Origin of the sequence: Acetobacter cibinongensis, from assembly GCF_000963925.1 — a bacterium.
Taxonomy (GTDB): domain Bacteria; phylum Pseudomonadota; class Alphaproteobacteria; order Acetobacterales; family Acetobacteraceae; genus Acetobacter; species Acetobacter cibinongensis.
In genome coordinates, this window is the sequence record NZ_BAMV01000007.1 from 1 (window position 1) to 114,164 (window position 114,164).

Here is a 114,164-nt window from a genome sequence, read left to right on the forward strand (position 1 = left end):
CGAAGGTGTTGCGACGACCGGTTGAATCCGCCCTCTACAGGAAGGTACGCTCCATTACACAGGACACTGATGCAGAAGACCATGTGCAATCTGCGCTGATGCGTTTTCTGGAAAAAAAACCGGCAGATGTGGATAATAAGGAAGCTTATGTTGTGAGAAGTGCTGTCAATAAGGCAAGCAACTCACGGCGGCATAGAAGCATTGTGCAAATCCTTTCTATCCATAAAGACTATGATATTTTAGAAGAGGAAGCCTGCCCGAACCCGTTACCTGACGAAGTTTATTCTGCACGGCAGAGATTTGAAAAACTTCAAGAGGGTTATAACCAGTTACCCGAGAGAACCAGACAGATACTTTTTTTGCATCGTATCGAAAAAGTGCATTACAAAGATATTGCACTCCAATTAGGTATCAGTGAAAGCGCTGTCGAAAAGCATATTGCAAAAGCTCTCGTCTTTTTAAGCACATGGATTGAATAGTGACACACCACACGCCAGACCAACAGATACGGCAAGACGCTGCAGACTGGATAGTGCGGCTGCATGCGGAATATGTGTCAGAGCAGGATAAGGCCGCATTTTGTTCCTGGCTGGAAGAAGATCCCCGTCATGCCACTCTGTTTGAACGTGTCTCAGACAGTTGGGACCTGATTGCAGGTGTGGCCAAACCTGTGCCGCACTATTCTGCCCCGGCCTTAGTCAAAACACATCATACGCCCAATACCACCAAATTGCGCAGGCGTGCTTTGCTGCCATTACTGGTTGCTGGTGTAGGTGGGCTCATACTGTCTTACCCACGTAATTCTGTTGCGTCCCGCGTGCTGAAAACCGGTACAGGGCAGACACTCACCCATACACAATCCAATGGCGTAGAGTGGCGTCTGGACACGGATACCATTTTACTTCTCAATGAACAGACCATGACAAGCAGACTGCTACGGGGGCAGATCTGCCTTAACTGCCCTGAGGCGACACCCATAAAACTTATGGTTGGTAATTTGGAGGCGACCATACAAAAAGCAGGCCGTTTTGATGCAAGCCTGACAGATACCACCTGCGAACTTCTAGCTATTTCAGGCCAGTTTTCTATACAAAACACAGGAACTCTCCCTGCCGCACGCGTTATTACGCAGGGCGAACGGGTTGCTTTGGCGCAAAATAATACGTTGGTGACTGATAAGCCCAACATGCGTGACCGGGCATCATGGACGCAAGGTTATCTGGTATTCCACGACAGATCAGTTTTGGATATTTCAAAAAATATCAACCGCTACTCCAACAAGAAAATTAAAATTCTTTCCAAAGATATTGAAACAAAAAAAATGAATGGTGTTTATTACATTTCTCAAAATAAAGAGTTTTTGGAGATGCTTTCAACACTCCTCAAAATTCAAGTTCATGAAACTGAAAATGAATATCTGCTCTATGCCGTTTGATTGCTGACTTGAAACGCGGTGGTCTCTTCTGATTAAACCTCATCGGGTTCCGCCGTGCTGCTCAGCTTTTAATGCGCTTCTAGAGAACAGTAGTTTGTGAGACTTACATTAAATATGACTAGAGGGGGTAAAATTTTAACTCCCCCCCTAAAATTGGTTAGTCCTACGAAATTAGTTTATTCCTGCCTTACCAACCCTGTTCCGTTGGAAGCACGAACAGTTCTGCGACATCCATTCTATCCGGGGCTTTGAGGGCGAAGAGGATAGTTTCTGCAATATCGTCACCTTGCAGAAAAGTCATTGATTTTTCCAACTCGTCCATCTGCTGGCGGTAATTGGCGTCTGTAATCTGGTCATAGAGTTCTGACTTTACCGCACCCGGTTGAATGCAGGTTACCCGGATGGAGTGTTTGGGGCCAACCTCCATTCTCAGTCCGTCAGAAAATGCTGTAACAGCCGCTTTTGTCGCGCAATACACAGCAAGGCCCTTAAAGACTTTCCTCCCCGCGATAGAGGACATGTTGAATATATGGCCAGATTTCTGCTCTATCATGAGCGGGAGTGCGGCTGCGGTAGCATTGAGAACACCACTTATATTGACATCCACCATGCGCTGCCACTCATCCACTTTCAGGGCATCAACATCGGACAACGGCATAAGGCCCGCATTATTAACGAGCACGTCAATTCGGCCAAACTCCGCAATAAGTGTTTGTACGGCAGCTTTGCAGGATGCGAGGTCGGTCACGTCTGTTTGCAACGCCATGGCTTTCCCACCAGCATTGGTAATTTCAGTCACCAATGCCTCTAGCCTATCAGCTCGGCGGGCTGCCAACCCGACTTTCAGGCCTTCTGCGGCAAGTTTGCGTGCTGTTGCAGCCCCGATCCCGCTGGAAGCACCCGTAACCAGAGCAACTTTATCTGTAATCATCATAACTATTATGCCTCATGGTCTTTTTTGACGAAAAATAACCAGAGAATACTGACTTATCCGAACACTATCTGTCTTTTACTCTCTTGCTGAAACTATTGTTACTTTGCGCTAAACTTGTTTTCCAAGAGTAAGGAAAAGGGATATATCGTCATGCTGCCTTCACACCACTTTGCTGCACGCACGGCGGGCCTGACGCTGGAGCAGCATATTCCCGGCCAGAAAATTGTGCAGAGCACCGGAGAAGCGTGGAAAGAAGCAGAAGCACAGATATTCTGCCGCCCTGTTGAAGAAGAAGAGGTGCTGGTGCCTGCGGTTGCTGACCCGCTGCTTGTCTGGGTTCTTTCTGGCGAAGCAAAGATTGAGGAGCGCGAGCTATCTGGTCAGTGGCTACACAGTGACGCAAAAGCAGGCTGCTTTTTCCTCACTCAGACTGAAGCGCCCTACCTGATGCGTTGGAAGGCGAAACAGGACACCCCCTTTGAAGTGCTGCACTTGTACCTCGGGCTGCCTCTTGTAAACCGTGCGGCACGCTCTCTGGGGCTCACGCCCTCACGGTGCCGTATGCAGGATGTGTCTGGCGCGCGGGACACGTTCATAGCGGGAGTTCTGAGCGGTCTTGTGGCTGAAATACGCTCTGACACTCCAGACAACAGACTGTTCATCAATGGTCTTCTCGAAAGTCTGACAATTCATCTTTTACGCTGTTACGCCACTACGCAGTCTACCCCCACTGCAAAAGGGGTGCATTTGCCAGCATGGAAACTCCGTAAGGTACTGAGCTATATGGAAGAGCATCTGGCGTTACCTTTTGACCTGGATAGTCTTACAGCCCTGTGCGGCATGAGCCGTTTTCATTTTAGTCGGTCCTTCCACACAACAATGGGCCAAAGCCCTTCAAGTTGGTTTATACGTCGCCGGATTGAGCAGGCAGCCATATTATTGCGCCAGACCACTCTGTCAGTAATCGAGATTGCCTTGAGTGTCGGATACGAGAACCCAAGTCATTTTTCTAATGTTTTTCGCAAAATAATGGGTGTGACGCCGCGACATTACAGGAAGCGTCAAGAGCCATAAAACGATGCGGCTTTTGCCTTGTACTATCAGCCTTGCAGGAAAGTCAGGCTCCGTAGCAACCGACTGCATTGTGCCGTATCCAAAGGATGTATTAGAAAGACTATCCGCCCCTGATATAAAGGGATGTAGCAGCAGCTTACATGTCTGGAAATTTGTTATCTGTTATTTGTTACTAAAAATCAGGTGGGCTGCGGCACTGCTGTTGGTTGGTGGCATCGGCTGCATGCAGGTGGCTCGGGCCGCAACTGTACCAAGCTTTCAGTTTGGTGATGTTACCATCAAACCTTATGCCACAGAGCAGCTTGATATTGGTGGTTTTCCGCAGACCAGCCAGGCTGTGCCGGGTGTTGGCGTGCGGGCCGGACGTTTGCGGAACGGTGCACGCATTACCATTCATAACCAGATTGAACTTGGCGGTATATGGGACTTTGGCCCGGCGCCCGGTGGCCAAATGCGCCTGTTTGAAGGACAGGCCAGTTACGTTGGATTAAAACATTTTGTTTTTACAATCGGTATTTTCAAGCCCAGCTTTGGCCTTGAGTCCATGCAGGCTCAAGGGGATACAACATTTATAGAGCGCTCCAGCATTTCTACCATTACCCGTAATATTGCCGCTGGTATTGAACGGCAAGCTGTGCAGATAGAAGCACATGGTCAACGCTACCATGTAGCGCTTTCTGGCACGGCAGGCACGGCCGGACCGGGAGAGAATGGCAACCAGCGCGCCATTGTGTTCCGGCTTGTGGGGGTGCCAATCCGTATGAAAGATCTTTTAATTCATATTGGTTTTTCGGGCGAATGGGTGTTTCGTGCTGCGCACTCACCGGGTGAAAAACCAGGTATGGCCTTTTCCGATTACCCAGAAATGAATGTTGGTCTGACGTCAAAATATTTGAACACGGATAGACTTACGCTCAACAGCGTTGGCGCATTTGGTCTGGAAGCCGCTGCTGCCTGGAAGCGTTTTCTTTTTCAGGGTGAAGCCTATGACATTGTTGCCAAGAGGTCTGTAGAAAATGATACGCGCCACCTGAACTTTTCCGGGTGGTATGCGCAAACCAGCTATACGCTTATTGGCAAAGCACGCCAGTGGAAGTCCCGCGCGGCAGCGTTCTCATCTCCGGTATGTGATAAAAAGCAGGATGTGCTGTGCCATGGCAGTGGTGTACTGGAAGCTGCTGCACGCTATTCTGAAGCGAACCTGCATTCTGGCAGTATCAATGGAGGCCAACAAAAGGCGTGGTCCGCCACGCTGAACTGGTGGCCTGTCGATATTTTAAAAATTGCACTGCAATATGAGTATGGGACAATACAGGGCGGCCGAAAGCCGGAAAACTTTCATGCCATTTTGTCTATGATACAAATTAAGTTTTAAAAACTGAAGCTGTAGCGGTGCGGCTAAGACCCGAACCAGCCTTAACCGCTATCATAGCCCTTCCTCAGGTCATACGCTGTTTGACGTCAGGCCTGCCTGCAAAAGCTTTAGCTTACCAATGACTTGTGCACCTGTGATAAGGCGGGTGCATTCAAACTGGCGTGGCGTATTGGCGTGTCTGGGGCACCATAGGAAGTCATGGTGATCAAAGCGTAACTTGGGGTCATTCCAGCAGGAGTTGCAGGTATGCCAGTTAATAACGCGATACGGAGTTTCAAATTCGTTTGTCGGGTGGGTAAAACCTGAAATCATGACTATGGGCGTACCGGCAGACCAGGCCAGCCATGCCAGGCCGGAACTGTTGCCAATAAAAAAGGCCGCATGCTTCATCCATCTTGCCCGCTCGACCAACGGATGATTGCCTGTTAGATCCTCCACGCCATGAGGGATATGATTCCAGACAATACCAGTGCCATGAACGGGTTTTTGGTCAATACACACCACCCGGTAGCCCTGCCCTTTTAGCCAGGCAATAACTTCTGCCCAACCGGTGGGATTGTTCCAGTATTTGCACTGGGAAGAGGCCTGCACGGCAATGCAGACATAAGGTTCTGCAATTGGACGCCCTTCATCCGGGAAGGTAATTTTTGCTGGCTCTTCGGCCGGGCTAACACCCAGAATATAGGCTGCCGTTTTATGCAGCCCCACAAACCGGAAATCGGTTGGCTGCCAGTCACAGGCTGTATCGTCAAAAAAGAGACCGATATTGTAAGTGGCATATACGGTCTGGGCCAGTTTCTGCTCTACTACTTCTTCATGTGTGACAAACCTGATGTGAGGGTAAGCCGCTTCAAAAAGTGGGCGAATAAGGTTTGAGAGCGCACAGATGACGTGTGCCCCCCGCTGCTCTGTAAAGCGGGCGGCATAAGGCATCCAGGCCAGGGTGTCACCCAGTGTTCCTATAGGGAACTGGATCAGGACAGTCTTGCCTGTCGCATCATATTTATAAGAAAAAACCAGCTCCTCTGGGGTGCCTGTCCGCTCTTTCCAGACATCAATCTGGAAGCGGATAAACCAGCGCTTGCTGGACATGACAAAGCCTTCTGCAATACCGCTTTGTTCAAACAGAACATTCCCGGTATCCATGTCTTTCAGACGAATATGCCATGTGCACCCCGCTTCTGCCGGTAGACGCATGCGGCAGCCAGCGTTGAAGTCAAACGTTATACCGTGAGGGGCCTGTTGCGTTGGTGTTTCCCACGGCAGGGGGTACGGCTGCGGTTGAGCCTGCACTGGGGCTGTCTGCGCTGAGGATGTTTGTGGCGTATTTTCAGAAGTGGTGGGGGTGTCAGATGTGGCAGGCATGGAAAACTATGCTCCTGATATTTCTCTCGTTTCAAACAGGAAAATCAGGCCGTCCAAAGCTTTCATTTCACACATTATCCACACTGCATCGTCAAATTTGTTGGTGATTTTTTATCATATCAATAGGAAAACGAGTCAACTGCTAATGGCCGGCCCTAACTGTCAGGCATGTCTCGCTTCCAAAGAGGCATTATATTTTTTGAGAATGTAGGCTGTCACACAGCTAAACCCACGCACCTATACTGGGTATCTGGGCAAGCGGACACCCAAGGCTGTTGGCGTGAGGAGAGCATTAAAGGGAGCCAGCAGATGTAAATGCCGTGTGGTTTTTAATGCTGAACTAAACCGCACGGCTTATATGTTTGGGGCTACAATGGGTTTTGACACCGCACTGTAGCCCCAACATTATAAGTACCTTAGTCTAACTGAGGCCAGACGCGGAATCATTCCCACTCGATTGTACCGGGGGGTTTGGACGTGATGTCGTAGGTGACGCGGTTGATGCCGCGTACTTCGTTGACAATACGGCCTGCCACACGGTTTAGGAAATTGAAGTCGAAGGGATAGACTTCTGCTGTCATGCCATCCGTGCTTGTTACGGCGCGCAGGGCACAGGCCTGATCGTAAGTGCGGCCATCCCCCATGACGCCCACTGTCCGGACCGGCAACAACACCGCGAAGGCCTGCCAGATAGCATCGTACAGACCAGCAGCACGGATTTCTTCCAGAAAGACGGAGTCTACACGGCGCAGCAGGTCAAGTTTGTCCCGTGTGATGTCACCGGGGATACGGATGGCCAGACCTGGCCCTGGGAAGGGGTGACGGCCAACAATGACTTCAGGAATATCCAGTTCACGACCAAGGTCGCGCACTTCGTCCTTGAACAGTTCACGCAGTGGTTCCACCAGCTTCATGTTCATGCGTTCCGGCAGGCCGCCCACGTTATGGTGCGACTTGATGGTAACGGACGGGCCACCCGTGAAGCTGACGCTCTCAATAACGTCTGGATACAGCGTGCCCTGTGCCAGGAACTGCGCACCACCCAGCTTGCCAGCTTCTTCTTCAAACACTTCAACAAACAGACGACCAATGGTCTTGCGTTTAATTTCCGGGTCCGTCACGCCTTCAAGGGCTTTAAGGAAGATGTCTGACGCATCACGGTGCACAAGGCGAATGTTGAAGCGACCACGGAAGGTTTCCACAACCTCCTCGGCTTCACCAGCGCGCAGCATCCCGTGGTCAACAAAAATGCAGGTAAGCTGATCACCAATCGCTTCGTGAATCAGCACAGCCGCTACGGACGAATCGACCCCGCCGGACAGACCGCAAATGACGCGCCCTGTGCCAACCTGTTCCCGAATACGGGCTATTTCCATGTCACGGAAACCAGCCATGGTCCATGTACCAGAGCAGCCAGCAACATTATGGGTAAAGTTACGCAGCAGTGCGGCACCATGAGGCGTGTGCACAACTTCCGGATGGAACTGCACGCCATACAGACGGCGGCCTTCATCAGCGATGACGGCGTAGGGCGCACCTTCACTGACTGCTACAATGCGGAAGCCGGGGGGCAGTTCTGCCACGCGGTCACCATGGCTCATCCACACCTGCTCACGGCCGCCACGCGCCCATGCGCCACGGAACAGGGAGCAATCTTCCAGAATATCAACAAATGCGCGGCCAAATTCACGGTGGTCGGAGCTTTCAACGCGACCGCCAAGCTGCTGGCACATGGCCTGCTGGCCGTAGCAGATACCGAGTACGGGCACAGCCAGCTCAAACACGACTTCCGGAATACGTGGCGAGTCCGGGTTAGTTACACTGGCGGGGCCACCAGAGAGAATAATGCCGCGTGGCGCAAAACTGCGGATACGCTCTGCATCAGCCGTGAAAGGCCAGATTTCGCAATAGACACCACTTTCACGCACACGGCGCGCAATAAGCTGTGTGACCTGGCTGCCAAAATCCAGAATAAGGATCCGGTCCTGGTGCAGGATTTCTTCCAGCTTGGCGGAGGCTACGGGCGTCGTATTGTCAACGGGCATGGGCTACTGGTCTTTCTGGTCAGCGCCTGAGCGGCATATCAGGTCAAAACACTTATACCGCAAAAGCGCGGCGGAGTGTTAGACAGGCCATATAAAGCGGCTGCGGGCCGCCGTCACCCCACTATTATAAGGAGGGGTGCGTTGAGAGAGGCCAGGATACAGCCTTTATACCGCCCTTCTTGCAGCGCAGAGGATGGGGCATCACATAAAGCAGGCAAGAGGAGTGGAAAGAATGGTTGCTGTTTTTTCGGTGCTGGAAAACACTGTGGCAGGCCGCCTGAAGCAGGCTGCGGGGCTACTCTGTATAGGACTGCTCTGTGGTGCCGCCACCGCAGCCGATGATCCTTATGGAAACTGGACCGGCACACTTGTGGCAGACAAGGGGCATAACTGCCCGGTCAATGCACCCTCTGTCATGCAGATCATGCCGAAGCATATGCTGTTTGCACCGGAAGATGGTTCCCTGATTTTGCGCGGCAAGCCGGACAAGGCAACGCAACATTACCACGCGCAATTGCTGATGCAGGATGCAAACCACAAACCGCTTCCCATGGTTTTTGAAGCCCACCCGGTAGGAAATACCTTTGAAGGTGTGTACGGCACCCCGGAATGCAGAGCGCATATCACGCTGAAACGCCCGGAAAACCACGCTTTCCGGAATTTTGTGGGCAATGACTGACAAAAAAATTTAAGAAAATTGTAAAAAGGGGGTTGCCAGCCCCCCACGCCTGAACTAGAAACCGCCTCAAGGCGCACCCGTAGCTCAACTGGATAGAGCACCAGACTACGAATCTGGGGGTTAGGAGTTCGAGTCTCTTCGGGTGCACCACTTCCCTTTTTAAAATAAAAGCTTTTACGCTCTGAAGAAATTTTCTGTTTCTTGAGCGCTTTGTCCCATTGTGGCCTTAGTTGGCGCCTATTGTCTTACAAGTTTGTAACAATAGGACATGCCATGAAACATATCCTCCTTCTGACAGGTTTGGCTCTTGGGTTGGCTGGCGCTGCCACAGCCCATGCGGAGTCCGGCAAAAAGCAGGCGTCAGCTATGGATTTATCCAACTATGCTGCCGAAGTTGCCCAGAACCCCAAAAACGCCACCGCCTACCGCACCATGGCCGCATTACCTGATTGGGTAAAAACTGGCCGTGGCACATCCTCCCCCACACGGCCCATCACCATTTCCGGAAAACGCTATCTGGTTGGGCATATTTGCGAACCGCACAACTGCGCCCAGAACCAGATGGATGTGCTTTTTGCAGAAGATGGCAAAAAAGCATGGGGGCTTGTCTCTACCCATGTTGGCAAGACGCTCTACCAACTGCCTTTGGGTGACCCGGATGAAGCTCTGATGACGGCGCTGCTTGCCTCCTACCACGCGGAAAACCCGGACGAAGGCAAACCCTGAGCCCCGTAGCTGCGTCAGGCGCGTAAAGCCCAAGAGAAAACTTGGCTTTTTGCACACCACCCCCTACCCATAGGGGGTGGACTTGCCACACCCCTGACACCGCACGGAGCAAAACCCATGAGCAAAGACTGGGATTATCTGGAAAAAGGCACACCGCTCCCGCCAGGTGAGCAGGCACCAAGCACCGACGGCAACCCGGACAACGTTGCTGATACCATTTTTGAAGAGGCTGGCATTCCCGCCCCGAACTCCGGCAGTAAACGGTTTTTCTGGCCCGTAGTGGTGCCGGTTCTACTTGCCGGGGTATTTCTTGTTGCCGCGTTCTGGCTGTTTTTTGCCTTTCTGAACGTTCTTTAAGCCCCAAGATATTTTATCTCTCAGTGGGCCGGTGCTGCGGAGCCACTGGCACACCTGCGACCCTATGCCCCAAAGATGGCATGTTTTTGGCCGCCCCCTGCCCTGTGCGCGCAACGCCGCATAAGCTCTGGCGTTTAACACTCACATTGTGGTTATAACACGGTTAATCGCCCACCTTCCTGACGCTTTAGTCTGGAAGCCCCATGCCCCCACGCTGTGCCTGTTGCCTGACACGCAGAGCGAGTTTTGTAAGGACACAGGCTTATGCGACAAGACCGTACTGGTCGCCCTCCTGCGGAGTGGTGTGCCACGCCCAATGCCATGCGGCTGAACCGACTGGTGCGCATGTCCCGGCGTGATGTTCTGCTGGGTGGCTTAGGCCTTTCCGTAGCAGGGCTGCTGTCACCGGCACAGGCAGACACACAGGCTCCTGCGGAGAAAGATAGCGAGGTTGGCCGCTTTATGGCGGTCTCCCAACGCCTGACAGACCGGGATGTGCTGGACAGCCGCATTGGCACCGCCCTGTATGCAGGCATTGTGCATGCCAACCCCAACCGCGCGGCCAAGGTGCAGGCGCTCCACACGCTGCTTGAAGACAGCAAACCCGCCACCGCCGCGGACTTTGCCCGCGCAGCAGAACATGCAGACCCTGCCCTTAAAGACGTTATTCATGAAATTCTGACAGGCTGGTACCGGGGTGTGGCCGATAACAAGGTGGTGGTTTACCGCTCGGCCCTGATGTTCGACATCACCAAAGACGCCATCTACCCCAAAACCTATGCCGCAGGCGGTCCGTTCTACTGGACCAGCAAGCCGCCGGAAGTTGACCGCCCCACCGGCAGCCCGGCGCTTTCGCCCTCCCCGTTCGTTATCGAACCGACCTGAGACCGCAGGATTACCCAGCTTCATGTCTTCTGAACAGACCCTCTCTGCCGATGTCGTGATTGTAGGATCCGGCGTTGCAGGCAGCTCCATTGCCAATGAACTGGCACGCGCCGGTATTTCCGTTATTGTGCTGGAAGCAGGCCCCCGTGTGGACCGCCAGCACTTTGTGGACAATTTCCGCAATCTGGAAAACAAGCCGTCTTATCAGGGGCCTTTCCCGGCTGTGCCGTGGGCACGCCATCCGCCCAACCAGATGACGCCTAACGAGTATCTGCACACCACCGGCCCCAATGCTGAAGCCTACCAGCAGGTTTACCTGCGTATGATGGGTGGTACCACATGGCATTGGGCAGGCTGTGCATGGCGCTATCTGCCATCCGACTTTGAGCTAAAAACCCGTTATGGCCAAGGCCGTGACTGGGCCTTGAAGTATGATGACCTTGAGCCGTTTTATTATCAGGCTGAAGTGATGATGGGCGTGTGCGGTCCGGACCCGGCCAAGGAAGATCTTGGCTCCCCCCGCAAGCAGCCCTACCCTATGGATGCGTTGCCCATTTCCTACGCGGCGCAGCAGTTCCGCAAGCTTATTCAGGAAAAAACGCCTTACCGCGTGGTGCATGAACCGCAGGCCCGTAACACACGGCCCTATGATAACCGCCCCACCTGCGAAGGCCATAATAACTGCATGCCCATCTGCCCTATTGGGGCCATGTATAATGGCGGGTACTCCGTGTACCATGCAGAAGCTGCGGGCGCGAAGTTTATCCCCAATGCTGTGGTGTATAAAATTGAGCGGGACAGCGCCAACAAGCATGTGACCGCCGTGCATTACATGGACCCGGACAAAGGCTCCCACCGTGTAACCGGCAAGTATTTTGTTATTGCCGCCCACTGCATTGAAACCGCAAAACTGCTGCTGGTTTCAGCCGATGAACAAAGCCCCAATGGTGTTGCCAACAGTTCCGGTCATGTAGGCCGTAACATGATGGACCATACCGGCGTGCAGGTTACGTTCATTAGTGGTGACAAGGCGCTGTGGCCGGGCCGTGGGCCGCTTGAAACCAACGTGATTGACAACTTCCGTGATGGGGACTGGCGCAGCGAGCGCGGGGCTTATCTTGTGCATATGGTGGATGACAATCAGGTTGATCTTGCAACCCAGCTTGCTATTTCCAAAGGCTATGTGGGCAAGGAACTGGAAGAACAGATCCGGTATCTGGCAGCGCATACAGTGCGCCTGTTCAGCCATAACGAAGCCCTGCCGGACCCTGAAAACCGCCTGACCCTGAGCAAGACCAACAAGGACATTCTGGGCATTCCCCACCCCGAAGTGTTTTACAAACTGCCAGACTATACCGTTAAAAGCTGCGAACATACGCGCGGCCTGTTCAAGGACCTGATGGGCCTGATGCACGGTACGGATGCCCAATGGACCCCTGGCTACTTCCCGCAGGACCATCCCTCCGGCAGTACCATCATGGGTACGGACCCCAAGGATTCCGTAGTGGACGGCTTCTGCCGGACGCATGACCATGAGAACCTGTTTATTGCCAGCTCTTCGGTTTTCTCAACCGTAGGCACCGGCAACATTACCCTTACTGTTGCCGCTCTGGCCCTGCGCGTGGCCGATACGCTGAAAAAAGAGCTTGCTCATGCCTAAGCCGTCTCTCCCCCGCTTTTGTAAAAGCATTTACGCGCTGCTTGGCACCAGCGCACTTGTTGGTGCCGTGGCCATCGGGTCCGCCCATGCGCAGGATACGGCCCCCACAGCACCGGCGGCACCAACAGCCACCACTCCGGCCCCTGCGGCTGCCAGCACCCCAGCGCCGGTTGAGGATGCTGCCGCCTTGCAGGAACGCGGCGCCTATATTGCCACAGCGGCTGACTGTGTGGCCTGCCATACAAAACCCGGTGGCACACCGTTTGCTGGTGGACTGAAGATAAGCACCCCCATGGGGGATGTTATTTCCACCAACATAACCCCGGACCCGCAAAACGGGATTGGCAAATACACGGAGCAGGAATTTGATCAGGCTGTGCGCCACGGCGTGCGGCGTGATGGAGCGTATCTGTATCCAGTCATGCCGTATGTGTCTTACGCGGGCATGACAGACCAGGATGTGCACGCGCTCTATGCGTGGTTCATGCACAGCGTAAAACCTGTTGCCACCCAACCCAAACCGACCGAGCTGACCTTTCCGGCCAATGTGCGCAGCGCCATGGCGGCGTGGAACTTTGTCACCACAAAAGAGCAGCCGGAAACTGGGGATTCGGCAACCTATGATACCCAGCGCCGGGGCCGCTATCTGGCCACGGCACTGGAACATTGCGGCACCTGCCACACCCCCCGCAACTTCATGCTGAGTGAAAAGCAGGACCACTATCTGGCAGGCGGGTCATTGGGGGCATGGTATGCACCTAATGTAACGTCCTCCAAAACCAGTGGCATTGGGAACTGGACGGAAGACGGTCTGGTTACCTACTTGCGCACAGGCCGCCTGACGGGCCATGCACAGGCTGCTGGCCCCATGGGCGAAGCTGTTGAGCACAGCACCAGCCACCTGACGGATAAGGACCTGCACGCCCTTGCCGCCTATGTGCTGCAAGTACCGGCTATGGAAGATGACCTGGAACATCAGGCGCGTGAGAGCTTTGGCAAGGCGGTGGAAAACCCGGATATCCGCACCAAAGAACCCACCCGTATTGATGACCTGAGCGAAATGGATGGCCCGCATATTTACGATGCCAACTGCTCAGCCTGCCACGGGCACAATGGCGCGGGCACTGTGGACCAGTACGCGCCATCCCTGTTTGCCAACACCACTGTTGGCAGCGTGCGGCCTGACAACCTGATTATGACCATTCTGCACGGTGTGAACCGTAAAACGCAGGATGGCCACGCCGGGATGCCGGGTTTTGGCAGCACATCTGACGTGCAGCGCCTGAGCGATGCGGAGATTGCCAAACTGGTCAATTATCTGATGGCCACATATGGCAGCGGTGACCAGCATGTTACCGCAGAGAAGGTTGGAGAACTGCGCAAGGCCCAGTAACGGCCAGCGCTTTCCCGCTCCATGACTAAAAAACCCCCGGCTTGGGAAACTGGCCGGGGGTTTTTGTAGGCACTGTTAGCGACGGTGTTTCTGCACTGGCCTCTGCGACCACAATGCCGCCAGAAAAGACCCTGATATATTATGCCATATTGAGAAAACGGCACCCGGCAGTGCCGCCAGTGGGGAAAAGTAAAGCCGCCCCAATGTTGCCGCCAGACCGGAATTTTGCATGCCCACTTCCAGCGCCAGTGTGCGGCATACGCTTTCCTCAAACCCCAGCAGCCTGCCACCCCAGTAGCCCCCAAGCAGGCCAAGGGCGTTATGCAGCACCACACCCAGCAGCAGCACAGGCCCTGCTGCCGCGAGAGAGGGTTTTACCCCCGCGACAATACACCCAATAATCAGCAGGATAGAAACCATGGCCACCAGCGGCAACACAGGCTCCACCCGTTTGACCAGACGGGCACACAGTGTGTTGAGCACCACCCCCGCCAGCACAGGCAACGCCACCAGCGTGAGGATACTGTAGAACATTCCCCAGCTATCTACCGTGACGGTGGCGGCACTGTAAAACCGCGTGAGCAGCGGGGTAGCAATAATGCCTACCAGTGTTGAAAATGCACTGATGCTGACAGACAGCGCAACGTCACCTTTTGACAGAAAGATCATGACATTGGAGGCCGTGCCACTGGACACACAGCCTACCAGCACCATGCCAGTTGTGAGCGCCGGGGGCATGGCCAGCATATGGGCAATAAGCCACGCCCCAAACGGCATGACCAGATAATGCAGGGCTACTCCCGCCACCACAGGGGCAGGACGCCGCGCAATGCGGGCAAAATCCGCCGGGGTGAGAGACACCCCCATTGTAAACATGACAAAGGCCAGAAGCGGCATGATGGCCGGGGTTAAACCCAGAAAAAGATGCGGTGCTGCTATGGCGGCCCCAGACACCATAAGAGCCCATAGGGGGAAAAGCCGGGTTATCATGTGACCACTCATGCGCCAGAAAAAAACAGGTCAGCCCTTTACCACATAATCTGCCCGCACGGGGCACGGCATTATGCGGGCTGAATGTCCCACGGCACACAGGCGCCCTCTATCCAGCGGGTGGACACGCCATAAACATGCTGCACCATACCCTGCGTCAAAGCGACGGGCGGGCCGTCCAGTTGTACCTGCCCGTTTTGCAGCACCAGCAGACGGTCACAAAAACGGGTGGCCAGTAACAGGTCATGAATAACCAGCACAATACAGCGCCCCTGTGCCGCCACGGCACGGAACAGATGCATGACAGACAGCGCATGAGCGGGGTCCAGTGCGGCCAACACTTCATCGGCCAACAAAACGGGGGCCTGCGTAGCAAGGGCGCGGGCCAGCATAAGGCGGGCGTGCTCCCCGCCGGAAAGCTGATCTGCCTTGCGGTCAGAAAGCTCTGTCAGGCCTGTCAGCGCCAACGCCTCCGTAACGGCAGGGTGGTGCGCAGCGCCCTCTGTGCTCTCCCGGTAAGGCAGCCGCCCAAGGGAGACGACCTCCCTGACCGACATGGGCGGCACTTGCTCCTGCCCTTGTGGAATATAGGCCAGATACTGTGCCTTCTGCCGGGCAGAAAACGCAGCAAGCGGCTTACCATCCAGCAATACTGTCCCCTGTGCAGCCGTAAGCACATCTGCCATAGTTCTGAGCAGGGTGCTCTTACCCGCCCCATTCGGCCCAAGAAGCCCGGTCAATTGCCCAGCCTGAAACTGTGCCGAAACCCCATGCAGCACCGGCCGCGCACCGATATGGGAGGTAATGCCTTGCACGGACAGCATTAAAGACGCCCCTGTTTTCTGAACAGAATAACCCGATAGAAAAAGACTGGTGCACCGATAAGCGCCGTGACCACCCCTATTTGCAGTTCTTTGTGCGCGGCAGCCCCCCGCACCACAAGGTCGGACCCCAAAAGCAGCACAGCACCACCCAGAAACGCTGGCACCAGAAGGCAGGAGGGTCTGTGCCCCACCACGGGCCGCAAAATATGCGGTACGATAAGCCCTACAAAGCCGATTGCCCCCGCCACCGCCACGCAGGACCCCACGGCCAGAGCGGTACCAATAACAATGCGTAGTTGCACCCCTGTAACCCCGCGCACCTGAAACCCCATGGTCTGGGCGACATCCTCCCCCAATGTCAGGGCGTCCAACGCACGGGCGGCGGAGAATAGAAGCCCTCCGCCTACCACTACGCCCGGCAGGGCCAGTGTAACATCCAGCATGGTGCGGTCTGTCAAAGACCCCATAAGCCAGCGCATGATTTCAAAAATAGCATACGGGCTGGGCACCAGATTAAGCACCAGCGCTGTCAGGGCGGCTGTAAAACTGCTGAGGGCAGCGCCCGCCAGCAGCAACACCAGCGCCGTGCCGCGCCCTACCAGCAAAACCAGAAGTGTGGCGGCCACAAGAGCTCCGGCAAGACCACCCAAGGGCAAGATAGCCAGACCGTACTGCACCAGCCCTGTATAAAACACGCATACAGCGCCTAATGCCGCCCCGCCTGACACACCCAGCAGCCCAGGGTCTGCTAGTGGGTTGCGCAGGTAGCCTTGCAGCACAGCACCAGACAGCCCCAGACTTCCCCCCACCATGATGCCCAGAAGAACCCGTGGCAAACGCAGGCCCCCGAGAATAAGCGCACCCGCCGTAGGTTGGCCCGCCCACCACTCGCGCAAAGACTGCATGAAGGAGAAACTATGCTCCCCCCACAACAGGGAGAACGCTGCCAGCACCAGGATACCAACCAGCAGAACCGCATTAACAAGGCTGTAACGGGACATTATGGCCCTCCCCCCGCTGAATATAACAAGGCTGCTCTGGCTTTTTGTAGAATGGCAACGGCATCCAGCGTCTGGGGCAGACCGCAAAGCCACAAGGAGGCTGGCAGATCCACCCCATGTCTGCCGGAAAAAAACTGTGCCAAGACCGGGTTATCCAGCATGGCCTGCGCCAAAGACTGGCCTTGCCCGGACCGGTCACGTACCAGCAGGTCTGGCCGCCAGCCAAGCAGGGTTTCCAGCGGAATACGCCCCCCTTCAGGCAGATTGGCAATGGTGGACAGATTCTGTAACCCGGCATGGCGCAACACATCATCCGGCAGGGACGCACCACGCGCCACAAACCCGTTGGCCTCATACACAGCCGCAATGGGGTCCTGCTGTGACGGAATAAGAGCGAGCGCTGCCAGCCTGTCCTGAAAAGCAGTAACCAGACGTGCCCCGCGCTCCGGGTGGCCAACTGCTTTGGCCACCCGCATGATCTGGTCTGGTATCTCCGCCAGGTTGGAAACTGGCGGCAGGATCAGGACTTTTGCCCCTTCTTCCCGCGCAGCCTTGACCGCTACCCGCGCGGTAAAGCGGCCTGCCAGTACCATATCAGGCCGCGCGGCCAATACGTTTTCCGCCGTGGGTTCCTGCACGGGCATACCCTGAGCACTATGGCACAGCACGGAACTTGAGCAGTCCTGCACCAGCGGGGTAAGGGCCACAATATCCTGACGGTCCGCCAGCATAAGCGCCAGTTGGTCCGTGCAGAGATTAAGGGACGCCACGCGCGGCTGTGCCAGGGCTGCGGCAGCAAGCCACACACTGCACCCCGCAGCCATGCCCCATGTGGCACACCATGCTGGTGTAAAGCGGCGCATCAGTAACTCAACGTCACGCCGCCATAGCCTGCCCGGCCCGGCTGAAGGTAACCGATTGGTTCTTCATACTGCCGGTTGAGCAGGTTATCAGCCCGGGCAAATATGCTGATAATACGGTTGATTTTGTAAGTGGCGGCAAGGTCAATGGTAAAATAGCCGCGCCCTTTACCACAGGTGCTGCAATACGATGTGCCAATAACCGGCACATCCCGCCAACTGCTTGTGTAGAGAATATTGCCGGACAGGGTCAGGTCCGTAACCGGCTGCCATGTTGTGGTGAAGTTCAGCTTATGGTCCGGCCTGCGTTGCAGCAGCGTATGGCTGGTGGTGTCCCGCGCATGGGTCCAGGTATAATTCAGGGTGAAGTCAAGGGTTTTGAGGGGCTTCCAATCTGCAAAGGCTTCTACCCCATACATGCGGGCTCGCGCCACGTTGCCATAGGAATAATTGTAGATCTCATACCCATTTGGCGCGATATCTACCGAGCTGGTGGACTGAATAAGGTTTTTGACCTTGTTGTCATACCATGTTGCGCCAAAGCTGAGTGTGTCTTTCAGCAGTTTTTGCTCCACCCCGGCATCATACCCAATCAGCTTTTCTGCTCGCAGGTAGGGGTTGCCGGTCTGGGTGTAGTAAGAGCCAATCTGGCTGGCAAAAAGCTGATACAGGCTTGGGCCATGGAAACCAGACCCCGCACTGGCCTTGAGCACCGTACCTGTGCCGGGGATATGCACCGCAGGGGCAACGCGCCACGTGACGTAGTTGCCGTAACGGGAATTACTGTCATACCTTACATTGGCTGCACCATAGAGAATTTTGTGCCAGTTGCCCTCGTACTGGCCATATCCCGCAGTGGTGTCCATGCTGGCTTTGGTATGGTAGCCGGTGTCATACAGGGTGGCGGCGGTGTGGCTTGTATCAAATGTCTCGTGAAAATGCTCGGCGCCGACAAGCACTGTGCCGTACTCATGCAAGTTCACTGTGCCGTGCCAGTCTATCTTGAGACGGGAAGAGCGATAATAATCCGGCCCGGTGGAAGACAGGCCTGTCTGGCTCCAGCGGTTGCGGTTGGTCATGTATCCCAGCCCGATGACCTGATCCAGCAGCCCATCAAATGAGGTCAGGTGCGCTGTGCCGCGTACAATGGCCAGATTTGTAGTGTTCCGTTGCCTTACATCACCATCGCCATAGCTTTCGCTTTGCAGGTCATAGGCGGAGTAAGTGTGGTAATTGCTTTGAATAAGGCGGCTGGTCAGGCCAAGGTCAAAATTCCGCGTGACATCATACCCAAGGCGGATAGTGGCGGCGCGGTTATCGTTTCTGTTGGTTTTGCGGTGTTGCGCACGCGTGGCACCGTAATACTGCTCAATGTAGCGCGGAATGCTGTGGAAGCCGTCTATCCGGTAATGGCTGAGTTCCACATTATAATGAAAGCGCCCCTGACTGCCACGCGCCCCAATAACCTGATTAAACGTGCCATAGGAGCCACCCTCCAGCCGGACAAAGGGTTTCAGGCGGCCTTCTCCCTGCGCGGTTGTCATGTCTATGACACCGGCCATGGCATCTGCGCCGTACAGGCCGCTTTGTGGGCCGCGCAGAATTTCAATGCGGCCCAACCCATCTGTCATGAACTGCCCGGCGTCAAACGCGCCACTGGCGGAACTACCATCGTTAATATCCATGCCGTCCAGCCGGACCTTGACCTCGTTGGCATTGTTGCCGCGCATGAAGATAGAGGTTGTCGCCCCCATACCGCCAGAGCGCACAACATTCAGGCCCGGCTGCCGCATGAGAATATCCGGCAGGCTACGGCGTTGCTGGGTTTTGATCTGTTCTTCGGTAATAAGGGTGAGTGCCGTACCAATCTCATCCTGTCGGATGGGCCTGCGGGCAGCACTGACGGTTATCTGCTCGGAGGGGTCAGCCTCGGTATCGGCTTGGGCCGTGCCGGTACATACACCCAGAAAAGCCACACCGGACAAAAGAAGTTTACGCAACATGGTAAAAGACAACCTTGTGGTACAAAGCGTTGCCACGACAATGCCCACGCCACAGTCCTGACGCGCTGCCACAGCCCGCCTTGCCCGCAACCCGGTCCGCCAACACACCCCGATTGGCCCATTCCGTCTGCAACTCTGCATGATGGCAGGTTTCCTGGCTTGCGGCGTTACCGTCTGTACCTGCCTTCCCAGAGCGTGCGCCCCAGTGGCCTGACATATGCCAGCATACAGACCCATACCGCTTACAGTTGCGGGGACAGCCCGGGACTACACCGCACACGAACAAAGCGGCACCCGGTTCCCTTTTGCATCCTGCCTGTCTTGCGGAAGGGCAGGAACCATCATGCCAGCGATGTGCCGCCAAACATGACAGACTGTCAAGAAAAGTACCGCAGCTACACGGCTCATACCGGGCAAGGCAGGCCCTCTTGCGCAAAGGTTATGTTATATCATAATGTATAGTCTGATGCTGTGTTGAGGCCCCTCCCCGATGCACAGCCCGTTGCCTGACGAGGGAGAACGCCATGACAGCCCACACCAGACAGTCCAACGAACGCACCCCGCGTGCTGAGATATGGAAACGGTATGACGGCGATGACTGGGCCGCCTTTGAGCAGTTGCCTGCCGCCATCCGGCTACGCCTGCATGAACACGCCTATGATGCGTGGTCCGTCAACGCGCTCATGCTCTGGCGGCATTACAAGCGTATTTACGGGGCCACACCACGCGCAGAACGTGCCTTGATCCGGTATCTGGATTATTGCGAGCGGCTGGAACGCGGTGAATTTGCCACCCGCTATGCGGCCCGCTATGGCACAGACCTGCCGCATGATGCCGCGCAAAGCAGCATATTGCGGTACTGCCCGCCAACAGACCCACGCAAATGCGCCTGACCATGTTTTTTGCACCAAAAAACGGTTGTTTCTGATACACCCGAGGACACGTATTTCTCCTTGGGGTTGTTTTCATGGTCTTGCGGTCTTTCTTGCTTGCCTGTTCCGTTGCTCTTGTGCCGGTGGCCACCGCTCATGCGGCCACACCCAACGAGCAGGCAACAGCGCGTATTTTCAACACTGTACGCACTGACCCTGAACGCCTTGCCATGTTCATGCGGCAGTTCCCCAAAGGGGCAGACCTGCATAACCATCTGGTCGGGGCCATTTATGCGGAAAGCTATTTAAAATGGGCCGCGCAGGATGGATTGTGCATCAACACGGGCAGTAACCGTATTCTGCCCGAAGCCTGTGCAACGCCGGCCAAGCCAGATCAGGTGCCCGCAACAGCCCTGAGCCACAATGCGCAGGCCACAAACAGCCTGATTGATGCCCTGTCCATGCGTGATTTTGTGCCCACGGCACAGGACCGCTCCGGCCATGACCATTTTTTTGCAACCTTTGACAAATTTGGCCCTGCTGCTGAACGGCATAGCGGAGACAGTCTGGCAGAAGCCATGGAACGCGCCGCCCGTGACCATGTCAGCTATGTTGAGTTCATGATCTCCCCCGCTTTGGGCGGCATGATCGGGGCTGGCTTTAAACATCCTTTGCACAACGAAGATTTTTCTGCCGCCATGGATGGCTTGAAAGCGGAAATTCCCACCCTTGTCGCCGCCGCGCGCAAAGAAACCGATGCTATGGAGCAGCAGGCCCATGCAGTGCTGCACTGTGGCACGGCGGAGGCACGCCCCGGCTGCGCCGTAACCGTGCGCTACCTGTACCAGACCCTGCGTGTGCTGCCGCCGCAAGCCGTGTTTTCCCAGCTTTATGCAGGCTATGAAGTTGTAAAGGCAGATCCCCGCTTTGTGGGCGTAAACTTTGTATGCCCTGAAGATGATCTGGTCGCCATGCGGGATTATGACCTACATATGCGCATGTTCCACGCCCTGAACGCCGTGTACCCCGATGTAAAGCTGAGCCTGCATGCCGGGGAAATTACCCCCGGCCAGGTTCCACCTGAAGGGCTGGACCATCACATTCGCGCCGCCATGGATGAAGCAGGGGCCAAGCGTATTGGCCATGGCGTGGATGTAGCGTGGGAAAAAGACCCCGACCGCCTGTTGCAGGACATGGCGCGCAAGCAGGTGATGGTGGAAATTAACCTGACCAGTAACGATGTGATTTTGAACATCAAAGGCAAAGATCACCCGTTTGCGCTCTACCGGCGGGCAGGTGTACCCATGGCGCTTTCTACGGATGATGAAGGGGTATCCCGTGGTGATCTGACGCAGGAATATGTGCGTGCCGCTACCACATGGCCACTCTCTTATCAGGAGTTTAAAACGCTCTCACGCAATGGGCTGACCTATGCTTTTGTGCCGGGAGAAAGTCTGTGGCAGGGCACGACACTGAACCCGGCTTGCAAGACAGAAAATAGCAAGAGCTGCACAGATTTTCTGGCAAAAAATGAAAAAGCACGCCTGCAAATGGCTTTGGAAGAAAAATTCAGTAATTTTGAAGCTGAAACTGTCAAAAACCCGCTTTTTCAAAACTAACTCTATGCCCCCCTTGCTTTATACAGGGGGCGTCTGCCGCCAGCGCCGTGCCGCACGGGCAAAGGCGGTCTGGTCAGAATAACCCAGATGGCTTGCCAGTGCAGCCTTGCTCCACTGGCCGGACTTCAGGTGTTTTTCGGCCTCCTGATACCGGACGGCATCCAGAATATCCCTGAAACCTGCTTGGGTTTTCTCCAGTTCTCTTTGCAGTGTGCGCACGGAATATCCAAGCCTTGCTGCAATGCTCCCCACTGTGCAAGGCCCCTGCCCCATCTGCTGCTGGATCTCCGCTTTGACACGGCCTACCATATCGTGCGGTGCAGGCAGTTCGGCCATCATGCGGCGGGTCAGCTCTTCAAGATAGGCGCGAGCACGGTCTGGCTGGTCATGCACCGGGCGCTCAAAAGCTGTTCTTTCAAAAACAGCTTTGTAAAACGGCCTGTCAAATATAATCGGGCAGTCCGGCATGGCGCTGCAACTTTGGCCACCCGGCGCGGGGCACGCTGCCTCCACCCGCAATGGGGGCGTTTCAAGCCCCAAAGCAAGATGCGGCAGGCGCACCATGTTCACCAAAGCCCAAAGCTGCCCGGCATGACGTACAACGGCTGGCATGGAGCCATGGGGCTGAGACCACTCATACACAACCTCGGCCCTATAACGGGTTTTGCTGATGTTAACCGTAATGGCAGGATGAATAAGGCGGCTATACAGGCTCATCATCTGGTAGGCCTCGGACAAGCTGGCACTGTGGGCAACAAGTTGCCCCACCACCCCACAGTCCTGCAACGCTACATGCTGTGCCAGCACACTCCCTAACCGGGCATCCGCCCCGGTGCGGCGCACAAGGTCGGCCAGAACCTTACCATGCACCTGCACCCAGTTATGCGGGGCTTGCCCCGCACTCTGCGCTCTTATGGTCTGCTGGATGAGAGCGCACTCCCGCCGGGTTAAATACCCCGCCCGGATGGCCGCAGAGAGCAGCATGTCTGTAGCGATCATCATAATGGTGAGACCTATGATACGGAAACACAATCAGTTTGGCGTAAAATGTCAAATTATTGGCGCGTTATGTCAAATCAGGCCGTGACGAACATGCTTACATTTCGGCCTCTCTTCCCTCTATGAAAGCGTTTTTCATGGCTGAGCATACCCCATCACCCCAACGCTTTGGCACGACCCGCTTTTTTGCCAATCAGACATTTCATTTCCAAACCTTGCGAGTGTTGAACGACATTGCCGCAAATGGCGCGGACCTGAACGAGGTGCTGTTGACCATTGGCAGCATTGAGGAAGGGAATACTGACTGCTGGTACCAGAAATTTGCAGAACTGGCAGAGCGCACGCAAGCCCGCATTCCCGGCTGTATGGACCGGTTGAGTACGGCCTACGCCTGGTTACGGGCGCATAATTACTGGCGCACAGCAGAATTTTTACTGACCCCGCAGGACCCGCGCCGTCTTACCGCATGGGCCAACCAGATAGCCGCCTTTGACCAAGGACTGACTGTGGCTGGCGTGCCTTATACGCGCCTGTCTGTCCCGTATGAGGGGGCGTCCTTACGCGCCATTGTGTATTCAGGCCCGGAGGGATGGGAAAAGCGCCCGTTGATTGTGTGTTGCGGCGGATATGACTCTACTTTGGAGGAGCTCTATTTTGTGCTGGTCAAGGCCGCATATGATCGTGGCTATGGCGTTCTGACCTATGAAGGCCCCGGACAGGGGGCCGCCTTGCGGGTGCACGGGCTAACCTTTACCCCGGCGTGGGAAAAGCCAACCCGCGCCGTGCTGGATATGTTTGAGCAAACCTATTTTACCGCTGCCAAGACAATTCTGGTTGGCATGAGCATGGGGGGCTATCTGGCCCCACGCGCCGCAGCGTTTGAGCCACGCCTTGATGGCGTTGTAGCCTATGATGTGTTTTTTGATATGGGCAGCGTAGCCCAACGCTACGCCCAGAGCGCACAGACGGCTGAGGCCCGAAACAACCCGGATATTACATGGGCTATTGATAATGCCTTCTGGACGCTGGGGGTCAATACGCTTGATGCCGTGATTACAGCCTTGCAGCAGTACAGTCTGGCACCGGTTGCCGCCGCCATAACCTGCGATGTACTCACTCTGGTGGGGGAAAAAGACCATTTTATTCCCGCCTCTCAAGCGCAGGATTTTGAAGCCGCCTGCACCCACGCCCGCTCCTGCGAGACGGTTTATTACGACAGACCCTCCGGCGGCGCGGAGCACTGCCAGTTAGGTGCCCAGACATTATGGCACGCGACCTTTTTTGACTGGATGGCACGCAAGTTTTCATCATGATGCCCACGGCACAGCGGCCAGACGCTGTGCCAGATAGTCCAGCAGCACCGTAACCCGCAAAGGCCGCAGACTGCTGGGCGGCGTAACAAGGTAGAGGGCAATAGGGTCACTCTGCCAGTCAGGGTACAGCACCTGAAGCTGACCTTTCTGCACCGCATCCCACACCATGAACTGCGGTAGAACGGCATAACCCTGCCCAGCCAGCAGAGCGGGCAGAAAGGCCTCCGCATTATTGGCCCGCAGACGTGCGGTCTGGGCCAGAACATATGTTTCACCTGATGCATGGCTCAACTTGATGGTGCCGGGGGCTGGCGTGCTAGTGTACACAAACCCCTTATGCTGCATCAGGTCCCGTGGGTGTGGGCCTAACGGTGTACGCTGTGCCCAATGCGGTGTTGCCACCACCAGTAATCTGACCGTGCAGAGCTTGCGCGCCTTGAGCGAGGAATCTGCCAGTGCGGCGATGCGTAAGGCAAGGTCATGCCCTTCGGCCACAAGGTCTATCACGGCATCATTAAAGTCTATCGTCAGGTCAATTTCAGGATACTGGCTAAAAAAATCTGGCAAAAGTGGTGAAAGGTGCTGCACACCAAAGGTCATGGGGGCGGCCATTCTGACCACGCCAGCCGGGAGCAGCGTACCCGCACGGGCCAGGCTTTCCGCACTATAGGCCTCACTCAGCAGGCGGCTGGCATGACCCAGAACATGCCGCCCCGTTTCTGTCAGGGAAATCTGGCGGGAGGTCCGGCTGAAAAGCGCCACACCAAGCTGCCCTTCAAGCCGACTGACAGCTTTGGAAATAGTGGGTTTGGACAGGGCAAGCGCCTCTGCCGTTCTGGCAAAGGACCCGTGCTCCGCCACGCTGGCAAATATGGCCCATGCTTCAAGGTCCGGCAGTGTCATTGGTAAACTTTCGGAAACGGTGTGTTTCCTGTGTTTCTATATCTTTACGGAGGCTGACGCCTTACATTTTTCATCAACACCACCCGTCTTTATTCTACGAAAGGCTTGTATGATGATTGAGGTTCGACCTTTTGCGACACTGGGCCACGCCAACCACGGCTGGCTGGACGCAACATACCATTTCTCCTTCTCCCAGTATTTTGACCCAAAACGCATGCACTGGGGCACCGTGCGTGTGTGGAATGATGATATTATTGCCCCCGGCGGCGGCTTTCCTACCCACCCACATCAGGACATGGAAATTGTTACCTATGTGCGTGAAGGAGCCATTACGCATGAGGACAGTCTGGGCAACAAGGGCCGCACCGAGGCCGGGGATATACAGGTTATGTCCGCCGGCACAGGAATCCGGCATAGTGAATACAACCTTGAGGATACCCCGACCCGGTGCTTCCAGATCTGGATTTTGCCCGACCGGAAAGGTCGTAAACCATCATGGGGCACACGCCCTTTCCCCAAGGCAGACCGAAGCGGAAAATTTGTTGTTCTGGCCTCCGGCCACGCGGAGGATGAAGGGGCCCTGACCCTGAATACCGATGCCCGCCTGATGGCCGCAACACTCCCCGCTGGCCAGACCCTCACCTACAGTCTGGGCAAAGACCGTGTTGCGTATCTGGTTGTGGCCAAAGGGCGCATTACCATTGGCGACCAACAGGCCGGTGAGCGGGACGGCGTTGCTCTTGCGGAACTGGAAACCGTGTCCATCACGGCAACTGAGGACGCAGAACTTGTAATGGTGGAAACACCCTACCTCCCCACCGCATGAAGAAAAGGGGCTGAGAGCGTTCCTGCGCCCAGCCCCATCTTTCCTGCCAGCCTGAGAATGGCTGGACTATTACTGAAGGACCGGCTTGCCCAAAGCAGGGTCCGTCAGGCCGCTTTTGCCTGTTTCAACATGCCCGGCCAGACGGGTTTCAGACGCAGCATCCCCCTGCACACGCACTGTCACATCATACCACTGGGCACTTTTGCCCAAGGCAATGCTGTGCCGCACCGTGGCATGAGGTGCGAGCGTGAGCGCCTGTGCCGCGTAGCCATAAGCATTGTCATGCAGCGTGACGTGCTGCGCGTGTGCCGTAACATTATGCAGCACGACTGTCAGGCTGCCTGTGGCCCCTTGGTCCTGCGAGCCAACGCTCACGGTTTTATGCCGGGTCCGATGAAAATACCGCACAAACCCATTTGGCCCCATAATCGTGAAGCGCGAGGTCTGGCCTTCTGGCAGGGCAAAGCTGTCTTCCAGTGTTGCACCCGCCCCTACCGTATAACGGAACGGCTTTTCACTGGACTGTTCCCGATACACATAGAAACAGGCACCTGTGGTGCTGGTATTGTCGAACCGCAGGGTCAGGGTATCCGCCTTGCCGGGCACTTCGGTTACTGCCAGCACATAGGGCAGTGGGCGGGCCGGACGGGTGCCGGGTTCCTGCGTACCAATATCCTCATTCGTACTCTGGGTGGGGATGGCTGGGTCTGGCAGTTTGCAGGATAGGTCCACCTGCTGCCGGTAGTCTGAGGTATCGGGCAGATTGCCTTTCAGTCCCTGCTTGCGGGAGAAGTCAAACGCACTGACAAGGTCACCACACACAGACCGACGCCACGGGGTAATATTCTCTTCCCGCACGCCAAACCGTGCCTCGATGAACCTTAAAACTGATGTGTGGTCAAAGACTTCTGAGCACACATAACCGCCTGTGCTCCAGGGTGATAGGGCCAGCATGGGCACACGTGGGCCAAGGCCATACGGCAGGTTATCAACCTTGTAACGGTCAGGCTCATGCGGGGTGATGCGGTTATGAATTTCACCTGTCACATCCACCGTGCTTTTACCCGGCAGCACAGGGGTGGGCGGCTGCGGTGGAGGCACGTGGTCAAAATACCCATCGTTTTCATCATACATGACCAGCAGGACGGTTTTGGCCCAAACGTCCGGGTTGGCGGTCAAGGCGTTAAGTACGCGGGCAATATAGGTAGCCCCATAGCCGGGGGTCCAACGGGGGTGCTCGGAATAGGCAGCGGGTGGCAGAAGCCAGGAGACCTGTGGCAGCTTATCCGCCAGCACATCCTGGCGCAGGTCCGCTAGAGTGCGTTTGGTATTGGCACGCTGTTGCAGTGCAGACCCTTCCAGCGCATCTACAAAATTTTTAAAATTCATCAGCACATTGGTGCCGAAATTACCGTTCTCAACATCCGCTGGGGCAAGACCCTGCTGATAAATCTGCCAGCTTACGCCAGCGGCTTCCAGACGCTCCGGGTACGTGGTCCAGTTATACGGGGCTGGCACTTTGGGGTAGAAGGCACGGTCCACCCAGTCCACATTGTCCAGTGCGGGGCCACCACCTATGCCGTCTCCATCCACTGTACCGGTCATCAGGTAAAAGCGGTTGGGGTGTGTCTGGGTTGGGGTGGAGCAGAAATAATGGTCACACACGGTAAAGGCATCGGCCAGCGCGTAATGGTAGGGTATGTCCTCCCGCGCATAATAGGCCATGGTCATGTCTGTCTTGTGGCGGGGCCACTGGTCGTTCCAGCCTGCATTAATGGCTGCGTGTGTAGGGTACCAGTTATGGTCCAGGTCCAGCACGCACTGGGCACTGCTGACATGGGTGCGCAACTGGAACGGCATGATGCGCCCTGCCCCCGGCTGCTTACGCCACTGGGACCATACCGGCGTGCCATCCGGTGAGCGTACGGGGTGCCGGTCTGACACACCGCGCACACCACTCAGATGCCCGAAATAATGGTCGAACGAGCGGTTTTCCTGCATGAGCACTACAATATGCTCAACGTCTTCCAGTGTACCACTCCGGCGCTCCGCCGGGATGGCCAACGCCCGGTTGATGGAAGCCAAAAGGCCAGCCGTAACAAGCCCACTGCTTCCCTTAAGTAACCCTCTGCGCCCGATAACCGGCATAAATCCTCACTTTTACAAGACAGTAGATACAAAAAAGCCCCTCTCCTCCTTGTGGGAAGAGAGGGGCCTTTGCAAGCAGGATTTTTAGAAATCGCTGCTGATAGTTGCAAGGGCAGCAAACGGAGACGCAACACGATAGTAAGCTGTCTTGCCCGTAATGGTGCCACCATTGACGCCGGTTGAAGAGTTAGCAGCCACCACGGGTGAACTGACATAACCAAGATAACGATTGTTAGACAGGTTTTGCAGGTTCAAACGAATGATCGGGCTTTTGAAAATGCCCCATTTTGGAAAGCGATAGCCCATGTGAATGTTCATACGCAGATAACCTGGAATATGCTCATCGTTCATGAACGTGGAATACTGCTTGGCAGTATATTTCAGGTTAAAGCCAATAAAGCGTGGGCCGTCATCATAGTCCAGACCAAAAGCAACCATGTAAGACGGTGATTGTGGAGAGACTTTGCCCTTGGTGCGGGCATAGTCACTAATAACCGCGCCGTTAAGCGTACTGGTGCTGAGAATATTGCTGTCTGTTACCGCATGGAGATATTCAAAGGAAACATATGGACGCAGATGGTAAATAGGCCGCGTGCCAATTTCTGCATCCACACCATCAGAATGCGAACCACCAGCATTAATGTTTGTTGTAATCGTCTGGTTGTTCTCATTCAAAAGTGTCTGGCTGAACAGACGGTTTGTAAAGTTATAATGGAAGTATGTGATGGAGGTAGAGAGAAGGTCATCCTGATAACGCCAGCCAGCTTCTTCCGAAATTGAAATTTCGGGGTTCTGGTTCGGATTAGCCTGCGTGGAATATCTCTTTGTTATTTTGTTATAAGTGCCTGAATCGTATAGTGCATAGTTGGTCGGCATACGGAAATTGGTAGCAACCGATGCAAACAATTGGTTATGCGCGTCAATTTTATAACGGATAGCCGCTGTTGGCAGTGCCGTATTGTAGTTCGTGTTAACGTACTTCTGTGCACTTGTCTGTTCGAGACCGGGCAGATTATTTGTGCCACGGCGGCGCACGATAGAATATTTCAGACCCGCATCAATTGTCAGCTTATCATGGAACAGTGACAGGCTGTCGCCAATAAACGGCGTGTGCACTTCGGTCTGTGTCAAAGTGTCGCGGTATTGCGCTGTCTGACCGTTACTGAGGACAACATTATTATTGTCACCCCATAGGCCGCTTTCCGGCCGACCATCGTCACCTACCATGCTGTATGGTGAAGTCTGGTGCTGCTTTGAATATTCAAACCAGTAACCAACCATCAGACGGTTAGGTCCGGCTGTCCATGTCATTTTAGTCGTCGCACCAGGGCGATAGGTTTGGGTCAAAGAAGGATTATACAGCAGCGGACTACCTGCTGTGGTCTGCCCATTAATGCTACCTGGCAGCGTTGTTGGGCCATAAGGCATCTGGGACATGTTGGTGCCATAAGCACCACCGCCGTTACCGTAGCCATACCAGAAATAGGGCGTTTCAGTCAGGACAAGGTGATCCGTCAATTTGAAGGTAGACGGCATAGAAGCATAAATATTGGTGAAGGGGTTCATTCTTAATTTGTAGTAATTATTGTCCCCTTTGAAAAAGTTTTTGTCATAAACGGTGTTTGCTGGCTGACCTTTTGCAATCCCGCTGCTTCCAACAGGGTTGATAAAACCAGTTCCCCACTGTTTCCAACTTGCAAGACTAGTTGTCGGATAAGAGCTGTTGTTCAAAGAGTTGCCAATAACTGCAAGCGATACACGGTTACCATCGCCCCAGTCGTTCACGATTTTCATTTCGCCGTGCTTTTTGTCGTCCATACCCGGCCCGCGCCAGTGATCCTGACGGCCTTGAGAGTAGGAGAAATACGCACGCAGATTCGTGTTACCAAGATAGCCTGTATCGAAGCGCGCAAAGCCGCGTGTTGCGTTGTAAGACCCGTAGGTCATGTCAACATGGCCGCCCATCTTCTTTTTGGGGTCGATCATATACATGTCAACCACGCCGCCCGTTGCACTGATATGCGGGCTGTCAAGATCCGCAGAGCCTTGCGCCAGACGTACAGTCTTCAAATTCTCTGCGTCTGCAATTTCCTGTGCATATACGGCAAAATTCCCGATATCATTAATCGGGAAACCTTCAAGGGTAAAACCCATTTGGGAGCTGGTAAGCCCACGCACAGTAATATCACCGCCCGTCATGCCCAACGGATCTGTGTCTGACACGTTAGCGCCTGGCAACAGAGCGATAAGCTGGACTGGGTTCATACCCGGGTTCTGTTTTGCGATGTAATCGCGCGTTACGGCGGACACGGACTTGGGAGCATCTGTCGGGGTCATCAGACCGCCGCCAAAGGCGCGTCCTGTATCACCATCGCCCAGGTCATGGGTGTGCCCATGCACTTCCACTTTTTCGTCTTCTACTGCGTCTGTTGGGGAGGTAGCGCCCAACATGGAAGGAGCACTGGATGCAGTTTTCTCTTTCTGTTTTTCCTTCACCGGACGGTGTTTGGCAGCGACACCAGACGTTTTTTTGTCTGATGTTGTGTCGGCCATTGCCACCAAAGGTGAGGAGAGAACTGTGGAACAGATCAGGCAGGCCAAGACTGAGGTGTGCCGTTTAAAAAACATCCATTTTTCTTTCAGCATGGAGGCATGGGTGGGGAATTCATGCGCATCTTATTTAAATTTTTTTTGAATAAAAGGCATTCATAAATAATTCACAAAACTTTTCGGAGGAAATTTTGATGCGCCGTTTTTGTATCGTTACGTTCTAACTTTTGCTGTCATAGATTACATTTTTTGTTATATGATCGCTCCAGAAAAAACAGTTATTTCGCCCTTGTTTTAACGTTACGGGTAATTAATCAATGCAACTGTCTCGTTTTCGCCACACCGTTTTGAGCGCTGGAATAGCCCTTGGGCTTGTCGCGTCCTCTGCCCAGGCATTAGCATGGGGGCGTGAAGGCCATGCCGCCGTTGCCGCGCTGGCATGGAAGTATCTATCCCCTACCGTGCAGCAAAAAGTCACCACTCTGCTCCAGCAGGACAAGGACACACTGACCCCACCGGATCTGATGTCCCGCGCCTCCTGGGCCGATGCATGGCGGGCGGCAAACCACCCTGAGACAGGCATGTGGCACTTTGTCGATATTGAGCTGGACCACCCAGATATTGCTCAGGCCTGCTACAATTTTCCGGAGCAGGGCCAGACCGCAAGCACAGGTCCGGCAAAAGATTGTGTAGTCAATAAAATTTCTGCTTTTGAGAAAGAACTGTCTGACCCCGCAGCCCCTGCAGCAGAACGTATTCTTGCCCTGAAATATATTGTGCATTTTGTGGGCGACCTGCACCAGCCGCTGCACTCTGCCGATAACCACGACAAAGGCGGCAACTGCGTCCGCATTGCTCTGGGCGGCCCTCGTACAAGCAACCTGCATTCCTACTGGGATACGCAGGTTGTCTCTGAACTCTCCCCCAGTGCAGACAAACTAGCCGATTCTCTGTTTGAGGGTATCAGCTCCGCGGACAAGCAGAGCTGGCAGCAGGGCAGCCCCACTGACTGGGCGCAGGAAAGTTTTGCACTGGCACGGGATTATGCCTACCGCCTGCCCGTACACCCTGGTTGTGACCCGGATAGCGCCCCCATCACCCTGCCCGAAGGGTATGACGCGGCGGCCCAAAGTGTCGTGCGCCAACAGCTTATGAAGGCGGGTGTGCGGCTTGCCTTTATTCTCAATACAAGCCTGCAAGCTCCGGCTGAAACCTCAGCACACTAAAAGACACATAGGGCGGTGCAATGTGCACTCGCCCTACCCCCTCCTCAGATCTCGGCCCATTGCCGGACCAGATTATGATAGGTGGATGTCAGACCCAGCACGGCGGCGTGGTCATCAGGAAGCGCCTTTCGGGCCTCGATAATGGAGAGGTCAAAGTTATAGAGCAGTGCTCTCTTGCTATCGTCCTTCACCAGAGACTGCGTCCAGAAAAACGAGGCCCATCGGCTTCCCCGCGTGACGGGATTGACGGAGTGCAGACTGGTTGATGGATATACCACCATATGGCCCGCAGGGAGCTTCACGGTTTGCGTGCCATATGTATCCTGAATAACCAGTTCTCCCCCGTCATACTCTTCAGGGTCGCTGAGGAAGAGTGTGGTGGACACATCCGTCCGAATACGGAAACCTGTGCCCGGCAAGGCACGAATGGCGTTATCGACATGGGCATGAAACCGCATGCCTTCATCATACCGGTTGAACAGGGGCGGATAGACCCGTAAAGGCAGGGCCGCGCTGGTAAAAACCTGATTCCGCCCTAAAGCCTTCAGAACCAGTTGCCCCAGTTCCTTACTTTCGTCCGAGTGCTCTGGCACCTGAAGGTTGTATTTGGCCTTGGCTGACTGCTCCCCTGCCGTAACCTTGCCATCCACCCAGCCCGCTGCCTCCAGGAGTTTGCGGCAATAGGTCACCTCTTCTGGTGTCAAGACATCTGGTATGCACACGAGCATCTGCTTGGTTCCTTACACGGCTATGGGCAGCCTTTGAGTGCGCCAAGTGTAAAAGAGCCGTTGCCAACATGCAATTGCGTGTTGTTTGCATATATGCGGCAAAAAAAAACGCGGGGCACATACGCCCCGCGTTTTTCTGATACAAACCCTGTAAAGCCTTAGGGTGCCCTGCGGCCAAAGAAGAAGCTGATAATAAGCAGGACCACAAAAACAAAAACCAGAATTTTGGCAACGCCAGCAAAACTGGCCGCAGCCCCACCAAACCCGAACAATGACGCCACAAGCGCCAGAATCAGGAAAATAAGCACCCACCGTAAAATAGCCATAACGTCTTTCCTCACACCTTAGTGCCGGTTCCTTCATTCAAGGGAACGCTGGCGATTTTCGTATGGGTCTCTCAACGCGGGCTAGTCAAAAAGGTTCATCGTAAACTGTTATTAAAACAGAATGATATGCTGATCCGTTATTCTGAACCTGGGATAACATCGTACCCGGCACTGCCCGGTGCGGGACCACGCGGAGGGGCATTGCCAATGGTCACACTGACAAGCTGCCCGGACGTTGGGCCAAGTTCACGCGCATCAATAGCAGTCCCCAGTTCTCCGTTGGAGCCTGTCCCCACGGCGTAAAGCGTCTGGCCGGGTTTAAGCCATGCTTGCAGGCGTGCTGCTTCCCGCGGGGCGAGGTGAATAACGCTGTGGTCTTTAAGCACAACGCCAGCAATCTGGCCTTCCAGCGTATAAAGCGGGAGCCAGATTTCACCATGCAGGACAATATCCGGCCCGGTTATCATTTCAGGGGACTGCTGCTGGAGAGCAATAAAGCCGTCCTGCATGGTACGACCACGCGGGCTGGTAATACCAAAAGCCCGGATAAGGGCCAAAGAGCGCGCTTTTATCCCACGGATGGAAACGGTGTCTCCCGGCTTGATAAGCCCTGCAAGGGTGTGACCCTGCTCTGGTGAGACAAGAACCTGCGTGCCATCAGCCAGCACAAGCCCAAGAACACCACCGTGAGACGATGGCAGAAACTGCACCACCTTGCCACTGAACTGCGGCAGGCCGGACAGGTCATACACGCCAGAGGCCTGCTGCTCCGTAACCGTTTGATGGGCGGCAAAGGATGCCTGGGAGGAACCCTGCCGGGCAGCAGGGGCGGCAACCGCTGTAGAGGTGGCCAGCAGGAGAGCCGTAAAAGAGAACAGTGAGCGCATGGGTCAACCAATAAAGCCATCTGTGCCCGGCGTTTCGAGACTGCCGGACACGGATGTGTGGAACTTTACGCTATTGTTCGTGAATTATCCTGCGCCGACAAGCGCAGGATAAGCGTGTCAGTGGCGGAAGTGGCGCATACCAGTGAAGACCATGGCAATGCCTGCTGCATCTGCTGCGGCAATGACCTCATCATCCCGAATGGAACCACCGGGCTGAATAACAGCCGTAGCCCCGGCTGCCACAATGGTTTCCAGACCATCGGCAAACGGGAAGAATGCATCGGATGCTGCAACGGACCCTTGGGTCAGAGGTGCATCCAGCCCGGCAGCCTTTGCTGCTTCACCACTTTTGCTGGCAGCGATACGCGCGGAATCGACCCGGCTCATCTGCCCCGCACCAATGCCAACTGTTGCGTTGTTCTTGGTATAGACAATGGCGTTGGACTTCACATGCTTGGCCACACGGAAGGCAAATATCAGGTCTTCCATTTCCTGCGCGGTCGGGGCGCGCTTGGTCACAACCTTCAGGGACTCGGGTGTAATGCGCCCGTTGTCCCGTGTTTGCGCCAGAAAACCACCCGCAACGGAGCGTACCACCACACCAGCGGCTGTCGGGTCTGGCAGAGCGCCGGTCAGCAGCAGGCGCAGATTCTTTTTGCGCGCCAGCACAGCCTTTGCCTCTTCGTCCGCATCTGGCGCGACAATGACCTCAGTAAAGATGGTGGCAATCTGCTCAGCCGTTGCGGCGTCCAGAGTGCGGTTAAGAGCCACTATACCGCCAAAGGCGGAAACAGGGTCACACCGCAGGGCGCTGTGCCATGCTTCGGTCAGGGATGTGCCAACAGCAACGCCGCACGGGTTGGCATGTTTGACAATAACCACAGCGGGTTTGTCGAACTCAGCCACGGCTTCAAAAGCGGCGTCCGTGTCGTTAATGTTGTTGTACGACAGGGCCTTACCCTGAATCTGCTGAGCGGTCGCAACACCGGGGCGCGTGCTGCCATCGCGGTAGAAAGCGGCTTGCTGGTGCGGGTTTTCACCATAACGCAGGGTTTCTGCCCGCTTGCCTGCCAGCGCAAAGCGCTCAGGCAGGTCATCCTTTGCCTGTCCGGCAAACCATGCAGCAATGGCGGCATCATACGCAGCGGTCCGGGCATAGGCAGCCCCGGCATACGCACGGCGCTGTTCCAGTGTGCTGCCACCGTTGCCCAGTGCCTCAATAAGGCCAGCATACTGGTCCGTGTCTGTCAGAACCACCACATGGTCGTGGTTTTTGGCCGCAGCGCGGATAAGGGCTGGGCCGCCAATATCAATATTCTCAATGCAGTCTTCAGCGCCTGCGCCGGAGGCAACGGTTTTTTCAAACGGGTACAGATTGACCGCCACCAGATCGATCGGGGCAATGCCATGCTCTTCCATCTGGGCTGTGTGGGCAGGCAGGTCCCGACGGCCCAGAATGCCACCATGAATTTTGGGCACCAGCGTTTTAACGCGGCCATCCAGAATTTCTGGAAAACCGGTATGATCGGACACTTCCGTAACCGGCAACCCGGCATCCCGCAGAGCTTTGGCAGACCCGCCGGTGGACAGAATTTCCGCCCCATGCGCGACAAGCGCACGCCCAAGGTCAAGAAGCTGGGTTTTGTCTGAAACAGAAATAAGGGCGCGGCGCACAGGCAGCGGAGAGTGGCTCATGAACGGAGACCTTTCGCACGGCTAGAAAGCAGTAAAGCGGCTGCTTACCCAACCTGCCGTGCCAGAGCAACTGCCGCAAAGGCAGAGCTGGCCCCTTACCGGCGGGTAAACGTCCAGTAAAGAGGTTGACGGCCAGCCGCAATGGCTTTGGCTTCGTACCGTGTGGGGAACCAGCCTTCTGGCCGTTCCGTCACGGGAGCCGGGGCGTCAAAATACGGTTGGGCGGACATAACTTCCTCAACCCATGCCTGATAGGTCGGGTCATCGCTCGCCACGCGCCATACGGCACCGGGCTTGAGCACGCGGGCCACAAGCTCAACGTTGTGCGGATGCACAAAGCGGCGCTTGGCGTGACGCCCTTTGGGCCACGGGTCCGGGAACATCAGAAAGAGGCGGTCCACCGAGGCATCCGGCATGGCTTTAAGCAGAATGCGGGCATCATCATCCCACAGACGCAGCATGTCCGGGATAGGTGCGGTTGCTTCTTCTTCCACAGGCACAAGGCGCGTGAGAAGTGAGCACAGACCGTTATGAAAGACTTCTGAGGCAATATAGCCGACATCGGGGTGCGCATTGTGCTGCGCGTAGGAGTGCTCTCCTCCCCCAAAGCCGACTTCAAACCAGATTTGTGACGGCGTTTTACCAAAGCCGTCTGCTGGTGTGCCTGCCTTGTCTAGCGGAAAGCGCAGCCGTGGCAGCGCTTCTTCCAACAAACGCTCCTGACGAGGACGCAGCGGATGCCCGCGTTGCCGCCCATAAAGCCTTTCGGGCGGCGGCTTGACATCTGGTGCGCGTACGTCCTCCGTCATGATACGTGGCAGTCCCTTAAATTAGCGGTTAAGGGCGCTGCGCAGAGCGTTAACCAGGTCGGTACGCTCCCAGGTGAAGTTGTCACGGGCATCGTCTGGCGTACGACCGAAGTGACCATAGGCTGAAGTTTCAGCATAGATCGGGCGGTTGAGGCGCAGATGCTTACGGATACCGCGTGGCGTCAGGTCCATAACGTCCCGCAGGATGGCGCCCAGACGGGCTTCATCCACGTCCTTGCCGGTTTCATCCAGGTCCACATAGACAGACAGCGGATGAGACACGCCAATGGCGTAAGAAAGCTGGATGGTACAACGGTCAGCAAGACCGGCAGCCACAACGTTCTTGGCCAGATAGCGGCAGGCATAGGCTGCGGAGCGGTCAACCTTCGTGGGGTCTTTACCAGAGAAAGCACCGCCACCGTGAGGGGCTGCACCACCATAGGTATCCACAATGATTTTGCGCCCTGTCAGGCCGCAGTCGCCATCTGGACCGCCGATCACGAACACGCCCGTTGGGTTGACGTAGAATTCTTTATCTTCCGGCATCCAGCCTTCTGGCAGAATACCACGCACCACATCGCCAAGGCGTTCACGCAGATCTGCCTGATTGATACCAGCATCATGCTGCGTGGAGATCACGACAGAGGTTGCCTTAACCGGGCGACCATTGGCGTAATGCAGTGTCACCTGGCTTTTTGCGTCAGGCTGCAAGCCTGCCACGCGGGCATCGCCAGCACGACGCAGGTCACGCATAGTGTGCAGGATGCGGTGTGCATAATAGATTGGGGCTGGCATCAGGGTGTCGGTTTCGTTCGATGCGTAACCGAACATGATCCCCTGATCGCCTGCGCCTTCGTCCTTGTCGCCTGCGCTGTCAACGCCAACAGCAATGTCAGCAGACTGGGCATGCAGGTAATTGGAGGCATCAGCCTTACGCCAGGAGAAACCTTCCTGATCGTAGCCAATATCTTTCACGGCATCACGTGCGGCCTGAATCAGGCCTTCAGACGTGACGGAAGCGGGGCCACGGACCTCACCTGCCAGAATGATACGGTTGGTGGTGACCATGGTTTCACAGGCCACGCGTGCTTCCGGGTCTGCTGCAAGGTAGGCATCGAGAACAGTATCGCTGATCCGGTCCGCAACCTTGTCGGGATGACCTTCAGATACAGATTCTGAAGTGAACAGGAAATCGCCGTCTTTACGCATGATGGTGCCGTCTGCCCCACGCACTGTGAAATAGGAATTGTGAGCGCCGCCTTAATAAAAGGCGACGGAACCGTGTGGCGGAATAGTGGCCGCGGGTCAAGTGTATTGCGGCTATGCAGATGCATTTGGTCTGATACCCCGAGCATCTAGCACCGTATCTTAATGGTTCATTTCACCTGAATTATCCGCAAAATTCATGGTGGATTCAGTGTGTGGCCATAGTCTTTTTATTCACAGGCACAGATCGTAAATAATTATTGCTGTCATGCTTGCCATACCATACGAAAATGATTTTCTGATATTAGAACTCATTTATAACGAGATTTTAGAATGCCTCTTAAACATGCCTTATGGCGCATTGCTTCAACGCCTTCTGCACTATCAGAGGGCGTGCTTCCCAGTGAAGCTCTCTTAGAAAATATGATTGTTGCCGAACCAGCAATCTTATCCCGAGAATGGATGATTGTCGGCCGTCAGGAAGTTACGGGGTCGGGTGGCCGGATTGACCTGTTGGCCCTAGCGCCGGATGGCTCTCTCATTCTCATTGAGTTAAAACGTGACAAAACGCCCCGTGATGTTGTGGCTCAAGCTTTGGATTATGCGTGTTGGGCTTCTACTTTAAAGGCACAGGATCTGGAACGCATTTACAGCCGATTCACAAACCAGAATCTGGCTACGGCATTTGAAGCCCGGTTTAACACGCCTTTTGACGAAGAAACCGTTAATCAAAGCCATCAAATTGTGATTGTCGCTTCACGCCTTGATTCAGCAAGCGAACGGATTGTCAACTATCTTAACCAGCGGGACATTCCCATTAACGTGCTATTTTTTCAGGTTTTCGATACTGACCACGGCCAACTCTTAAGCCGATCATGGTTATTAGACCCTGTCGAGACTCAAACAGCGGCAGCAGTCAACGCCAAACCCGCACTTAAAGAACCGTGGAACGGTGAGTATTATGCGTGCTTTGGTCATGATGGCAGCAGAAACTGGGATGAAGCTAGGAAATATGGTTTTATTTCTGCCGGCGGGGGTGGCTGGTATAGTGGCACCCTAAACCTTCTGAAAGCGGGGGATCTGGTTTGGGTGCGTGTGCCTAAAGTAGGTTATGTGGGCGTTGGAAGAGTAAAAGGCAGCGCTCTTCCTGCTGATGAATTTATACTTCGTGATGAACAGGGCACTGAACGCCCCGCCCTAGAGATTCTGAAAGAAAGCTCTTACCACTCCCACCTGCTTGATGACCCAGATGGGCGTGAGGTGTTCGTTCCCATCCATTGGCTTGAAACCCGCCCCCTACAGGAGGCAGTCAATGAAACCGGTCTATTTGGCAACCAAAACACCGTATGTGCCCCGAAAACCCCAGCATGGCGCCATACGACAGACCGGCTGAAATCTTTTTTCCCGCAGTGGAACGCAAACAGCTAAAAGCTTCACGATACCGGCGGCAAACCCAGCACATGGTCCATACCGTAGTAACCGGGGGGCTGGGTGGCGGCCCATTGGGCGGCGCGTACGGCCCCGGCCGCAAAAATACGGCGGTCAAAGGCACGGTGGGTCAGGATGATCTGCTCATCCGCCGAGGTGAACATGACTTCGTGCTCCCCTACAATCTGGCCACCGCGCAAAGCCGCAAAGCCGATATCGCCGGTTTTGCGGGGGCCTGTATGGCCATCCCGCCCGCTGTCCCGCACATCCGCCAACTTGACACCGCGACCCTGGGCCACGGCCTCCCCAATGGCCAGAGCCGTGCCAGAAGGGGCATCCACTTTTTGACGGTGATGCATTTCTACAATTTCAGCATCATATGTCTGGGCTGGCAGGGTGCGCCCCATGATCTGGGCCAGACGCTGCACCAGCGTGACACCTGGCGAGAAGTTGGCGGCATGAACAACCACGATTGTCTTTGCCGCACCCTCAACAGCCTCCTGCTGCACGGCGGAAAGGCCGGTTGTTCCCAACACCCATGCTGTCCCTTGTGCGGCCAGTGCCTGAGCATGTGCCTCCGCCGTATCGGCATGGGTGAAGTCAATGACCACATCGCTCACGGCGGCCAGATCAGTAATATCCGCAAACACCGGGACGGATGCAGGCAGCCCCTTTACCGCTGCGGGGTTACGCGCCGTGCCGCCTGACAGGATTAGGCCGGCCGCAGCCACTTCTTCCACCAGCAACTGACCCACGCGGCCAGAAATACCGGCTATCCCTACCCGAAGATGCGACTGTGACATGCTGTTACCGCCCCTTACCCTACGTTACGTGCCCTAAAAGGGTTAGCAGCTCTTGTTTTCAAAGAAGTCCCGCACGCGGGCGAAGAACCCGCTGTGCTCCGGGCTGCCTTTAACGTTCTCGCCGGCTTCTTTCTCAAACTCTTCCAGCAGCTCGCGCTGGCGTTTGTTGAGGTGCTGCGGGGTTTCGACCGTAACCTGAATATACATATCGCCCCGTGCGCCAGAACGCAGGACCGAGAAGCCCTTGCCACGCAGCCGGAAATGCGCCCCGGTCTGGGTACCTGCCGGAATTTTAACCTTGGCACGGTTACCATCAATCACCGGCACTTCAATTTCCGTACCCAGCGCGGCCTGCCCCATACGCAGCGGCACGCGGCAATAAATATTGGCACCGTCACGCTGGAAGATCCCGTGCTCGGACACGGACACATGCACATACAGGTCACCCGGCGGTACGCCCTGAGCGCCAGCTTCCCCCTCACCTGTCACGCGGATGCGTGTTCCGTCTTCAATCCCAGCGGGAATCTGAACACTGATTGTACGTTCTTTTTCCACAGTTCCGGCACCATGGCAGGCCTTGCAGGGGTCTTTAACCGTTTTACCAGAGCCGTGGCAGGTGGGGCATGGGCGTTCTACAACAAAGAAGCCCTGTGCCGCCCGCACCTTGCCTGCGCCGTGACAGCTTGGGCAGACTGCAACACCTGCAGCCCCATCGTTAGAACCAGTGCCGTGGCAGGAGTCACACGCCACACGGGTGATGATGCGGACATCCTTCTTCACACCGGTGAAGGCTTCTTCCAGTGTTACATCCACATGGGTCTGGATATCATTACCGGTACGGGCCGCGCCACCACCACGGCGGCCGCCCATCATGTCTCCAAACATCTGCTCGAAAATATCGCCCAGACCACCAGCCCCGGCACCGCCAAAGCCGTTGAAGTCAAAGCCGCCGGGGCCACCGCCGCCACCGTTTTCAAACGCTGCATGACCAAAGCGGTCATAGGCTGCCCGTTTCTGCTCGTCTTTCAGGACGTCATAGGCCTGATTGACTTCCTTGAACTTGGCTTCAGCCGATTCATCACCGGGGTTGCGGTCCGGGTGATACTTCATGGCCATCTTACGATAGGCTTTTTTAAGGTCGTCTGCCGATGCTGTGCGGGAGACTTCAAGCGTTTCGTAGTAGTCAATCTGAATGGCCATGGGGGTCCTCGTGCAACGGGCTGCCTCTTAGCAAGCGCAGCCTATGTCTAGATATGACAAAGGCGTCCGCCTTACTGAGAAGCACGGACGCCAGAAAAAAAGAGTGCCTTGGCAAGGGGTTACCCCCCTGCCGCAGCTATAGTCGCGTCCTATCAGGACTTTTTGTCGTTAACGTCTTCGAAGTCGGCATCAACGATTTTTTCGTCGTTTGGCTTGGCGTCCGCACCACCGGCAGCAGCCGCACCTTCTTCAGCCTGACCAGCCTTATACACAGCTTCACCAATTTTCATGGCGGCCTGTGTCAGGCGTTCAGATGCTGTTTTGATTGCTTCAGCATCCGTGCCTTCAAGAGCTTTTTTGGTTTCAGCAATTGCTTCTTCCGCAGCCGTCTTGTCAGCAGCAGGCACTTTGTCGCCAGCTTCAGTCAGAGACTTTTCAACCTGGTTCACCAGGCTTTCTGCGTTGTTGCGTGCTTCAACCTGCTCGCGCTTGGCTTTATCAGCTTCAGCGTTAGCTTCAGCGTCTTTCACCATCTGCTCGATATCGCTGTCAGACAGACCGCCAGAAGCCTGGATCTTGATCTGCTGTTCTTTGCCGGTTGCCTTGTCTTTAGCAGACACGGACACAATGCCGTTGGCATCGATATCGAACGTCACTTCAATCTGCGGCACGCCACGGGGAGCCGGAGCAATACCTGTCAGGTCAAAGTTACCCAGCAGCTTGTTATCGGCTGCCATTTCACGCTCGCCCTGGAAGACCTTAATGGTCACAGCGCTCTGGTTGTCATCCGCCGTGGAGAAGGTCTGGCTCTTCTTGGTCGGGATTGTGGTGTTACGGTCGATCAGGCGGGTAAACACGCCACCCAGGGTTTCAATACCCAGAGACAGCGGAGTTACGTCCAGCAGCAGAACGTCTTTCACATCACCCTTCAGCACGGCACCCTGAATAGCGGCACCAATAGCCACCACTTCGTCCGGGTTCACGTTACGGGCAGGGTCTTTACCGAAGAAGTCTTTAACCGCGTCGATCACTTTTGGCATGCGGGTCATACCGCCAACCAGAATGACTTCATCGATTTCAGAAGCAGAAACGCCTGCGTCTTTCAGGGCAGCTTTGCAAGGCTCAAGCGTACGCTGGATCAGGTCATCAACAAGGCTTTCCAGCTTGGCGCGGGTCAGCTTGACCACAAGGTGCTTCGGACCGGAAGCATCTGCGGTGATGAACGGCAGGTTGATTTCTGTTTCCTTGGAAGAAGACAGTTCGATCTTGGCTTTTTCTGCTGCTTCCTTCAGACGCTGGAGAGCCAGCTTGTCGGAGCGCAGGTCAATACCCTGTTCGCGTTTGAATTCGTCTGCCAGGAAGCCGATGATGCGGTTATCAAAGTCTTCACCACCCAGGAACGTATCCCCGTTGGTGGATTTCACTTCGATCACGCCGTCAGAAATTTCCAGCACGGACACGTCAAACGTACCGCCACCAAGGTCATAAACTGCAACCGTACCGCCGCTTTTCTTTTCCATGCCGTAAGCAAGGGCAGCAGCCGTTGGTTCGTTGATGATACGCAGCACTTCCAGACCAGCAATGCGGCCTGCATCTTTGGTGGCCTGACGCTGGGCATCGTTAAAGTAAGCCGGAACCGTAATAACGGCCTGCGTTACTTTTTCACCAAGGTAAGCCTCGGCTGTTTCTTTCATCTTGCCGAGCACGAAAGCGGAAATCTGGGAAGGGGCATATTTTGTGCCGCGCGCTTCCACCCATGCATCCCCATTGTCACCTTTGACAATGGCGTAGGGCACCATTTCCTTGTCTTTCTGCACGGTAGCGTCATCAAAACGACGACCGATCAGACGCTTTACAGCATACAGCGTGTTGGTGGGGTTGGTAACGGCCTGGCGTTTTGCAGCCTGACCGACCAGCATTTCACCACCTTCAGTGAAAGCCACCATAGACGGCGTGGTGCGTGCACCTTCGCTGTTTTCAATAACCCGGTTTTCACTGCCTTCACGTACGGATACGCAGGAGTTGGTTGTACCAAGGTCAATACCAATAACTTTACTCATATCTTCATTCTCCTTCAGCGACCCAGCCTGGCCCGAAGCACCGGGCGGGGTCCTAATCTCTCTGCCGTACCCTTTAATGCGGGGCGGCGTGAGTGTTGAACCTGATGTATGGTGTGCCCCGGCGTGTTTCAAGTGCGGCGCAAGGGGTTGGCAACAAAATTATTACCCCACCATACGGTAAGTCTGTGCCGTGTTTACTCCGGCGCTTTTGCAACCACAACCATGGCTGGTTTGAGCAGGCGGCCATGCAGGGTCCAGGTTGGGGTCCAGGCTTGCATAACTGTGCCGGGCGTGTGGTCCGGGCTTGGCTGTTCTGCCATGGCCTGATGCAGGTTGGCGTCAAAAACCTTACCCTGCGGGTCGTCACACTTCACGCCGTGACGCTCCAGAATGGAGATGAAAGAGCGTTCCGTGCTTTCAATGCCTTCACGCATTTTGGTCAGCACGCTGTCTTCCCCTTCCTGCGCGGCAGGCAGGTTGTGCAAAGCGCGGCGCAGGTTTTCTGCGGCTTCCACAACGTCACGGGCAAATTTCTGCACCGCGTACTGGCGGGCATCATCCACATCACGCTTGGCGCGGGTGCGCAGGTTCTGGTTCTCGGCTTCGGCACGCAGCCATTTTTCCTTGAACTCAGCAGCTTCCTGCTCAAGCTTCTGGGCTGCATCCTCCGCCGGAGCGGCTGGGTCTGCGTGGTCTTCCGCTTCAGGAGCTACCGCGTCCTGAGGCTGGAAAATCTTTTCGGCGTCGGTCGGCTCAGCCGGCTGGGCGCCGTGTGTCTGGTCTGTGTCGTGGGTCATGCCCTATGAAGTAAGCAACACACCCAAAACCGACAAGACCCAGAGGGTCGTTCCTGTGTCGATTTTACACGACGCGCTACCCGTGCTTCAAAAACACAGGCAAGAGAAAAATTGCGCCCAGTGGCGTAAGCAAAGCAATGCGCGTATGCTAACAGGCTTGCGTTGATGGCGAGGAAGGACACGCACACAATGGTAGAGCGGACCAAGCAGACAATCGCGCTGGTTGACGATGACCGCAATATCCTGACCTCGGTACAAATGACTCTGGAAGCAGAAGGCTTTCAGGTGCGCACCTATACCGATGGCGAATCGGCCTTGCAGGGATTGACTGCCTACCCCGTCGATCTGGCCGTACTGGATGTCAAAATGCCCCGCATGGACGGTATGGAACTATTGCAGCGTTTGCGGGCACGCTCCCACCTGCCGGTTATCTTTCTGTCCTCCAAGGACGAGGAAGTAGACCAGTTGATGGGCCTGCGCCTTGGGGCGGATGATTATATTACCAAACCTTTCTCTCAACGGTTGCTGCTGGAGCGCATACGCGCCCTGCTGCGCCGGAACGAGGTAAGCCGGGCAGAAGCCAGCGGAACCCCTGTTGGGGGTGCACTGGTGCGTGGGTCTCTCTCCCTTGATGAACTCCGCCATAAATGCACCTGGAACGGGCAGGATGTCCCCCTGACCGTAACAGAGTTCCTGCTGGTCAAAACGCTGGCGATGCGCCCCGGCCTTGTGAAGTCCCGCGACCAGTTGATTGACGCCGCCTATGGTGACACCGTGTATGTGGATGACCGGACCATTGACAGCCACATCAAACGGGTTCGCAAAAAATTCCGGCAGGTGGACGATAACTTCAACCAGATTGAAACCCTGTACGGTATTGGCTACCGCTACCGCGAAGACTGAGCACCGGCCATGACCCGCCGGACCCGCATGTCTGTCTCCTCGTCACTGACCCGCCTGCGCAGCCTGCGCAGCCTGCGCAGACCGGGGCAGAGCACGCTGGAAGGCGGCGGAAAACCTCCGCTACCGCACGACCCCTCCCGCAAACGGCTTGTTTCCCCGCTCATGCGGCGCATCATGCTGGTTAATATCCTACCCTTGGCCCTGCTGGCCGTGACCATGCTGTTCCTCAACCAGTTCCGGAACAGTCTGCTGGCAACCGAGGTCACGGCCCTGCGTGAACAAGCCCGCATTTATGCCGGGGCCTTGGGGGAAAGCGCTGTGCGGAGCGGCAAGGGCCGCAACACAGACCCGGATGGCGGTTTCAAGCTGGAATCGTCTCCGGCAAGCCGGATGTTGCTCCGTCTGACGGAGCCAAGCCCGAGCGCCCATGCCCGCCTGTTTGCGCCCGATGGCCAATTGGTAGCAGATAATCTGGCTGACCTGCCGGGGGCAGTTATTCCTGCGGTTGGCGCACCGCCCCGCAAGGGAGACCACACGCCCCCCCGCTCCATGCACACTATTCCACTGGATGAACCGGGCTTTTTTGAACGGGCTTTGACGTGGATCTGGACGAACCATAACTCTGACATTGTCACTCTGGGCACAAACGAGGCCGATATTCCCGCCGACCCGGCCCACCCGACAGAGGCCCGTGGTCCGGATGTCCGCCCTCCCCCTGAAGCGCCGCCCTATATTCGCCGCACAGCCAATGGGCGGCTGATTATCACGGTGGCTGAACCTGTCATTCATGATGGGCATACCGTGGGGATTATCCAGTTGACCCGCACGGCCTCTCAGGTCGATCGGTCCGTTTTTGCCATCCGCTCCTCCATTCTGTCACTGTTTCTGATGGTGCTGATTATTACCGTGCTGCTGTCATGGTATCTGTCCCTCACCATTGCACGGCCTTTGCTGCGGCTGGCGACCTCCGCACAAGTTATGCGCGAATCCTCTGGCCGGACCGGCACGGTTCCTGCCCGCCTACTGGCAAGGCAAGATGAGATTGGCGATGTAGCGCGTGCCTTGCAGGCCAGTGCCCAGGCGCTGTGGAAACGCATGGACGCCATTGAACGCTTTGCTGCGGATGTAAGCCACGAGATCAAAAATCCGCTCTCATCCATCCGCTCAGCCATTGAGACGCTGCTGCGGATTGAAGACCTGAACCAGCAACGCCGCCTGCTCACCATCATCAATCAGGACGTGCGGCGGCTGGACCGGCTGATTACTGATATTTCTGACGCCAGCAGGCTGGACGCGGAAATGTCACGCGCCAAGGTGGAGCCTGTCTCCATCATGCCGCTCCTCTCGGTTCTGGCGGAAATCCATCAGGCTACCCGCAAGGAAGGCCAGCCTGAGATTGTGACGGAAGTTGAAGGGGATACGGCCGAAAACCCGCTGCGTGTTCTGGCGGTAGAAGATCGACTGGTGCAGGTTTTACGTAACCTGATTGGCAATGCCATCTCGTTCTCACCCCCCAATGGCCGCATTGTTCTGGAAGCAAGACCCGTAGGGAATATGGTGGAATTGGCGGTGAGCGATGAAGGGCCCGGCATTCCGCAAGCCAAGCTCGATTCCATTTTTGACCGTTTTTATTCAGAACGCCCAAAGAACGAGAATTTTGGCCAGCATTCTGGCCTTGGCCTGTCCATCAGCCGCCAGATTGTGGAGGCCCTGCATGGCACTATAGCGGTTGAAAACCGACACAATGCTCAGGGTGGTGTCGATGGAGCACGGTTTATTGTGCGGCTACCCCGCCTGCTGAGCCTGCCAGCTGCGTAAGGCAGCAGCGCTTAGTCAGCCTGCTCGTCGGCCTCTATGCAAAACTCAAACTCAATATCCGCATGGGGTGCGGGCAGAGCTTTGACCCATATGAGTGTGACCGAAGGGGCTATGCTGGAAAACATATGGCGCAGGATAGGCGCACAGGTGTGAAATTCTGCTGCATTGGCAATCAGATACACCACGCGGGTAACATCTGACAGGCTCAGCCCCTGCGCACGCAGCGCGGCAAGACCGTGATCGAGCGCCTCCTGGCATTGCTCTGCCATACTTTGCCCTTCCGGGGCGCCGGAGCGCAGACCTGTCAGCCTGAGCCCCCCGGAAACATGCTCTACCCGCCCTATGCCGCTGGAGTGCGCGCCATACTGAGACTGTGCCGGATTAACCATATTTAAAAAATGCACCCCACCTTGCCTGTTGCACACAGTAAAACTTGTTGTGTGCTGTTAACAATACCATGCCACGCCCCCTGTGTCATGCACAGGACGCAGCCACGCTCTGCCCAGTCAATAAACCACCGACATATTGCGTAACAGGGGGTGAGCCGAGCATACTGTGTCTGGCATTCACAGCAACAACACGTCCGGTCAGGTGGGACCCCCATGACACCCTATTGTATAACAGGCTCTGGAAAGGACATGTCCTGATGTGCGCGGCTGACCTTTATACCCCACGGCGCATCCTGCTTGTATCTGGTCTGTCCGGTGCCGGGAAATCTTCCATCCTGCGCATTCTGGAAGACCTTGATTACGAGGTGATTGATAACCCCCCGTTGGGTATGCTGGATGATATTGTGGCAAGGGCAGAGCAACCCATTGCCATTGGTGTGGACTCGCGCACCCGCGGGTTTGACCCATCTGCCGTGCTGGAAGCCGTGGCGCGGCTGCGCATTAATCCGGCCCTTGCTGTTGAGTTGATTTACGCCACAGCTGAAGAAAGCGTCCTGCTACGCCGCTATACCGCCACCCGCCGCCGCCACCCTCTGGCCGCACATGGCAGCGTAAAAGACGGCATTGACGATGAAATTGCTCTGACCGCCCCCCTGCGCACAGCGGCGGACTTGGTCATTGATACCTCTGACATGCCACCACCAGACCTGCGCCGGTTTGTGGAAAGCCGCTTCAGCCCCTGGCAGGCACGCTCTGGCCAGGGATTGACGGTCGCGCTGATGTCCTTTGCCTTCCCCGCCGGGCTACCGCGGGAGGCAGACATTGTGTTTGATGCCCGTTTTTTGCAAAACCCACATTATGACCCGCAACTGGCCCCAAAAACCGGGCTGGATGCTGATGTGGCAGAGTATGTTGCCAAAGACCCTGACTATCCGCAGTTCCTGAACCAGATTCACGCCATGCTGCAACTGGTGCTGCCCCGCTTTGTGCAGGAAGGTAAGAAATACGCCACTATTGCCATTGGGTGCTCAGGAGGGCGGCACCGGTCCGTCACCTTGGTAGAGGCCTTGGCAGAACGGCTCTCAGCGCCAGATGGCATGGGTCATTATAAAGGTTCTGGCCAGTGGCCTATCATGATCATGCATCGGGAACTGGCACGGCAGGGCCTGAGCGGTTGGCGCTGGGCACGGAAACCGGTTGATACCGCAAGTAGCTGAAGCTACTCGCGCGGCTCTGTTAGGGGTCGTTAGGGTTTAGTGCGGTTTGCCGCAACGGTGCGTGCACTTGATGCGCATAGAGCATTTTGCGGTCTTCTGGTGTCCAAGTGTGATGACAAGGCGTGCCCTGAAACACAGTGCCGAGGGTCCAGAGCAGTATTTACTTGGGTAAGGGACTGGCACACCCTCTCGTTTTACAAGCAGAATCGAAAGCCAGTGAGTATGGCGTGAGCCACCATCCTTTCACTCATCTGTCGATACAACAGAGCGGCACTAGAAAAGACTTTTCCACAAAACGTATTTTTCGGAAAAGATATCTGAAACACGAGGAAAAATTTTACGGCTTTGAAAAACAACAAAGCCGTAAAAATTCATAACAAAAAAAATAAGTTTTTAGATCTTATTTTTTAAATTCTGACGCTGGCACATCGGCTTTCACACCCCCGAAATGCGCCAGAATATAAGACGACAGCGCTGCAAGTTCATCCGCGGTGTAGCCCTTTTCAAAACTGGGCATAAACACTTTACCTTGGTCTGTTTCCAAACTTGTTCCTGTTAAAAGCACTTGGACGATATTGCTGGCCGCAGGGTCAGAAACACTATGTGCACCTGCTAGCGCAGCCCAGTCAGATTGACGGCCCAACCCATTTGCAAGGTGACAGCCTGCACATGCCTGAGCAAACAGCGCCTCTCCGCGTTTATAGGTGGTGGAGAGAGGGGCGTTTGCGGGTGGCATATCTTGCGCTACAGGGCCTTTGGCAATTGGCGCAATGCTCCGGAAATATGTCATCATGGCGGAAATGTCGCTGGGTGTCATATAACGCAGCCCGTGCTCAACGGCTTCTGCCATGGGGCCAGACGCGGCCCCTCTCCCCACAGCTTTGCCGGTGGACAGATAGGAGGAGAGTTGCTCATCCGTCCAGTCGCCCAGGCCATGCTCTTTGTCTGATGTCAGGTTATAGGCCTTCCACCCAACCTGAACGGCACCGGCATAAGCCTTGCTGCTTAAACCGTAGGTAAAGTTCCGGGGTGTATGGCACTGACTGCAATGACCAAGGGCTTCTGTAAGGTAAGCGCCACGGTTCCATTCTGGTGAGCGGTTGCTGTCGGGCTCGAAGCGTTTATTTGGGTTATTCAGCCAGTTCCAAAATACCATGCCCCATCTCTGGTTAAACGGAAAGACCAGCGTGTTCTGTGGTGTTTCTGCTTTTTCAGGGTGGAGACTGAACAGATACGCCTTGATGGCCAGAGCATCATCGTCACTCAACAAGGTGTAAGCTGTATACGGCATAACCGGGTATAAATGCTTGCCGCCACGGCCTACGCCTTCACGCAGGGCCTTCAGCCATTCTGCGTCTGTGTAACCGCCAATACCACTTTGCATATCAGGCGTAATATTAACCGCATAAACCGTGCCAAATGGCAGAGGGAAAGGCCGCCCCCCTGTCAGTTTCTTGCTATCTGGGGCAGTATGGCACGCTGCACAGTCAGCAGCCCGAAACAGATATTCTCCTTTTTCGATTATCTCGTTTTGATTGGGTGCCGATGTAGCAGCCGTCTGGCCAAAAGCCGTGTGGCTCCCTATTCCGGCAACAAGAGCGGTGAGTAGAGCGTAACGTAACAGCATTACACGGCATCCTTTCCAAATTGTTTGGCAAAGGGAATGCGGCGTAACCGTTTGCCCGTGGCAGCAAATAAGGCATTGGCCAGCGCTGGCGCTGCGGCAACTGTGCCGACCTCCCCAATCCCACCAATTTTTGCGTCTGCATTTGGCAGGATGTGGACATGAATGTCGGGCGCCTCACTCAGGCGCATCATGCGATAATTATGAAAATTTGACTGCTCAACACGTCCATTTTTCAAAGTGATTTCATTATAAAGTGCCATGGTAAAGCCAAAAATAAGACCACCCTGTATTTGGGACACAACACCATCGGGGAAAACAACCGGGCCACAATCAACCGCACTATGGGCGCTGAGGATGTGAATTTGACCGTCTTTCTCAACCTTGACCTCAACAACGGTCGCGGCCCACGTTTCAAACGAATAGTGCAGCGCCACGCCCATACCATGCCCGTCTGGCAGTGTTTTGCCCCAGCCTGACTGCTTTGCCACTTCATCAAGGAGTTTTATGGCACGCGGTTGGTGTGCTGCCAGTTTCTTGCGTAGGGCCAAAGGGTCCTGACCCGCTTTATGAGCAAGCTCATCAATCATGCTTTCCACCACAAAAACATTGTGGGTTGGCCCGACCCCGCGCCACCAGAGTGTAGTAAGGGCGTCTGGCTCATGCCTAACAAATTCCACCAACTGGTCTGGCATGGTATAGGGCGTTTCTGCGGCACCCTCCACGGCATCCGGGTCAAGCCCGTGGTCCATGTCAGACGGAGACCAGCGTGCGGAGACCGATGAGCCTGTTGTTCTGTGGTGCCAGCCGCTGATTGCGCCGTTGTTCGTTAGTCCGGCAGAAACCCGGTCATAGTAATAAGGGCGAAACTGGTCCTGCGTGATGTCTTCTTCCCGGGTCCAGATCAGCTTAACGGGATAGGACACCTGTTTTGCAAAACGTGCCGCCTGACCAATAGAGTTTGAATCAAGCCTTCTTCCAAACCCTCCACCAATAAGATGGTTATGGATAAAAACTTTCTCGAGTAGCAAGCCTGTTGCATCGGCCACTTCCTGTCTGGCACGGCCAGGAACCTGCGTACCTACCCATACATCCGCGCCATCGGGCCGGATATGTAATGTGGTATTAATAGGTTCCAGCGCTGCATGAGCCAGAAAGGGAAGTTCGTAAACAGCATTGACCCGTGTATGAGCATTCCGTAGCGCATTTTGTACGTTGCCGCGCTTTACGGCAGTGACACCAGACTGGTCTGATGCTTTTTTCATGTCGGCAATAATATCTTCAGTCGAGGTTGTGCTGTTCTTGCCGTAATCCCACTCAGGGCTGGCCATTTCCAACCCTTTTATGGCAGCCCACATATGGTCACCTATGACTGCTATGGCGTCTGGCAACGTCACAACCTCAACCACACCCGGGACAGCAAGGGCAGCCTGTTTGTTGTAGCCGGTAAGGTGACCACCTTTGACAGGACATGCCATGATGCGGCCGACCTTCATGTCCGGTATCTGTGCATCTATACCAAAGCGGGCAGACCCATTGGTCTTTGCTTTGGTATCAACCCTGCGGGGGCTTGTGCCGATAAGCGTAAAGTCAGCCGGTGATTTGAGAGTAATTTTTTCCGGAACTGGCTGATGGCTCGCAAGGTCTGCAAGCGCTCCGTAAGAAAGGCTTTGCCCGGTAGCCTGGTGGGTCACGCGGCCTTCATGCGCCTTGCAGCCTGCGGCTTCCACACCCCAACGCTGGGCTGCGGCGGCAATAAGCATCATACGGGCTGCGGCACCAGCTTCCCGCAAAGAGACCCAGCAATGACGCGTGGAGGACGAACCCCCGGTTTCTTCCTCGCTCGCCCCTTTATCAATATAGGCAGGGTCCGCCGGGGCGGCTTCAACCTGCACCTGATCCAGCCCGACCTCCAGCTCTTCCGCCAGAAGCATTGCAAGACCCGTGTAAATGCCCTGCCCCATTTCAGCATGAGACATGACAAGGATTATGGCCCCCTGTGAGGGAACACGGATAAAGGCATTGGGCTTAAAAAGACTGCCCGTTAACGCATCCTGCGCCTGCGCGGTTTGAATAAGCGGCAAACCGGGCAGAAAAGTTGGAAGCAGCAACCCGCCGCCAACACTCAATGCCCCCCCGATAAATGCGCGCCTTGATGGGGAGACGATTTTTGCTTTTTCAGACATCATGAGAAGCTGCTTTATGAATAGCTTTACGAATACGAACATAGGTGCCGCAACGGCAGATATTGCCCGCCATTGCGTCATCTATTTCCGCATCGCTGGGGTGCGGGGTTTTCTGTAACAGGGCTGTTGCTGTCATGATCTGTCCGGATTGACAGTAGCCGCACTGAATAACTTCCTCATCCAGCCACGCCTGTTGTACGCGAGCCCCTGCCTCTGTCTGGTTAATGGCTTCTATGGTCGTAATATCGCGTCCGGCTGCGGATTGTACGGTCAGAAGGCACGACCTGACAGGCTGTCCATCTACGTGCACGGTACAGGCACCGCATTGCGCAACCCCACACCCATATTTTGTACCCGTAAGATGCAAAATATCTCTTAAAATCCAGAGCACAGGCATATCGCCCGTCACATCTACCGTGTGAAGGGTGCCGTTTACCTTGAGATCAAACTTCATACGTGCAAGTCCACTATAAACAATGAAATATAGTTGTATTTATTATAGGCATTATTTAAAAAATTTAAAGCAGGAATTATTTTGATAATATTCGTAATCAATAACCAAACTATTTATAAAGTGTTAATTTATACTTTCTTCTGAAGCTAGCTTGACGAACTTCTGCCCGAGCGTTGTCCAACCTCGCGCCCATGACTGCGGAGCCTACGGCAGTGGGTTGTAGCCTCACTCTTTAGCGCCACAGACACCGGCAAGTCCCTTGCAACACCATGGGAGCCATTTTCTTCTTTCAGACCGCGACCATAGAAAAACTATCACCTGCAAACCGGCGCAAAAAAGAAATGCACCATTTTACAGGTGGCAAGACTTGAAAAATAAAAATATTTTTGTGATCCTTAAGCAGATAAGGCGCAGAACTTTTCCACTGCTTCTGCGTCTTTATTTGCGTTCAATTTTCCAGACACAAAATTGTTCGTATTGCATCATGCACACTGCTGCCCGGTGTTTAATCGTAGCCAAAAGGTGATTGTTTTTTCTTATGCCGCTTTCCGCAACCACACTGACGCAAGACCCTGTGGCGGTCTCCATTCAAAAGGAAATTACGCCCTACGTCTCCTCTTTCAGAGCGTGGTTGAGTTGGCTACCGGCCCCCATTGTGTCTCTGCTCGTGCTAGTTCTTGTCGGGCTGGTGGCGGGGTTGGTCAGCCGTCTGGTGACAGACCGCATCCTTATGCGCCTACCGGGCAGCAAGGGGGCGGTTGTACGGTCCTTCACCAAGGCGCTGCGGCGGCCCGTACGGCTGAGCATCATGATTCTGGCCATGGGTGTGGCACTGCCTGTGAGTGGCCTGCACAGCACCTTGCAGGATGGGGTGGGGCATCTGTTGCTCATCTCCTTCGTGGCGGTGATGGGCTACGGGATTCTCATGACCGTGCGCGTGATCTCGGACGCCTACCTGACCCGTTTTTCTGAAGCCGATCAGGAAGACGATATTCTGGCCCGCAAGCACGCCACCCAGTTCCGGCTCCTACGGCGTATGGCAGAAATTTTGATCTGTGTTCTGACCATCGGGGCGGAACTCATGTCTTTTGAACCGGTGCGGGAATACGGCCTCAGCCTTTTTGCCTCGGCTGGAGCGGCCTCTCTGATTGCCGGTCTGGCAGCACGGCCTATTCTGGCCAATCTGTTCGCCGGGGTTCAGATTGCCATGACACAACCCATCCGTATGGGAGACCTGATTGCTTTTGAGGGTGATTGGACATGGGTGGAGGAAATTACTTCCACCTACGTTGTGCTTCGGGCCTGGGACTGGCGGAGACGGATTGTGCCCATAGCCTATTTTCTGGACACGCCTTTTCAGAACTGGACTTATAATTCAGCCGAACTGATTGGCGCAGTCTTCCTGTATGTGGACTACCGCGCCCCCGTGGACAAGATACGCGCCAAATTGGAAGAAATTGTACGCGGTTGCCCACAGTGGACGGGAAAAGACTTCAGTGTGCAGGTGGTGGACTGCAACCAGCACATCGTGACCATTCGTATGACCGCCAGCGCACGCACCGCCATAAGAAGTTGGGATTTGCGCTGCGAAGTACGGGAAAAAATTATCCGCTGGATGTGTGAGGAATGCCCTGAAGCCCTGCCCCGCACCCGCTTTGCCATGACACCAGCAGAACAGAGTGCCACCCAGCCACCCCTTGCACAGCCAATACCGCCCGGTGCTGGCACCCCACCCGTTGGGCCGTTTGGGCCATTTGATACCCCGCCAGCCCTGAGCTCTTCCTACACGCCGTCTGCCCCCGGCATAGTTCAACAACCATAAAAAAATGGCAGCCCCTTAAAAAGAAAGCCGCCATTTGGAAAAACTCGGTCCTGCTACGCTGGCATGTTAGTCCTGCGTGATCTGGTCAAACACGCCGTGATCCGCAAAATGTTTCTTCTGCACAGCGGCCCAGCCCCCAAGGCTGGCGACGTCAAATGTCTCAACCTTCGGGAAAACGCTGGCAGTTTCTGCCGCTATGGCAGGATCAACTGGGCGGAAGTAATGCTTGGCGCCAATCCGCTGCCCGGTGGGAGAAAACAGGAAGTTGACGTAAGCCTGTGCCGCAGCCTGTGTGCCATGCTGTGCAACATTCTTGTCCACCACAGCAACGGGCGGTTCAGCCAGAATGGTCAGTTTGGGCACGACAATATCAAACCGATCCGGCCCAATATCCTTGGCGGCCAGCAGGGCCTCATCTTCCCACGCCAGCAGTACATCCCCCAAGCCGCGCTGGACAAAGCTGTTGGTAGCGCCGCGTGCGCCGGTGTCTAGCACAGGCACATGCTTGAATAACTGCTTGAGGTACGCACGCGCTGTGTCTTCAGACCCGCCAGGCTGGTGCAGCGCCCATCCCCATGCAGCCAGGTAATTCCACCGTGCGCCGCCAGACGTTTTGGGATTAGGCGTTACAACCTTGACGTCATCGCGGATCAAGTCAGACCAATCCTGAATATGTTTGGGGTTGCCCTTACGCACCAGAAAAACAATCGTGCTGGTATAAGGTGTTGAGTTATGGGGCAGGCGCTTTTGCCAGTCTGTTGCCAGAAGGCCGTGCTGAGCCAGCACATCAATATCATACGCCAGACCAAGCGTTACAATATCAGCCGGAGCCCCTTCCAACACGGAGCGGGCCTGTGCACCGGAGCCGCCGTTGGAGGTCCGTACAAATACGCTGCTACCAGCATGATCCTTGCTGTATGCAGCGGCAAAAGCCTTGTTGATTTCCGCATACAGCTCGCGCGTTGGGTCGTACGAGACGTTGAGCAGAGTGGCCGTATCCGCCAGTGCCTGCTGGTGCAGTGTAAACCCGGATGCCGCGCCGCCAGCAGCCAGCAGGGCTGCCGTTAAAACCTTACGCCGTGAGAAAAGACCAGACACGGTTTTGCCCCCTGTTCCATTCTGACACCCCGGCTGTTTGTAGGGTTAACGCCGGGATAGTGATTGCCTGTTAAATTCCACGCTATCACTCGCGTATTTTGCGTCAAGATAAAACACAAGTTTTTGTGTTTTTTTATGCCTTACTTTACCCCCATGTTTGGCCTCAGACCGTATCTCCTAACACCCAAAGCCGCGCACCCAACACACCGCAAACTCTTCTGCGGCCAAAAATACACACTCACTATGCACGAATGAGAATGTTAATTTTTGATCATTGCGGTTTGTTCTTGTTTGTGTATTTATTTTTATATCGTTTTTTATCGTATTTTATAGTGTTTGCAGGGTCTCCATGGTCGGCTTTCAGGCTTCAGCAGTTTCGCGGTTCTGTGTTCTTGCTTCTTCGTCTGCTGCGTGTCTGGCGGTTGCCTTACTGCGCCCGGCCATCGCACAAACAGCAGCGCCAGTAGCCCAGCCAGCACCGTCTGCCGTTGCTACCACAGGCACACCCGCCACCCCCGCCAAAGCGCGGGAGACCATTACCGTGCACGCCCCCCCTTTGCCCAACATTGTGCTGTACCCGCACGCCACACCAACCGGGCAGCCTATACGCACGACCGGCGCGCAAGGCCGAACCTCTGGCAGGCAATATGACTGGGGCGTATTCAACCGTGGCAACGGAGAGGCCGCGGGCTTTGGCCCGGTGGGGCAATATGGTGTTGCCCCATGGGCAGAAGACTGGAGCCGCCTGCGTGACAAAAGCAAACGGACAGACCCTCTGGACGTCCTTAAATTTATAGCTCTGAACGAAAACAAGACCATATGGCTCAGCTTTTCGGGTGAAACCCGCCTGCGTAACTGGTTTGAAAGCCGCCCCAATCTGGGCACACAGCACAATAATGATTCAGGACGTTTTGGCGTGCGCAACCTGTACGGCGCAGACCTACACCTTGGCGAGCATGTGCGCTTTTTTGGGCAATTAATTAATGCGGATGCCGGAGGCTGGAACTATTATGGATACGGCTCCACCTTCAGGAAACGGCTTGATGTCCAACAAGCTTTTGTAGAAACACGTTGGAACATGCTGGGGGCCAAAAGTGGCTTCATGTTCGGGCGGCAGCAATTTGTGGGTGCGCCTTCCTACATGCTTTACAGCCGGGAGACACCGAATGTTCCGCTCTCCTGGAACGGTTTTCGGGGGTATATGGTCTGGCCACGCTTCCGCATTGACGGGTGGGACTTTGTGCAGACAAACGATTCCTACACAAAAATGTTCCATGACACTGAAAACTATAATACCCGCCTGTATGGTTTTAACATGACGTGGGCCCCGCCAGATGGGCACTTTATGGGAGACAGAAGCTACTCATTTCTGGATGCTTTTTATGTTGGCTACAAACTTTCCGGGTCAGGTGGGGCAATAGCTGGCCCAAACAACACAAGCAATAATGGCTCCAATACGCGCAACAACTTTGGGGTACGCTGGCATGGGCTGGCCGGGCCATTTGAATTTTCATTAGGCGGCATCTGGCAGGGTGGGGTTTTCCGTTATGCCAAAACAGATCAGGCGCGCAACGTGAGCGGCTATGCCATCAATACGCTTGTTGGTTACCGTATTCCCAAAGATCGTTTCCATACCTTTATGGGTGTGCAGACAGACGTCTATTCCGGCGGCAACAAGGATAAGAAGAACGGTACAATCGGCACTTATATCTCTCCGTTTAATCCCCAGACCAATTATCTGGACACCACAACCTATATGACCGGCTCTAACCTGATTAGTGTTGCCCCACTTATACGCGCAACATTTTTCAAATCTGTCAGCTTACAGGTCAAATACCCGCTCTTCTGGCGGTATAGTACACAGGACCCCATTTACCGCTCATCAGGCTTTTATAAATTTGCCCATGATTTTGATGGCAAGTTTATTGGCATGGCACCGCAGGCGTCTCTTGCCTGGCAGATCACGCAACATCTGTCCTGGACGCAGTATGTGTCACGCTTCATGACCTCCAACGCCCTGAATAAAGCAGGTGGGTCCAGCGCGACCTATTACCAGTCCAACTTTGTGTTCAGGTTTTAAACCCGACCTTCAGGCGTGACCGGTCTGGCCTGTAAGCTGCACCGGATCCAGATTGATGGCGGCAAGAGCCTGCCGCCATTTGCCATCAAAATCCTGCCCAAACACAATCTCCGGTGTGGCGGGGGCTACCAGCCACGCATCCTGTTGCAGGATTTCTTCTTCCAATTGTCCAGCAGACCAACTGGCATGCCCCATAGCCAATAGCGCATTACGCGGGCCTGCCCCCTCCGCCAGAGTTTGCAGCACGGCAAGAGAGGCGCTGAGTGTTACGTCTGGCGTAATTGCCAGCCCGCCCTCACTTTCCCAATCGGAGGAATGCAGGACAAAACCGTGCGTTACGTCCAGCGGCCCCCCCGCACTCACCCCAATGCGCCGCACAGGCGGCACGGGCGTAATGTGCAACTGTTCCAGCAGTTCATCCAGACCGGGGGCAGGCAAACGCCGGTTGACGACAAACCCCATAGCCCCGCCATCAACCGTATGGGCGCACAGATAAATAACCGTGCAGGCAAATGGGGTGTCACCCAGGGCTGGAGACGCGACCAGAAGCTGGCCAGCGAGAGACGGAACCTGATCCGCCATACGGGAGGATGAAGTATAATGCCGAGAAGCCATAGGTCCGATATGCGACCGGCTTTGCGTTTTGGCAACCTTTGTCTGCTACGCTAGCCGATGGCCAGATACACACATAAGAGGCATACCGAGTGTGAGAGACACCTGCGCAAGGCACCTCCGCTCTGTTGAGAAATAAAAATTTGAACGTTTTTACAAATTTTTTATTCGGTTGTACTGTCGGCCCATCATAAGGGAACCATCATGAATAAACTGACCAAATTCCTGCACATCCTTGATAGCTACCACATTACAGAAGGCGATAAATTCCGCCTGAAGGATCATAACCCCAATGATGACGGGAATCTTGGTTTAACCAAGGAAGATGGGTCCGAGCTGCTGAAAGAGGTCAAGCATCGGTTACAGGACCTGCAGGAACTGCTTTACGCCAACCAGAAGCAGTCCGTGCTGATTATTCTGCAAGGCATGGATGCGGCTGGCAAGGACGGCACAATCAAGCACGTTATGTCCGGCGTTAACCCGCAAGGTGTGTCTGTTGCCTCCTTCAAGCAGCCCGGCCCGACAGACCTGCTACATGGCTTTTTATGGCGTATTCATGCTGCGGCCCCACAGGCCGGGCGCATCGTCATTTTTAACCGCAGCCAGTATGAAGATGTGCTGGTCACCCGCGTTCACCCTGAACTGCTAGACCGCGAACACCTGACCGGCCCTATTGATACGCCAGAATTCTGGGAAGGCCGCTACAAGGACATTCGCCACCTTGAGCATTACTTCTCCCGCCAAGGCACGCTGGTGCTGAAATTCTTTCTGAACATCTCCGCCGATGAACAGAAAGAACGCCTGCTCTCCCGTTTGGAAGAACCGGAAAAACGCTGGAAATTTTCTTCGTCTGACCTCAAGGAACGCGAATACTGGGACCAGTACCAGACAGCGTATGAGGATGCCATTCAGGCCACGGCTCGCCCCTACGCACCATGGATTATCGTGCCCGCCAACCACAAATGGTATGCGCGGCTGGTGGTCATTGGCACCATTATTCGTGCCCTGACACACCTGCAACTGCAACTCCCTCAGCCTGCGCCGGACGTTACCCAGCGGCTGGATGACTACCTTGCACGACTGAAAAACGAAAAATAAGGTCTCCCCGCAAAGTATCGGCCTGTTGCGGAACAGGCCGATGTTTCCTACAGACGCTTACCCCATGCCGTGGCTGTCCCAGCCGGTGGACCATGGCACCGTCAGAACAAAGGTTACTCCCCCTATGGTTGCCCCCGCCTTTTTACGCCCCCTGCTGGCTGCGGGCCTGCTTACGCTTACGGCTCTTCCTTACTCCGTAGCAGCACAGGCTGAACCCACCGCAACGGTTCCGGCAAGCTGCGATAACCGTGATTTTCTGGCAAAGCAGTTTGCATTTGAAAATGGCGGCTCCAAAGCGGATGTGCCGGTGCATATTTGCGGCACGGTGCTGGCAGTGAGCCCCAAAGCCAAGCGCACACGCAGCGGCTGGCATGGTTATTTTTATGTGGCTGTCACGCCTTCCATTTCCATCCGCATTGTCTCCGGTCTGGATGAAATGAAGGCTCCGAACTGGCCTTGGGTTGCAAAAGGCGATCAGGTGGAAGTTGTAGGCCGGTATTATTACGACTCCATCCGCCGTCAGGGCATCGACTGGACGCACCATGGCACAGGCTGGTCATGGCCCGTACCCGGTTATGTTACTGTAAATGGCCATAAATACGACTGAGCCATCACGCGACCCACCATAAAAAAAGGCCAGTCCGTATGGTGCGGACTGGCCTTTTTTGTTTCCCGCTGTTGGGGAGAGGCTGCCGTTACCCGGCTGCTTCTTCCTCACGTTTTGTGCTGCGCTCTTTACCAGCCCCGTCGGCCCGGTCGGGTGTGTTGCTTTCGATAATATCAAAGGTCAGCGCACCGTTTTTCAGACCGATCTTGACCGCGCCACCTTTGGTCAGCTTGCCAAACAGCAGTTCTTCCGCCAGCGGTTTCTTCAGTTCTTCCTGAATAACGCGGCCCAGTGGGCGTGCACCATACAGGCGGTCATACCCACGCTCTGCCAGCCACTCCTTGGCTGCGGAAGACAGTTCCAGCGTCACGTTGCGGTCTGCCAGTTGGGCTTCAAGCTGCAACACAAACTTCTCGACCACGCGGCCCACCGTTTCCGGCGTGAGGTTAGCGAACGGAATAATGGCATCCAGACGGTTGCGGAATTCCGGGGTGAACAGGCGTTTAATGGCCTCTTCATCCTCACCCACACGGGTGTCGCGCCCAAAGCCAATAGCCTCCTTGCTCAGGTCTGCCGCACCGGCGTTGGTGGTCATGATCAGAATGACGTTTCTGAAATCCACCGTTTTCCCGTTATGGTCCGTCAGGCGGCCGTGATCCATAACCTGCAACAGCACGTTATAAAGGTCTGGATGCGCTTTCTCAATTTCATCCAGCAGCAGAACCGCATGGGGGTGCTGGTCAATGGCATCGGTCAGCAGACCGCCCTGATCAAACCCGACATAACCGGGAGGTGCGCCCAAGAGACGGGAAATGGAGTGGCGCTCCATATATTCCGACATATCAAAGCGGATCAGCTCAATACCCAATGTTGCAGCCAGCTGACGCGCAACCTCGGTCTTACCAACCCCGGTGGGGCCGGAGAACAGATAGTTACCAATCGGCTTTTCAGGGTCACGCAGGCCTGCACGGGACAGTTTGATGGCGTCTGACAGGGTATGGATGGCCTTGTCCTGCCCAAACACCATGTTTTTCAGGTCACGGTCCAGCGCGCGCAGTACTTCCTTATCATCCGCCGAGACACTTTTGGGCGGAATGCGGGCAATACGCGCAATAATGTCCTCAACATCCTTCAGGTTCACGGTCTTGCGGCGTTTACCTTCTGGCAGAAGCATGCGGGAGGCCCCGACCTCATCAATCACGTCAATGGCTTTGTCGGGCAGTTTACGGTCATGGATATACTTGGCAGCCAGTTCCACCGCGCCACGAATAGCCTCTTCCGTGTACCGCACCTTGTGGTGTTTTTCGTAGCTGCTTTTCAGGCCACGCAGAATCTTCACCGCATCTTCAACTGACGGCTCAGGCACATCAATTTTCTGGAACCGGCGCACAAGCGCACGGTCTTTTTCAAAGTGCTGGCGGAACTCTTTGTACGTGGTCGAACCAATGCAGCGCAATGTGCCCGCAGCCAGAGCAGGCTTAAGCAGGTTGGAGGCATCCATCGCTCCACCAGAGGTAGAGCCAGCACCAATCACGGTATGAATTTCATCAATAAACAGGATGCCATTGCGGTCCTGATCCAGCTCGGTCACCACAGCTTTCAGGCGTTCTTCAAAATCCCCACGGTAACGGGTACCGGCCAGCAAGGCCCCCATGTCCAGAGAATAGATGGTGGCCTTCAGCAGCACTTCCGGCACATTGCCTTCAACAATGCGGCGGGCCAGGCCTTCGGCAATGGCTGTTTTACCTACGCCGGGGTCACCCACATACAGGGGGTTGTTCTTGGTGCGGCGGCACAGGATCTGGATCGTGCGTTCAACTTCCTTGTCCCGCCCAATGAGCGGATCAACCTTGCCTGCCTGTGCTTTGGCATTGAGGTTGACGCAGTAGGTGGAGAGCGCTTCCTGATTCTTCTGTGTGCGGGCTTCCCCGCGTTCGGGGTCTTCGCCTTTGTCAGGGCCGGACTCCGCATTGTTCTTGCCTGTGCCAGTCACCGGGCGGCGTGTGGAGCGGTCAGGCGCCTTGGCGATGCCGTGCGACAGGAAATTGACGGCATCCAGCCGGGTCATGTCCTGCAATTGCAGGAAATAGACCGCATGGCTTTCCCGCTCGGCAAACAGGGCAACAAGCACGTTGGCACCCGTCACTTCATCACGCCCTGTGGACTGTACATGAATGGCCGCACGCTGGATAACGCGCTGGAAGGCGGCCGTTGGTTTTGGCTCGGTCGGGCGTTCAGACGCCAGCCCGGCCAGATCTTTATCCAGAAAATTCGTCAGGTCTGTCCGCAGGCGGTCAAGGTCGACCCCGCAGGCACGAAACACCGTAACAGCATCAGCATCGTCCACCAGCGCCAGCAGCAGATGCTCCAGCGTTGCATATTCGTGGTGCCGTTCACCGGCTAAAATGAGAGCTTGATGTAGCGTCTGCTCCAGATTGCGTGACAACATGATGAGACGCTCCTTTCCCCGTTCTGCCAGAGTGTGGGCTAAGGATGCCTGCATACTCTGGTGGCCTGTTTTCATATTTGGCCGCTTTGAGAGGAATTGCGAGTCAGAAAGCGCGTAAAAATTGCGCTATGACGTTTTTTTTTCCTGAAGGCTCCGAAAAACTACAGATAACGCCAGCTTTCCCGCAAAGCAGGTGTTTACTCTTTTTCAATTGTGCATTGCAGCGGGTGCTGGTTCTGGCGTGCCAGGTCCATCACCTGCGTGACCTTTGTTTCCGCTACCTCATAGGTAAACACACCGCACACCCCTACCCCGCGCTTGTGCACGTTGAGCATGATGGACGTAGCCTCATCTCTGTTCTTGCTGAAAAATCGCTCAAGCACATGCACCACAAATTCCATGGGCGTGTAGTCATCGTTGAGCATCAACACTTTGTACATGGAGGGTTTGCGGGTCTTGGGGCGGGCTTTCACCACAACGCCGCTATCGCTCCCATCATCACCCGACTCCGTGCCACCACCCTGGCGGCGTGATGGACCATTGCCCGTGTGCAGAACAGTAAAAGAACGGGACGCCATCAGTACAGAACTCCGTTGCCAATTTTTAAGGAGATGATCCTATACCACAATATTGGCATGGCATCCCACTGATGGAAGGGGGCTTTGCGCCTGAATGGCAGAGTTATCAAGCCTTCTGGCGTGCAGATGCCTTATTCAGGCCACAAATCAGGCTGAGACAGGATGTGAAGAATACCGCGCAAGGATAAGGATTCTCTCCTTTTTTCACTGTTGCGGGCTTGCAATCTATGAGACGAGACTGACATTATCCTGAGAAACACAGGTGGGACGCGCAGTGGCACATACCGGCAAAGCAGGACGCAGAAAACACACCCCAACCCAGTCTGCTGAATATAAGCAGAACAGAAAGAGAACGTCCAGTCGAAAATGGATTGGGCTGCTGGCGGGTGTTGCGTTAGGCACCGTTGCGACCCAGCGTAACGCCCATGCGCAGTATGCAGGCCAGCTTAGTTCTATTGTGATGGACGCTAACACCGGTGCCGTTCTGTCCCAGACAGACCCGGACCTGCGCCGCTACCCTGCCAGCCTGACAAAACTGATGACGCTGTACCTGACGTTCTCGGCACTGCGTGCCGGGACGATCACGCTGGACCAGCTTGTGCCCGTCTCCATTCATGCAGCAACCATGGAGCCCTCCAAACTTGGGGTTGTGCCGGGTAGCCGCCTGACCGTGCAGCAGGCCATTCTGGCGCTGGTCACAAAGTCCGCCAACGATGCTGCCTGTGCCCTTGGTGAATTTCTGGGTGGCGGGAGCGAACCACAGTTTGCTGCCCTCATGACCCAGCAGGCCCGCGCGCTGGGTATGAGCCGCACCACCTTCCGCAATGCCTCCGGCCTGCCAGACCCGGACCAGCTTACCACGGCGCGTGACCTCGCCACACTGGGCAGACATCTGATCAATGACTTCCCGGAAGACTATCATTACTTCTCCACCGCTGCCTTCCGCTTTCATGGCCGGATGATCCCTAATCACAACCCCATGCTGAAAGCCTATGTGGGCGCGGACGGCATGAAAACCGGCTATACAGAAGAAGCAGGCCGCAACCTTGTGACATCCGCCCTGCGCAGTAATGTGCGGCTGGTTGGTGTTGTTATGGGCGCGTCCAGCAATGGCCAGCGGACTCTGGCCATGGCAGACCAGCTTGACCGTGGGTTTGATGCTGAGGGCGTTGCCCCGGTTGAACGGCCACTGGTTCTGGCACGCAACATCGTCCCTGCTCATCACCATGCAGGGCGTGTGATTGTTCTGGCGGCAGCCCATTCTCATGCGCCGCTGGAAGTGGCCGAAGCGCCCGTAGGCCGCCGTGGTGTGCACCATGTACGCGCCACACCAGTCGCCAACGGCCACCATCTCCGGCTTATTGGGGCAAAAGTGCATCCGGCTACAGCCAGCACCAGCAAGCATACGCTGCATAAAGCACACGCAACACGCAGCAGAACCTGATTTTATGACACTTTCCCCCGCTTCCTGCCCGGAAGCGGGTTGCCTTTAAGGCGGCTGCGTTCCATTTTGCTGTCTGGATAAGGGCAGCTTTAAAAATCGTGCCACAAGGTCTGGTGTGCCAAGAGCACCACCCCTCCCTGCTGATTTTTAAAGCTGCTCTACAGATCTGCAAAACGAATGGAGCACTCAGTATGGCTGGCAGACACGGTATTGTTCTGCATAACGAACACGACTTTCAGGGCCTGCGCGCCGCGGGCCAACTGGCAGCCGCCACGCTTGACATGATTACCCCTTACGTCAAACCCGGGGTAACGACAGAAGAACTCAACCAGATTATTCATGATTACACGCTGGCACACGGTGCTGTTCCAGCCCCGCTGAATTATCGTGGTTTCCCAAAATCCTGCTGCATTTCCATCAATCACGTGGTGTGTCACGGCATACCGGGGGAAAAGAAGCTTCAGGAAGGGGATATCGTCAATATTGACGTCACCTCCATTCTGGACGGGTGGTATGGTGATACCAGCCGCATGTTCACGGTAGGCAAGACCCCGGTTAAAGCCAACAAACTGATCAAAACAACCTATGACTGCCTGATGCGTGGCATTGATGTTGTACGCCCCGGCGCAACATTGGGGGATATTGGCCACGCCATTCAGGTACTGGCTGAACAGAACCGCTACTCCATTGTGCGGGACTTCTGTGGCCATGGCATTGGCCGGACCTTCCATGCTGAACCAACAGTGCTGCATTATGGCCGCCCTGGTGAAGGCATGAAGCTTCAGGCTGGTATGGTGTTTACCATTGAGCCAATGCTGAATATTGGCCGCGCGGATGTGAAAATTCTGGAAGATGAATGGACCGCCGTCACAAGGGATCGCTCCCTGTCCGCCCAGTTTGAACACATGCTGGGGGTTACGGAGACGGGATGTGAAATCTTCACCCTCTCTCCTGCTGGTTATCACTGCCCACCTTACCCCACCGAAGGCTAAAGCTGCATGACCTATCTGCCCTGCCCCGCCCTGCCCCGTAGCGCCTCGGTCCGGCGTTGTTCAGCACTGGTGCTGCTGGCCTGTGCCACTGTCTGGCTGCCTGTCAGCGCACAGGCCGCACAGCCAGCCTCCGCACCGGACCCGCTGGCTTACGGAAAAGAGCAGCCTAATGGTCTACCGCCATTGGCACCTACACCGGGCAAAAACGGCATGGCAGTTTCCGCACAGAAACTGGCTTCTGACGTTGGGGCAGATATTCTTGCCAAAGGTGGTAATGCCGCAGATGCCGCCGTGGCCATGGGGTATGCTCTGGCCGTGGTGTACCCCGCAGCCGGCAATATTGGCGGCGGCGGCTTTATGATGCTGCGCCAGCCCGGCAAACCCTCCATTTTTCTGGACTTCCGGGAAAAAGCGCCCTTAGCCGCCAAGGCAGACATGTATCTGGACGCGCAGGGCAATGTGCTGGCCGAGCAATCCGTCACCGGCTGGAAAGCCGTGGCGGTACCCGGCACTGTGGCCGGGCTGGACAAAGTGTTGCACCGCTGGGGCCATCTGTCCCGTAAGGCTGTTATGGCTCCGGCCATCAAGTTGGCGCGTGAGGGCTTTGTGCTTCAGGCCGGGGACGTGGAACTGCTGAACACCTCCACCGACGCCTTCCGTGCAAGCCCGGAGGCCAAGGCTATCTTCCTGCGGCCAGATGGCTCCCCTCTTCAGGTAGGGGACCGGCTGGTGCAGACCAATCTGGCCAACACCTTGCAACTGGTGGCGGACAAAGGGCCAGACGCCTTTTACAAAGGCCCGATTGCCAAAACCATTGTCGAGGCCTCCCGCAAGAATGGCGGGCTGCTGCAACTGGCAGATTTTGCACAGTACAAAACGCGCGAACTCACGCCGCTTAGCTGCCAGTATCGCGGATATCTGGTTGAAACCGCCCCCCCACCCAGCGGGGGCGGTATCGCGTTGTGCGAAATTCTGGACATTCTGTCCGGCTATGACATGCATGCTCTTGGCCTGCATACGGCACCGGCCTTGCAGCGCGAAATTGAGGCCATGCGCCACGCCTATTCTGACCGCCGCAGCCTGGGAGACCCGGCTTTTGTGCACAACCCAACCCGCCACCTGCTGGACCCCGCCTATGCCGAACAGGTGCGGGCACATATTCCCACTGATGTTGCCATACCCTCCGCAAGCCTGAGGGAAGGGGAAACAACACCGGAAAAGCACGAGACAACGCAGTTCTCGGTTATTGATAAAAACGGGCTGGCCATCTCCACCACCTACACGTTGAATGGCTGGTTTGGTGCCAAGGTGATTGCGGGCAATACCGGCTTCTTCCTGAATGACGAGATGGATGACTTCTCCGCCAAGCCAGGTGCGCCTAACATGTTTGGCATTGTTGGCAGCGCGGCCAATGCCATTGCGCCGGGTAAAACACCGCTTTCTTCCATGTCGCCCACCATTGTTTCCAAAGATGGCAAACCGGTTCTGGTAATTGGTAGCCCAGGTGGCTCGCGCATTCCCACCATTGTGCTGTCTGTTATTCTCAGTGTGGTAGATTATGGGCTGGACATCCAGCAGGCCATTGACCTGCCCCGCCTGCACCAGCAGTGGATGCCCGAAGCTGTGGAAATTGAATCCGGCGCGGTAGCGGCGGACGTGCAAAAAACCCTTGAGCACGAAGGCTACAGCTTCTCCCCTCATGCCCCGTGGGGTATGCCGGAGGGCATTTTGGTTGGTGGCCCCAAATTGGGCACCAAGGGCGATGCCCGCTATTATGGCGGCTTTGACAGGCGGCATGAAGGCGGCGGAGCTACAGGCGAATAAATGCCTGCCGGCCCGCGTATTCTGGTAAGCGCCTGCCTACTGGGGCAACCGGTGCGGTATGATGGCTCTGCCAAAACACTACAGCACCCGCTGTTACAGCACTGGCAGCAGAATGGGTGGGTTGTTTCCCTCTGCCCGGAACGGGCAGGCGGTATGCCCACACCCCGCCCCGCAGCAGAAATTGCCAACGGCCTGTCCGGCCGGGATGTGGTGGCAGGGCACGCACTGGTGCGTGACACAACGGGAGCGGATGTAACCGCCCCGTTTCTGGACGGCGCACAGGCCGCGCTAGCACTTGCACAGCAGGAAGGCTGCACGGTCGCCCTTCTGATAGACGGTAGCCCCTCCTGCGGGAGCCTGATGATTTATGATGGCTCTTTCACCGGACAGAAACAGGCTGGGGAAGGTGTGACAGCCGCCCTGCTACGCCAGAACGGCATTGCCGTTTTTGCCCCGGCTGACATTGAAAAGCTGGCTGCCTCTCTTTCGTCTTTCTGAAAGCCCGCTTGCATCTTCTGGCAAGAGGCGTAAGGCGATAGCCATGAAAAAGAGAGTGCGCCTTCTATTATTTTCCTTGTTGTTACTCACCCACGCGGCTGCGGCCCATGCCCAGACAACATCGCCGCTGGAGCAGCGCGTAGCAGCCCTTGCACGCGCCATTAACGGAAGTGGCAAATTACCGCTGGAAATTAGTCCCGGCACAAAAGTGGTGCAGTGCGAAACCACTGGCACGACATTGGTGATCGATATTGATGTCGGGCATGACTATGTGCTCAGGCGCACTGTCCAGACAGATTTGGCCCGCAGCGCCAAGGCGCTGGCCATGCCCAGCCTGTGCCGCAACGCGCTTTATGCGCCGCTTATCAAGGATGGCATGTCACTCCGTCTGGCATACCGAAACCCGGAAACAGCTACCACTTTCCTCTCCTATGTCATTACACCTCAAGAGTGTCTGACGGTCAGCCAAGCCCCGGATGACCCGGAACTAATCAGGAATTACCTGGAAGCGACCGTAAGGGCTGAGAAGAAATCTTTTCCTCTCACAATAGAGTTCATGACGTTTTTTGATGCTCAGGTCGTTGGCAACAGTATTCTCTACAAAATCCGCATTGCCGATGCTGATACAGTCACATTCATCAAAAACAAAAATAACACTGCTTCCATGCAGCGCATCTTGTGCAAGGCGCTGAACAAACCGACCCCCTTCAATCTGGATATCGGCACGCGGATTGAGTTGTACGACGCGCATAATATGCCGTTGAAAACCGTTCTGCTCTCACGGCAAACCTGCGGCGCACCGGCCATAACCAGTCAAAGCGCACAATAGCGGACGTGCCCTGCGGCAAGGAGCAGCTTGTTCTTAAAGACGGTCCAGAACGTGGGGGGTGCCCTCCGGGTCACGCACGGTCGTTGGTCCCTCCACATAGCCGGGGCCGAGGGGCACCTTGCCGTAGCCACCGGGAATATCCAGCACATAGGTAGGCCATGCCAGCCCCGTCACCCGCCCGCGCAGGCCTGCTAGCAGGCGCTGCCCCTCAACCACTGGCACATGAAAACGGGCTGTACCGGGGGCTGGGTCAAGCTGGTGCAGGTAATAGGGGCGCATCCGCACGGCAATCATGCTGCGGAAAAGGGCCTCAAGCGCTTCCTCCGTATCATTCACACCCCGCAGCAGGACAGACTGGCCCAAGAGCGGGATCCCCCTCCGCACAAGGCGCTTCAGACACGCCTGCGCAGCGGGCGACATTTCACGGACATGGTTGATATGGACGGCCATCCAGACAGACTTGTCAGACTCCAGAGCGTCCATCAGGGCTTCTGTCACACGCTCCGGAGCGGCCACTGGTACGCGGGTATGCAGCCGGATAGTGGTGACATGCGGCATGGCGGACAGCGCCGTCATAATATGCCCCAACCGGCGCGGGGAGAGCATGAGAGGGTCCCCGCCCGTTAAAATGACCTCCTGAATTTGCGGATGCGTACGAAGCCAGTTCAGAGCATTTTCCAGGGCTGCATCATCCAGCACACCGCCGTCCGGCCCTACATGCTCCCGCCGGAAGCAGAAGCGACAATAAAGCGGGCAGACCAGCAACGGCTTTAGCAAGGCCCGGTCTGCATAGCGGTGGACAATACCGGGCACAGGGGAAAGCGCGTTATCCCCTATGGGGTCTGAGCGTTCTGCTGCCGTAACCTGCAATTCATCGGGGGAAGGAATAACCTGTAGGCCTATGGGGTCAGTCGGCTGGTCTATCAGGTCAAGAAAGGCCGGAGGGATGGCTGTTGCATAATGCTGTGCCACCTCGGCCAGAGCCTCCTGCTGGCTGGCAGGCGCCAGACCGGCGGCGATAAGCTCCTCTGTCGTGCGGATCAGCTTACGGGTGGAATTTTGGGGCTTGACCGAATGAGACATGGCACGCCTCTACTCTCACCATGTCCAGTCCTGCAAGCACACACACCGCTTTATTTACCGCTCCCACCACGCCAGACCCCGACCATATACGGGACCGGCTGCCGTTTTTACATCGGCGCGGGCTCATGCAGCGCGGCATACGCGCCTTTCTGGAAGGGCACGGCTTTATGGAGGTGGAAACTCCCTACGCGGTGCCTGTGCCGGGAGAGGAGGTGCATCTCAGCCCCTTCCACACGGTGCGGAATACCCCACAGAGGGAGCAGGAGCCGCTGTTCCTGCATACCAGCCCGGAATTTGCCATGAAGCGCATTGTCGCCGCGACCGGGCTGCCCGTGTTCCAGTTTGCGCGGGTGTGGCGTAACGGGGAGCGCAGCGCCCTGCATGCGCCGGAATTTACCATGCTGGAATGGTACCACCCGCATCTGGGGCTGGACGGGCTGATGACTGAGACAGAAGCCCTGATCAAAGCTGTTCTTCCTCCCACGCTGGAAAGGCCCACTCTGGCCGGCCCATCCGTCACGCTTGATCTGACACAGCCTTTTGAACGCCTGACCATGACGGACGCCTTCCAGCGCCATGCGGGGCTGGACCTATTGCCGACTGAGGGCAATGCAGCCGCCTTGGCTGCGGCCGCACACTGTACGCTGCGGGAGGGAGAAACGTGGGAAGACCTGTTCTTCCGCCTGCTGCTGGAACGAATCGAACCTGCAATAGGCCGCACACGGCCTACGTTTTTGACCCACTGGCCTGCCAGCCAGGCAGCATTGGCAAAACGTGACCCGCAGGACCCCAGAGTCGCGCTGCGGTTTGAACTCTATGCCTCTGGCATGGAGCTTGCGAATGCGTTTGAGGAACTGACAGACCCGACCGAACAACGTGCCCGTTTTGAAGCAGACCGTGCCGCCCGCACGGCCCAGTACCCTCAGCGCCCTGACTGGCCGATTGACGAGCAGCTTCTGGCAGCCCTGCCCCACATGCCCCCGTGCTCAGGCATTGCACTGGGCTTTGACAGACTGGTCATGCTGGCCTGCGGCACGCCTTCCATAAACGATGTCTTGTGGATAAACGCTTAGTCTGCAAAATATATCCGTGATATTATGTTCTAGATGGCCCGGTGCCGTGCCGGGTCTGCATGTTTCATCCTGTCGGAATTTGGCCATGACATACAGAAAACTGTTTCTCTTGGTGAGCATGCTCTCTCTGGCGGCCTGTCAGGTCCCCACTGAAAAAGAACGTCGGGTGCTCGACTCCATGATCGGCAAGCAGGCTGTGGATGTTGTCCGCACGTACGGCGTACCCACGCGTGAATTCACGTCCGGCACTCATACCTTCCTGTCCTACATCAATCAGCAGACCGATTACACCAGCATGGGTGGCTGGGGGTATGGCGGCGGCTGGGGTTACGGTGGCTGGGGCGGCGGTTGGGGTGGTGGCTGGGGCGGACCCGGCTGGGGTGGCGGTTGGGGCTATGGCGGCCCATCCACCGGCACTGCCTACACCTACACCTGCCAGACCAATTTTGAACTTGTAAACGGAATTGTAACCGCATGGACCTTGCGGGGCGATGGATGCTGAGTCTGCCAAGCGTGATCTGCCGCACTTCCTGCCTTATGATCATGGCATGACTTTCTGGGAGACCTCCATGCGGCACCCCCGCGCCTCGGCTTTATCTGTGTTCATACCGGCTTTTGCGCGCTGCAAGCCGCTTGTGGTTTCCCCCGTTCTACTGGGTGCTGCTCTGGGACTGGCCGGGTGCCAGAGCCATGCGCGGCAGGATGTATACACGACCGCCAGTTCCACCTGCACTTACATGATGCCGACAGTCTCTGGCACCCGAACCTACGAACCCCGTAAGGTCGATGCATCAGACGATAAAAAATCGCCCGACAGTGCCATTGCCTACCCGGACCCTGAGACCCCGGCCTCCTGCGACCGGCCTTTGTCCGACACACTGCCCACCTCGATCGAGCTGGCGGACTACACCCGTGGTCTGACCGTGACCGGGCTGCTCCAGCTTTTGCAGCGCAGCGGGCCTTATACGGTGTTTGCCACCCCCAACTCAGCGCTGGAACATTATGACGCCCAGACGGGCGGCACCCTGATGGCCGAGCAAAATACCACTGCTCTCCAGCAACTGCTGGGGTACACCATTGTGCAGGGCAAATGGCCGCTGGACAAAATCAAGACGGCTGCGTTGAACTCCCCCACCCACTCCGTTGGTTTGCCAACCGTTCAGGGCCGCCAGCTCTCTGCGTGGGTGGACGCACCCACGGGTCAGGTAATTATCGGGAATGGTGAGGGCCAGACCTCCCGCCTCTGGGTTACCGGTATTCCGCAGTCCAACGGCGTGCTGTATTTTACGCAGTCTCTGGTTACACCGCCGGTTAAACCAGTGGTGACAGCCCAGAAAGCGCCCCATCCGCCGCGCGTTTTGAAAGCGCCTCGTACCCCGACCGCAAAAGCGGTTGTGCCAGCACACGCGGCCCCGCCCTCCGTTGCCGTAGTGCCGTCCGCAGCAACCCAGCCTTTGCCCGGTCACCGGTCCGCAGCACAGGGGCATGATAGCCTGACAACACCAACAGCCTTACAACTGCCCTGAGCATTGACCGTACAATCTGACTAAAAAAGGCCCGCCGGAGTGCTCTCCAGCGGGCCTTTTTCATGCTCTGACCCTGCCCGCACTATCGTTACGGGCAGAGAAGATAACAGTCTTAGAGGAGAGACTGAGCTTTGTTCAGAACCATGCTGCACAGCTTGGTTTTGAGTTCACCCTTAAGGTTGGCCAGAGAATACATCTGGTTATCCCCTGTCTGAAGCAAACCGTTCTGACCGGCTGCATAGGCGCTGGATGAGGTCACATCAGATTTCTGTGTCAGGTTGCTCAGCACGGATGTTGCCGTTGACTTGGCACCCTGCAGGGCATTGTTCTGCACGCAGTAGCCCAGAATACCGGCAATATTACCCGTGCTGCTGGAAGACAGGCTTGGCAACATGCTGCCAACCATGCTGGACCCGGCACTTTTGGCGCTGCTGGTCGCGGTGGACAGGGCATCTTTACCTAGGCTGCCCCAGCTTTGGGCCTGTGCTGCGTTTGCACCAACCAGACCAAACGCAAGCGCAAGCGCTGCAAATTTTTTCGTTGTAAGCATATGCCTCATCCTCAATCCGTAAGTGGGACGCCACAGCGGGCCATTGCCCCTGCGCCCATCTTTCAAAAAACCAAGAGAGTATATAGAAAAAGCCGGTGGCTGAACTATGGCCAAATACGGCCTGACCCGCGCGTTAAGCGGGTACTTGCCATGCTTCCGGCTTATCCCAGAATGAGGAACCGGGCAGAATGAAGTCCACCCCAGTTTGCGCAAACTGGGCAAGTTCAGCGGCTTCCGGCACATCGGCCACGGCGGGCAGTTCCATCATCATGCACCACCACTGCACTAGAGCAGCCAGACTTTCCGGCTCAGCATCTGTCAGGTTGTCATCTTCCTGACGGGGGCCGGTGGAGGCACTGAACAGCACGTAATCCGCGCCGCTTTCGCCCGCGCGCATGGCGGCGTCCCGGCTGGTGCCAACGGTTATACCCAGCTGCAGGTCATCCCCCAGCGCCTTGCGGATATCCCGCACACTGCCACCCGTAAAGGCGGCGGAAAGATGCACACCGTCACAGCCCGTCTTCTGGGCCAGAGCGGGACGGTCTTGCAGCATCAGGGCAATATCCTGCCCCTGCACAAGCGGCTGAACTGTTTTGATGATCTTGATAAGCTGTGCCTCTGGCGCATCGGCCAGCCGGAGCAGCACGGCAGCAGGGCACTGGCGTGCCAGACCCTGCGCCAGAACAGGCAAAAATGCCTCACCATCCTGCAGAATGGGGGTGGCGAGATAGAATTCAATTGCCGTCATAACGGCCCTCCCTCGCGGCCCATCCTGCGTTCACGTTTCCGTGTTTAGCTTTTAAAGATGGTGATGATTTTGTCCAGCAGGTCAAGTGCTTCAGCTTTCGGGCGCTGGAACACGTTACGACCGATGATGGAGCCAAAGCCGCCGCCATCCTGAATACCCTGAATGGTGCTCAGCAGGTTGTCCGTACCGGTTTTGTCACCACCGGAGAAGATAACGATACGGCGGCCAGCAAAGGAAGACTGCACGACGTGGCGGATACGGGCTGGCAGGGTGGAGATGTCAATATTGTTCTGCTCATAAGCAGCTTTGTTGGCATCCAGCGCCACCAGTTCCTGCGGGGGCTTCACTTTAATGATGTGGGCGCCACACAGCGCAGCCATATGGGCAGCATATGCACAAACGTCCACAGCGGTTTCTGCCGGTTTGTTCAGCAGCGGGCCGCGCGGGTAGCTCCACAGAATAACAGCCAGACCAGCTGCCTTGGCTTCAGAAGCCAGTTCGCGGAATTCTTCCATCTGCTCAAAGCAGTATTCAGAACCCGGATAAATGGTAAAGCCAATACCAGCACAGCCAAGGCGCAGGGCGTCAGCAACCGTGCCGGTGACGGCCTGGTCTTTTTCCGTTGCAAGGCTGTTGGAGCTGTTGCATTTCAGAATAAGCGGAATTTCGCTGGCATATTTGGCAGCGCCACATTCCAGCATGCCCAGAGGGGCTGCGTAACCGCTCAAACCAGCTTCAATAGCCAGTTCAAAATGATAATGTGGGTCATAGGCCGCAGGGTTTGCTGCAAAAGAACGGGCTGGCCCGTGCTCAAAACCCTGATCAACCGGGAGAATAACAAGCTTACCCGTGCCTGCCAGCTTACCGGCGTTCAGAAAGCGGGCGAGATTTGTTTTGGTTCCTGGACTGTCGCTCTCATACTGGTCAAGAATAGCTTTAACCTGGGGGGTAAGCGTCATTGAGAGATCCCTTCTCTAGCTTGTTTTCCGCTCTTACGTGGCGGGTTCACTGTTTTTGCAATAGCTCTGTGAGAAATGCGCGGCAAGGTGCGTTGCGTCAGATAATGGGGCTATAAGGTCAAATGATGGCGGACGCGTTATGAAAACGTGACCGCCGCGCTGCGTGTAAAGCGCCCGCACCGCCTGTGTTCCGGGGGAGTCGTTGTGCAATACAATCAGCCTTTGCTCATGCATGGCAGCCATCATGGCGTATCCTGCATTTCTGTCACAATCCAGTATGTGTGGAAAGCGGCAATTAGCCTGTCTTTCTATTGTCTTAATAAGGGTCTGCCACCACACGACACCCAGGTACCCCGCAGCACCGGGTGCTGAAATAAAGCCAAACGCCGCCTTACCCTGCTGCCAGAAAGGTACCCCCGCCTGCCGTGCCGCCTGACAGACTGCCATACCAGAGGCATAATCATGCAGTGTAAAGAGCCTGTCGGGGAGCGAAAAAAGTGACAAAACAGAAACGTTTTCCATAACCATGCTTGACGCAGCCGCGTTTGCGGGCGATTCCTCAAAAGACTGAAGGACAATGACTTAATGCAGGACCAGGCCGTGGCGCAGTCTTTACCAGACAAAAACGAACCAGCCGACACACAGGCTCAGACGACCCTGCCTGCCGAGCATGAAGACCCGTTAGCCCGCCTTGACCGGGCGTTGCAAAGAATCTCCTTTGCGCTGGAAAAAGGCAAGCACGCCCAGCAGCGTCAGAACTTTGATGCGCAGGAACTGGCCGCCAATGTAGACGCGCTGATAAGCCGAGTGCGGGACACGTTGGCCCAGACTGCTGGCACGGAAGAAACATGAGCATGGCCACAACCTCAATCCGTATTAACGGGCACAGCTATTCTGTCGGGTGCGAAAACGGGCAGGAGCGCCACCTTCAGGCCATGGCCTTGCTGGTAGAACGGAAAACCCAGCAGGTCCGGGCCATGGGCTTTACCGGAGAAAGCCATGTGCTGGTTCTGGCAGCCCTTCTGCTTGCTGATGAAATTCAGGACCTGTCCGCGCAGCTTCTGCCAGAGAGCACAAATCAGGCCGTGCAGGACGTAGAACGCATGCGCGCAGAGCAGGCCCTGGCCACCACACGACTTACTGATTTGGCCGAGAACGCAGAAGCTATTGCAGCATTGCTGGAGCGCGCCTACATAGAAGGTGCGGGGCTGCCCGACGCGTGAGACAAGTCACACCCCTGGGCCGATAAGCACTTCCTCGGGAGCTGGCTCTGTTGTGGCCCTGGTCACATTACCCGGCGCCCACCTGCACTAGCAGGTCCTGGAGGTTGAAAGTTCCACGGTCCATGGTGGCTCCGCACTCCCCTTCTTTTAAATCTGACCCTCCGGCAGTGGCGGAAGCCAAGCAGCAGGTTCGCGCCCGCTGCCTTGCTGCCCTGAAGGCGCATGACCCTGCGCTGGACGCTCAGTTATGCCAGCGGCTGACGGACACCCTGCTGGCGTTGCCCGCTGCCAGCATTGGGTGCGTATGGCCCCTGCCAAACGAGGCAGACCTGCGCCCCCTCTGCCACGCGTTGCATGCCGCCGGGCGCATTGTGGCTCTGCCGGAAACCCCTGTGCGCGGCCACCCCCTGACTTTTCGAGTCTGGCAGCCAGACTGCACCATGGTGCCAGGCCGGTTTGGCACACAGGTGCCGGAAGGCCCCGCCCTTGTGCCACAGGTTCTGCTGGTGCCGCTGGTCGGGTTTGACCGGGCCGGAAACAGGCTGGGCTATGGGGGGGGCTATTATGACCGCACTCTGGCGGCTCACCCACACATAACCGCAATTGGCTATGCTTTATCCGTGCAGGAGGTGGACCATATTCCCACCGGGCCGTATGACAGACCCCTCTCCTGCCTTGTGACGGAAAAGGAGAGGCTGGATTTTGGCTGAACGGACACACGGAAAGACAGGCGCGTGAGAATTTTATTTTTAGGTGACATTGTAGGTCGGTGCGGCCGTGAGGTTGTGCTCAGCCGCCTACCAACCCTCCGCGCCACCCTTGCCCTTGATCTGGTCATTGTAAACGCAGAAAACGCCAGCCATGGGTTTGGCCTGTCCCCCGGTATTGCAACAGACCTGCTCAACGGTGGGGTGGACGTGATTACTCTGGGCAACCATAGCTGGGACCGGCGGGACCTCATTCCCCACATCAGCGCAGCACCCCGTATTATCCGCCCCATCAACTTTCCACCCGGCTCACCGGGCAATGGCAGCGTGCAGGTTGAACTGGCTGATGGCCGTAAGGCACTGGTGGTCAACGCCATGGGACGCCTGTTCATGGACCCGCTGGACGACCCGTTCCGCTGTGTAACTGACCTGCTCACCCGCCACCGGCTTGGTGTGACCACGCAGGCCATTGTGGTGGATATTCATGCAGAAGCCACCAGTGAAAAATGGGCCTTTGGCAATGTGCTGGATGGCCGCGTTTCTCTGGTCGTGGGCACGCACACCCACACACCCACGGCAGACCACCGGATTCTGCCTGCTGGCACGGCTTTCCAGACCGATGCAGGCATGTGCGGTGACTATGACAGCGTGATAGGCATGACCAAGGAGCCAGCCATGGCGCGCTTTATCCGCAAAATGCCTGGGGAACGGCTGCAACCCGCTGAAGGCGATGCCACATTGTGCGGCATTATGGTGGAAACGGATGATGCAACGGGTCTGGCTCGTCGTCTTGCGCCGATACGGCAGGGTGGCCTGCTTTCCCAGACGCTGCCAGATTTTTGAGGGCAGGCCCGCTCTGTTTATGAGCGCTATCGCCACCCGCTCTTTATAAAAAAAACCGCCTTGGCTTGTGATGAACCAAGGCGGTTTTTATGTGTAACTGGTGTGCCCGCAGGCCTTGCGCCTACCAGACCAGGCGCGGCAGGCAGGCAACGGGGCGCAGACCTGCACCCTTGGCTTCTTCCGCCGCCAGAGCCGCGTTATCGCCTATCATTTCCTGATGGATGCCGCCCAGAATCCAGGCACCATCAATCCCGGCAACAGCCGCACCGCGCATATCTGTAGCCAGAGCATCCCCAATACCCAGAATGCGGTTTTGCGGGACATCCAGCATGCTAAACACGGGAGCGTAAACATCTGGATAAGGCTTGCCTATCCACTTCACATTGCCGCCTTCCTGCTCGTAAAACGAGGCTAATGCCCCAGCGCAGATCATGCGGCGGCCGCCTTTGACCACAACCATATCCGGGTTAGCACATAGCATGGGCAGACCGCGCTCCAGCCCCGCGCGCAATTCCGGCAAGTAGGGGTCAACCGAGTCCGTTCCACGTTCAGCATCCGGACCGGTATTGAGGATAAACTGCGCTTCAGAGGCATCCTGCACGCGGTCAAGCGCCAGCCCGTCATACAACCCAAGGTCGTGCGTGCCGCCAACATGCAGCACTTTCTGGCCAAGGCGGGCAAACCAGGGATCTGTCCGCTCCTGCAAAAGCGTGCGGACCAGTTCTCCGCTGGTCATGACACCATCATGCAGGTCACGGCTGACGCCAAAATGCTCAAGCTGCGTTGCCACAACTTCAGCCGGGCGCGGGGCATTGGACAACATGACCACACGCTTGCCCGCAGCGCGCAGGGCCTTCAGGCACTCAATTGCGCCGGGATAGGGCTGCACGCCATCATGCACCGTGCCCCATAGGTCGATAATATAACCATCATACTGGTCGGCCAGCGGGGCCAGCCCCGTCAGGGCCTGCATATCAAAAGGCGTGGTGCTCATGACAGCGCTGTCCCTCGGATATCATCCAATGTTTCAATGCCCTCACGCCGCATGATCTCAAGCATTTCCCGCTTCAGGCGGCTGACAAGAGCGGGGCCTTCATAGGCAAAGGCGCTGTACACCTGCACCAGATCAGCCCCCAGCCGGATGCGCTCAAGCACATCCGCGCCGGATTCAATGCCGCCGCAGCCCACAAGCGCCATGCGGCCCGCAGCAACCTGTGCCACCAGCTTCAGCATATCCGCAGCACGGCTACGGAGTGGACGGCCTGACAGGCCACCGCTTTCCGTCCGGTACGCACTGCGCAAACTGTCAGGGCGTGCCAGCGTGGTGTTGGAGACAATAAACCCCTGCGCGCCCCCGGCAATGGCTGCTTCTACAATCGGCCCTACGGCATCATGCTCAAGGTCGGGTGCCAATTTGACCAGAAGCGGCGGCCGCTCTGGGTGGCGCTCTGCAATAGCGTCCAGAATACCCTTGAGGCGGGCGGAGTCCTGCAAGCCACGCAGGCCCGGCGTGTTAGGGGAGGACACATTGAGCACAATGTAGTTCACATACGGCTTCACGCGGCCAACAAGTGCCGGATAATCCCGCTCCGGGTCCGAGCCGGTTTTGTTGATTCCCAGATTAGCACCCACCGGTGCCCCTGCCCCACCACCACGGCCCGACGGCAGCGTGCGGTGCAACCGGGCCAGACGCACCGCAAAGCGGTCTATGCCCTGATTGTTAAAGCCCATACGGTTGATAACCGCACGGTCTTCCTCCAGCCGGAACAGGCGTGGTTTGGGGTTACCCAGCTGCGGGCGCGGCGTGACAGTCCCAGCCTCCACAAAACCAAACCCAAGCTGTGCCAGCGGGCGCACCGCACGGGCATTTTTGTCAAACCCGGCGGCGATGCCAATGGGGTTGGAAAAACGCAGCCCCAAAGCGCGGGTAGACAGCGCCGGGTCATCAACCGGGCGCTTAACCGGGACGGACAGACCGAGCATGAGCGCATCTATCGCCATCTCATGAGCGGTTTCAGGATCGAGTTTCCGCAGGAGCGGGAGGGAGAGGGATGCAAGGGAAGACATACACTGTGTCTGCCCCATGCGGTGGCACAAGAAAAGAAGAAATTCCACCTATGCGACAGACACAGGCGGGGTGATCATTTTTATATTGCAAATGAGAATTGTTCTCATTTAAAAGAGGATCATCACAGTTTGAGAGGATGAGGGCCTTTGCCCCTCAGGAATGCGCCATGACACGTTCACCTGTTTACCTGACAGACCTTGCCTGTAGCGAACGGCTGACACTCTGGACCATTCGCCGCCTTGCCGGTGAGGCCCCGTCCCGCACGCCATCCGCCTGTGGCCGACAGCTTGGGGTATTTCTCCCCTGCTTCCGGCAGGAGTTTCTGGCCGTCTCCATGGCATTTCAGGATGCTCTGACCCATATGGCAGCGCTGGAAATCCCGTCTCTGGATATTCGCTCAGGCAGTTCTCTGGCCATCACGCCTACAGAATACAGCCTCCTACTGGCAACAGAAGCTGCCCAGAACGAACGTGAGGGAGACGTGCAAAGCCTGCTACACCAGCTTATTCCCTTCCCGTCCCTGCTGGCGGGGCTGACATCCGCCATTACAACATTGGGCGCGTGTCTGGCAGGGGCTGGTTACTGGTTGTCCCACCATGCCATTACGGCATTGGCGCGGCCTGTCCTGTGGGGAAGCACCTCTGCCAGAGTGCGGCCACGCACCACATCCGCCGCAGCACTTTCCCTCAGCCGGTGGCATGATCTGGATGTTAACAATACGCGTATGGTCTGGCCCGCAGGCCTTCGCGCCACTGAAGATGCTCCTATGCAACCAGCAGCCTATACACACTAAAGACACACTAAAGCCAAAGACCAGTCTGGTCGCGCACGCAAAGACTTTTTCCGGACGGCCAAGACACGCATTCATGGGGCGGCAAGCGTGCTGCGTGAAAGCCTGCCTCCCAATAGGGGGATGGATCTACAGAACAGGTAGTTTTGTGATAGGCTGGCCACCATGAGCCAGCCTGTGCGCCGCATTATTCACATTGATATGGATGCGTTCTATGCCTCTGTAGAGCAAAGGGACAACCCGTCCGTGCGGGGGCTTCCAGTTGCTGTTGGCCGTAGCCAGGAACGGGGAGTCGTGGCCGCTGCCAGTTACGAGGCCCGCAAATTTGGCGTGCGCTCTGCCATGCCATCCGTCGTGGCCAAACGTAAATGCCCGGCGCTTGTGTTTGTGCCGCCCCGGTTTGAGGTCTATCGGGCCGTCTCCCAGCAGATTCATGCCATTTTTGCGCGCTATACGCCGCTCATCCAGCCGCTCTCCTTGGATGAAGCTTATCTGGACGTCACAGCCCCTTTACTGCCCCGGCCTTCTGCCACCGCCATTGCACAGGAAATCCGGGCGGCCATTCTGGCGGAAACGGGGCTGACGGCCTCTGCCGGTATTTCTTACAACAAATTTCTGGCCAAACTGGCGTCTGACTACCGTAAGCCAAACGGGCAATATGTTATTCCCCCCGGTGCCGGTGAGGCCTTTGTGGCACCACTGCCCGTTTCCTCTTTCCATGGCATTGGCCCAGCAACTGCCGCCCGCATGACAGCACTTGGCATTTACACAGGCGCAGACCTGCGCACACAACCGCTTGCCGTGCTCAACCGCCATTTTGGCAAAGCAGCGTCCTTTTATTACGGCATTGCGCGTGGTGTGGATGAGCGGCCCGTTGAAGTGGACAGGCCCAGAAAATCTTTGGGCAAGGAGACGACTTTTGGCCGTGATATCCGCGCCGAGGCGGACCTGCATACCGCATTGCAGACTCTTGCAGAAAACGTGTGGGCGGCCTGCACAAAACGCCAGATTTCCGGGCGGACGGTTACACTAAAGCTCAAATATGATGACTTTACACAGCTTACCCGCAGCACATCCCTGACCAGCCTTGTGCGGGGTGCCCCCCAGCTGGCGGAGACTGGCCGTTTTCTTCTAGCCCCCCTACTGCCGTTGCCTCGCAGTGTGCGCCTGCTGGGCCTGACCCTTTCAGCGCTGGATGATACGCAGAACCCCACAATCGAGACCCAACTCTCGCTGTTGGCAGATCTGTAAGTCAAAGAGCAAAAAATGGCGCAAGACTTGTTCTGCTTTTTCATTTGGTATTAAGAACACCTCACCAGAACACTTTGACTCTCATCCGGATTATTGTCTTTCCGCACTGAACTCGTTGTATTTTTCAAACAGGGTTTGAGACTTACAGCATGCGCTCCGCATGGCTTCCATAGCCTTGTGGAGTATTCCGCATAGGTACCTGCCTAGACGGAAAGACACTCCGCACCCAGTAAGGATGCCTGAATGCCTCAGTCTGCCCCTTCCTCTCCTGTTACGCAGCATAAGACCGGCAGCACACTGACGTCTGAAGGCTATCATCGCGGTCTTGGCAAACGTCAGATGCAAATGATCTCGATTGGCGGTGCTATTGGGACAGGGCTGTTTCTAGGGGCCGGGGCACGGTTGCAGCAGATTGGGCCATCACTGGCTCTGGTGTATCTGCTATGCGGTGTTTTTGCTTTTCTGATGCTGCGCGCAATGGGTGAGCTGGTCATGCACCGCCCGACAAGCGGCAGTTTTGTGTCCTACGCGCAGGAGTTCCTTGGCCCCAAGGCCTCTTACATTGCCGGGTCCATGGCGTTCATGAACTGGGCCATGGCGGGCATTGCCGATATTACGGCGGTAGCCCTTTACATGCATTTCTGGGGTACGTTTGACGCCGTGCCGCAATGGGTTTTTGCCTTGGTGGCCCTGCTGCTTATTACCGGCATGAACATGATTGGCGTGCGCTGGTTTGGGGAAATGGAATTCTGGTTTTCCATTATCAAGGTTGGGGCGCTGGTTGCATTTCTAATTGTCGGGTCTGCGGTACTGGGCCTGCGGATGCCCGTGGGCGGACAGATGCCGGGTTTTCACCTGATTAGCGAAAATGGCGGCATTTTTCCGCATGGTGTCTTACCAGCTCTGGTTCTGGTGCAGGGTGTGGTCTTTGCCTATGCGGCCATTGAACTGGTTGGTACCGCTGCCGGGGAGTGTGAGGACGTGGAAACCGTTCTCCCCAAAGCCATCAACACCGTTATGTGGCGCATTGCGCTGTTTTATGTTGGCACCATTACGTTGCTTGTTCTGCTGCTGCCCTGGAACAGCTACAAAGCGGGTGTGAGCCCGTTTGTGACATTTTTTGCCAATCTGGGTATTCCCGGCATCGACAGCATTATGAATATTGTTGTGCTGACCGCTGCCTTATCCAGCCTCAATTCCGGCCTTTATTCCACAGGCCGCATTTTGCGGGCACTTGCGCTGGATGGGTCCGCCCCACGTTATCTGACCCGCATGAACCGCAACGCCATACCCAGTGCCGCTATCCTCACAACTGTGTCCATTTATCTGGTGGGCGTGGTGCTGAACTATTTTCTGCCAGCCCAGATATTTGAGATTGTGCTGAATATTTCTTCAATTGGCATTCTGGGCACATGGACCTTTATTGTCCTGTGCCAGATCAAACTGCGGCAAGGCATTCAAGCAGGTAAAATACCTGCAACGTCCTTCCCCATGCCGGGTGCTCCGGTGACGGCATGGCTGACGCTGGCATTTTATGCAACTGTTTTAGTGATGATGGCATTTGACTACCCGAACGGCACATGGAGCTTCTGTGCTCTGCCAGTTATTGCCTGCCTGCTGGTTATTGGATGGAAGGTCTTCCGCCACACACCAGACCATGATGCGGTGCCACAGACAGTTCCTTCCATTCAGTTAACGGAAGACCTGCTGGAAGCCCCTGAGACCCGTAGAAAACCACGCTAACACGCTGCACCACCTTTCCACATCGGGCAGGCTGGCGCACAGCTACACCAACAGCCTTTAGGAAAGTTGCTCTCTCCATAAAGAAAAAGCCAGCCTTTACAGGCTGGCCTCATTCTCAAACACAGTAGCCGTGTTTTATGCCGTTTGGCTGCTACTCTTGCCAGCCTTTAGCGAAGAGGGCGCTTTTCCCGGAAACCGAAGCACACATAATGCATGAACGGACCGAAGGGGAATGCCTCAATATCAGGGTTCGCTTTAATATAAGCTGCACCATCAAAATGCGGGTTTGGATTACGGCCTTCATCCATACCATGCGTCAGAAAATGCTCGACCGGTTCAATACCTGCGTCACGCACATCAGGATACACGGACAAATACCACAGTCCGTCAAACGCAATAGCCGCCTCTGCTTCCGTGATGCTCACTGCAACAGCTTTTTCTGCGAACAGGTCCGCCTCATCCAGCAAGCCCGTAAAGTTTACGTCCAGTTCTTCTGGTTCGTGTGCAGGAGCAGCCTTGGTTACTTTCTTGACTGTACCGACACGACGAGCGGGACGTTCTGCCGCTACTTCTTTCGGTTTCGTAACGCGTTTTGCCCGCACTTTATCTTTACTCACTCGCCCTGTCATAATTCCACTCACCGTGTTGATTGCCTCGCTTTTCTTAGTAAATTCTTCTTCTGTTTGTCCAGCGCCTTTGCTCCTCTCAGCACAGTTTTATGCTTCATGCTTGGCATATTCTATAGAGTACCCAGCCGATATTGCGGGCCTGCCTTTGATAATCGTTACTCTAAAGCGTAATACTTTTAACATTAATATTAATGTACGGTTAAAAAAACACCCTGCACCTTGACCCACCAACTTGAAAAAGCGGCCAACAAAAAATAATGTGTAAAAAGCCTTTTTGTCGTCTCTGTTCCCTCCTACGATAGAGTGAACAGACCGACGATTTCACTGCTGCAAGACATCAGAATTTTATAAGGCTCGTAATGACAACGCTGACATCCTGGAACACAAAAGATATCCGGACGATTCTTGAGTCAGGCCAGTTCAATACAGAGTTCTATACCAGCACCTACCCGGAGACACAGACAACTGGGCTGGATCCGATTATTCATTATGTGCTGTTCGGGTGCCGTGAGAAGAAGAACCCTAACGAGTTCTTTAACACGGAAATCTATAAAAATCTCTTTCATGCTGTCATTAAGAAAGAAGAAAATCCCTTTGCTCATTATTTAAGAAACAATGAGAGCACTCATTTTTTCGAAAAGGGTCTATTGCAGAACTATTCCCATGATATGCTCACGAAATGCTATACCAAATTCAAGGAATATTCGTTTTTCAGCCCCGATTACTACAGAACTGTCAATCCTACTTTAAAATTCTCAGGCATATCCCCTACCCGCCACGCGTTATTATATGGCATTGGAGAAGGGCGGGATATTTTGTGCCCTTACAATATGGCTCAGTATTTTGGCCGGGAATGCAAAAAACCTACGGCCTATAAACCCGACACAACCCGCACTGTTGGCCAGCTGCCGCAAACAGTGGGAGTTTTTTACCACTCGGCTGGCAATTCCTTTATTCATGAACTTGCCGAACTGCTTCAGGACTATCTCAGCCAAGCAGGCCTGACTGCACACCTCATGACAGAAAAAACACCTCTTTCAGATAAGCCTGATCTTTGTATTTTCTGTGCGCCGCATGAATTCTTCTTTCTGGAAGGCAGCGAACACTGGAAACAGGACCATATTCTTGAACAGGCCATCATGTTCAATACAGAGCAACCCCAGACGCTCTGGTTTACACGCGGGCTGATTTACTGCCTGATGTCTGCTGGTGTTATAGATATCTGTGTGCAGAACCTTCAGGCCTTTGCAGATATCGGGCTGAATGTCTTTCATTTTGACCCAATCCCCAAAGTGCAGAAAGCCCGCCTGAAACCCGCAGATAAAACACATCCTTTTTTTCGTGTGCTGCCAGACGCCGCGCAAAGCGGTTCTACGCCGCTCAAGCCCATTGCGGAGCGCGCTATTGATGTCAGCTTTTTTGGTAACAGCTCTGCCAACCGCGAGAAATTTTTTGCCCGTCAGGCCGCTTTCTTCTCCGACTATACCTGCTTTCTGTACTACCGAAAAACCGACGGGCCGCTCACCACAGAGGGCCAATATGACATATTGGCGCGCCTACCCCGTTATGTGGCTGAGAACTCAAAAATTTTCCTGAACGTACACCGGGACGATAACCATTTTTTTGAATGGCACCGCATTGCCCGTCAAGGCATGGCCTCCGGCGCTGTTGTTGTGACCGAAGAGTGCTTCCCCCATCCTCTCTATAAAAATGGAGAGCATTACTTGGTCGAGTCCGGTCGCCATATGCCCAATCTGATTGAATGGCTCCTGAACACACCGGACGGGGAGAAGGAAAGCAGGCGAATACAAAAGAACGCCTTTAGAATTTTTGCCAATACATCACTCAGGCAGACCAAAAACCATGACCTGCTTTGCTATATCTCTTCTGTGTGGAGTGCTACGCCATGACCCTTAACCCTTGGGATCCACCAGCCGAGTGTGTTTTTCAGCATAAAAAGAAAGGCCGTGTACCAGCAGACCTCATCAGCATTTGCGTGACCAATTATAACTATACGCAGTTTATTCTGGAATGCCTGAACTCTCTGGTGGACCAGACGCATGATGCCCTTGACCTGATTATTGTAGATGACGCCTCCACAGACCCCGAGACACAGGCCACCCTCCTCCCGTGGCTGGAAGAGCATAAAGACCGTTTTTACCGCGTATCGTTTCTGGTGAACCCCTATAATCAGGGTCCCTCTTTTTCACGCAATGTCGCGTTTGAGTATGCTCTGGGTGAGAGTGTGTTCATTATGGATGCGGATAACTCTCTGTATCCCACAGCGCTGGCCAAGCATTACGATGCCCTGACGCGTGGTAAATTTCCCGCTGTTTATTGCCAGTTAGAAGAGTTTGGAGACAGGACAGGCATAGGCCGGGCAGACATGTGGGACACGGCCCTTATGCGTAAAGCCAATTATATTGATGTCATGGCGCTTGTCCGCAGGGATGTGTGGCAGCGCCTTGGTGGCTTTTCTCATATTGAAGACGGATGGGAAGACTACGATTTTTGGATGAAGTTTATTGATAACGGACTAGAGCCGGGATACCTGCCGGAAATTCTCTGTCGTTACCGCGTGCATGATTCCTCCCGCACAGCGCGGGAGGCGCTGATTGCTCATGAACGCCTTGAACTGATTATGGCTTTCCGCCACCCGGCTCCAAAAGCATAAGCACCGCAGTGTTTGCGGGCTAACCCTTTTCGGCCAGAGCTTTCTTGGGCTGCTTTGCCGCGAGAGGCAGCTTTACGCGAGCGCACAGCCCGTGCGGTTGTGCTGCACCCAAAGTCAGTTGCCCCCTGTTGCGGGTAATAATGGCATCTGCAATGGAAAGCCCAAGCCCCAAACCTCCATCCAGAGAGCGGGCCGGATCCAGCCGGGAAAAGGGCAAACGTGCTTTTTCCAGAAGATGTGCCGGAATACCCGGCCCGTTATCGCAAATATCTATCACCGCATACTGACCATCACTCCCAAGAGTGATCTCCACTTCCTTTCCGTATTTCAGGCCGTTTTCAATCAGATTACTGAGCGCCCGCTCCAGAGCCGTCGGCTGGCAGACGCAGGTTTGATAAACAGGGCCTTTATAGGCAATGTTATGCCCCACAACACTGAATTCATGGCACAAGGCTTCAAGCTGGGAAGCCAGGTCAATCTCTTGCGCGCTTTCAGCATCGGTCTGTTCACGCAGAAAATGGAGTGCGCCATTCAGCATTTTTTTCATAAGTGTAAGGTCATGCTTCATAGCTGCGGGAGAGGCCTCTTCTCCCCCAAGCTCCAGCCTTATGAACAGACGCGTCAGTGGTGTGCGCAGGTCGTGCCCAATAGCAATCAACATCCGTGTCCGCTCCTCGGTAGAGGCAGCAATGCGCGCCTGCATTCTATTGAAAGCGTGCGTGAGACGGCGGACCTCGGTAGGACCTTGCTGGGGCAACGGTTCAGGCGTGCTGTCATAACCGAAAGCGTCTGCCTGAATAGCAATGTTTCGCAAGGGCCTGCTGATGTGCCAGATACTCCAGAACGTCAGCGCCAGTGTAATGGTCACCAGAAACAGTAAGGAAATTGTCAGCGGCATTGTCCACCGCATCATATGGCCAAAATGATGGGGGTGCCGATCAAACACAATCACACTGATATTGTCATGCGGCAGAAAGAGAGAGGCCAGCAGACCATCCCCAACCTGTGGCGCACAGCTTTGGGCATGGATTGGGTATGGTCCCAAATTGCCGCGATACACCAGCATGTTGCGAATAAAGGTTGCCATATGGTCTGTTGGCACGTGCTGACAGGCAGCATCCTTGCCAATGACAAATGTTACCTCTGCACCTGACATTTTGTCCGCCATGGTCGCTCTGACCTCTGGCGGTGCAGCCTGAAGGGCCTGAATTCCGGTCTCAACAGCAAGAATATTTGTGAAGGGCCCGGGCGGCAGAGGGGGAGGCACCAAGGGACGAAACGCATATAGCAGCAGGGAGGTAACCCCAAGCGTGATGAACATGCATAAGGAGACCAGCGCAACCATCTGCCCATAAATGGTGCGTGGAAAAAAATGCCGCCTTTTGCTCATTATTTTGTATCATCGGGATCAAAAACATAGCCGCCGCCCCGAATGGTTCGGATGAGTTCAAGCTGGCGTCCTTCATGAGACAGCTTGCGCCGCAAACGGCTGACCAGAAGATCAATGGCGCGGGAGTCCACATTTTTTTCGTCCCCACGGATCAGGCTGAGCAGTTCCGTACGGTTAAAGACGTGGTGTGCATTCTGGCAAAGCGCCAGTAAAAGGTCTGTCTCGGACCCTGTCAGCGCAACCCGAATACCGGTCTTGCCATAAAGCGCACGCTTTGAGGGTTCAAAAACCCAGTTATCAAAACGATAGTGCTGCACGGCAGCGGATGCAGCAGGGGCTACTCTTTCAGACTGCGGCCGACGCAACACGGCACGGATGCGTGCGGCAAGCTCTTCCAGATCAAACGGTTTGGCTACGTAATCATCCGCCCCAAGATCAAGGCCGGAAATACGATCATGGATGTCACTTAACGCACTGACCATAATGATACGTGCTTCAGATGTCTGGCGCAGATGCTGGCAAAGAGCATAGCCATCTTCATCCGGCAGCATGATATCGAGCAAAGCGAGGTCAATGGAGTGGCTTTTCTGTAAGGTCTCGACGCCGGCAAGATTAAGCGCGGTGGAGACCGTGTAGCCCAGTTTTTGCAGAAACCTTTTGAGAAGACCGCAAATTTCAGGATCGTCTTCTACAATCAGGATATGTATATCTTGCTGCGGTTGTGTCACGGCCTCATACCCCTCGGGCAGTGTAGATGACGAACGGGAGATATGTGACACAGCTAGCAAAATCTCATTCCGACGTGCTTACTCTTTCTTCCCGAAACTCTATAAGTTTTTAGCGGAAAAACAAGAAAAAACCGGGCCCCCAACCAGAAGGCACCCGCCTTTTTCATGACGCTAGCGCTGGATTAGTTGTGGTCGTTTTGGTCATCGTGAGTGTTGGGTCCACGGCGGTCAGTGTTATCGCCTGTGGTGTTACGCTGGTCCCTGCCGTTATTGTCATTTTTGCGGTGTTCGCCATGACGGTTGCCGCGCCGATCAGTGGTATCTGACCCGTTCTTATTCCCATGACGGCCGGAGAAGTTCTGGCTTGACTCATTAGAGTCAGAGTTACCGTCCCTGCTGTCATTATGAGCGTGGCGGTGCGAATTTTCTTCCGCGTGAGAGACAACGGGAGCAACAAGACCTAGCGCTGCAACGAGAAGAACTGCTTTTTTGATCATGGTAAAACCCTTACCTGAAAAGGTGAGAAGACCAGTCCCCTCGCATTTATCCAGAACAGACCATAAGAACAAAAAAAACGACTGAATAGGGCAAGAGGGGTATTACCCTACATATATGTCAAACATGAAAAACAATGATATTCCGCAACAAATACACTCTTTTTCATATCTGCTATTTTTGAAAATTCTGCTGTGTCAGGAGACCATTTGCGTGCATTTCAGATGCCGCTGCAACGCGTAATCTGCCCGGTACAAATCCCGGATTTTCTCGTCCTGACTGGGTGTGAGTGCCATTGTAAAACGTTGGGTTGTATTGATTTTTTTAATCTCACACCCCGCCAGCGCAGGCACAAAACAGGACACCCTGTTTATGTGCTTTATATCAAACATCATCTGTACAGCCAGATCCCCATTCCGGTCCGTTACATACCAGTTCTGCGGGCGCAATACGTGGTCTAACTTATAAATGGAAGACGCACTCTCCACATACTCTATCATCAGGTCCAGCGTTGTCAGGTCTGCATAACGTGCCACAAAACTGGGGTGCAATGTCACATGGCTGCCCCCGCCATTGCGGATAAAATCATAGGCTGACAAAAAACGTTCAACAGGATCACGCCACAAAGCAAAGCTTGGGAGCGTGCTTATAATGTCGGGCGCATGAGTCTGGTAATACCGAATACTCTCATGCCGCATGGTACAGCCATACAAGCTATGCGAGAGCGCTGTACCCGCATTTTTGGGGACATGAATGAACAGGGCCCCCGCTTTACGGATCAGATCCAAACGCTCCAGTCGTTGCTTGCTCAATGGCACAGGAAGCCGCCAGTCCATATAACGTTCCTGCAGGTCACTATGCAGAGTAACCCCACAAAGCTGCTGCAATGTGCGTTTGCGGGTTTCCTGCAAGTGGTTACGAACATGGTGTAGGACTGAAGACATAAGGACTATCCCGAACAAACAAGGGAATAACAGGCACATGCTCACGCCTCTTCCTTTACATTAAATAAAGGAAAGGTAATTCATGCACGCCTGTAGTGTTATCCCACGATTTTTCGGGTTTATAGTGTTAGATGTATATTACTTGTTTTTATTTCATTTATGACAAAAACAGATCTATTCATATTATACAGAATATATTTCATTATAAACGCTAATTTCTTTTTGTCAGAATAAATACAAATGCTGCCGCATGTTTCCAACACCCCCGTGAGAGGAGCAGGCAGTTCTCTTTTTTGTATTTTTAAAGCGGTTGGCCGCGAGTATTGCCGCCATGTTTTACAGAGCCGCGAAGGGCCCTGAGCCCGGGCTTGACGCGTCAAGCCCGGTTAATCCCCACCCTATAAAGTGTGGGGAGAGGGTTAGTCTGTTACCAGGTGGGTGTCGGGCCTTTTACAATTTGCGCCATACCATCAGCACGCAACCATTTTTTGAAGGCCGCCTGAATGTCCTCAGCCTTTGCGCCGTAATATGCATTGGCCGCTTTATCGACCGTATCCAGCGGCAGGCCGAGATTTTCAAGGCCGAGATACTCACCGGCAATCGCCCCCAGACTGCTGCGCCGCAGCGGCAGGCCACGCAGCAAGGATGCTTTAGCCAAAGCCAGTTCATCCGCCGTAACAAGGTGATCCTGCATATCCTTCAGATCCTGCATGGCAGCAACACGAGCTTTGCCAACTTTATCCGGGTCTGCACCATAGGAAATATTGTAGCTGGCGCGCGTGCGGTTCCAGGAAAACTCACTGCCTACAGAGTAAACATACCCGCTCTTGACGCGCAGGTCCTTATACAGGCGGGAGGAAAAACCACCGCTACCCAGAATGGTATTTCCCAATGTCAGCATAAAGCGGTCCGGGTTGGTAACTTGCAGGCCCAGTGTTTGGGCCAGAACCACCTCATCCTGAACACTGCTTTTATCTGGCACGTTGGCGCGTGAAGGCTTGTTCAGCGGAACGGGGGCCAGTTCAACATCCGGCTTAGGACCTTCTGCTTTCCAGCCACCAAATTCTTTTTCAACAACAGCGCGGGCTTTTTCTGGTGTGATGTCCCCTGTCACAACAATTGTAGTCAGGTCCGGACGCCATACTTTCTGATAATACTTTATCACATCATCATGTGTTACATTCATGAAGCTTGCAGGGGTTGCTTCACGCAGCACGGGGTCTCCTTCCGGCACCAGGGCTGCTGATACAGCCCGGCTGAACAGATAGCCGGGTGACAGCAGGGTACCAGCCTGAGCGCGAGCCAACTGCGCACGCAGCACTTGGAACATCTGCTCAGGAAAGGCCGGGTGTAGTTCGTTCTCTGCCAGCAGAGCCACACCCTTTTCAAAATCCTGCGTTTGTGTTGCGACAGAGAAATCTCCGCCAGCATCTTCCCATGCCGGGATATCATCCAACGCCTTCTGGAAGGCCAGACGGTCGTGCTTGGTTGTGCCAAACGCAAACAGTTCTTCTGTTAAGCTGCTGACACCTTCTTTGCCTTTAGGCTGCTGCAAGCTGGCGTTGCGGCGTATTGTGCCGGTCAGTTGCACGGTGTGACTGACATGTGAAGGCCATACAATCAGCTTCAGTCCGTTGGGTAAGGTGCTGACGGTTGGCAGAGGAGTGGGAACAGGTTTTTCCAGTGTGGAAAGCGCTTTTTCCGCCCAGTCTGGCAACACAACAGGCTTGTCCGAGGTCGAGGCAAATGATTCAGCGCCCCCAAACCCTTTACCGGCCACCGGCTTGCCCGAACTTTCCGGGGTAAGCACGGCTGTGACGGCGTGTGCCGGGTCCAGCAAAGTTGCCGCCAGTTTGTTTACGGCCTCTGGTGTAACAGCCTCATAGGCTGCCACGGCATCTCCCGGTGAGTCCAGGTCACGGAATGTCAGAGCATCAGACCAGATACTGGCAAGATCACTCACAGAGTTTGCAGAAAACTGCAATTGTGCAATCTCGCGCTTTTTGGCGGCTTCCACCAGTTCTGCCGGAACCCCATTTTTGCGGATGTTTTCAAGAACGGCCTTCAAGTCCGCAAGCGTTTTTGCAGAATCACCGCCTTTGGGGAATGCAGCCAGGGCCAAGCCAAAACCGGCACGTTTTTTTGGCATATATTCAAAGCCAGCCATAAGGGCCTTGCCTTGCGGCACCAGCTCAAACAAAGCGCCACGCTGGCTTTCCAAAACATCTGACAGAATATCAGCTATTGCAAAATCCTGCGCTGCTTTTCCGGGCATGGGATAGGCCACCGCAGCAAAGCCAACCGCGTAGTCCGTTGGCAAGGCAAGTGTACGCGCAGGGGTGGGTTGTGGTGTAATGTTACGGCGTTCCGGCAAAGGTTTGCGCGGAACGGCCCCAAATGCGTCCCGAACCTGCTCCAACGCTGTAACAGGGTTTATATCCCCTGAAATAACCAGCACAGCGTTATTAGGGGCATACCATTTATCGTAAAACCCTTTGAGCAGGGCAGAGTCTGTTTTGTCAAAGGAGGGGCGTGTGCCAAGCGCATCATGCTCATACGGTGTGCCAGCAAACAGAATGGACTGAAGTTGCTCCACATATCTATAGCCGGGGCTGGACAAGTCACGTGAGACTTCCTGCTCTATCGCACCGCGCTCTTTGTCCCAATCTGCCTTGCTCAGGGTTAGGCCGCTCATCCGCAGGGCCTCAATCTTGAGCAGTACAGGCAGATCCCGCGCTTGGGCTGTATAGAAATAGCGTGTCACATCTTCTGTTGTGAAGGCATTATACCCGCCGCCCAGACGCGCCCCGATGGTGGCCAACTGGTCCTTATCCAGCCCTGTGCTGCCGCGGAACATCATATGTTCCAAAGCATGGGCGGTACCGGGGAAGCCCTCCGGCGCTTCAGCAGAACCAACCATGTAATTGACCTGTGTTGTGACAACAGGGGCCAGACGGTTGGGGATAATAACAACTTTCAGGCCATTGGGCAGTGTGGCCCGTACAACCTGCGCGCTGCTCAACGCAGCAGGAATCTGCGCGGATGGCGCTGCAGAAACAGGTGCAACCTGCTGGGCCTGTGCCGGAGCAACAGCGCAGAAAGAGGACAGTGCCGTACCTGCCAGCATGGCCGCGCCCAGCATGAAGGGCGCTATTTTGTGCCCCTTCCCATGCTGCCGGGAGCTTGCACCCTGCCCTGTTGTCTGTTCCGCTGCGCCATATGTCATTTTAAAATCCTGTGTTTTTTACTCAATGTAAATGGATATATCCGTGTGTATCCGGCACTCGCCCTAACGTGCCAGACCCGGCAGAGAGAGCTTTTTAGCCACGGCAGACAGTTGATGACGGCGCAGCTCTGAGCGTGCACGCGCGTCCTGGGTCATATAGTTCAACTGTATGGTGTAGCGTTGCCCAACAAACTGCCGGTGCCCATGCCATGTTGTAGGGCCATTGGGGAAGATAAGCAGCGTGCCATCTACTGGCTGCACTTCCTTGGTATAGTCTTCAATATCGTGCGGGCCGCGCAACAGGCGCAGGCAGCCTTCCTGCTTCTCCCACGTCTCACCCGACGGGTTGAGATAGAGCAGAATAGTGACACGCTTTGCCAGCGAGTCCGTATGGATACGGCCATCCTTCTCCCGCGTGCGGCCACGCATCGTGAGCATGGATGGCGCATTGTCCAGATTGAGGTTCAGTTTTTCAGCAATCAACTGCCTCAGTTTTGGCCCCTCCAGCTCTTTCACAAGGGCATGCACCAAGGGGGAGAGGGTAAGGGCAGACGGCGGGAAGGACCCACCGGCTGAAATATCTGGCATGGCTGCAAACAGACGGGCCAAATCTTCCTTACGGATGAAGTTGGGCACCACAATATGGGTGTAGGGGTCTGTACAGACAGGGGCGGCTGCCAGCGCCGCATAGTCGGGATAAAGTGTGGTGTCTGACGCTGTCATGGCTTTCTCTGTCCAGATAGTCTGTGTCAGCGCCACGGTAGAAGGGTTGTAAGGCAGGAACAAGGCCTGCCCGCCGGTACGCTACTTCTTTTCAGGAGATATGGCGCGGTAACAGGCGTTAGCTTGCGCAAATTTCCGCACGCCAGCAGGGAGTACGGTCAGACGTTCACTTTGTGCCAACATTGCACGCCCTTCAGCAGACCACTTGGCCAGCCCAACACTGGGGCTGCTGAAGCTACCGCTGACACGCACCGGAATATCCAGCGCAAAGCGGCCTGTTGTTTCGCTTTGCGTACTGAAAATCAGGTCAAACCATTTGCGGTTGATGTCAAACCGGGCATTGGCAGACAGCGTGCCGTCAGCCGTTTTAATGCGCAGCGGCAAGGCCTGCCCTGCGTTGTTCTGCATGCTGACAACAGCCAGAAGGCACTGTACAGGGGTTGTGCCATCCATCTTGTGAAACAGCATACCCAGATCTGCGGAAGCTGCCTTGATGACCTTACGGTCCAGCGCACCATTTTTCATGCTGACCGCTGCCGCCACGGTTGCGTGAGACATGGCTGCATTGAGGGTGGGCTGGGTCGCTTCTACCGTCATCTGCATATCAAGCCGCCCGCGCAGTGGCACGGACTGGAAACCCAGCGCACGCCGGAAAGTGTCTATATCCGCCCCTGTAAGAGCAGCCTGCCCCTGCACATGAGCATTGCCTTTTGCGGCGGCCTCTATTTTGCCAGACGCATTGAGTGTTGCGCCCAGATAGCCGACAGACAGAGTGTTGATGTTCATAACGCCCGGCATGACAGAGGCCATGAGCGTTGTGGAATTAAGACGATACACGTTGTAACGGATATCCTTGGCAATGACGCGCGCTTCCACCAGCGGGTCAGGCGCTGCAATCACCGTAAGCGGCAGGTCTGTTGCACTGTCGTTGCTGGGTGCGCCATTTTTTGCCAGAAAACCGTTCAGGTCCAGCTTGTCGAACGCAATATCCGCTTTCACATGGTCTGGCTGGCCCCGTGCGCCTTCTTTCAACTCAGCGAGGGTAATGGTCAGCGGATTCCCTTTCACACTGCCCTTGCCCTGCGTCAGACGCCACACATCAACAGAATGGACAAACTCCCCTTCCATCTGCATGGGGACAGTCAGTGGAACACTCATCCCGGCTATCGCCATCAGGGGGGCGGAGGTTGGTGTCTCAACTGTTACATGTCCTGCCAGCCCATCAGCATTGACGGGGTCTGTTGCCGAGCCGTCAAAGTGAATGGTCATGTCACCAGAGCGGATTGTGGCCTGCATACCGTAGGGTTTGCTGCTGTCTCGCAAATCTGCAAACGGTTGGAGCGTGGCCTCTATTTGCACCGGATTGGTGTTATAGGCACCATCTACCTTAAAGGTGACCGGACTGTTTGAGTCCTTGGTCTGGAGACCAACAGTCTTGAGTTCTGCCCGATAGTCCGTACCGTGTGAGGTACGATAAATGACATCGCCGTTGGTAATGGCAACATCCAGTGATGTTGGGTAACTGCTACGCTCCTGCGCAACCGGGAACGCTGGCATGGGGCTGGCCTGTGGCGGAAAGTGGGGTGTCAGCTCTTCCTTGGGCAAGGCTTTCGGGGTGGGAGCGGGCTGTGCCTCCTCACCCTGTTTTTTAAAGCGCCAGTTGGGTTTGTTCTGTGGGGTTCGTTCAACCAGAACATGCACACTATCGCCCGCAACATGGCGGACAATCATGGGGCCTTTGAACAGGGAGGCCAGCTTGACCTCGGCTGACAAATGGCCCACCCGCACCATATCCGGCTCGGTCCCGCCTTCAATATTTGCCACATGCACATCATCCAGTTGCACCTGCAACCATGATCCGGGCTTAACAGTCAGGCTGTGTATGGTGACAGGCCGCCCCAGCATGGCTGTAGCCCTGCGCCCCACAAATGGCCCAAGATTGACATGCCCTACTGCAAACCAGCCAACCAGAACGGAAGCCCCGGCCACTCCCAAAACGCCGCCTGCCGCACAAAGAAGCCAGAAACGGCGGGAGCGTTTATGACCGGTTGGGTTGGTTTGCATGCGTTCCACCATTATTTGTTTTTTAAACTGGCTGTCATCTTTTGTCTGGCATGGCATACAAGGTCTGTCCGCACAACCTTGCGCGTGCTGACAGCCCGGCAGACCAAGAGTTCACCACTGCAAAAAACAGGCCTGTCCCCAGAACAGGCAGGAACGAGACAGACTATTATGCGGTTTTTACCAAGTAGCGCACGGCTTTTATTCGGGGCTGGCACACCATGAGCGTTCCTTCATCCCAACAGGCACGTTCTGTGCTTGCCGCCATGATGGCCGGGGTCATGATTGCGTTTTCCCTATGGGTGGTCCGGCCTTTTCTGCCTTCAGCCATCTGGGCCATTACCATTGGTATTACAACATGGCCGCTTTTGCTGCATTTGCAAAAACTGTTGTGGGGTAGCCGTGCTCTTGCCGTCACTGTCACAACCGTATTTGCATTGCTTGTCTTTGTGCTCCCGTTCTGGTTGGCCACAACCACGGTAGTTGCCCATTCTACAGAATTGATAAGTCTGGGTGAAAACGCACTCACCTTCCGCGTGCCACCAGAACCCACATGGCTGGCTGACCTGCCTGGCATTGGGCCGCGCAGTGCCGCCCTGTGGCATAAGATAGAAAATGCCCGCCTGCCCCAACTGCTGGACCAGATCTCACCGGATGCCGGAAAAATTATTCAGTGGGCTTTAGGGTCTGTCGGCAGTTTTGGCGTGCTGGCACTCCAGTTTTTACTAACACTGATTATGATGGCGGTGCTGCACAGCAAAGGGGAAGCCGCAGCCGGGCTCATGCTGGATATTGGGTATGCGCTGGCAGGCCAACGCGGCAAGGACATGGTGCAACTGGCTGGCCGCACCGTGCGCGGTGTGGCCATAGGGGTGACTGTTACAGCATTAGTTGAAACCGCAGTGGGCGGTGTGGGAATGGAGCTAACCGGCATGCCCTGGGCCAGTGTGCTGATTGCCATTACCTTTATTGCCTGCCTGCTTCAGGCAGGGCCGGGTGTTACGCTTATTCCCGCTGTAATCTGGATGTTTTTCTTCAAAGATATTCTCAGCGCCATTATTCTGTTGTGCGTGACGGTGCTGACCATTGTTATTGATAACCTGCTACGCCCTTACCTTATTCGTAAGCAGGCCAATGTGCCGCTTATTTTGATTATGCTGGGCGTTATGGGCGGACTGGCCGGGTTTGGGCTGGTAGGTATTTTTATTGGCCCGGTTATTCTGTCCGTAACCTATACTCTGGTAAAAAGCTGGCTGGCGGAGACGCGGGCGGAAGACCCGCAAGCGCCCACGCCTTAAGAACAACAGCCAGCCGTTTACTGCAAACGGCTGGTTAGCCGCGGCTTTTGCCCCGGCCACCCCGCTTGGGTTTAGGGTCATACCCCCCACCGCCCGGCCCGAGTGGTCGAGGCACCTGATCCTTCTTTTTGCGCCGCGTGTTCCCGCCCGCAGCAGCCGGTTTTCCTGCCGTGGAGGCTGGGGCTGGCGGAGGCTCTATGCCCAGTTGCAAGGCCTCCAGCCGTTTAATTTCATCACGCAGGCGGGCCGCTGTTTCAAATTCAAGATCAATCGCCGCCTGACGCATCCGTTTTTCAAGGCCAGCAATAGCGGCATCCAGATCCTGCCCGACAAACTCCGTAACGCCCAGATCTTCATCTGGTGAAACAGTGACATAATCCTGCTCGAACACGGAGGAGACAATATCCCCAATGCTTTTCCGCACGCTGGTGGGGGTAATGCCGTGGGCGGTGTTCCACTCCATCTGCTTTTCACGCCTGCGGGCCGTCTCTTCTATCGCGTAGCGCAGGGAGTCCGTCATTTTATCTGCATAAAGCAGCACGCGGCCTTCCACGTTACGGGCGGCACGACCAATGGTCTGGATAAGAGACGTGCGGGAACGCAGGAAGCCTTCTTTATCGGCATCCAGAATGGCAACCAGCGAACATTCCGGAATATCCAGACCCTCACGCAGCAGGTTGATGCCAATAAGCACATCAAACGCACCTACGCGTAGGTCACGGATAATTTCTATCCGCTCCAACGTATCAACGTCAGAGTGCAGATACCGCACCTTGATCCCTGCCTCATCCAGATAATCGGTCAGGTCTTCGGCCATGCGTTTGGTCAGGGTAGTGACAAGCACACGCCCGCCACTGGCAATGGTTGTCCGACATTCTGCCAGAAGATCATCTACCTGATGCTCAACAGGCCGAATATCCGTTACCGGGTCAATCAGGCCAGTCGGGCGGATAACCTGCTCTGCAAAAACGCCTTGTGTGCGCTCCATTTCCCACGGGCCGGGGGTGGCGCTTACAAAAATACTCTGGGGGCGGAAAGTATCCCACTCCGCAAAGTTCAGGGGCCGATTATCAAGGCAGGAGGGCAGCCGGAAGCCAAATTCTGCCAGTGTTGATTTACGGGCATTATCCCCGCGTTCCATCCCGCCAATCTGCGGCACGGTAACGTGGCTCTCATCCACAATCAGCAGGGCGTCTTCGGGCAGATATTCAAACAGGGTGGGTGGTGGGTCACCGGGGTCCCGCCCGGACAGATAACGGGAGTAGTTTTCAATCCCTTTGCACACACCTGTGGTTTCTATCATTTCCAGATCAAAGGTGGTGCGCTGGTCCAGCCGCTCGGCTTCCAGCAGTTTGCCCTGTTCCGTAAAGCGGTCCAACTGCTGGCGAAGTTCCTGTTTAATGCCCTTTACGGCCTGATTAAGGGTGGGACGTGGTGTGACATAATGGCTGTTGGCGTAGATGGTGACTTCCTGAAGGTCTGCCGTTTTGTCACCTGTCAGGGGGTCAAATTCGGTAATACCATCAATCTCATCCCCAAACAGGGAGATACGCCATGCGCGGTCTTCATTCTGCACCGGGAAGATATCAATGGTCTCGCCCCTCACACGAAAGGTGCCACGCGTAAAGGCGGCGTCATTCCTGCGGTATTGTAGCTCAACCAGACCGCGCACAAGGCGGTCACGGTCCAGCTCACCGCCCAGTTCCACCTTCACCACCATGCGGGAATAGGTCTCGACCGAACCAATACCGTAAATGCAGGAGACAGAGGCCACGATAATCACATCGTTCCGCTCAAGTAGCGCCTGTGTGGCGGCATGACGCATTCGGTCAATCTGCTCGTTTATCTGGCTGTCTTTTTCAATAAACGTGTCGGAACGCGGTACATAGGCTTCCGGCTGGTAATAGTCATAATAGCTGACAAAATATTCAACCGCGTTATTAGGGAAAAACTGCTTCATTTCCCCATAAAGCTGTGCGGCGAGCGTTTTATTGGGGGCCAGAATAAGGGTTGGTTTTTGCGTGGCCTCAATAATCTTGGCCATTGTAAAGGTTTTGCCAGACCCGGTTACACCCAGCAAAACCTGATCCCGCTCACCGCTTTCCACCCCGGCCACCAGTTCCTTGATGGCATGGGGCTGGTCCCCTGCTGGCTCGTACTCTGACACCACTTCCATCTGGCGGAGTTTGGGTCTGGCACTCTGTTTTTCTGGCTGAAACAGGACAGGCGGTAACGCCGCCGCCTTCTCGCTCAGAGAGGACCGTTTGGGAGAAGCGGAGCGGGGCGTTGAGCGTGTGGCCATGGCTGCTAAGATGGTGCGGGAACAGGAGAACTGCAAGAGCCATCCTGCCTCCACACCGTGCTCTTCAAGGGTTTCAGCTACGGGTGGGCGGCGCCATGAATTCCGGGCCTACGGGGTCAGGAATGTCACGCGTCAGGATGGTATCAATAGCCGTCATATCCGCCTCTTCCAGCGTCCAGCCGAAGGCTTCATCCACCCCGCTGATCTGCTCGGGTTTTCTGGCACCCCAGAGGGCGATAGTTGGGCCACGGTCCAGCACCCACCTGATGGCCAGCGCCAACATGCTTTTTCCGTATTTGTCCGCAATGGCTTTCAGGTCTTCCACTGCCGTGAGGTACTGGCCAAAGCGGGGTTGCTGAAATTTGGGGTCTGTGCGGCGCAGGTCGTCCCCTTCAAACTGCCGGTCAGCCGTCATGCGGCCAGACAGCAGGCCACGGCAGAGCGGCCCATAAGCCAGAACAGCCAGACCGTGCTTGACGGCATAAGGCAAAATATCGGCCTCGATTTCCCGTTCAAACAGGTTGTAAGGCGGCTGAATGGTAGCAATGGGCGCAAATTTGCGGAATTCATCCATTTGCGCGGGCGAGAAGTTACTGACCCCCAACGCCTTGACCTTACCTGCCTTGACCAGCTTTTCCAGCGCACGGGCTGTGTCTTCCAGCGGGGTTTTGGTGTCTGGCCAATGGACCTGATACAGGTCAATACAGTCTGTGCGCAGACGGCGGAGAGAGTCTTCTATTTCCTGCTCTATGCGGGCCGGGCGGCTGTCCCGGAACACCTTTCCGTCCTGCCAGTTCAGAGCAACTTTTGTGGCCAGAATAACCTGATCCCGCTTGCCTTGCAGGGCACGGCCAATCACCTCTTCAGAATGACCAAACCCATAAACGGGCGCTGTATCTATGACGTTAATGCCCAGTTCCAGCGCCTTCTCTATCGTGCGGGCTGCGTTTGCATCATCTGGTCCGCCCCACATTGCCCCGCCAATGGCCCATGTTCCCAAGGCGATACGGGACGCGGGCTTGGACAAGCCGGAAATGGTGAGTGTTTCTGCCGTCATGATTTGGCACTCCTGAAACTGAGGTCCTGCACGCAAGTGCCACCGGCCTACTGGCCAGGTGTAGCCTGCGCGCTCATTATGACAGCCAATAAACCCTCTTGCGCCGGAGGGTTGCATATAAACGGCAGGACGCTGCTATACGCCCCCTCCCCTCTTGACGGGATAAAGCTTGGTTTTGCACTGTCTGACAATGGGTGATGCTGCTTCTTTCATGCCCCGTGTAGGGGTGCTTGCCGTGGTGCGACGTGCACGGTCTTTTCTACTTGTCCGGCGGGCCAAAGCGCCGGATGCAGGCTTGTGGGGCTTTCCCGGTGGTCGTGTGGAAGCGGGGGAGACATTACTGCACGCGGCGGCACGCGAACTGCATGAAGAAACAGGACTACAGGCCCGCGGCACTCATAACGCTGATATATTTGAAAGCCTGCATTATGCGCCTGATGGCACACTGACGTTTCACTACGTCATTATAGCCGTGCGCTGTGCGGAAATAGACCCCGGCACCCAAACCCTCTGCGCGGGCGATGATGCCTTGGAGGCACGCTGGTTTTCTTATGAAGACCTGCTCACCCTCGGCCCCCGCGCCAGCCAACGTGTTGCTGAACTGGCTACCAAAATTTTGCGGGATGAAGCGTAAGCACTTCATAGAGACTTAGAAAATTATAGTATTAGACAATAGTTTTTTATCCCGCAGCACCATAAACACTGCCGCTTGAAGGCTGTTCCTGAAATACAGAGCGGCGGTCTGGCAGGGCATGAGTGTTGGCTAAACAGGCTACTTTTCAAATAGCCCTTTAGGTTTTCTTGCCCGTGTGCACGTCTCACTAATGGAAAATACGCCGCTCTGCCCTCCGGGCACGGTTCTTCATGCTCAGAAAGACACCCAGAACAGCAGCGGCGTACAGCCCCCCCATAACACTCATGGAAAGAGGGAGGCCGGGGATAAGATAGGTTGGGTAATCACACGGCTTACCCGGCAGTAATGGCATGGAAGCCAGACGCTCAGCCATGGTAGTACCCGTAATTTGCGGCGCGTGGCATCCCGGCAGGGGGCTGGGCCACCACTGCCACTCCACACCCGCATGGCAGAATGCCAGCCCCAGAGAGGCCAGAAGAAGCGGCACGCTCAGCCATAGGATAGGCCCACCGGCCAGACCGGGCAGCAGGATATCCACCGCGCCAATCAGGATAAGAATACGCCACGGCCACCGCTCAACCAGACACAACTCGCACGGCATGATGTGCAGCACATGCTCCACCCACCAAGCCACAGCCAGCGCCAGCGCACCGGCAACCACAAGAAAAACCCCGATTTGACGATGTGCCAGCGCAGCTCTCACCCGCGTTCTACCCTTACCAACTGCTCAATAAAGTCCCGCGCCCAGCTTCCCGCCGTAACACGCCAGACGTCAGGCTTGAGCCGCTCCCAACGCTCCTGCCGCTCAGATTGCGTCATAGTCAGGGCTTTATGCAAGGCATCAGCAATTTCGTCTGCATCATGCGGGTTGACCAGCAGCGCGTCTTCCATCTCCGGGGCGGCCCCGGCAAAATGGGAAAGGATCAGCACGCCGGGGTCTTCCTCATCCTGAGCGGCTACATATTCCTTGGCCACAAGGTTCATGCCATCCCGCAGCGGTGTGACCAGCGCGACATCCGCCAGACGGTAAAACCCGGCTAACAGATGGCGCGGTACCGGGTGTGTAATGTAGCGGATGGGGGTCCAGTCAAAATCACCATACATGCCGTTGATGCGGCCTGCGGTTTCATCCAGATCCTGCTTGAGGCGGCGGTATTCCTCTACCGTCCCGCGTGAGACAGGGGCGATCTGGAGATACATCACCTTACCCTTGTGTTCGGGAAAGCGTTTGAGGAAGGCTTCATACCCATGAAAACGCTCTGGTATGCCCTTGGAATAATCCAGCCGGTCCACACCAATAACAAGGGGGCGGCCACGTAGGCTCTGTTGCAGGCGCTGGACATCAAAATCATCCTCACACGCCTTGGCCTGTGCGGCAAAACTTGCCGGGTCAATGCCTATGGGGAAAACCTGCCCGCGTGTTTGCACGCCACATTGTTCCAGCCCGTCATTCATATTGCGGGCATCGTCTTCCGTTTGCAGGCCTATGACATCGTAGGATTCCAGACTGTGCATCAGACGTTCCGCACCGGGAAGCGCCTTCATGAGGCTCCATGGCGGGAACGGAATATGCAGGAAAAAGCCAATGGGGTTGGTAATACCCACATCCCGCAACGCCTGACCGAGCGGGAACAAATGATAATCATGCACCCAGATAATATCATCTGGCCGCAATAGGGGGCGGAGTTGCTGTGCAAACAGGTGGTTGACGGTCAGATAGACCTCCCGGTCCTTTCGGGAATAGTCCATCAAACCCGCACGGTAATGGCACAGCGGCCACAAGATACCGTTGGAATATTTCTGGTAAAATCCGTCAAACTCGGCGTGGGTCAGGTCAATCGTTGCGTAAGTAACGTTATCAACCGTTTCTTCACTCGGTTTACGGTTGCTGGCCTCGGCCTCGGCAATCTGCTGGCCGGACCAGCCAAACCACAGGGCTTCCCCATGGCTCAGGGCATCCTGCAAGGCAACTGCCAAGCCGCCCGCAGGCTGTTGCCTGTCAGACGATGAGGGCACACGGTTAGAGACAACAACAAGACGACCCATTATTTAGCGCTCCGATTCAACCAGTGAGGCAACCCAGGCCCGGAACGCTGCGGGCGTGGGGAAGTCTGTTGGGATGCGCAGGCCCGCACCCCCCATACGTTTGGCAGCCGTTATGCCATCTTCATCCGTGACATCATCACCCACAAAAACTGGCTTACGCCCGGCAAAAGGGGCGGCCTCCATGAGCAGAGAGACGGCATAGCCTTTATCGATACCCGTGGGCCGGACTTCCCACGCCATTTTGGCGGCCTGAAGATGAAACGCGCCCTCTGCCTCACGCATCCATGCTTCTGCGGCGGCCTTCAGGGCTGGTCCGGCTTCCGGCGTGGCGCGGTAATGCAACACAAACCCGGCCTGTTTATGCTCAAGCCGCGTACCCGGCCATGTTTCCACCAAAGCGCGAGCCTCTTCCAGCCAATGCTGCGGCACTTTGGGCAAGGCAGCCCGTTCAATCGGCCCGCCGGGGCGATGGCGAATGGCAATGCCATGCTCACCGGCAACCGCAAACGGAATATCGCCAAGGAAATGGTCTATCTGGTCAATGGGGCGGCCGGAAATAACGGCCAGCGCATCCCCACACAAAACCCGTAACTGACGCAGGGTTTCCGCCAACCCGTCCGGCATGACCACGGCTTCTGGCGTGGGGGCGATATCAACCAGTGTTCCGTCAAAATCAAAGAGAAACGCCGCCTGATCCAGAGCAGGAATCTGAAAGCGGTATTCAGTATCAGAAACAGTACGGACCACGTGCACCTCGCCTAGGGTTAAGAGGGCCCTGTGGGCGGCCCCGGTAAGGGTGCGCCACAGGGCTTGAGCCAAAGGGTGCCGGAGCCGGTGGTTAAGAACAACCTGCCCAAAGGAGGACAGGCCATGCGCTGGCGTGGGGGCGCTGCCCCGTGCGAAGGCCTAAGCCCTGCCGCTGCGCTCCTTAATATTCACCACCATATTCAGGTGTTGCTGGTGCAGCCCCCTGTGGGGCACCTGCCCCGCCAGACGGAGTTGCACGGCCAGTTGCCCCTGCATCTCCTCCATAAGGGGAAGGGTCAGGCGCAGCTGGCTGCTTCAGCACGGGAACTGCCGGTGTTGGCAATGCCGGGGCCGCCGGGGCCACGTCTTCACCTTCACACCGCACCATGCGGACATCGTACACAGCGCTTTCAAACACGCCCAGACCCGGCTCTGCCGCCAGCATCCAGCCTTTGTACGTTGCCCCGTCAGGGTGTGTGTCGTGCAGTTCCAGCCACCCTGCGGCATCCGGAGACACTGTAACGGGCCGTTGCAGGCAACGACCCGGAGTAATGTCTAAACTCTTGAAATGCGCAGTCGTTCCAACAGGAATTTTCAGCACGTCAACATGCGCGTCCAACCGGTCGAGCACGCGCACCACGGCGACAGATTTGCCCTGCCAGCTATTGGCGGGATGAATGGCGGGAGGCGCCAGCGGCGTACCCGCCGCATATCCTACACCGCAGGACAGCCCGGCCCACATAAACGCTGCCAGACCGGCCTGCTGAAAAACGCCAGAAAACTTCATGCTGCCTGCCCCTTCTTGGGAGATGCGAGGGACGCGACAAGTGCCATCAGTGTGTCACGCATGGCCTGTTCATTCACCCCCATTAAAACTGCATCCTCAAACGCATCCCGCACCACATCGTGCAGTTCGGTCCAGTTTTCTTCCAGAACGCGCAGTTTTTCAGTGCAGGTTACGGGTTGCCCATCGTCCTGCACCCATAAGGTGGGAGTATCCATGCTGTTAATCTGCTCTCATTACATGGCCAGAGTATGGCTTAGGGCTGATCCGCTTTGGCTGGCGCTGGCGGGGCAGCGTTCTCTTTGCCTGCGGCGTCCTTGTTGGCGCGGGTCAGGGTGTCCGTCACGGAGAAAATGAATTTGCTGAGCAACTGCTCAAGGCTGATGGCCCCCTGGGTCTGGTTTAGCGCTGCACCAGGTTTCAGGTTGGTCTCATCCCCACCGGGGGAGAGGGCAATATACTTGCCGCCAAGCAGGCTATCACTGGTGATGATGGCGGCACTATCCGTTGGCAGTTTGATGTCTGGCCGCACGGTAAACGTGACTTCTGCTTTATAGGTCGCGGGGTTTACGCGTTCATCCGTTACCTGCCCTACGGTTACACCGGCAAGCCGTACATCGGACCCCACACCCAAGCCATCAATATGGGCAAAACTGGCATGTAAGGGGTAGCCGGTGCTGTCCGTCTTGCGCCCCTCACCCACAATGGCGGCAACCAGCATAAGAACAAGACCCAGAAGAACCACCACACCCGTGATGAGTTCCGCCATATTCCGCCGTGCTGGTGCCGTTGTTACTGAAGACATATGCCTGTGCACTCCCTGTGTCAGGACACACCTTTAGCAGGGAACGGGTTTCAGATCACGCCTCTGGTGTCCAAGATTCGTAATCTTGTGCCACGGGGCGTTTCTGGTGTGTATTATAAGGACTGCCAGGTGGCCTATAGGCCTGCGGTGTGCCGGTAAGGTTGGGCTGGTGCGGCAACTGCCACGGCTTACGTTCCTCTGCCGGAATGGGGGCATCCAGCGTGTGGTGCAGCCAGCCCCACCACTCTGCCGGTACGGCTGAGGGGTCTTCCCCTTTCAGGTAGATCACCCATCGCTCGGGCCGGTCCATCCCGCCGCCGCGCCGGGCGCGACCAGTCGATTCGTAATAACAGCGCCCCTGGCCATCCTGACCAACCAGACGCCCCTTGCGGCGGGTGTAAAGCCACGTTCCCAAATTTGCCATGACTCGAACCCTACAGCCGCTTGGCAGGTGCGGTCCATGCCTTTTCCGGCCCTGTCAGATCAACTGCGCTCGACCAGAACAGAAGTTATCCCCCATATCCTCATTATACTGACCATTGTATTCCGTTTGAGGCGCTCTGAACGGGTTACGCCGCCCCGCACCGGGGGAGTAAACTGCTCCCATGACAAGAGCCAGACGCCATTGGAGTGGTGTGCTCATGAGCACACTACAGGCCGCAGCAGACCCGGATGCGCCATGCCGCTCCGTAACGCTGCCCGCAGAGTGGGACGCCGAAGCTGCCGCCGCGCTGGCGCAGCTTGTTCCGGGAACCGAGTCCATTGACCTCGGGCGCACAGCATCACGCTGGGTGGACGCGCTGGCGCAGGATGACGCCATGGCGCGCTCTCTCACATGGCTGCTGCTTATGCGGCAGGCCGCCCCGACAGAGGGCGTGTGGTCCTGCGCGTTTGACCGCCCCCCAGGCTTTAGTGTGAATCTGGCGGCCTTTGTCACCCCCGGCGAAGGCTTTGGCGCAGAAACTTTTGTGGCAGCCCTCCGCCTGATCAGCCGCGTTTTACGTGAAACAGCCAGCATACGGGCTGACCAGCGTAATGGTGAGTTGCCACTACCCGGCCTGTTTACAGCCGTACCGCCCACCACGCCGCCCCAAACGGAGCCTGCTGGCGATGCACCGCCAGCCGCAGCTCTTGCAGGCAGCATTCTCCTGACCAATCTGGACGCCTGCCTGGCAGGCGTTGGTCTGGATTATGACAGTGAGGACGGACGCGCTGCCGCCTGCGCCATTGCCGCGCTGGCAACCCTGACCGCCCATTGCGGATGCGGGCCGGACACCCTTCCCCTTCCCCCCGTGCGCACGGTTCTGCCCGGACTGGGCGAGACATTGCGCACGGTCTGGAACGAGGCCGCCGTTGAAACAGAGACCCCTCTGGCCCTGATTGAGACCGGATTTTCCAGCTCCAGCGCTGTGGACGGGGTATTGGGGGTAGAAGCCTGCGGTCTGGCGCCAGTCTTCTCCCTTCTGCGGCCAGATGGTTCACTGGCCCAAAGCACATTGTGCAGGCTGGATGCCCGTGGGTTTACGGCTGAAACCGCGCTGGCCGCTGCGCTGGCGGGGGAAGACGTATTGCCTCTGCCCGGCGCCACCGCCCACATGGCCATGTACCGCGCCTTGAGCGGCTTTGTTGACCAGCTTCCCGCACGGCCGGACCCGGCAGCACAGCCCCTTAACCGCAAGCTGGAGCGCGGTATGCGCCGCGCCCTGCCACACCGGCATGGTGGCTTTACCCAGAAAACGACTATTGGCGGCCACCGCCTGTTCCTCCGCACCGGGGAATATGATGATGGCACGTTAGGCGAACTCTCCCTGACCCCTACGCGGGAGAGTTCCATGGTCAAAGGGTTGATGGACAGCTTTAGCGAGGCCGTCAGTATTGGCCTGCAATATGGCGCACCGCTTGAGGAATTTGTGAACAGCTTTGCCTATTCCTGCTTTGGCCCGGCTGGCACAGTGGAGGGAGACCCCGTAGCCACCTACGCAACCTCCATGCTGGATTACGCCTTCCGGGCGCTGTCGGAAGCCTATCTGGGCAATAAGCTGCCCGATGGCCCGCATGAAGACGAGCAAATGGAACCAGACCCACTGTTACCCCTTGATTTACCCGGCGATGAAGGCAACCCTCCATCCCGCACACGGGGCAGCCTGCGTCTGGTTGTCAGCTAACCTTATAGAACGCTGACACGGTGCCCCTGAACCAAGGAGAACCCTATGAGCACAACTCCCGACTCCCGCCTTGCCGCACTGGGCATCACGCTGCCAACACCAGCAGCCCCGGTTGCCAACTATGTGGCCTGCGTGCAGACCGGCTCACTTCTGGTCGTATCTGGCCAGTTACCCTTGGCTGATGGCAGCCTGTTTGCCACTGGCAAGCTGGGTGGCGCTGTTTCTGTTGAAACCGCGGTGGAAGCTGCGCGCTACAGCATGATTAACGTGATTGCGCAGGTTAAAGCCGCATTGGGTGGTGACCTGAGCCGCGTTAAGCGCGTTGTGCGTCTGGGTGGCTTTATTGCCTGCACCCCCGACTTTACGGCGCATGCAGCCGTCATGAACGGTGCGTCCGACCTAGCCGTTGCCGTATTTGGTGACGCTGGCCGCCATGCACGCTCAACCGTTGGCGTACCGTCTTTGCCGCTTGACGCTCCGGTTGAAGTGGAAGGATTGTTTGAGATCGCCTGAACTGCACCAAGGAATGACCCATGCCTGACTGGTCAATAAAGCTCCATGATGGCATTCATTCCCTAGGCCAGACAGCGTGGGATGCCTGCGCCGGAGCTGACAACCCGTTTGTCAGCTTTGCCTTTCTTTCCGCACTGGAAGACAGTGGTTCTGTCTCACGCCGGACAGGGTGGTTGCCCCAGTATGTGGCGCTCCATACCTCGGACGGCCAGCTAGCAGCTGTCTGCCCCGCGTATTTAAAAGGCCACTCCTGGGGCGAATATGTGTTCGATCAGGGGTGGGCGCGCGCGTTTGAGGCTGCGGGCGGCTCCTACTACCCCAAACTTCAGGTTGCCGTACCGTTTACGCCTGCCCCCGGCCCGCGCCTGCTTTTGCACCCGGAAGCCCCGCCCGAAACAGCGTCCGTACTGGCGGATGCCTTGCGGCAGCTCTGTGGGGATCTCCAGCTTTCTTCCGCGCATGTGACCTTCTGTACAGAGCAGGACAGTGCTTTACTGGCCCAGCGCGGCTGGCTGCCACGCCTTGGCGTGCAGTATCACTGGCATAATCAGGGCTATCAGACCTTTGATGATTTTCTGGCCGCCTTATCGTCCCGCAAACGCAAGGTTCTAAAACGCGAACGACGGGACGCCAACGCTGCTGGCCTGACCTTTGAGACCCTGCGTGGGCCAGAAGTTACCCGCGCAGACTGGGATGCCTTTTACCGATTTTACGAAAACACCATAGACCGCAAATGGGGCAGCGCTTACCTGACGCCCAGCTTTTTCCCGCTCCTGTCTGACCGGCTGGGGGACAAGGTCGTGTTGATGGTCGCGCGTAAGGAGGACCAGCCTGTTGCCGCCGCCCTCAACCTGCTGGGCGCAGACACGTTGTATGGCCGCAACTGGGGCTGCGTGGGAGACTGGCCGTTCCTGCATTTTGAATTGTGCTATTACCGCGCCATAGACTTTGCCATCAGCCACGGGCTGAAACGTGTTGAGGCTGGAGCGCAGGGTGAGCACAAAATCCAGCGCGGCTATATCCCCAGTCTGACGCATTCAGCGCACTGGCTGCAAAACCGCTCATTTTACGCAAGTGTTGCCAGTTTTCTGGAGCAAGAACGCGCCGCCATGCAGGCAGAGGTTACGGCTTTGAGCGAGCTTTCACCTTATAAGCAGGATACTGAGTAACGCTGCCCGGCATGCCCAACCATTGTCCCACCGGCTTTTTTTGCGTATGCCACGCCTAGCGTCCAGCCATCCTTAATCCCTCGTTTTGCCGGCAGCAGGAATGATGAGCACAACACCCTCCCTTTCTTCCGATCATCAGGCTTCTCTTATTGATGGCAAAGCCTTTGCCACCGCCCTGCGCGAACAGATCCGTGAGGATGTACGCTCCTTTCACGGCACGCATGGCGTAACGCCCGGTCTTGCCGTTATTCTGGTTGGCAATGACCCTGCCAGTGAAGTGTATGTCCGTAACAAGGCTATTCAGACCCACCATGCAGGCATGCGCTCCTTCATGCACATGCTGCCTGAGACCACGACAGAAGAAGAACTTCTGGCCCTGATTGAGCGCCTGAACAAAGACCCGGAAATTCACGGTATTCTGGTGCAACTCCCCCTTCCCAACGGGTTGGATGCCCGCCGCGTGACCAATGCCATCCGCCCGGAAAAAGATGTGGACGGCCTGGGTGAGATCAACGCGGGCCGTCTGGCCATTGGCCTGCCGGGGCTTGTGCCCTGTACGCCACTGGGGTGCCTGCTGCTGCTCAAGGACCAGTTGGGAGACATGCGCGGCCAGCACGCTGTGGTGATTGGCAGTTCAAACCTTGTTGGTAAGCCACTCGCTCTGCTGCTTCTGGCGGAAGGCTGCACAGTGTCCGTTGCTCATATTCACACGCGGGACACCGCTGCTCTGGCACGTCAGGCTGATATTCTGGTGGTCGCAACAGGGTGCAGTGGCCTTGTGCGGAAAGACTGGATCAAACCCGGCGCGACTGTCATTGACGTTGGCATTACCCGCGTTACCCTTCCCAACGGCAAAACCCGTCTGGTGGGGGATGTAGTGTTTGACGAAGCCGTGCAGGTTGCAGGGCGCATTACCCCCGTGCCCGGTGGCGTTGGCCCCATGACTATTGCCTGCCTGCTGAAAAATACCCTGACGGCAGCCAAACTTCTGGTGACCGGGAAAGCGGAATGAGCCTGACCCATCTTTCCGTCGAGCTTATTCCACGCACTGAAGAGGCGCTCCGTGATGATACGGCAGCGGTGAAAACCCTGCTGCCAGCCGCAGATATGCTCAACATTCCCGACCTTATGCGCTTTCCCCTGCGCAGTTGGGATGCTGCGGCTCTGCTCCAGCCGGTTTTCCTCTCTATTATACCGCATGTGCGGGCCATCGACATTGCGCCCAATGCCCCGTTGCCCGGTGCCACGCAGCCCGGGTTACAGGAAATACTCGTGGTGCATGGTGACCCTCCGGCAGATCTGTCCCACCGTACATACCCTAACAGTACGGAAAGCATTATTCGCCGGTATAAAAAGGAAGCACCGCACCTGCGCGTTTACGCAGCCTTTGACCCCTACCGCCGCGCACCATGGCGGGAGCTGGAAGATGTTGCCCGCAAGAAGGAAGCCGGAGCGGAGGGGTTTTTCACGCAGCCTGTGTTTGACCGCAAACTGTTTGACCTCTGCCGGGAATGGCTGCGGGATGAAACCGTGTTCTGGGGGCTGTCACCCGTTATTGGCCCCCGTTCCCGCTCTTACTGGGAGACGACAAACCACGTTGTCTTCCCAAAAGACTTCTCGCCCACGCTGGACGCCAATATTGCCTTTGCCCAGACCGTATTGCGTGAACTCTCCGGCAGTGAAGAAAAGGGCGCGGTTTATCTGATGCCCCTGCGGGTCAAACTGGAACACTACCTGCCACCTTTGCAGGACGTGTTGAACTAATTCAGTACGGAGGGCTTGCACAATGCGGCCCTCCACTACCCTCAAGTACCGCCCCACAAGAGAGGCAACCCAAGGCGGCAAAAGCGCATTAAGCGCTCTTCATGCTTTGGACGCTTTGTCTGCACCCTCGGCTTGGCAGTCTGTCTGCACTCTTTTTCCCAAATGCTGTGGTTTGTGATATAACAACAAACTGCCTGTTATGCCGCGTGACAGACGCGGAGATGAGAGAAAATCCACCGACAATGGGTTGATTTTATTCATTTTTTCGTAAATATGAATAAAATTCCATATCTTTTGGCTCTGATTAACGCTTTCTTTATGAATGTTCTGTAATGTTTTTTGTGTTGGCACTAAGTAAACGTCAGCATGCCGCAGCAGGCACAAATGTGGTACAGGGTCGCTGTTGAGGATCCGTCTCACATTCGTCGCCATGGTGGCAAAGCCTATTACCTAATCGTATGGTCCGACGACAGCAGGAGCGCTTTACAACATGGCTCACGGCACTTCCCCAGCAAGACCCTGGCTCAGAAACACCGCGTCTTCGTTGCCGCAGGAAGAACAAAAACCTGCTCAACGCCCTGCCCCTTCTGCGCCCAAGTCCTGGCAGACAGATGCTGCAGCACCTGTGGTCACAGACCGAGACACAGCCAATGCGCTGCGGGACCAACTGGCAGCACGGGCTGAGCAGGCTGGTGTTCCCTTAAAAACAGACGCGCCTGTTCTCACAGAAAATGCTGACCTGCACCTGGTAACGGACTCCGGGCACATCATCCGCAAGATACGGGAAGTGGATGGCAAGATTACCTTTATGGTGCCGCCGGGTGTTGAGTCAGTCTCTCTGGTCTCCCGCATCACCTATCTGGATGAGACAGCAGGGCTGACACAGAAAGGCCGGTCCCCACACGGGGTACTGGTTGGCGAGATTACGTTTTTTGAAGCAGGCCGGACACGGCCCATTACCGACCACCTGAAAACGGAAGGCCTGTCAGGCTGGGGTCGGGTGCAGGACAAGGCACGGTGGACCCAGGGGAAAGCCGCACTGCCACTCGCACACCGCCGCCCCAGAGCCATTGGTATGCTGGCCGTGCAACTGCGGGCTACAGGGGAATACGACATTACCCCAACCGCCGAGCGGATTTCCCCTATCCGCGCATAACACGACGCCCCTGCACGCTCTGGCATTCGTCAGGCATGAGGGGCGTTGTTTTAGTGGCCGTAGGTTGCTGTCAGCGTTGTAGAACCCAGTGTGTGATGATGCACCAGAAAGCCCACCATGGCAGGGCTGGAGTCTGGCGTTACATCCAAGGCCTCAACGTCCAGCGCATGTACCGTAAAAACGTAGCGGTGTGTCCGGCCCGGCGGGGGTGCAGCCCCACCGTAACCGGGCTGGCCAAAGTCCGTCCGTACCTGCACGGCATGGGCAGGCAGAGGTTCTTTGCCTGAACCAGCCCCTTCCGGCAGACTGGTCACCTGCGCCGGAATATTGGCCACAACCCAATGCCACCAGCCAGACCCTGTTGGGGCATCCGGGTCATACGCGGTCACCACAAAGCTTTTGGTGCCCTGCGGGACATCCTGCCACGCCAGAGCGGGGGACAAATTTTGCCCCGTCTGCCCCATGCCATTAAAGACCTGAGCCTGTGGCAGGGTCTCCCCATCCCGGAAGGCCGGGCTTGTGAGTGCAAAGGTCATGGTTCGCCCCCTTGTTAAGGATTACCAGTTACGGCTGATCAGCCAGAATTCTTCAGATGTGAGCGTGACAGCTTTCCCGGCATCGGAGTCTGCGGCGGCGCGGGCCAGTGCTTCAATGCGCTCGATCATGATGACTTTACGCTGGTGAGCTTCCGATGTTTCCTGCACGGATTTCAAGACCCCAAGCGAGGTCTGGGCAGCTTTGGCAACACGGTCTGCATCAAGAAGGGCATAAGACATACTGTTTAACTTTCTGTTTTATTCAGAGTGATGGACTGAATCTGGCGGTTGTGTGCCCGTTGTTCAAGTCCCGCAAGGTCTGGCCACCCCTGCGCGCTTTTTTTGAAGGCCACAACGGCTCAAAGGCCGCATATCCTCTGGCGTAGCGTCACCCGATTGCGTAAACCCGTCCAGCCATGAGCAATCGTACCGAAGATTTTGATTTCCACCTGCCCGAAGCCCTGATCGCGCAGGAACCCGCCCGCCCGCGTGAAAGCGCCCGCCTGCTGGATGTGCCCCTGCACGGCCCGTTCAGAGACCTGCATATTTCAGACCTTCCCGGCATTTTGCAGCGGGGCGATCTGCTTGTGGCCAATGACACAGCCGTCATACGCGCCCAGTTGCACGCCATGCGCGGGGAAGCCCATATTGGTATTACGCTGGACCGTATCCTGCCGGACACCACATGGCATGTGCTGCTTCGCAACGCCAAACGCGTTAAGGTTGGGGACACCCTGACCTTTGCCAACACCCCGCACACCGCCACCGTTGTGGCACGGGAAGAAGGCGGCGGTGGCATCCTGCGCTTTACTGCGGAAGGGGAGGATTTTGATGCCTTCCTGCTGCATGTGGGTGCTCTGGCCTTGCCGCCCTATATCCACCGCCCCCACGGCCCGACAGAGCAGGACGCGCGGGACTACGCCACCATTTTTGAAGACCATAAAGGCGCTGTGGCAGCCCCGACTGCCGGGCTGCATTTTACCCCCGCCCTGCTGGATGCGGTTGATGCCACAGGCGCTGACCGTTGCACCCTGACCCTGCATGTGGGCGCTGGCACCTTTCTGCCCGTGCGGGACGACGATATTTCCAAGCACCACATGCATGCTGAGCGCGGCATTATTACGCCAGAAGTCGCCGCACGGATAAATGCAACACGCAAGGCTGGTGGCCGTATTATTGCCGTTGGCACAACTAGCCTGCGCCTGCTGGAAAGTGCTGCGGACGAACACGG

The 114,164-nt window shown here is 55.8% G+C and carries 106 protein-coding genes, 1 tRNA gene, 1 other RNA gene, 1 pseudogene and 1 riboswitch (1 of these 110 running past the window's edge); of the genes and pseudogenes, 52 read left to right on the top strand and 57 right to left on the bottom strand.

The annotated features are described in order from the left end of the window. The coding region (locus Abci_RS03080) for an RNA polymerase sigma factor (RefSeq protein ID WP_048837702.1) at positions 1–479 on the top strand (479 nt) is incomplete at its 5' end. After that, a complete protein-coding gene (locus Abci_RS03085) occupies positions 479–1,435 on the top strand; it encodes a FecR family protein (RefSeq protein ID WP_048837703.1) in 957 nt (318 codons plus the stop codon). The genes Abci_RS03080 and Abci_RS03085, both read left to right, overlap by 1 nt. Before the next feature lie 187 nt (positions 1,436–1,622). Here the strand turns inward: Abci_RS03085 and Abci_RS03090 are convergent, their stop codons facing one another. Beyond that, a complete protein-coding gene (locus Abci_RS03090; protein ID WP_048837704.1) occupies positions 1,623–2,369 on the bottom strand; it encodes an SDR family oxidoreductase in 747 nt (248 codons plus the stop codon). Positions 2,370–2,519: 150 nt separating this feature from the next. Between Abci_RS03090 and Abci_RS03095 the strand changes: the two genes are divergently transcribed. Next, complete coding sequence (locus Abci_RS03095; protein WP_048837705.1) at positions 2,520–3,443, top strand: helix-turn-helix domain-containing protein; 924 nt, start codon at positions 2,520–2,522, stop codon at positions 3,441–3,443. 223 nt (positions 3,444–3,666) lie between these two features. Then, positions 3,667–4,818: an OprO/OprP family phosphate-selective porin gene (locus tag Abci_RS03100; protein ID WP_048837904.1), complete on the top strand. Its 1,152-nt coding sequence runs from the start codon at positions 3,667–3,669 to the stop codon at positions 4,816–4,818. Between the two features lie 69 nt (positions 4,819–4,887). Here Abci_RS03100 and Abci_RS03105 read toward each other — a convergent pair whose 3' ends face one another. Together Abci_RS03105 and guaA are read right to left on the bottom strand one after the other, a co-directional pair. After that, a complete protein-coding gene (locus Abci_RS03105; protein ID WP_048837706.1) occupies positions 4,888–6,183 on the bottom strand; it encodes an autotransporter strand-loop-strand O-heptosyltransferase in 1,296 nt (431 codons plus the stop codon). 443 nt (positions 6,184–6,626) lie between these two features. Further along, positions 6,627–8,228 carry a glutamine-hydrolyzing GMP synthase gene (gene guaA / locus Abci_RS03110; protein ID WP_048837707.1) on the bottom strand — a complete coding sequence of 534 codons (1,602 nt, stop codon included), beginning with the start codon at positions 8,226–8,228 and terminating at the stop codon, positions 6,627–6,629. Positions 8,229–8,460: 232 nt separating this feature from the next. Between guaA and Abci_RS03115 the strand changes: the two genes are divergently transcribed. The 7 genes from Abci_RS03115 to Abci_RS03145 all read left to right on the top strand — a co-directional run bounded on the left by Abci_RS03115 (position 8,461) and on the right by Abci_RS03145 (position 13,928). Beyond that, positions 8,461–8,907, top strand: a complete 447-nt coding sequence (locus Abci_RS03115; RefSeq protein ID WP_240554608.1) for a hypothetical protein — start codon at positions 8,461–8,463, stop codon at positions 8,905–8,907. 73 nt (positions 8,908–8,980) lie between these two features. After that, positions 8,981–9,057: transfer RNA gene (locus Abci_RS03120), tRNA-Arg, on the top strand. 123 nt (positions 9,058–9,180) lie between these two features. Next, positions 9,181–9,633: an Ivy family c-type lysozyme inhibitor gene (locus tag Abci_RS03125; protein WP_048837708.1), complete on the top strand. Its 453-nt coding sequence runs from the start codon at positions 9,181–9,183 to the stop codon at positions 9,631–9,633. 117 nt (positions 9,634–9,750) lie between these two features. Further along, positions 9,751–9,990, top strand: coding sequence for a hypothetical protein (locus Abci_RS03130; RefSeq protein WP_048837709.1), 240 nt, complete (start codon positions 9,751–9,753; stop codon positions 9,988–9,990). A gap of 264 nt (positions 9,991–10,254) precedes the next feature. After that, positions 10,255–10,875, top strand: coding sequence for a sorbitol dehydrogenase family protein (locus Abci_RS03135; protein ID WP_048837710.1), 621 nt, complete (start codon positions 10,255–10,257; stop codon positions 10,873–10,875). Positions 10,876–10,897: 22 nt separating this feature from the next. Next, complete coding sequence (locus tag Abci_RS03140; protein ID WP_048837711.1) at positions 10,898–12,535, top strand: GMC family oxidoreductase; 1,638 nt, start codon at positions 10,898–10,900, stop codon at positions 12,533–12,535. Next, the gene (locus tag Abci_RS03145; protein WP_048837712.1) at positions 12,528–13,928 is read left to right on the top strand and encodes a c-type cytochrome; all 1,401 of its coding nucleotides are present in this window, start codon (positions 12,528–12,530) and stop codon (positions 13,926–13,928) included. Before Abci_RS03140 ends, Abci_RS03145 begins: the two co-directional genes overlap by 8 nt. A 75-nt stretch (positions 13,929–14,003) precedes the next feature. On the opposite strand, the gene panS is transcribed toward Abci_RS03145, so the two are convergent. The 5 genes from panS to Abci_RS03170 form a co-directional block, all read right to left on the bottom strand. Further along, entirely contained in the window at positions 14,004–14,918 is a 915-nt protein-coding gene (gene panS / locus Abci_RS03150) for a ketopantoate/pantoate/pantothenate transporter PanS (RefSeq protein WP_048837713.1), read from the bottom strand. Positions 14,919–14,989: 71 nt separating this feature from the next. Next, complete coding sequence (locus Abci_RS03155; protein ID WP_048837714.1) at positions 14,990–15,742, bottom strand: ABC transporter ATP-binding protein; 753 nt, start codon at positions 15,740–15,742, stop codon at positions 14,990–14,992. Then, positions 15,742–16,743, bottom strand: a complete 1,002-nt coding sequence (locus Abci_RS03160; RefSeq protein WP_048837715.1) for a FecCD family ABC transporter permease — start codon at positions 16,741–16,743, stop codon at positions 15,742–15,744. Before Abci_RS03160 ends, Abci_RS03155 begins: the two co-directional genes overlap by 1 nt. After that, entirely contained in the window at positions 16,743–17,606 is an 864-nt protein-coding gene (locus Abci_RS03165) for an ABC transporter substrate-binding protein (RefSeq protein WP_048837716.1), read from the bottom strand. The genes Abci_RS03160 and Abci_RS03165 overlap by 1 nt, the downstream gene beginning before the upstream one ends. After that, positions 17,606–19,747, bottom strand: coding sequence for a TonB-dependent receptor plug domain-containing protein (locus Abci_RS03170; protein ID WP_371861400.1), 2,142 nt, complete (start codon positions 19,745–19,747; stop codon positions 17,606–17,608). Before Abci_RS03170 ends, Abci_RS03165 begins: the two co-directional genes overlap by 1 nt. Then, positions 19,734–19,964, bottom strand: a riboswitch (cobalamin riboswitch). Its footprint overlaps the gene before it by 14 nt. Before the next feature lie 166 nt (positions 19,965–20,130). On the opposite strand from Abci_RS03170, the gene Abci_RS03175 reads away from it, so the two are divergent. Together Abci_RS03175 and Abci_RS03180 are read left to right on the top strand one after the other, a co-directional pair. Further along, positions 20,131–20,499 carry a DUF6525 family protein gene (locus Abci_RS03175; protein ID WP_048837719.1) on the top strand — a complete coding sequence of 123 codons (369 nt, stop codon included), beginning with the start codon at positions 20,131–20,133 and terminating at the stop codon, positions 20,497–20,499. Positions 20,500–20,573: 74 nt separating this feature from the next. Beyond that, positions 20,574–22,097 (top strand): adenosine deaminase family protein, encoded by a 1,524-nt coding sequence (locus Abci_RS03180; protein ID WP_048837720.1) that lies wholly within the window; start codon positions 20,574–20,576, stop codon positions 22,095–22,097. Between the two features lie 18 nt (positions 22,098–22,115). Here the strand turns inward: Abci_RS03180 and Abci_RS03185 are convergent, their stop codons facing one another. Continuing rightward, positions 22,116–23,099 (bottom strand): AraC family transcriptional regulator ligand-binding domain-containing protein, encoded by a 984-nt coding sequence (locus Abci_RS03185; protein WP_048837721.1) that lies wholly within the window; start codon positions 23,097–23,099, stop codon positions 22,116–22,118. A 134-nt stretch (positions 23,100–23,233) separates the two neighbouring features. Here Abci_RS03185 and Abci_RS03190 point away from each other — a divergent pair, with 134 nt between their 5' ends. After that, complete coding sequence (locus Abci_RS03190; RefSeq protein ID WP_048837906.1) at positions 23,234–24,409, top strand: alpha/beta hydrolase family protein; 1,176 nt, start codon at positions 23,234–23,236, stop codon at positions 24,407–24,409. On the opposite strand, the gene Abci_RS03195 is transcribed toward Abci_RS03190, so the two are convergent. Further along, entirely contained in the window at positions 24,404–25,312 is a 909-nt protein-coding gene (locus tag Abci_RS03195; RefSeq protein WP_048837722.1) for a LysR family transcriptional regulator, read from the bottom strand. The genes Abci_RS03190 and Abci_RS03195 overlap by 6 nt on opposite strands. Positions 25,313–25,424: 112 nt before the next feature. Between Abci_RS03195 and Abci_RS03200 the strand changes: the two genes are divergently transcribed. Then, entirely contained in the window at positions 25,425–26,138 is a 714-nt protein-coding gene (locus Abci_RS03200) for a pirin family protein (protein WP_048837723.1), read from the top strand. A 69-nt stretch (positions 26,139–26,207) separates the two neighbouring features. On the opposite strand, the gene Abci_RS03205 is transcribed toward Abci_RS03200, so the two are convergent. Then, a complete protein-coding gene (locus tag Abci_RS03205; protein ID WP_048837724.1) occupies positions 26,208–28,286 on the bottom strand; it encodes a phosphocholine-specific phospholipase C in 2,079 nt (692 codons plus the stop codon). Positions 28,287–28,370: 84 nt separating this feature from the next. Continuing rightward, positions 28,371–30,914, bottom strand: coding sequence for a TonB-dependent receptor (locus tag Abci_RS03210; RefSeq protein ID WP_048837907.1), 2,544 nt, complete (start codon positions 30,912–30,914; stop codon positions 28,371–28,373). 239 nt (positions 30,915–31,153) lie between these two features. On the opposite strand from Abci_RS03210, the gene Abci_RS03215 reads away from it, so the two are divergent. Next, positions 31,154–32,062: a S1/P1 nuclease gene (locus Abci_RS03215; protein WP_048837725.1), complete on the top strand. Its 909-nt coding sequence runs from the start codon at positions 31,154–31,156 to the stop codon at positions 32,060–32,062. Positions 32,063–32,106: 44 nt separating this feature from the next. On the opposite strand, the gene Abci_RS03220 is transcribed toward Abci_RS03215, so the two are convergent. The 6 genes from Abci_RS03220 to metK form a co-directional block, all read right to left on the bottom strand. Next, complete coding sequence (locus tag Abci_RS03220) at positions 32,107–32,790, bottom strand: Fe2+-dependent dioxygenase (RefSeq protein ID WP_048837726.1); 684 nt, start codon at positions 32,788–32,790, stop codon at positions 32,107–32,109. A 158-nt stretch (positions 32,791–32,948) separates the two neighbouring features. Continuing rightward, a complete protein-coding gene (locus Abci_RS03225; protein WP_048837727.1) occupies positions 32,949–33,116 on the bottom strand; it encodes a DUF1328 domain-containing protein in 168 nt (55 codons plus the stop codon). A gap of 137 nt (positions 33,117–33,253) precedes the next feature. Continuing rightward, complete coding sequence (locus tag Abci_RS03230; protein WP_048837728.1) at positions 33,254–34,003, bottom strand: hypothetical protein; 750 nt, start codon at positions 34,001–34,003, stop codon at positions 33,254–33,256. Positions 34,004–34,120: 117 nt separating this feature from the next. After that, positions 34,121–35,698: a bifunctional phosphoribosylaminoimidazolecarboxamide formyltransferase/IMP cyclohydrolase gene (gene purH / locus Abci_RS03235; RefSeq protein WP_048837729.1), complete on the bottom strand. Its 1,578-nt coding sequence runs from the start codon at positions 35,696–35,698 to the stop codon at positions 34,121–34,123. Positions 35,699–35,793: 95 nt separating this feature from the next. After that, positions 35,794–36,507: a tRNA (guanine(46)-N(7))-methyltransferase TrmB gene (gene trmB / locus Abci_RS03240; RefSeq protein WP_048837730.1), complete on the bottom strand. Its 714-nt coding sequence runs from the start codon at positions 36,505–36,507 to the stop codon at positions 35,794–35,796. A 21-nt stretch (positions 36,508–36,528) separates the two neighbouring features. Beyond that, positions 36,529–37,716 (bottom strand): methionine adenosyltransferase, encoded by a 1,188-nt coding sequence (gene metK / locus Abci_RS03245; RefSeq protein WP_048837908.1) that lies wholly within the window; start codon positions 37,714–37,716, stop codon positions 36,529–36,531. Positions 37,717–38,046: 330 nt separating this feature from the next. Between metK and Abci_RS03250 the strand changes: the two genes are divergently transcribed. Beyond that, positions 38,047–39,141 carry a PDDEXK family nuclease gene (locus Abci_RS03250; protein WP_048837731.1) on the top strand — a complete coding sequence of 365 codons (1,095 nt, stop codon included), beginning with the start codon at positions 38,047–38,049 and terminating at the stop codon, positions 39,139–39,141. Positions 39,142–39,146: 5 nt separating this feature from the next. Here Abci_RS03250 and dapB read toward each other — a convergent pair whose 3' ends face one another. The 4 genes from dapB to Abci_RS03270 all read right to left on the bottom strand — a co-directional run bounded on the left by dapB (position 39,147) and on the right by Abci_RS03270 (position 44,001). Then, entirely contained in the window at positions 39,147–39,944 is a 798-nt protein-coding gene (gene dapB, locus Abci_RS03255) for a 4-hydroxy-tetrahydrodipicolinate reductase (protein WP_048837732.1), read from the bottom strand. A gap of 42 nt (positions 39,945–39,986) precedes the next feature. Continuing rightward, complete coding sequence (gene dnaJ / locus Abci_RS03260; RefSeq protein ID WP_048837733.1) at positions 39,987–41,144, bottom strand: molecular chaperone DnaJ; 1,158 nt, start codon at positions 41,142–41,144, stop codon at positions 39,987–39,989. Between the two features lie 152 nt (positions 41,145–41,296). Next, positions 41,297–43,204: a molecular chaperone DnaK gene (gene dnaK, locus Abci_RS03265; protein ID WP_048837734.1), complete on the bottom strand. Its 1,908-nt coding sequence runs from the start codon at positions 43,202–43,204 to the stop codon at positions 41,297–41,299. Between the two features lie 194 nt (positions 43,205–43,398). Further along, positions 43,399–44,001, bottom strand: coding sequence for a nucleotide exchange factor GrpE (locus tag Abci_RS03270; RefSeq protein WP_048837735.1), 603 nt, complete (start codon positions 43,999–44,001; stop codon positions 43,399–43,401). Between the two features lie 189 nt (positions 44,002–44,190). Here Abci_RS03270 and Abci_RS03275 point away from each other — a divergent pair, with 189 nt between their 5' ends. Both Abci_RS03275 and Abci_RS03280 read left to right on the top strand, forming a co-directional pair. Beyond that, complete coding sequence (locus Abci_RS03275) at positions 44,191–44,904, top strand: response regulator transcription factor (protein ID WP_048837736.1); 714 nt, start codon at positions 44,191–44,193, stop codon at positions 44,902–44,904. 9 nt (positions 44,905–44,913) lie between these two features. Next, positions 44,914–46,722, top strand: a complete 1,809-nt coding sequence (locus tag Abci_RS03280) for an ATP-binding protein (protein ID WP_048837737.1) — start codon at positions 44,914–44,916, stop codon at positions 46,720–46,722. Between the two features lie 11 nt (positions 46,723–46,733). Here Abci_RS03280 and Abci_RS03285 read toward each other — a convergent pair whose 3' ends face one another. Then, complete coding sequence (locus Abci_RS03285; protein ID WP_048837738.1) at positions 46,734–47,111, bottom strand: Rid family hydrolase; 378 nt, start codon at positions 47,109–47,111, stop codon at positions 46,734–46,736. A gap of 257 nt (positions 47,112–47,368) precedes the next feature. On the opposite strand from Abci_RS03285, the gene rapZ reads away from it, so the two are divergent. Beyond that, entirely contained in the window at positions 47,369–48,328 is a 960-nt protein-coding gene (gene rapZ / locus Abci_RS03290; protein ID WP_086652283.1) for an RNase adapter RapZ, read from the top strand. Between the two features lie 400 nt (positions 48,329–48,728). On the opposite strand, the gene Abci_RS03295 is transcribed toward rapZ, so the two are convergent. Genes Abci_RS03295 through Abci_RS03305 form a run of 3 tightly spaced genes read right to left on the bottom strand, consistent with a single transcriptional unit; the run spans position 48,729 to position 52,592 of the window. Continuing rightward, positions 48,729–49,955, bottom strand: coding sequence for a cytochrome c (locus Abci_RS03295; RefSeq protein WP_052944755.1), 1,227 nt, complete (start codon positions 49,953–49,955; stop codon positions 48,729–48,731). Next, positions 49,955–52,141 (bottom strand): xanthine dehydrogenase family protein molybdopterin-binding subunit, encoded by a 2,187-nt coding sequence (locus Abci_RS03300; RefSeq protein WP_244877568.1) that lies wholly within the window; start codon positions 52,139–52,141, stop codon positions 49,955–49,957. The genes Abci_RS03295 and Abci_RS03300 overlap by 1 nt, the downstream gene beginning before the upstream one ends. Continuing rightward, positions 52,131–52,592 (bottom strand): (2Fe-2S)-binding protein, encoded by a 462-nt coding sequence (locus Abci_RS03305; protein ID WP_048837739.1) that lies wholly within the window; start codon positions 52,590–52,592, stop codon positions 52,131–52,133. Before Abci_RS03305 ends, Abci_RS03300 begins: the two co-directional genes overlap by 11 nt. Positions 52,593–53,130: 538 nt before the next feature. On the opposite strand from Abci_RS03305, the gene Abci_RS03310 reads away from it, so the two are divergent. Continuing rightward, a complete protein-coding gene (locus Abci_RS03310) occupies positions 53,131–54,414 on the top strand; it encodes a mechanosensitive ion channel family protein (RefSeq protein WP_048837740.1) in 1,284 nt (427 codons plus the stop codon). Between the two features lie 66 nt (positions 54,415–54,480). Here the strand turns inward: Abci_RS03310 and Abci_RS03315 are convergent, their stop codons facing one another. Continuing rightward, positions 54,481–55,512 carry a sulfate ABC transporter substrate-binding protein gene (locus Abci_RS03315; protein WP_048837741.1) on the bottom strand — a complete coding sequence of 344 codons (1,032 nt, stop codon included), beginning with the start codon at positions 55,510–55,512 and terminating at the stop codon, positions 54,481–54,483. 349 nt (positions 55,513–55,861) lie between these two features. Between Abci_RS03315 and Abci_RS03320 the strand changes: the two genes are divergently transcribed. Then, positions 55,862–57,592: an alginate export family protein gene (locus Abci_RS03320; RefSeq protein ID WP_084597496.1), complete on the top strand. Its 1,731-nt coding sequence runs from the start codon at positions 55,862–55,864 to the stop codon at positions 57,590–57,592. 9 nt (positions 57,593–57,601) lie between these two features. Here the strand turns inward: Abci_RS03320 and Abci_RS03325 are convergent, their stop codons facing one another. Then, complete coding sequence (locus tag Abci_RS03325) at positions 57,602–58,207, bottom strand: YqgE/AlgH family protein (protein WP_084597497.1); 606 nt, start codon at positions 58,205–58,207, stop codon at positions 57,602–57,604. 201 nt (positions 58,208–58,408) lie between these two features. Here Abci_RS03325 and Abci_RS03330 point away from each other — a divergent pair, with 201 nt between their 5' ends. Both Abci_RS03330 and Abci_RS03335 read left to right on the top strand, forming a co-directional pair. After that, positions 58,409–59,302: a polyphosphate kinase 2 family protein gene (locus tag Abci_RS03330; RefSeq protein ID WP_048837742.1), complete on the top strand. Its 894-nt coding sequence runs from the start codon at positions 58,409–58,411 to the stop codon at positions 59,300–59,302. Positions 59,303–59,426: 124 nt separating this feature from the next. Then, positions 59,427–59,909 carry a DUF3465 domain-containing protein gene (locus Abci_RS03335; protein WP_048837914.1) on the top strand — a complete coding sequence of 161 codons (483 nt, stop codon included), beginning with the start codon at positions 59,427–59,429 and terminating at the stop codon, positions 59,907–59,909. Between the two features lie 88 nt (positions 59,910–59,997). On the opposite strand, the gene clpA is transcribed toward Abci_RS03335, so the two are convergent. After that, a complete protein-coding gene (gene clpA / locus Abci_RS03340; RefSeq protein WP_048837915.1) occupies positions 59,998–62,358 on the bottom strand; it encodes an ATP-dependent Clp protease ATP-binding subunit ClpA in 2,361 nt (786 codons plus the stop codon). A gap of 197 nt (positions 62,359–62,555) precedes the next feature. Next, positions 62,556–62,936, bottom strand: coding sequence for an ATP-dependent Clp protease adapter ClpS (gene clpS / locus Abci_RS03345; protein WP_084597498.1), 381 nt, complete (start codon positions 62,934–62,936; stop codon positions 62,556–62,558). Between the two features lie 274 nt (positions 62,937–63,210). On the opposite strand from clpS, the gene Abci_RS03350 reads away from it, so the two are divergent. From Abci_RS03350 to Abci_RS03370, 5 genes are all read left to right on the top strand, one after another. After that, entirely contained in the window at positions 63,211–64,380 is a 1,170-nt protein-coding gene (locus tag Abci_RS03350) for a D-alanyl-D-alanine carboxypeptidase family protein (RefSeq protein WP_048837917.1), read from the top strand. Between the two features lie 191 nt (positions 64,381–64,571). Next, positions 64,572–65,372, top strand: a complete 801-nt coding sequence (gene map / locus Abci_RS03355; RefSeq protein WP_048837918.1) for a type I methionyl aminopeptidase — start codon at positions 64,572–64,574, stop codon at positions 65,370–65,372. A gap of 15 nt (positions 65,373–65,387) precedes the next feature. Beyond that, positions 65,388–67,196: a gamma-glutamyltransferase gene (gene ggt, locus Abci_RS03360; protein WP_371861403.1), complete on the top strand. Its 1,809-nt coding sequence runs from the start codon at positions 65,388–65,390 to the stop codon at positions 67,194–67,196. After that, positions 67,197–67,694, top strand: coding sequence for a DUF523 domain-containing protein (locus tag Abci_RS03365; RefSeq protein ID WP_048837744.1), 498 nt, complete (start codon positions 67,197–67,199; stop codon positions 67,692–67,694). A 43-nt stretch (positions 67,695–67,737) separates the two neighbouring features. After that, the gene (locus tag Abci_RS03370) at positions 67,738–68,523 is read left to right on the top strand and encodes a hypothetical protein (protein WP_048837745.1); all 786 of its coding nucleotides are present in this window, start codon (positions 67,738–67,740) and stop codon (positions 68,521–68,523) included. Between the two features lie 33 nt (positions 68,524–68,556). On the opposite strand, the gene Abci_RS03375 is transcribed toward Abci_RS03370, so the two are convergent. Continuing rightward, positions 68,557–69,606: a lysine-2,3-aminomutase-like protein gene (locus Abci_RS03375; RefSeq protein WP_048837746.1), complete on the bottom strand. Its 1,050-nt coding sequence runs from the start codon at positions 69,604–69,606 to the stop codon at positions 68,557–68,559. Between the two features lie 20 nt (positions 69,607–69,626). Here Abci_RS03375 and epmA point away from each other — a divergent pair, with 20 nt between their 5' ends. From epmA to Abci_RS03390, 3 genes are all read left to right on the top strand, one after another. Further along, the gene (gene epmA, locus Abci_RS03380) at positions 69,627–70,679 is read left to right on the top strand and encodes an EF-P lysine aminoacylase EpmA (protein WP_048837747.1); all 1,053 of its coding nucleotides are present in this window, start codon (positions 69,627–69,629) and stop codon (positions 70,677–70,679) included. A gap of 85 nt (positions 70,680–70,764) precedes the next feature. Beyond that, on the top strand, positions 70,765–71,181 hold the full coding sequence (locus tag Abci_RS03385) for a hypothetical protein (RefSeq protein ID WP_048837748.1): 417 nt from the start codon (positions 70,765–70,767) through the stop codon (positions 71,179–71,181). Further along, positions 71,171–72,205, top strand: a complete 1,035-nt coding sequence (locus Abci_RS03390; protein WP_244877569.1) for a fasciclin domain-containing protein — start codon at positions 71,171–71,173, stop codon at positions 72,203–72,205. Before Abci_RS03385 ends, Abci_RS03390 begins: the two co-directional genes overlap by 11 nt. Before the next feature lie 112 nt (positions 72,206–72,317). Here Abci_RS03390 and Abci_RS03395 read toward each other — a convergent pair whose 3' ends face one another. From Abci_RS03395 to Abci_RS03410, 4 genes are all read right to left on the bottom strand, one after another. Beyond that, entirely contained in the window at positions 72,318–72,755 is a 438-nt protein-coding gene (locus Abci_RS03395) for a DUF2501 domain-containing protein (RefSeq protein ID WP_048837749.1), read from the bottom strand. A 133-nt stretch (positions 72,756–72,888) separates the two neighbouring features. Further along, positions 72,889–73,503 (bottom strand): thiamine phosphate synthase, encoded by a 615-nt coding sequence (locus tag Abci_RS03400; RefSeq protein WP_048837750.1) that lies wholly within the window; start codon positions 73,501–73,503, stop codon positions 72,889–72,891. A 44-nt stretch (positions 73,504–73,547) separates the two neighbouring features. Beyond that, the gene (locus Abci_RS03405; RefSeq protein ID WP_048837751.1) at positions 73,548–74,462 is read right to left on the bottom strand and encodes a class I fructose-bisphosphate aldolase; all 915 of its coding nucleotides are present in this window, start codon (positions 74,460–74,462) and stop codon (positions 73,548–73,550) included. 33 nt (positions 74,463–74,495) lie between these two features. Then, entirely contained in the window at positions 74,496–74,984 is a 489-nt protein-coding gene (locus Abci_RS03410) for a hypothetical protein (protein WP_146806880.1), read from the bottom strand. Between the two features lie 63 nt (positions 74,985–75,047). Between Abci_RS03410 and Abci_RS03415 the strand changes: the two genes are divergently transcribed. The 5 genes and pseudogenes from Abci_RS03415 (at position 75,048) to Abci_RS03435 (ending at position 77,235) form a co-directional block, all read left to right on the top strand. Next, a complete protein-coding gene (locus tag Abci_RS03415) occupies positions 75,048–75,314 on the top strand; it encodes a hypothetical protein (RefSeq protein ID WP_048837753.1) in 267 nt (88 codons plus the stop codon). Between the two features lie 2 nt (positions 75,315–75,316). Next, a pseudogene (locus Abci_RS14125) lies at positions 75,317–75,511 on the top strand (cell division protein ZapA); the annotation flags it as partial. Positions 75,512–75,664: 153 nt separating this feature from the next. Continuing rightward, positions 75,665–75,821, top strand: a non-coding RNA gene (gene ssrS / locus Abci_RS03425) — 6S RNA. Further along, positions 75,808–76,395: a 5-formyltetrahydrofolate cyclo-ligase gene (locus Abci_RS03430; RefSeq protein ID WP_048837755.1), complete on the top strand. Its 588-nt coding sequence runs from the start codon at positions 75,808–75,810 to the stop codon at positions 76,393–76,395. The genes ssrS and Abci_RS03430 overlap by 14 nt, the downstream gene beginning before the upstream one ends. Before the next feature lie 24 nt (positions 76,396–76,419). Beyond that, positions 76,420–77,235, top strand: a complete 816-nt coding sequence (locus tag Abci_RS03435) for a TIGR00282 family metallophosphoesterase (protein WP_048837756.1) — start codon at positions 76,420–76,422, stop codon at positions 77,233–77,235. A gap of 121 nt (positions 77,236–77,356) precedes the next feature. Here the strand turns inward: Abci_RS03435 and Abci_RS03440 are convergent, their stop codons facing one another. Together Abci_RS03440 and Abci_RS03445 are read right to left on the bottom strand one after the other, a co-directional pair. After that, positions 77,357–78,208, bottom strand: a complete 852-nt coding sequence (locus Abci_RS03440; protein WP_048837920.1) for a TIGR01459 family HAD-type hydrolase — start codon at positions 78,206–78,208, stop codon at positions 77,357–77,359. Between the two features lie 17 nt (positions 78,209–78,225). Next, positions 78,226–79,302 (bottom strand): quinone-dependent dihydroorotate dehydrogenase, encoded by a 1,077-nt coding sequence (locus tag Abci_RS03445; RefSeq protein ID WP_048837757.1) that lies wholly within the window; start codon positions 79,300–79,302, stop codon positions 78,226–78,228. Between the two features lie 167 nt (positions 79,303–79,469). On the opposite strand from Abci_RS03445, the gene Abci_RS03450 reads away from it, so the two are divergent. From Abci_RS03450 to Abci_RS03460, 3 genes are all read left to right on the top strand, one after another. Continuing rightward, positions 79,470–80,096: a hypothetical protein gene (locus Abci_RS03450; protein ID WP_052944756.1), complete on the top strand. Its 627-nt coding sequence runs from the start codon at positions 79,470–79,472 to the stop codon at positions 80,094–80,096. Positions 80,097–80,258: 162 nt separating this feature from the next. After that, entirely contained in the window at positions 80,259–81,344 is a 1,086-nt protein-coding gene (gene dinB, locus Abci_RS03455) for a DNA polymerase IV (RefSeq protein ID WP_048837758.1), read from the top strand. A gap of 243 nt (positions 81,345–81,587) precedes the next feature. Continuing rightward, on the top strand, positions 81,588–83,087 hold the full coding sequence (locus Abci_RS03460; RefSeq protein WP_048837759.1) for an amino acid permease: 1,500 nt from the start codon (positions 81,588–81,590) through the stop codon (positions 83,085–83,087). A 167-nt stretch (positions 83,088–83,254) separates the two neighbouring features. On the opposite strand, the gene Abci_RS14130 is transcribed toward Abci_RS03460, so the two are convergent. Then, positions 83,255–83,704 carry a hypothetical protein gene (locus tag Abci_RS14130; RefSeq protein WP_244877570.1) on the bottom strand — a complete coding sequence of 150 codons (450 nt, stop codon included), beginning with the start codon at positions 83,702–83,704 and terminating at the stop codon, positions 83,255–83,257. Positions 83,705–84,075: 371 nt separating this feature from the next. On the opposite strand from Abci_RS14130, the gene Abci_RS03470 reads away from it, so the two are divergent. Both Abci_RS03470 and Abci_RS03475 read left to right on the top strand, forming a co-directional pair. Then, positions 84,076–85,626 carry a CgeB family protein gene (locus Abci_RS03470; protein WP_048837760.1) on the top strand — a complete coding sequence of 517 codons (1,551 nt, stop codon included), beginning with the start codon at positions 84,076–84,078 and terminating at the stop codon, positions 85,624–85,626. Beyond that, complete coding sequence (locus Abci_RS03475) at positions 85,623–86,390, top strand: glycosyltransferase family 2 protein (RefSeq protein WP_048837761.1); 768 nt, start codon at positions 85,623–85,625, stop codon at positions 86,388–86,390. Before Abci_RS03470 ends, Abci_RS03475 begins: the two co-directional genes overlap by 4 nt. Before the next feature lie 19 nt (positions 86,391–86,409). Here the strand turns inward: Abci_RS03475 and Abci_RS03480 are convergent, their stop codons facing one another. Both Abci_RS03480 and Abci_RS03485 read right to left on the bottom strand, forming a co-directional pair. After that, positions 86,410–87,780, bottom strand: a complete 1,371-nt coding sequence (locus tag Abci_RS03480) for an ATP-binding protein (RefSeq protein WP_244877571.1) — start codon at positions 87,778–87,780, stop codon at positions 86,410–86,412. Continuing rightward, positions 87,780–88,559 carry a response regulator transcription factor gene (locus tag Abci_RS03485; protein WP_084597500.1) on the bottom strand — a complete coding sequence of 260 codons (780 nt, stop codon included), beginning with the start codon at positions 88,557–88,559 and terminating at the stop codon, positions 87,780–87,782. Before Abci_RS03485 ends, Abci_RS03480 begins: the two co-directional genes overlap by 1 nt. A 137-nt stretch (positions 88,560–88,696) precedes the next feature. Here Abci_RS03485 and Abci_RS03490 point away from each other — a divergent pair, with 137 nt between their 5' ends. After that, the gene (locus Abci_RS03490; RefSeq protein ID WP_158319772.1) at positions 88,697–88,834 is read left to right on the top strand and encodes a hypothetical protein; all 138 of its coding nucleotides are present in this window, start codon (positions 88,697–88,699) and stop codon (positions 88,832–88,834) included. A 366-nt stretch (positions 88,835–89,200) separates the two neighbouring features. Here the strand turns inward: Abci_RS03490 and Abci_RS03495 are convergent, their stop codons facing one another. The 4 genes from Abci_RS03495 to Abci_RS03510 form a co-directional block, all read right to left on the bottom strand. After that, positions 89,201–89,947, bottom strand: a complete 747-nt coding sequence (locus Abci_RS03495) for a sulfotransferase family 2 domain-containing protein (protein WP_052944757.1) — start codon at positions 89,945–89,947, stop codon at positions 89,201–89,203. Positions 89,948–90,374: 427 nt separating this feature from the next. After that, positions 90,375–93,089 (bottom strand): M16 family metallopeptidase, encoded by a 2,715-nt coding sequence (locus Abci_RS03500; RefSeq protein ID WP_048837926.1) that lies wholly within the window; start codon positions 93,087–93,089, stop codon positions 90,375–90,377. Positions 93,090–93,236: 147 nt separating this feature from the next. After that, positions 93,237–93,896, bottom strand: a complete 660-nt coding sequence (locus tag Abci_RS03505) for a 2OG-Fe(II) oxygenase family protein (RefSeq protein WP_048837927.1) — start codon at positions 93,894–93,896, stop codon at positions 93,237–93,239. Positions 93,897–93,977: 81 nt separating this feature from the next. Then, positions 93,978–95,960, bottom strand: coding sequence for an AsmA family protein (locus tag Abci_RS03510; RefSeq protein ID WP_146806884.1), 1,983 nt, complete (start codon positions 95,958–95,960; stop codon positions 93,978–93,980). Positions 95,961–96,178: 218 nt separating this feature from the next. Here Abci_RS03510 and Abci_RS03515 point away from each other — a divergent pair, with 218 nt between their 5' ends. Next, positions 96,179–97,255, top strand: a complete 1,077-nt coding sequence (locus Abci_RS03515) for an AI-2E family transporter (protein WP_048837764.1) — start codon at positions 96,179–96,181, stop codon at positions 97,253–97,255. A 34-nt stretch (positions 97,256–97,289) separates the two neighbouring features. On the opposite strand, the gene uvrB is transcribed toward Abci_RS03515, so the two are convergent. Beyond that, a complete protein-coding gene (uvrB, locus tag Abci_RS03520; protein ID WP_048837928.1) occupies positions 97,290–99,557 on the bottom strand; it encodes an excinuclease ABC subunit UvrB in 2,268 nt (755 codons plus the stop codon). A 73-nt stretch (positions 99,558–99,630) separates the two neighbouring features. Beyond that, positions 99,631–100,614 (bottom strand): aldo/keto reductase, encoded by a 984-nt coding sequence (locus tag Abci_RS03525; protein WP_048837765.1) that lies wholly within the window; start codon positions 100,612–100,614, stop codon positions 99,631–99,633. A 190-nt stretch (positions 100,615–100,804) separates the two neighbouring features. Here Abci_RS03525 and Abci_RS03530 point away from each other — a divergent pair, with 190 nt between their 5' ends. Then, on the top strand, positions 100,805–101,248 hold the full coding sequence (locus Abci_RS03530; protein WP_048837766.1) for an NUDIX hydrolase: 444 nt from the start codon (positions 100,805–100,807) through the stop codon (positions 101,246–101,248). Between the two features lie 187 nt (positions 101,249–101,435). On the opposite strand, the gene Abci_RS03535 is transcribed toward Abci_RS03530, so the two are convergent. From Abci_RS03535 to Abci_RS03570, 8 genes are all read right to left on the bottom strand, one after another. Further along, positions 101,436–101,951, bottom strand: coding sequence for a disulfide bond formation protein B (locus tag Abci_RS03535; protein ID WP_048837767.1), 516 nt, complete (start codon positions 101,949–101,951; stop codon positions 101,436–101,438). Continuing rightward, a complete protein-coding gene (locus Abci_RS03540) occupies positions 101,948–103,294 on the bottom strand; it encodes an alpha,alpha-trehalose-phosphate synthase (UDP-forming) (protein WP_048837768.1) in 1,347 nt (448 codons plus the stop codon). Before Abci_RS03540 ends, Abci_RS03535 begins: the two co-directional genes overlap by 4 nt. Before the next feature lie 3 nt (positions 103,295–103,297). After that, complete coding sequence (gene otsB / locus Abci_RS03545; RefSeq protein ID WP_048837769.1) at positions 103,298–104,041, bottom strand: trehalose-phosphatase; 744 nt, start codon at positions 104,039–104,041, stop codon at positions 103,298–103,300. A 181-nt stretch (positions 104,042–104,222) separates the two neighbouring features. After that, a complete protein-coding gene (locus Abci_RS03550) occupies positions 104,223–104,828 on the bottom strand; it encodes a DUF2155 domain-containing protein (RefSeq protein WP_244877572.1) in 606 nt (201 codons plus the stop codon). Then, a complete protein-coding gene (locus tag Abci_RS03555) occupies positions 104,825–105,043 on the bottom strand; it encodes a hypothetical protein (protein ID WP_048837770.1) in 219 nt (72 codons plus the stop codon). Before Abci_RS03555 ends, Abci_RS03550 begins: the two co-directional genes overlap by 4 nt. 38 nt (positions 105,044–105,081) lie before the next feature. Continuing rightward, positions 105,082–105,630 (bottom strand): outer membrane lipid asymmetry maintenance protein MlaD, encoded by a 549-nt coding sequence (mlaD, locus tag Abci_RS03560; RefSeq protein WP_048837771.1) that lies wholly within the window; start codon positions 105,628–105,630, stop codon positions 105,082–105,084. 55 nt (positions 105,631–105,685) lie between these two features. Then, on the bottom strand, positions 105,686–106,054 hold the full coding sequence (locus tag Abci_RS03565) for an NADH-ubiquinone oxidoreductase subunit NDUFA12 family protein (RefSeq protein ID WP_048837772.1): 369 nt from the start codon (positions 106,052–106,054) through the stop codon (positions 105,686–105,688). 54 nt (positions 106,055–106,108) lie between these two features. Then, the gene (locus Abci_RS03570; RefSeq protein WP_165759933.1) at positions 106,109–106,273 is read right to left on the bottom strand and encodes a hypothetical protein; all 165 of its coding nucleotides are present in this window, start codon (positions 106,271–106,273) and stop codon (positions 106,109–106,111) included. Here Abci_RS03570 and Abci_RS03575 point away from each other — a divergent pair. The 5 genes from Abci_RS03575 to Abci_RS03595 all read left to right on the top strand — a co-directional run bounded on the left by Abci_RS03575 (position 106,272) and on the right by Abci_RS03595 (position 111,241). Further along, positions 106,272–107,795, top strand: coding sequence for a TSCPD domain-containing protein (locus Abci_RS03575; protein WP_371861401.1), 1,524 nt, complete (start codon positions 106,272–106,274; stop codon positions 107,793–107,795). The two genes, Abci_RS03570 and Abci_RS03575, sit on opposite strands and share 2 nt — an antisense overlap. A gap of 45 nt (positions 107,796–107,840) precedes the next feature. Then, positions 107,841–108,308, top strand: coding sequence for a RidA family protein (locus Abci_RS03580; protein ID WP_048837774.1), 468 nt, complete (start codon positions 107,841–107,843; stop codon positions 108,306–108,308). 20 nt (positions 108,309–108,328) lie between these two features. After that, the gene (locus tag Abci_RS03585; RefSeq protein ID WP_048837775.1) at positions 108,329–109,477 is read left to right on the top strand and encodes a GNAT family N-acetyltransferase; all 1,149 of its coding nucleotides are present in this window, start codon (positions 108,329–108,331) and stop codon (positions 109,475–109,477) included. 103 nt (positions 109,478–109,580) lie between these two features. Continuing rightward, positions 109,581–110,489: a bifunctional methylenetetrahydrofolate dehydrogenase/methenyltetrahydrofolate cyclohydrolase FolD gene (gene folD, locus Abci_RS03590; RefSeq protein ID WP_086650120.1), complete on the top strand. Its 909-nt coding sequence runs from the start codon at positions 109,581–109,583 to the stop codon at positions 110,487–110,489. Further along, positions 110,486–111,241, top strand: coding sequence for a methylenetetrahydrofolate reductase (locus Abci_RS03595; protein ID WP_048837777.1), 756 nt, complete (start codon positions 110,486–110,488; stop codon positions 111,239–111,241). The genes folD and Abci_RS03595 overlap by 4 nt, the downstream gene beginning before the upstream one ends. A gap of 99 nt (positions 111,242–111,340) precedes the next feature. Here Abci_RS03595 and Abci_RS03600 read toward each other — a convergent pair whose 3' ends face one another. Beyond that, entirely contained in the window at positions 111,341–111,673 is a 333-nt protein-coding gene (locus tag Abci_RS03600; protein WP_146806886.1) for a hypothetical protein, read from the bottom strand. Positions 111,674–111,731: 58 nt separating this feature from the next. On the opposite strand from Abci_RS03600, the gene Abci_RS03605 reads away from it, so the two are divergent. Next, a complete protein-coding gene (locus tag Abci_RS03605; RefSeq protein WP_048837779.1) occupies positions 111,732–112,397 on the top strand; it encodes a hypothetical protein in 666 nt (221 codons plus the stop codon). A gap of 50 nt (positions 112,398–112,447) precedes the next feature. Here Abci_RS03605 and Abci_RS03610 read toward each other — a convergent pair whose 3' ends face one another. Continuing rightward, a complete protein-coding gene (locus Abci_RS03610) occupies positions 112,448–112,933 on the bottom strand; it encodes a kinase inhibitor (RefSeq protein ID WP_048837780.1) in 486 nt (161 codons plus the stop codon). A gap of 21 nt (positions 112,934–112,954) precedes the next feature. Continuing rightward, positions 112,955–113,173, bottom strand: a complete 219-nt coding sequence (locus Abci_RS03615) for a hypothetical protein (RefSeq protein ID WP_048837781.1) — start codon at positions 113,171–113,173, stop codon at positions 112,955–112,957. A 176-nt stretch (positions 113,174–113,349) separates the two neighbouring features. On the opposite strand from Abci_RS03615, the gene queA reads away from it, so the two are divergent. Further along, positions 113,350–114,164: the 5' portion of a tRNA preQ1(34) S-adenosylmethionine ribosyltransferase-isomerase QueA gene (gene queA / locus Abci_RS03620; RefSeq protein WP_048837782.1), read on the top strand. The gene runs 271 nt beyond the window's last position; only the first 815 of its 1,086 coding nucleotides appear in the window; it begins with the start codon at positions 113,350–113,352; its stop codon lies off the right edge, out of view.

What these genes read in the sequence shown, in the direction of transcription:
- Abci_RS03275 (WP_048837736.1), top strand. Translation starts at nt 44,191, where the DNA reads ATGGTAGAGCGGACCAAGCAGACAATCGCGCTGGTTGACGATGACCGC.
- epmA (WP_048837747.1), top strand. Translation starts at nt 69,627, where the DNA reads ATGTCCAGTCCTGCAAGCACACACACCGCTTTATTTACCGCTCCCACC.
- Abci_RS03295 (WP_052944755.1), bottom strand. Translation starts at nt 49,955, where the DNA reads ATGCTGTTACGTTACGCTCTACTCACCGCTCTTGTTGCCGGAATAGGG.
- Abci_RS03515 (WP_048837764.1), top strand. Translation starts at nt 96,179, where the DNA reads ATGAGCGTTCCTTCATCCCAACAGGCACGTTCTGTGCTTGCCGCCATG.
- Abci_RS03430 (WP_048837755.1), top strand. Translation starts at nt 75,808, where the DNA reads ATGGTGGCTCCGCACTCCCCTTCTTTTAAATCTGACCCTCCGGCAGTG.
- Abci_RS03460 (WP_048837759.1), top strand. Translation starts at nt 81,588, where the DNA reads ATGCCTCAGTCTGCCCCTTCCTCTCCTGTTACGCAGCATAAGACCGGC.
- Abci_RS03480 (WP_244877571.1), bottom strand. Translation starts at nt 87,780, where the DNA reads ATGAGCAAAAGGCGGCATTTTTTTCCACGCACCATTTATGGGCAGATG.
- rapZ (WP_086652283.1), top strand. Translation starts at nt 47,369, where the DNA reads ATGTGCGCGGCTGACCTTTATACCCCACGGCGCATCCTGCTTGTATCT.
- Abci_RS03595 (WP_048837777.1), top strand. Translation starts at nt 110,486, where the DNA reads ATGAGCCTGACCCATCTTTCCGTCGAGCTTATTCCACGCACTGAAGAG.
- map (WP_048837918.1), top strand. Translation starts at nt 64,572, where the DNA reads ATGGCTGGCAGACACGGTATTGTTCTGCATAACGAACACGACTTTCAG.
- Abci_RS03525 (WP_048837765.1), bottom strand. Translation starts at nt 100,614, where the DNA reads ATGACGGCAGAAACACTCACCATTTCCGGCTTGTCCAAGCCCGCGTCC.
- Abci_RS03385 (WP_048837748.1), top strand. Translation starts at nt 70,765, where the DNA reads ATGACATACAGAAAACTGTTTCTCTTGGTGAGCATGCTCTCTCTGGCG.
- Abci_RS03250 (WP_048837731.1), top strand. Translation starts at nt 38,047, where the DNA reads ATGCCTCTTAAACATGCCTTATGGCGCATTGCTTCAACGCCTTCTGCA.
- dinB (WP_048837758.1), top strand. Translation starts at nt 80,259, where the DNA reads ATGAGCCAGCCTGTGCGCCGCATTATTCACATTGATATGGATGCGTTC.
- Abci_RS03280 (WP_048837737.1), top strand. Translation starts at nt 44,914, where the DNA reads ATGACCCGCCGGACCCGCATGTCTGTCTCCTCGTCACTGACCCGCCTG.
- Abci_RS03370 (WP_048837745.1), top strand. Translation starts at nt 67,738, where the DNA reads ATGAAAAAGAGAGTGCGCCTTCTATTATTTTCCTTGTTGTTACTCACC.
- Abci_RS03220 (WP_048837726.1), bottom strand. Translation starts at nt 32,790, where the DNA reads ATGCTCGTGTGCATACCAGATGTCTTGACACCAGAAGAGGTGACCTAT.
- dnaK (WP_048837734.1), bottom strand. Translation starts at nt 43,204, where the DNA reads ATGAGTAAAGTTATTGGTATTGACCTTGGTACAACCAACTCCTGCGTA.
- Abci_RS03510 (WP_146806884.1), bottom strand. Translation starts at nt 95,960, where the DNA reads ATGCAAACCAACCCAACCGGTCATAAACGCTCCCGCCGTTTCTGGCTT.
- Abci_RS03305 (WP_048837739.1), bottom strand. Translation starts at nt 52,592, where the DNA reads ATGAAGTTTGATCTCAAGGTAAACGGCACCCTTCACACGGTAGATGTG.
- Abci_RS03405 (WP_048837751.1), bottom strand. Translation starts at nt 74,462, where the DNA reads ATGACGCTTACCCCCCAGGTTAAAGCTATTCTTGACCAGTATGAGAGC.
- Abci_RS03505 (WP_048837927.1), bottom strand. Translation starts at nt 93,896, where the DNA reads ATGACAGCGTCAGACACCACACTTTATCCCGACTATGCGGCGCTGGCA.
- Abci_RS03585 (WP_048837775.1), top strand. Translation starts at nt 108,329, where the DNA reads ATGCCTGACTGGTCAATAAAGCTCCATGATGGCATTCATTCCCTAGGC.
- guaA (WP_048837707.1), bottom strand. Translation starts at nt 8,228, where the DNA reads ATGCCCGTTGACAATACGACGCCCGTAGCCTCCGCCAAGCTGGAAGAA.
- Abci_RS03105 (WP_048837706.1), bottom strand. Translation starts at nt 6,183, where the DNA reads ATGCCTGCCACATCTGACACCCCCACCACTTCTGAAAATACGCCACAA.
- Abci_RS03375 (WP_048837746.1), bottom strand. Translation starts at nt 69,606, where the DNA reads ATGTCTCATTCGGTCAAGCCCCAAAATTCCACCCGTAAGCTGATCCGC.
- panS (WP_048837713.1), bottom strand. Translation starts at nt 14,918, where the DNA reads ATGATAACCCGGCTTTTCCCCCTATGGGCTCTTATGGTGTCTGGGGCC.
- dapB (WP_048837732.1), bottom strand. Translation starts at nt 39,944, where the DNA reads ATGTCACAGTCGCATCTTCGGGTAGGGATAGCCGGTATTTCTGGCCGC.
- Abci_RS03500 (WP_048837926.1), bottom strand. Translation starts at nt 93,089, where the DNA reads ATGCTGGGCGCGGCCATGCTGGCAGGTACGGCACTGTCCTCTTTCTGC.
- Abci_RS03095 (WP_048837705.1), top strand. Translation starts at nt 2,520, where the DNA reads ATGCTGCCTTCACACCACTTTGCTGCACGCACGGCGGGCCTGACGCTG.
- Abci_RS03550 (WP_244877572.1), bottom strand. Translation starts at nt 104,828, where the DNA reads ATGAAGTTTTCTGGCGTTTTTCAGCAGGCCGGTCTGGCAGCGTTTATG.
- Abci_RS03140 (WP_048837711.1), top strand. Translation starts at nt 10,898, where the DNA reads ATGTCTTCTGAACAGACCCTCTCTGCCGATGTCGTGATTGTAGGATCC.
- Abci_RS03565 (WP_048837772.1), bottom strand. Translation starts at nt 106,054, where the DNA reads ATGGCAAATTTGGGAACGTGGCTTTACACCCGCCGCAAGGGGCGTCTG.
- Abci_RS03165 (WP_048837716.1), bottom strand. Translation starts at nt 17,606, where the DNA reads ATGCGCCGCTTTACACCAGCATGGTGTGCCACATGGGGCATGGCTGCG.
- Abci_RS03180 (WP_048837720.1), top strand. Translation starts at nt 20,574, where the DNA reads ATGGTCTTGCGGTCTTTCTTGCTTGCCTGTTCCGTTGCTCTTGTGCCG.
- Abci_RS03300 (WP_244877568.1), bottom strand. Translation starts at nt 52,141, where the DNA reads ATGATGTCTGAAAAAGCAAAAATCGTCTCCCCATCAAGGCGCGCATTT.
- Abci_RS03310 (WP_048837740.1), top strand. Translation starts at nt 53,131, where the DNA reads ATGCCGCTTTCCGCAACCACACTGACGCAAGACCCTGTGGCGGTCTCC.
- Abci_RS03390 (WP_244877569.1), top strand. Translation starts at nt 71,171, where the DNA reads ATGGATGCTGAGTCTGCCAAGCGTGATCTGCCGCACTTCCTGCCTTAT.
- Abci_RS03200 (WP_048837723.1), top strand. Translation starts at nt 25,425, where the DNA reads ATGATTGAGGTTCGACCTTTTGCGACACTGGGCCACGCCAACCACGGC.
- Abci_RS03170 (WP_371861400.1), bottom strand. Translation starts at nt 19,747, where the DNA reads ATGCAGAGTTGCAGACGGAATGGGCCAATCGGGGTGTGTTGGCGGACC.
- Abci_RS03325 (WP_084597497.1), bottom strand. Translation starts at nt 58,207, where the DNA reads ATGGCTTCTCGGCATTATACTTCATCCTCCCGTATGGCGGATCAGGTT.
- Abci_RS03575 (WP_371861401.1), top strand. Translation starts at nt 106,272, where the DNA reads ATGAGCACACTACAGGCCGCAGCAGACCCGGATGCGCCATGCCGCTCC.
- Abci_RS03530 (WP_048837766.1), top strand. Translation starts at nt 100,805, where the DNA reads ATGGGTGATGCTGCTTCTTTCATGCCCCGTGTAGGGGTGCTTGCCGTG.
- purH (WP_048837729.1), bottom strand. Translation starts at nt 35,698, where the DNA reads ATGAGCCACTCTCCGCTGCCTGTGCGCCGCGCCCTTATTTCTGTTTCA.
- Abci_RS03195 (WP_048837722.1), bottom strand. Translation starts at nt 25,312, where the DNA reads ATGACACTGCCGGACCTTGAAGCATGGGCCATATTTGCCAGCGTGGCG.
- clpS (WP_084597498.1), bottom strand. Translation starts at nt 62,936, where the DNA reads ATGGCGTCCCGTTCTTTTACTGTTCTGCACACGGGCAATGGTCCATCA.
- Abci_RS03470 (WP_048837760.1), top strand. Translation starts at nt 84,076, where the DNA reads ATGACAACGCTGACATCCTGGAACACAAAAGATATCCGGACGATTCTT.
- Abci_RS03225 (WP_048837727.1), bottom strand. Translation starts at nt 33,116, where the DNA reads ATGGCTATTTTACGGTGGGTGCTTATTTTCCTGATTCTGGCGCTTGTG.
- Abci_RS03580 (WP_048837774.1), top strand. Translation starts at nt 107,841, where the DNA reads ATGAGCACAACTCCCGACTCCCGCCTTGCCGCACTGGGCATCACGCTG.
- mlaD (WP_048837771.1), bottom strand. Translation starts at nt 105,630, where the DNA reads ATGTCTTCAGTAACAACGGCACCAGCACGGCGGAATATGGCGGAACTC.
- Abci_RS03330 (WP_048837742.1), top strand. Translation starts at nt 58,409, where the DNA reads ATGAATAAACTGACCAAATTCCTGCACATCCTTGATAGCTACCACATT.
- Abci_RS03495 (WP_052944757.1), bottom strand. Translation starts at nt 89,947, where the DNA reads ATGTCTTCAGTCCTACACCATGTTCGTAACCACTTGCAGGAAACCCGC.
- Abci_RS03555 (WP_048837770.1), bottom strand. Translation starts at nt 105,043, where the DNA reads ATGGATACTCCCACCTTATGGGTGCAGGACGATGGGCAACCCGTAACC.
- Abci_RS03335 (WP_048837914.1), top strand. Translation starts at nt 59,427, where the DNA reads ATGGTTGCCCCCGCCTTTTTACGCCCCCTGCTGGCTGCGGGCCTGCTT.
- Abci_RS03600 (WP_146806886.1), bottom strand. Translation starts at nt 111,673, where the DNA reads ATGGCGACGAATGTGAGACGGATCCTCAACAGCGACCCTGTACCACAT.
- Abci_RS03155 (WP_048837714.1), bottom strand. Translation starts at nt 15,742, where the DNA reads ATGCTGTCCGTGCAAGGCATTACCTCCCATATCGGTGCGCGGCCGGTG.
- metK (WP_048837908.1), bottom strand. Translation starts at nt 37,716, where the DNA reads ATGCGTAAAGACGGCGATTTCCTGTTCACTTCAGAATCTGTATCTGAA.
- Abci_RS03115 (WP_240554608.1), top strand. Translation starts at nt 8,461, where the DNA reads ATGGTTGCTGTTTTTTCGGTGCTGGAAAACACTGTGGCAGGCCGCCTG.
- Abci_RS03270 (WP_048837735.1), bottom strand. Translation starts at nt 44,001, where the DNA reads ATGACCCACGACACAGACCAGACACACGGCGCCCAGCCGGCTGAGCCG.
- Abci_RS03540 (WP_048837768.1), bottom strand. Translation starts at nt 103,294, where the DNA reads ATGGGTCGTCTTGTTGTTGTCTCTAACCGTGTGCCCTCATCGTCTGAC.
- Abci_RS03440 (WP_048837920.1), bottom strand. Translation starts at nt 78,208, where the DNA reads ATGCAGGCCCTGACGGGGCTGGCCCCGCTGGCCGACCAGTATGATGGT.
- Abci_RS03230 (WP_048837728.1), bottom strand. Translation starts at nt 34,003, where the DNA reads ATGCGCTCACTGTTCTCTTTTACGGCTCTCCTGCTGGCCACCTCTACA.
- Abci_RS03285 (WP_048837738.1), bottom strand. Translation starts at nt 47,111, where the DNA reads ATGGTTAATCCGGCACAGTCTCAGTATGGCGCGCACTCCAGCGGCATA.
- Abci_RS03605 (WP_048837779.1), top strand. Translation starts at nt 111,732, where the DNA reads ATGGCTCACGGCACTTCCCCAGCAAGACCCTGGCTCAGAAACACCGCG.
- Abci_RS03450 (WP_052944756.1), top strand. Translation starts at nt 79,470, where the DNA reads ATGACACGTTCACCTGTTTACCTGACAGACCTTGCCTGTAGCGAACGG.
- trmB (WP_048837730.1), bottom strand. Translation starts at nt 36,507, where the DNA reads ATGACGGAGGACGTACGCGCACCAGATGTCAAGCCGCCGCCCGAAAGG.
- Abci_RS03210 (WP_048837907.1), bottom strand. Translation starts at nt 30,914, where the DNA reads ATGTTTTTTAAACGGCACACCTCAGTCTTGGCCTGCCTGATCTGTTCC.
- Abci_RS03185 (WP_048837721.1), bottom strand. Translation starts at nt 23,099, where the DNA reads ATGATGATCGCTACAGACATGCTGCTCTCTGCGGCCATCCGGGCGGGG.
- folD (WP_086650120.1), top strand. Translation starts at nt 109,581, where the DNA reads ATGAGCACAACACCCTCCCTTTCTTCCGATCATCAGGCTTCTCTTATT.
- Abci_RS03415 (WP_048837753.1), top strand. Translation starts at nt 75,048, where the DNA reads ATGCAGGACCAGGCCGTGGCGCAGTCTTTACCAGACAAAAACGAACCA.
- Abci_RS03475 (WP_048837761.1), top strand. Translation starts at nt 85,623, where the DNA reads ATGACCCTTAACCCTTGGGATCCACCAGCCGAGTGTGTTTTTCAGCAT.
- Abci_RS03445 (WP_048837757.1), bottom strand. Translation starts at nt 79,302, where the DNA reads ATGTCTTCCCTTGCATCCCTCTCCCTCCCGCTCCTGCGGAAACTCGAT.
- Abci_RS03130 (WP_048837709.1), top strand. Translation starts at nt 9,751, where the DNA reads ATGAGCAAAGACTGGGATTATCTGGAAAAAGGCACACCGCTCCCGCCA.
- Abci_RS03410 (WP_146806880.1), bottom strand. Translation starts at nt 74,984, where the DNA reads ATGGAAAACGTTTCTGTTTTGTCACTTTTTTCGCTCCCCGACAGGCTC.
- Abci_RS03610 (WP_048837780.1), bottom strand. Translation starts at nt 112,933, where the DNA reads ATGACCTTTGCACTCACAAGCCCGGCCTTCCGGGATGGGGAGACCCTG.
- Abci_RS03190 (WP_048837906.1), top strand. Translation starts at nt 23,234, where the DNA reads ATGGCTGAGCATACCCCATCACCCCAACGCTTTGGCACGACCCGCTTT.
- Abci_RS03215 (WP_048837725.1), top strand. Translation starts at nt 31,154, where the DNA reads ATGCAACTGTCTCGTTTTCGCCACACCGTTTTGAGCGCTGGAATAGCC.
- Abci_RS03570 (WP_165759933.1), bottom strand. Translation starts at nt 106,273, where the DNA reads ATGAGCACACCACTCCAATGGCGTCTGGCTCTTGTCATGGGAGCAGTT.
- Abci_RS03125 (WP_048837708.1), top strand. Translation starts at nt 9,181, where the DNA reads ATGAAACATATCCTCCTTCTGACAGGTTTGGCTCTTGGGTTGGCTGGC.
- clpA (WP_048837915.1), bottom strand. Translation starts at nt 62,358, where the DNA reads ATGTTGTCACGCAATCTGGAGCAGACGCTACATCAAGCTCTCATTTTA.
- Abci_RS03320 (WP_084597496.1), top strand. Translation starts at nt 55,862, where the DNA reads ATGGTCGGCTTTCAGGCTTCAGCAGTTTCGCGGTTCTGTGTTCTTGCT.
- uvrB (WP_048837928.1), bottom strand. Translation starts at nt 99,557, where the DNA reads ATGGCCACACGCTCAACGCCCCGCTCCGCTTCTCCCAAACGGTCCTCT.
- Abci_RS03365 (WP_048837744.1), top strand. Translation starts at nt 67,197, where the DNA reads ATGCCTGCCGGCCCGCGTATTCTGGTAAGCGCCTGCCTACTGGGGCAA.
- Abci_RS03615 (WP_048837781.1), bottom strand. Translation starts at nt 113,173, where the DNA reads ATGTCTTATGCCCTTCTTGATGCAGACCGTGTTGCCAAAGCTGCCCAG.
- Abci_RS03100 (WP_048837904.1), top strand. Translation starts at nt 3,667, where the DNA reads ATGCAGGTGGCTCGGGCCGCAACTGTACCAAGCTTTCAGTTTGGTGAT.
- Abci_RS03160 (WP_048837715.1), bottom strand. Translation starts at nt 16,743, where the DNA reads ATGTCCCGTTACAGCCTTGTTAATGCGGTTCTGCTGGTTGGTATCCTG.
- dnaJ (WP_048837733.1), bottom strand. Translation starts at nt 41,144, where the DNA reads ATGGCCATTCAGATTGACTACTACGAAACGCTTGAAGTCTCCCGCACA.
- Abci_RS03090 (WP_048837704.1), bottom strand. Translation starts at nt 2,369, where the DNA reads ATGATGATTACAGATAAAGTTGCTCTGGTTACGGGTGCTTCCAGCGGG.
- Abci_RS03400 (WP_048837750.1), bottom strand. Translation starts at nt 73,503, where the DNA reads ATGACGGCAATTGAATTCTATCTCGCCACCCCCATTCTGCAGGATGGT.
- Abci_RS03175 (WP_048837719.1), top strand. Translation starts at nt 20,131, where the DNA reads ATGACAGCCCACACCAGACAGTCCAACGAACGCACCCCGCGTGCTGAG.
- Abci_RS03395 (WP_048837749.1), bottom strand. Translation starts at nt 72,755, where the DNA reads ATGCTTACAACGAAAAAATTTGCAGCGCTTGCGCTTGCGTTTGGTCTG.
- Abci_RS03145 (WP_048837712.1), top strand. Translation starts at nt 12,528, where the DNA reads ATGCCTAAGCCGTCTCTCCCCCGCTTTTGTAAAAGCATTTACGCGCTG.
- Abci_RS03205 (WP_048837724.1), bottom strand. Translation starts at nt 28,286, where the DNA reads ATGCCGGTTATCGGGCGCAGAGGGTTACTTAAGGGAAGCAGTGGGCTT.
- Abci_RS03135 (WP_048837710.1), top strand. Translation starts at nt 10,255, where the DNA reads ATGCGACAAGACCGTACTGGTCGCCCTCCTGCGGAGTGGTGTGCCACG.